We start from the raw sequence: 105,991 nt of genomic DNA on the forward strand, positions 1-105,991 counted from the left end.
TACGGATCGCGGAATCTATCGATTCCGGCGATCCGCCAATCCCCAGCGCCACAGTTGGTTCACCATTGAGAGACCACTCATGAGACTGCTACGAAATCGGTCTGACGGAAGGTCGCTATCCAACTACATATTATTCAGCGCATTCAGATCCCTGGTATGAATACATTATTCGAATATCCGGTGAGTTCCCGTTACCAGTGTCCTGGTCCTCAACTTCTCCCCTTACCATTATGGTATCTCCATCCCAATCAGAAGTAGAGACCTCCTGCCAGGCACCATCATTCACCCGCATCTTGACACTGTACTGGCCTGAATCGGACGGAAGCTCTTCATGTGGGATAGTGAACCCATCAACTCTTGTTTCGTCTGGTCCGTCAATGAGTTCTTGTTTTGGATCAAGCTCTTCGGAGCGTTCGATCAATACAGTGTCGTCCTCTATGAGCCGGAGTTCCCCTACTACGGACTCGGAAGAGCTATTTGACAACCCGACACTGCATAGAATAATCGCATTTTCGCCATTGCTTTGGCCGCTCAAACACCCGCTAAGGACGATACCACCCCCGATCGAAACAATAGTGCGCCGAGTCAATGAGTCCATAGAAAATGTCATATCACAATTGGTAAATAATTTGGGGAGAACGACCAGCTAATATTCCATTCGCACCTGCAGTGAGCGTGTGCCGAAGACTGCGCGGGTGGAGACAGTTCTCTGACGGCCTCTTTTGCGCTACCAAAAGAACTCGAAGCGGTGGAACGACGTTACTCGGCGGAGATGACGTCGTCGATCCGGGTGATCATCGTCGCGGCCTCGGTCGCGCTCTCGACGGCCTCCCGTTTGACGTCTGCGGGATCGACGATGCCGTACTCGACGGGGTCGGCGATCGAGACGTCCTCGCCGTCGGTGACGAGACCGGCCCGGCCGCTCGACTCGTGTTCGGCCCGGAGATCGACGAGGACGTCGATCGGGTCCTGGCCGGTGTTGGCCGCCAGCGTCCGGGGGACGATGTCGATCGCGTCCGCGAAGGCCGTGACCGCGAGCTGTTTGCGGCCCTCGATGCCGGCGGCCTCCGAGCGGATGCGGTCGGCGATCGCGATCTCGGTCGCGCCCGCGCCGGGGACGACCTCGCCGCTTTCGAGTGCGGTCGCGACGACGTCTAAGGCGTCGCCGATCGCGCGCTCGAGTTCGTCGACGACGTGTTCGGTGCCGCCACGGACGAAGACGGTGACGGTCTCGGCGGCGGCGCCGCCCTCGACGAACGCGAGGTCCTCGCCGGCGTAGGTGTCGGTGTGGACGTGGTCTGCGTGGCCGAAGGCGTCCGCGTCGAGATCGTCCAAGTCGCCGACGCGGGCGGCGCCGGTCGCGCTCGCGATCTTGCGGGCGTCGCTACTGGAGACGTTCTCGAAGGCGAGGACGCCCTCGTTCGCGAGCGCGCTCGCGACGCGGTCGTCGACGTCCTCGGTCGTGAAGACGACGTCGACGCCGCTGTCGGCGACGGTCTCGGCGTAGCCCGCGAGCTCGCTTTCCTCGGCGTCGAGGGCGGCGTTGAGCTGGTCGATCGACTCGATGGAGTACTCGGCGTCGACGTCGCCGGTGCGGACGCCGAGTTCGACGTCGACGATCGCGACGTCGGCGTCCTCGACGGAGACCGGCATCTCGCTGTGGGCGGGTTCCTCGTCGACGATGATCCCCTCGATGAGTTCGGTCGCCGAGGAGGAGGCGCCGACCTCGGTGTGGACGTTGACGTTCTCGCGGACGACGCCGTCGTCGCCGTCGACGTGGCGGATCGCGTCGACGACCGTCTCCGCGAGGACGTCGGCGGTCAGCCCACCGGTGCCCTTCCCGGTCATGCTCGATTCCGCGACCTGACCGAGGACCTCGTCGTCTACGTCCTCGCCCAGTACCTCGTCGTCGACCGCCTCGAGGGCGATCCGGGAGGCCTCGTGGTAGCCCTCGACGATCGTCGTCGGGTGGACGTCCTGCTCTAGGAGGTCTTCGGCCTCCTCGAGGAGGGTGCCCGTGACGACGGCCGCCGTCGTGGTTCCGTCGCCGACCTCGTCCTCCTGGGTCTCGGCGACCTCGACGATCATCTGGGCGGCGGGGTGTTCGATGTCCATCTCCTCGAGGATGGTCGCCCCGTCGTTGGTGATGACGACGTCGCCGCCCGAGGAGACGAGCATCTTGTCCATCCCCCGGGGGCCGAGGGTCGTCCGGACCGAGTCGGCGACGGCCTTCCCGGCCATGATGTTCGACGATTGGGCGTCCCGCCCCTGGGTTCGCTGACTGTCCTCGCTCATGATGAACATGGGTTGTCCGCCCATGCGTCGCTGTTGTGCCATGTGTCGATCCTCACTACCCTGTCGTTAGCACTTCTATATAAATGTTTCTCTCCCGGCTCGCTTCCCTCGTGCGATCCCTACCGGAGGTCGTACCGGCGGACCGCCCGGTCCTGTCGGGCCGAGAGCCCGTGGGGGTTTCGCCGCTGGCCCCCGTCCTCCCCGCGGGCGGATCGCCCGTCCCTGAGCCCGCGGGCCGTGCTGCGGACGACCGCCGCGCCGTTGCCGACCCAGCCCGTCGGGGTCGAGTCGCCGGTCGCGACCGCCCGGACCTCCTGGGAGGCGTCCCGGAGCGCGCTCCCGGCCGCCCGCGCGAGGACCATCGGGCCGAGCCCGTAGTTCTTCGCCAGCCGGTAGCCAAGCGACCGGTAACAGACCCCCCAGTTGCGCTCGAGGCGGCCGCCGTCGGTGCCGACCTCGTGGCGGGCGGCCATCCCCCCGCTCCAGGTGACGTCGTACCCCATCGCCGCGACCCTGTGGGCACAGTCCTTGGCTCCGCCCGTCTCGAGGTACTCGTCGAACCCGTCGAGGGCCTCGATGACCTCGCGGTCGAAGGCGACGTTGTCGCCGTCGAAGCCGGTGACCGCCCGGCCGCGGACGGGCCGTGGGTCCGACGGCGACCGGTCGTCGCCGGCCGGGCTCCCGACGCCGTCCCGGACGGGGCCGGTCACGACGTCGGCACCGCTCGCGCTCGCGGACTCGAGGGCCCCGTACCATCCCCCGTCGACGGCGTACTCGCCGCCGACGAACGCGACGACGTCGCCCGTCGCCGCCTCGATCCCCGCGTTCCGCGAGACGTTCCGGTTGCGCTCGGAGATCTCGACTAAGACGTCGACGTCGTCGCGCTCGCGGACCGCCCCCGTCGTCCCGTCGGCGGAGGGACCGTTGACGACGACGACCTCGGTGCTCGCGGGCACCGAGGTCCGGAGGGCGTCGAGACAGGGCAGCAGTCGCTCCCGGCCGTTGAGCGTCGAGACGACTACCGAGAGCTCCATACTCATGGATAGTTTCCGCGATCGGTAAAATAGGCTGGGGTTCGGGCGTCCATCAGCGGACGCGGGCCGTCCAGTAGGAGACGGAGGCGAAGTGGTCGGCGGTCGGAAGCGCCCCGACGGCCTCGTCGGCCGCACGGATCGGGGCCGCAAGGGCGTTCGGGATCGCCCGGTAGAGCCCGTAGGGCACGAGGAAGTCGTCGGCGACGTCCACGAGGGTGAGGTCCGCCTTCGCAAGCAGGACCGCGACCTCGCTCTTCGAGTACAGCCGCGACCCCATCGGCAGCGCCCAGTTGTAGATGCTCCGGGCCGAAAAGCGGTTGAACGTGTCGAAGACGATCCGGTCGCTGGCGACCCGGCGCATCTCCCGGAGGAAGCCCTCGGGGTCGTCGGCCAGGTGGAAAAACCGCATTGCGACCACCGTGTCGAAGTGGTCGTCGGGGAAGGGGAGCCGACCCGCGTCGCCCCGGAGGAACTCGAGGTGATCCGCGACCCCCGCCCGTCGGGCCTTCTCCCTGCCCTGTCGGAGCATCGCCGCCGAGATGTCCAGTCCCACCACGTCCGCGCCCCGCCGCGCCAGCATCGTCGTAAACCGGCCGGTCCCGCAGGCGATCTCGAGGATCTCCCGGCCCTCGACGGGCCCGACCGCCTCGAGGAGCGCCCGCTTCTCGCGTCGGTCGATCAGCCGACCGCCCCGGGAGAACCGTTTGTCGTCGTACTCCTCGGCGACGTCGTCGGCCTGATACCACTCCTGTCCTTTCACGCTGGGCGGATCTACACTTCCCGGAGGATAAAGAGGTACTGGAGTCGGCCGACGGATCGGCTTTTGGCCCCTGATACCGTAGGACACCTATGCCCACCTGCACCCACTGCGAGACGACCCTCGACGCCGAGGAGCTGGTGCGCCACGAGTCGGGCGACCTCCTGTTCGTTCACTGCCCGTCGTGTGGGGCGTCGATGGGAACGTACCGCGAGCCGGGGATCGGACGCTGACCGCCGGCCGACCGTCCGCACCTAATACATAATTCTACCATATATATACACCTATTATAAACAAGATTGTAGGTATCCACATATGGGGAAGCTTTACCAACGCCGATTCCGCACTCCGGCTATGAGCACGAGTACCACCGACGATCCTGCCGCGAGCGACGAACCCCTCTCGGAGGCCGAGTACCGCGACCGCCTCCGCGAGCTTCCCCCTTCGGCGAAACTCGTCGCCAAAGTCTTAGAGGGCGACGCCCCCCTCTCGCAGGGCCAGCTCGCCGAGGAGTCGCTGCTCCCCGACCGGACCGTCCGCTACGCGCTGAATCGGTTGGAGGACGTCGGCCTCGTCGGCTCCCGGTACAGTTTCCGGGACGCCCGCAAACAGGTCTACTTCCTCGAGCGGTAGACGCTTCCGTCGCCGGGCGGTAGCACCGGCGTGGACGTTCGACGAGTTCCCGTCCCGACCGACACCCGCGCGCCGACGGGGGCGACCAACGCCTACCGTGTCGGCGACTGCCTCGTCGATCCGGCGGGCCGGACCGACCGCCTCGACGCCGCCGGCGCTTCCCACCTCGCGGTCACTCACACCCACCCCGACCACGTCGGCGGGGTCGCCGACTACGCCGACGGCCGGACGGTCTGGGCGCTCTCGGGCCACGCCGACCGTTTCGCGGCCGCGACGGGAGTCGAACCCGACCGCACGTTCGCCGAGGGCGATTCGGTCGCCGGGCTCTCGGTCCTCGAGACGCCCGGTCACGCAGTCGACCACGTCACGTTTTGCGGCGAGGACGCCGGCGAGGCGTTCGCCCTCCCGGGGGACCTCGCGACGGCGACCGGCAGCATCGTCGTCGGTCCGGACGGCGGGGGGATGGCCGCCTACCTCGACTCGCTCCGGCGCCTGCGGGACCGGAATCTCGACGTTCTCTACCCCGGCCACGGCGACCCGATCGAGGAACCCGCCGAGCGCTTGGCGGAGTTGATCGACCACCGTCTCGCCCGAGAGCAGCGGGTCCGGGAGGCGATCGAGGCCGGAAACCGCGTTCCCGAGGCGATCCGCGAGGCCGCCTACGAACGGGATCTGTCGGGCGTCTCCGACCTCGCGACCCGGACCGTCATCGCCCATATCGAGAAGCTGGCCGCCGAGGGTGTCGTGGAGTGGGACAGCGAACGGGTGCGGTGACGACGGGCTTTTCTCTCTGCCGGCGAATGGAGGGACGATGGACTCGCTCGAGGCAGACCTCGAACGCGCACGCGACCTCGCCGTCGCCGACCTCGCCGACGCGGTCGAGTCGATCGGCTTCGAGTGTACCCGATGTGGGGCCTGCTGTACGAGCGAGGCCGAGGACCCGCACACGGCGACGGTCTTCCCCGACGAAGTGCGGGAGATACAGGACATGAACGACTACGATTGGAGGGACGTCGCCCGGCCGATGCCCTACGGGCTCCGCGAGGGCGAGGAAGGCCCGGAGGGCGAGACCTTCGAATGGGCGCTCGCCACCGACGGCTGTGGCGACTGTACGTTCTATGAGGAGGAGGGAGGCGTCGGCGCCTGTACCGTCCACCCCGACCGGCCGCTGATCTGCCGGACCTACCCCTTTAGCGTGGTTCTCAAGGACGAGGGGGCGGGAGACGACGCGGGCGAGGACACCGAACTCGCACAGCCGATGGGCGCGGCCGTCGATCGGGAGGGGTCGGTCCGGGCCCACGAGTGCGAGGGTCTCGGCCGGGACATCTCGCGGGCGGACGCCGAGGAGCTCGCGGGGGCGCTCAAGGAACGCGCGATCCGCGAGCTCGAGGAGGCGATCGCCGTCCGCGAGGCCTACGAGCCCGCAGACCCCGGTTCGGGCGAGGTCGTCGTCCACGACTCGGAGGGAACGAAGCGGGCGGACGGGCGACCTCGGGGCGGGTAGCGGGAGCTATTTAGGCTCCTGGGGCGACCGTCGGCCATGGCCATGGAGTTCGACTGGAACGGGGTTACCCACGTCACGAAGGTCGACCCCGCAAAACCCCTTCCCGGGGACCTCGGGGTTCTCGCGGGGACGGACCTGATCCTCGTCGGCGGCTCCGACGGCGTGACGAGCGAGAACACCCTCGACGCCATCGGGGAACTCGAGTCGGCCGCCCCCGATGTGCCCGTCTTCCAGGAGCCGTACAGCGGCGACCACGTCACCCGGGAGACCGTAGAGCGTGCCGACGCGGTCGCGATCCCGGCGGTCTACAACGGCGACCGGGCGAACTTCGTCGGGAAACACGTCGATCTCTTCACCGAGGTCGCCCGCAAGCCGGAGGAGGTCCTCGGCTCGTCGGTCCCGTTCGTCGGCGACGCCATCCGGGAGCAGGCGACCGAGGCGATCGTCGACCTCGTCGGGAGCCTCTTCGGCGAGGGGTACGTCGTCCAGAACCCCGACGCCACGGCGGCCGCCACCGCGGGCGTCGCCGGGACCTACACGCCCGATCAGGTCGCGGGTGCGGCCCTCGCGACCGAGGCGTTCTACGGCTTTCCCGTCTTCTACGTCGAGTATTCGGGCACCTACGGCGGCACCGAGGACGTCACGGCCGCCGCGCGCTATCTCGAGGAGACGACGCTGCTCTACGGCGGCGGGATCGACGGCGAGAAGCGGGCCAGGGAGGTCCTCGAGGCGGGCGCGGACGCGGTCGTCGTCGGCGACTGCTTCCACGACGACCCGGCGGCGTTCCGGGCGACGATCCCCGAATAGGCGACGCCCGCCAACGGTTCGCGTCCCGACGGTACCGCACGGCCACGTGGGGACGACAATCCCGGTTCTTATTTGTCCTCCCCTCACTACCGCTTCCGAAATGTCGTCCGAGTCGATCACGGTCCACCTGATCGGGGACTCCACGATGGCCGAGAAGGAGCCGAGCGAACGTCCCGAAACCGGCTGGGGAACGCCGTTTGCCGACTTCGCCGACGACTCGGTGACGGTGGAGAACCACGCCCGCAACGGGCGCAGCACCCGGACCTTTCTGGCGGAGGGTCGGTGGCAGCCCGTGATACGCGACCTCGACGAGGACGACTACGTGTTCGTCCAGTTCGGTCACAACGACGAGGTCCCCTCGAAGGACCAGTACACGCCAGAGGCGGAGTTCACCGCCAACCTCGAGACGTTCGTCGCCGAGACGCGCGACCGCGGGGCGAACCCGGTGTTGCTCACGCCGATCGCGCGCCGCCGGTTCGACGGGACCGGCGACCCGGAAGACACCCACCGGGAGTATTCGAATCTGGTGCGGGAGGTCGCCCGGGCGCGTGACGTCCCGCTCGTCGACGCGGACGAGCGGAGCCGGTCGCTGCTCCGTGAACTGGGACCGCAGGGATCGAACTCGCTCTACAACCACCTGTCGCCGGGAGAGCACCCGAACTACCCCGAGGGCGTCGCCGACGACACCCACTTCAGCGAGCACGGCGCTCGCCGAGTCGCCCAACTGGTCGTCGACGGCATCGATGACCTGGACCTCGAGCTGGCTTCCCACATCGCCCGGGGCGATCGGCGAGACAGCTCCTCGTGACGTGGGGTCACCCGTCGCTCGAGCACGCTCGGGTTTTCGACGGCCGGAGCCGGACCGGAGCCGACGAGGCGCCGCCGGCCCGGTTAGAACGTTTCCTCGATGATCTCGCCGACGGCGAAGTTCGATTTGACCTCGCTGACCTCGATCTTGACGCGCTCGCCGACCTCGGCGCCGGGGACGATGATGACGTAGCCCCGCTCGACGCGGGCGATGCCGTCACCCTGTTTGCCGATGTCCTCGATCTCGACGTAGCGGGTCTCGCCGACGTCGACCGGCGGCTGTGGCTCCGAGGGGGGCGTCGACTCCGCGGGACGGGCCTCGCGGGCGCTCGAGCCGGTTTCCTCCTCGCGGTCCCGGGAGACGATCGCGACGCGGTAGACCTCCTCGGGGTCAATGTCACCGGTCTCGATCTCCTGGCGCGGGATTTCGACGACGTAGCGGTCGCCCTCGGTCGAGATCTCCGTGCTGAACAGACACAGGAGTTTGTCAGAGATTTCCATAGAGATCCTCCGTCTGCAGTCTACGGTCCCTCCGTAATAGAACTACCGACGACGGCCCGCCCGTTCGGGGTTTCCGAGTGCCGTTCGGCGCCGATCCCGGTCAGTCCGCCCGGCCCGGCACTCGCACGGTCGCGAACCGCTCGAGATCGACGTCGGGGCCGGCGACGCCGGCGGCCTCGGCGACCGACTCGTAGGGGCGGCCGACGACGACGTCCCCGGCGCGGCTCCGTCCAAGCCCCGGGATCGCCGTCAGCTCGTCCATCGAGGCCGCGTTGAGGTCGAGGGGGTAGGGGACGCCGGTCACCGAGCGGTAGCCGTGGTCGACGACGGCGACGTCCGCCGTCGTTCCGAGCTCGCGCTCGCCGGGGATCCCGACCAGCAGCGGGTAGGTTCCCAGCTGCCGGCCGAACGTCGTCCCGTCCTGGTGGTACTCGAGGTGGACGTCCGGGAGGACGGTTCCCGGCGGGGCGACCCGCTTGAGCATTGGATTGTCGATCTCCTCGCGGACCCGCTGCTTGTAGCGCTTGAACAGCTTCTTGTGGTCGTGTGCGATCTCGGCGCCCGTCTCGGACATCTCGGTGCCCGAAAACGCCATCACCTGGCGGATGTTGACCCGCCGGAGCATGAGCCCCTCCTCGAAGACTCGCTCGAGAAAGGCCATGTTGCGCTCGTAGGTCTCCTCGCGTTCGCCCTGGAGGCCGTGGAGGAGGTTGATCCCCGGGAGCAGTTTGGGGAGCCGTCGCGTGGCGTCGGGGCTGAAATTAGGAGCTGTGTCCTTCTCCCCTCCCGGGCGCCACCCCGCCTCCTCGTTGACGATCCGGACGGCCTCGAGACACTCCTCGGCGGTCACGTTCAGGTTGTTCTCCTCCTGGACGACGGGGTCGGCCGACTCGAGGCCGAACGCGGCGGTGTCTCCGGGAGTGTTGTGCTCGGCGATGATCCGGATCCCCTCGCGGCTCTTCTCGGGCCACTCGACGACGGTGATCGGGTTCATGTTGTCGAGGTGGAGCGTGCCGAGGTCGGGGACGGCCTCGCGGATCCCGCCGTAGAGTTCCCGGAGGGCGTCGGGGTTTGGCGCCTCGCCGTCGCCGCCGTAGGCGAGGATGTCGGCCTGGCGGCCGAGCCGGAAGTGGGCGGCGCCGTGGTCGGAAAGCGCGGCGACCTCGCCGACGACGCTCTCGGGGGGGCGAAAGTCGGGATCGCCGTACAGCGGTTCGGTACAGAACGAACAGCGGTAGGCACAGCCCCGCGAGGTCTCGAGTTCGCAGATGAGGTAGTCGGGGTGGTTCGGGTGTTGCTCGACGACGAATGCGCCCTCCCGGGCCCACCGGGTGACCTCGCGGACGTCGCGCATCCGGTTGGAAAAGCCCTCGAGGCCGCTCTCGACCAAGTCGTGGGCGGCGGCCTCGACGTCGCCTTTCGCGACGAACTCGAAGTCGAGGTCCTGGCGTTCGGTCTCCGTCGCGCCCGCGTTCTCCTCGCCGACGCCGAACTTGACGGGGCCGCCCATCAGGCTCGTCCCCTCGGCGACCCAGGCGAGTTCCCGAACTTCGTCGGGTTCGGCGGGCGTTCCGCCGACGTAGCTCCCGGGGACGGTCATCCCGCCGAGGTAGATCATGAGGTCGGCGTCCTCGACGTCCCGCCAGCGCCCGGACTCCTCGCGGAGGGCGTCGATCGTGTGGTAGGTGATCCGCTCGCGGGGGACGCCGGCATCGACGAGCGCGCCCGCAGTGTACCGGGGGTACGTCGAGATATAGGGCGGGACCCCGAAGTGTGCGGGCTCGTCGACGTAGCCGTCGACGATGGTCACCGACAGCGTTTCGGGCTCCGTCATCGTCGGAAGTAACCCCTCGATGCCTAAAACGATGACTACCCGCTGGTTCCCCTACCCGTGCGTTGATGGGTCTGCCGGTGATACCCCCACGCATGCCACCGACGAAGGAGGTCAAGTGTACCGACGACGGCTGCTTTCTCGACATGTTCGAGAACCACTACACCTACGACGTCCCCGAGGACCACGGCGTCGCCGACCTCTCGTGTCCGGTCTGTGGGGGGACCGACTGTCTCGAGGAGATCGAACTCTGAGGAGGTCTCGGGGGGCCCGGAGACGGCTCTCGCCCATCCCGTTCGCCCTCGGACGACGCGCGTCCGACGTTTATTTCGACAGGCAAAAACGATATGACGGTCCCCCGCGTACCGTTTCCCGTGCATGTCTGACGCATGGAGCCGCCCCTCGGCGGACCGGATCGGTGGGGGACGCCGATGAACGTAAGCGAGGTCGGCCGGTCGGCCCGCGAGCGGATCTACCGACGGATCGGGGCCGCAAAGAGCTACGTCCAGGAGAACCGGCCGCTTCCCGTCGACGTCCTCGAGGGAAGCCACTCCTATCTCGTCGTCTTCGACAGCCCCGGCGTCGGCCTCGAGGACGTCCAGGTCAGATACGTCGACGGCGGCGTCCGGATCCGGATCGACCGCTTCCGGGAGTTCCACGACGGGTTCGAGATGCGCTTTCCCGGCCGCGGGATGGCCCTGAGCGGCGAGGCGACCCTGCCCGAGGACGCGGTCGTCGATCCCGACGGCGCGACCGCGCGGCTCACCGACGTCGGAACGCTGAACGTCGAGATCCCCAAGGACGGAGCCGACGCCGACCGGGAGGCCAACCCCGGGGAGATCATCCTCGACTGATCGCGTCAGTCGACCGTCCGGAGCCCGCCGGCGGGGTAGCCGACGACCGTCGTCGCGCCCGCCGACCGGAGCGCCCGCGCCCGTTGCTCGATCCCCGCCCCTGCTCCGACGAGCGCGTAGTCCCGGGCGGCCGAAAGGAGGACGCTTCGGGCCCGCCCCGAGGCCGCCGAGTCGGTCGGCGCGCCCGCGGGCAGGGCGTCGGCGACCGGCCGGCGTCGGGCGACGTACGCGCCCAAGGCGTCGAGGATCTCGTCGGCGTCGTCGGTCGCGAGCGTCGGCGCGTACACCGCGATCTCGCCGTCGAACCCCGCGGCCCGCAGCGCGCGGAGGTCCTCCTCGGTCGTCCGCGAGAGCAACTCGTACTGGGGCGCGCCCGTCGCGAGCGCCGTCCGCTCGATCCCCTCGGTGCCGACCCAGGCGTCGGGTGCCGTCTCGAGTGCGGCCCCGAGCCGCGGGGCGATCGCCCGCTCGCGCTCCTCGTCGGTGAGGTAGGCGGGGTGGCCGGCGACGAGCACCCGGCCGGCGGCGGGCGGGAGCTCGGCGAGCAGCGAGTCGTCGCCCAGCGGGTCGAAGCCGTCGGCCCGGACCGGCGTCGTCACGAGGACGCGGGTCTCGCGGGCGAGGTCGGCGAGGGCCTCCCGGTCGGGGAGGTGCTCGCAGCCCTCGTAGTCGATGGCGACCGTCCCGACGGGGATCCGGGCGGCCGCCGACACCGGCGACTCGCTGGGCTTGATCGCGACCGCGTCGAGCGCGTCCCACGCCCGGCTCGTCTGCCGTGATCTCATCGATGTGCCCCCCTATCGCGGAACTCGATCCATCGTCTCTGCGACCATGGACCCCCTCCGGCGGTAGCGTGGAAAAGGCTGCCGCTTGGCGCGAGTGTGGCCGCCGTCGCCGTCGCTTCCGGGGGAGCACGCGAGAGAAGCGTGGCCGACGGGGCGGCCCCCGCGGCGGTCGGTCGCCGATACCTCCTCCGCTCGCTCTCAGAGCAGGAACGAGACCACGGCGAGCACGAGGAAGACGATCACGAGCCACTTCGCGATCGTCATCGTGACGCCGGCGACGCCGGTCGCGCCGAGCGCGGATGCGATTATTGCCAGTACGAAGAACGCGATTGCCAACTCTAGCATGGACTCACTTTCAGCCTGTCCTCATAAATGGGTTGAGCTTGGATACGCCGTATGCGGCGTCTGGAGCCCGATTTCGTCGGACCTCCGTCAGACGGCGCCGTCGCTCGAGCGATCGACCCGGTCTGCGGGTTCGAACCCGCTCGTCAGTTCGAGGAGCTGGACGAGGATCCGGCCGGTCGCCCCCCAGACGGTGTAGCCGTCAACGCGGAAGTAGTGGATGGTGATCTCGCCGTAGTGGGGGTGATCGCGGCGCTCGCTCTCGTAGTTGGCGGGATCGAGCAGTCCGGCGACGGGCAACAGTGCGATCTCGGCGACCTCGCGGTGGTCGGGCTCGTAGGCCCGGTCGGGAACCGTGACGACGAAGGGGGAAACTGCGTACTCGGTGACCGTCCGGATGTCGTCGAGGCGGCCGATCACCTCCACTTCCTCCCGGAGCAGGCCGATCTCCTCGAACCCCTCCCGGAGGGCGGTGTCGAGGATCGTCCGGTCGCCGGGCTCGGCCCCGCCGCCCGGGAAACTCATCTGGCCGGGGTGTTCGCCGAGGTGGTCCGCACGTTTGGTGAAGAGGAGGTACTGCTCGCCCCCCCGCTCGACGACCGGCGCGAGCACGGCCGCATCGGAGGGCTGGTCCCGGATCTCGGCCGGCTCGTGGCCCGCGATCGCCGTCAGGTCCAGACGACGCTCGCACTCCTCGGTCATCAGCCGTCCTCCTCGAGCCCGGCGAGTGCGTCCTCGATGCGGTCGCGTTCGTCCTCGAAGTCCGCCGGCGCCCAGGCCTCGACGTCGTAGCTCGTATCGAGCAGTTCGCGGAGCCGGTCGCCGTCCCCGGCCCGGATCGCGGCCCGCACCGCCCGGTTGTACCGCCCGCGGACGGCGTCGGCCGCGGCCGCACGCTCTACGTCCCGGGGATCGACCGAGAGGATGTGCCGGAGGTCCTCGCCGCCCTCCGGGAGCGTCGGGAACGCCGTCGGGCCGGCGACGTAGAGGGACGTTCCGTCGTGGGTGACCACGACGACCCCGAACGACCGGCGGGCAGCGGCGAGCGCGGGGCCGAGTTCCGGCTCGGGGGCGCCGCTCCGGGCGGCCGCCTCCGAGAGGGCCCGCTCGAGCTCCCTTCGGGTGAGCCCGCCGAAGAGTTCGAGGACGCCGGCGAGTTCGTCGGCGCTCACGTCCATGGAGAGGTCATGGGCGCCCGCCTAGATGAGCCTTGCCCGATCACGTCCCGCCAGCTCCCCCCGTTCGGGCCGCCTTGAGGACCCGTTCGGGCGCGAAGGGGGCGTCGCTCCAGGCGGGCAGGCGCCGGTCGGCGCCCGGGGGACCGATCGCGCCCGCGTAGCGCTCGACCTGGTCGCGCTCGCTCGCCGGGTCGTACGCGAGGCCGTTGTGGGCCGCGTCCGCACGGTACTGGACGACCAGCCGCCGGCCCTCCGCCCGGAAGCGATCGGGGAGGCTCTCGTAGTCGGGATCGACGCCGAACTCCTCGGCCACCCGGAGCAGGGTCGCGACGACCTCCCGGCTCATCCCCTCCAACCCCTCGGTGCCGGCGACCGCGCGGTGGTCGTGGACGTGGCGGCCCAGATCGACCTGGACCGTCCCCTCGAACCCGGCGTAGGCGAAGGCGTCACCCAGGGTGCCGACCTCGAGGCCCCAGGCGGGCGGCGCGCGGATCTCGCGGGCGAACTCGGCGGTCGCGGCGAACTCGCCGGCCAGCGCGTACCGAAACGAATCGAGGTAGTCGAGGACCGGGGCGTCGCTTTCGGTGGAAAGCGCCCGGACCAGCGGCTCGTAACAGAGCCGGAACAGTCGGCCGTAGAGCCGGCCGTCCTCGACACGGGCGTAGTAGCCCTTCGCGAACTCGAAACCCGCCTCCGTCGCGAGCGGGGAGAGCAGGCGGGCGACGTGGCTCCCCTCGTAACTCGTCGCGTCGGCGTCGTGGACGACGACGTACTCGCCCGCGTCGGCCGCGGGCCCGAGCGCGAGCCAGACGTCCCGCCCCTTCCCGAAGCCGTCTCCCAGTCCCGCCCCCGCGAGCAGGTCCTCGACGGCAGGCGCGTTACACCACAGCACCGACAGCGGGAGGTCGTAGCCCGACAGCCACTTTCGGAAGCCCCCGATCCGCTCAGCGGGCGCGCGGACGGGGACGAAGACGCGGGCGGGCGAGAGACGCTCGAGTTCCGAGAGGGCAGCCTCGGCCGCCGGCGCGCCCCGATCGCGGTCAGTCATCGGGACGACGACCGCGGCCTCGGCGACGGGCGCCGTCGCCGGATCGAACCCCCCCAGCCGGTGGAGCGTCGCGACCCGCTCCTGGACGTACTCCATTTCCTCCCCCTTCGGGCCGAGGCCCAAAACGGGCGCGGTTCCGGCGATCCACAGAGACGCGATTCCTCGCGGGGCTGTGGCGGGCGATTCCGCCGTCGGGGGCTTCGTAATAGTTAAACGACGGACGCGGCTACCACCGTGTGGGCCAGGATGGCCGAACGGTAAGGCGCACGCCTGGAAAGCGTGTTCCCTTTCGGGATTCTGGGTTCAAATCCCAGTCCTGGCGTATTCTACCGCGAGCAACCCCGCGAGCGGAAGATACCCAACGAGGGGATTTGAATTACGGAAGACGCACGCTCACGAGCGAAGCGAGTGAGATCGTCTTCAGGTGGTTCAAATCCCTGTCCTGGCGTCGCGAGGGGCGAGCGAAGCGGGTGCCTCGAAGTGGCCGAACGGCGACGCCGTGAGGTGCCTTTTGACGCGAGCACTCCGCGAGCGATAGGTACCCGGATTCCCCCGTCTTCTGTCCGTCTCAGACGTCGACGTACTGCTCTTCCCACTCGCGGCGCGCCCGGATCGCCTCCCGTCCGGCCTCGGTGATCGCGTAGTAGTTCGTCCGGCGGTCGAGTTCGCCCTTCTCGACGAACTCCCTCTCGACGAGTTCGTCCAGATTCGGGTAGAGCCGTCCGTAGTTGATCTCGGCCTCGTAGTACTCCTCTAGCTCCGAGCCGACCGACTGGCCCGATGGCCTGTCGAAGCCGCTGATGACGTACAACAGGTCCCGCTGGAACCCCGTGAGGTCGTCCATCTCAACTCCCCTCGTCCGAATCGGGTCCGTCCTCGGCGTCCTGTTCGGACTGTAACACCTGCCGGATGTGGAAGTCCTTCTCGGTGGCCTCCTCTGCCTCCAGTGCCTTCTCGAGGTGCGTTCTCCAGTGTCGGGTGAGCCCCACCATTCTATACGACTACATACTGTCCGAGAAACTAAACTGTATTGATAGTTAATGGCGATTAGACGACGGAATTTCCTATAGGGACGGATGTCGCTGGACCCACTCGCGAGGTGGGCCGCCGGCCCGGATCGGGCATTTATTCGTCCCGACCCCTTAGCGCGGTCGTGACCCGTACCGACGACCGGATCGTGATGTACTCGGACTACGTCTGTCCCTTCTGTTACCTCGGTCGGCAGTCCCTCGACTCCTACCGCGAGCGTCGCGAGGACGACCTCGGGATCGACTGGCGCCCGTTCGACCTCCGGAGCGGGAAACGCGGTCCCGACGGCGAGATCGACCGCTCCGTCGAGGACGGCAAGGACGAGGGCTACTTCGAACAGGTCCGCGAGAACGTCGCGCGCCTGAAAGCGGAGTACGGCGCCGAGGGGATGCTCGCGCTCGAGGAGACCCCCGAGGTCGATTCCTTCGACGCACAGGTCGCCTCGCTTTTCGTCCGAGAGACCCGTCCCGACCGGTGGGAGGCGTTCGACGAGGCGATCCTCGAGGCGCTCTGGCTCGAGGGGCGCGACATCGGCGACCCCGAGGTGCTCGCCGGGATCGGCCGGGAGGTCGGCCTCGACGGCCGAGCGCTGCGAGACGCGATCGACGACGAGGACCACCGCGAACGCCTCCGGGAGCGGTTCGGGGCGGCCGAGCGCCGCGGGATCACCGGCGTCCCGACGTTCGTCTACGGCGACCACGCCGCCCGCGGCGCGGTCCCGCCCGAGCACTTGGCGCGCCTCGTCGAGGGCGAGTGACCGGGAGCCGGCCGGGGTCGCCGGCCGCTACCGCTCCGCGTCCGCCTCGGGGACGTCCTCGCCCGCTACGCCGTCGATCCGGCCCACGACCTCCCGGAGGGCGAACGCCTCGCCGATCGCGCTCTCCGCGAAGGGGCCGTCGGCGTTCGGGAACCCCCCGGTCGTCCCGAGTTCGTCCTCGACCGCGGCCATCAGCGCGCGCTCCGCCCCGGTCCACTGGCTCCGGCCGAACGCCTCCTCGGCCTTGGAAGGGGTCAGAACCCTGGTCGCGGTCAGCTCGCCCCCGCTCCTGGCGACGTGTTCCCCGACGACGAGCTCCAGGGGATCGGTCCGCCTGGCGTCGGCGGCGGCCTCGCGGGCCCGCTCTACGTAGCGCTCGGCCGCCGCGAGGTCGGCCCGGAGCGCCTCGAGCTTCTCGGGGGGAAGCTTGCTTCCGGTCGTTTCCTCGCCGTTGATCGTCGGCTTGGGGTCGTAGATCACCGCGCCGTGGTGGTCGGAGAGCACGTCCGTGAGCCCGCTTCGCTCGCCGCCCTCCCAGCTCGCGGTCCACTCGATCGCGGCCCGCCCGTGGGTGACGGTGACCGAGAACGCGAGGGCGAGTTCGGTGCCGTCGTCCGCACAGACGTGTTCGACGGTACCGAACTCGGGCGGCTCGGGTAGATCCGCGTTCTCCACCGCCGTAAGCGGCGCCACGTCGCGTCCACCCTCGTCCATAGTTCACGTGGAACATCGCCGTTGGTAATCGTTTCGGCCGGCGGCCACGAAGGGGAAGCGTCGTATATCAGGAGCGGCGAGGTTCGGGGGTGACACGGCGGAAGCTCTGGCTCGGCGCGGCGTTCTGTTTCGTCGCCGGCGACGGGATGGCGATGCAAACCCGGGGCGCGCTGCTCTCGAGCTTCGAGGAGACGTTCGGCGTCTCGGAGTCGCTTCTGGGGCTCGTGGCGCCCGCGGGAACGGTCGGTTTCGTCGTCGCGATCCTCGCGGTCGGGCTCGCGGCCGGTCGCCTCGACGTCAGGGCGACGATGCTCGTCGGCGCGGTCGCGATGACCTTCGCGATGGCCGTGACCGCCATCGCGCCCGTCTACGCCCTGCTCCTGGCGGCGCTGCTCGCCCAGGGCGCCGCAGGGGGGGTGTTCCGGGGGCTCGACAGGCCGCTCCTGAGCCACGTCTACCCCGACCGGCTGGGCCGGATCTTCGTGCTCTACTCGCTGGCGTGGTCGATCGGGGCAGTTTCGGGACCGGTGGTTGTCAGTACCGTGCTCTCGGTCGCCGACTGGCGGCTCACCTATCTCCTGCTGGCGGCCTGGTTCCTGCCCGTGGTCGCTCTTCTCTGGAAACTCGACTCCCCGTCGGGCTGGTCGGAGACCGAACTCGACCGGGCGGCGCTCTCCGAACTCCTCGGCCGGCCGGCGATCCGGGGCGCCCTGGCCGGGATGGCGCTGGTCGGCGGGATCGAGGGCGCGATCTTCACCTGGCTGCCCTACTACGCCGGGACCTTCCTCGAGCGCAACGTCGCGAACCTCGCGCTCTCTGCGTACCTGCTCGCGTACGTCCCCGGCCGGTACCTCTATGCTCGGCTCGTCGAGTCCGGGGGCTACCTGCGGCTCGCGCTCGCGACGACGCTGCTCGCGGTGCCCACGATCGCGCTCGCGCTGGTCGTGCTGTCGGGACCGGCGATGCTCCTCGCGGTGTTCGCGACGGGGCTCCTGATCTCGTCGATCTTCCCGCTGCTGTCGGCCTACGGCGTCGAGGCCGCCCCCGACTACAGCGGCCCCGTGAGCGCGCTCACCTCGGCGGCGACCTACGCCGGGATCGCCGTCGTTCCGACGACGATGGGCGTCGTCGCCGAGGTCGAAAGCATCGCGCTGGCGATGTGGATCCCGGTCTCGCTTTCGGTCGCCCTCGTCGTCGTCGTCGGCGCGACCGGCGGCCGGTCGCTGCTTCCGGGCGCTCGTGCTGGCGGATGAGCGGCCGAGAGGGAGGCCGAGGGTAGGGAGAGGGGACCAACCCCGGCGGCTCGGGTGACACGGAGCGGGACGGGGGAGCCACGCGAACGACAGGGGGTCGACGCGGGCCCCGGTCGATGGAACGAGAGAGCCCTATATCGTAACGCCCTCGCTACCGCGTGCCCGCGCCCGGTAGCCGTCGGCTACCCCGCGGTCCGCCGGGGGCCGGAGCCGTTTTGTCGCCGGCGAGCGAACGACGACCGGGAGGACCTAGAGGACCGGTTCGACGCCCGCTTCGAGGGCCCATACGAGCGCCGGTACAACATGGCGCCGGGCCAGCGGCTGCCGGTCGTCACCGACGCCGCGTCCGATAGGATCCGGTCTCTCGAGTGGGGCCTCGAGCCCGACTGGGACGGCGACCGGCTGATCAACGCCCGGGCGGAGACCGTCGCGAGCAAGCCCAGTTTCCGGGCGGCCTACGAGGGGGTCGGGCGCGATGGCGGTGTCGGCGAGAGCGAGGGCCGCGAGGCGGGGCGGTGTCTCGTCCTCGCCGACGGCTTCTACGAGTGGGCCGACGGCCAGCCCTACCGGGTCGCCTTCGAGGACGACCGCCCGTTCGCGATGGCGGGACTCTGGCGGTCGCCGGAGACCGAGACGACCCAGGCCGGCCTCGACGCCTTCGGCGGCGGGAGCGACGCCGAGGAGCCCGCCGAGGTCGGCTCCTTTACCGTCGTGACGACCGAACCCAACGCCCTCGTCGCCGACCTCCACCACCGGATGGCCGCGGTCCTCGAGCCGGACGGCGAACGACAGTGGCTCTCCGCCGAGGATCCACGGGGCGTGCTCGAGTCCTACCCCGCCGACGAGATGCGTGCCTACCCGGTTTCGACGGCGGTCAACGGCCCGGACACCGACGACCCGTCGCTGGTCGAACCGATCTAACTCCCTCACCGATCCGTTAGACGACGGCTCTCGCGGGGCATCTCCGCGTGTATTCTGGCCGGTTTTCACGCCACGGACGGCTCCGACCCCGATACGCTCGTCGTCGAGTTCGTGGGAGTCAGGTGAGTGGGCGAGAACGCGGACCGATGCCTCCGGCCAGAGGTCCCGTCGCCGTCGAATCACCATCGTTTGCGTACAGTCCGGGTTCTTTGCAGAAGTGTTACATTACGGGGCGATGTGGACCGTTCCATGCCGAGTTCCGCCGGCGTGGCGCTCGCCCAGGAGCCGGTGGTTCGGCCGGAACTCACGGCCGACGTCTTCGTCGTCCTCGGCGTCGTCGTGCTCGCGCTCGTGTTCTTTCTCACCGAGTGGCTGCCGATCGACGTGACTGCGATCTCGTTGATCGTCGTGCTCGTCGTCCTGGAGCCGTGGACGGGCATCGATCCGAGTACCGGCATCTCGGGGTTCGCCAACGACGCGACGATCACGGTGCTGGCGATGCTCATCCTCAGCGGCGGTATCGCCAAGACGGGACTCGTCCAGGAGCTCGGACGCCGGATGGCGTCGTTCGCGGGCGACAGCGTCCGGAAACAGCTGTTCGCCACCGTCCTCGCGACGAGCCCCGTCTCGGGGTTTCTCAACAACACGCCCGTCGTGGCGCTGCTCGTGCCCGTCGTGACCGACGTCGCGAACCGGGGGCACACCTCCCCGTCGAAGCTGCTCATCCCGCTGTCGTACGCCTCGCAGGTCGGCGGCATGCTCACGCTCATCGGCACCTCGACGAACCTCCTCGCGAGCGACATCAGCGGCCGTCTCGGGAGCGAGTACCCCGAACTCCACCGGTTCTCGATGTTCGAGTTCACGCAGTTGGGCGTGATCGTCGTCGTCGTCGGGGCGCTCTACCTGATCTTCGTCGGACACCACCTTCTCCCCGAGCGCGTCCCTCCGCGGGCGGACTACGTCGAGACGTACGACGTCGGCGACTACATCGCGGAGATAGCGATCGGTCCAGGGTCGCCCCTCGGGGGCGAGACGGTCGGCGACGCGACGACGATACTGGGCGAGGGAGTCGACGTCGTCCAGGTCGTCCGCGACGGGGATCGATCGGTTGCCCCCCAGCAGGTGGTTCGACTCGAGGACGGCGACGTGCTCGTGGTCCGAACGGGCCGAGACGCAGTCGAGATGCTCGAGAATAGTGGGGCAGTCGAACTCGTCGGCGACCCGCGATCGACCGAGGAACTCGCGCCGGTCGATTCCGAGAGCGTCCTCACCGAACTGGTCGTCTCGCTCGATTCGCGGTTGGTCGGCGAACGACTGGATCCCGAGCGCTTCCGTGTGGAGTTCGGCGCCGCAGTGCTCGGTCTCCGCCACCGTGGCACACTCATCGGCGGTCGGCTCGTCGGCCACCGTCTCGACGTCGGGGACACGCTCCTCGTCCAGGCGGCGCCCGACACGCTCGATCGCCTCTCCAGACGCGACGACGTGATCGTCGCTCGGGAACCGCCCCGACGGGAGTACCGCGCGAACAAGGCACCGATCGCCGTCGCGATCATGATCGGCGTCGTCGCCGTCGCTGCCCTCGAGCTCTACCCCATTTTGGTCTCGGCGCTCATGGGCGTGATCGCGATGGTCGTCACCGGCGTCCTCGACCCCAACGAGCTGTACGACGCCGTCGAGTGGGACGTCATCTTCCTGCTGGCGGGCGTTATTCCGCTCGGAATCGCGTTAGAACAGAGCGGTGCGGCCGCGTATCTCGCCTTTCTGGTCGTCTCGACGGCCGGCTTCCTTCCCACGATCGTCGTGCTGTGGCTGTTCTACATCGTCACCGGCCTCATCACCGAACTGATCAGTAATAACGCGAGCGTCGTCCTCATGATTCCGGTCGCAGCGGCCGCAGCAGCGGGCATCGATGCGAACCCGCTCGCGTTCGTCTTTGCAGTCACCTTTGCCGCCAGCACCGCGTTCCTGGGCCCGATCGGCTACCAGACCAACCTCTTCGTCTACGGCCCGGGCGGCTATCGCTTCACCGATTACTTCCGGATCGGCGCGCCCCTCCAGGTGCTTCTCTCGATCGTCACCGTCCTCGGAATCGCGCTGTTTTGGGGGTGTGATCGAAAGGGGACGGCCAGCCACTGCCCGACGGTGACTGGAGAGTCGATCACGGAACCCGTGTGGACCGGGAACGGTTTCGTCCGTCGTGGCCGAGTACCGAACGGAGCGAACGAAAAACCGATAACACCTCCGCTCCCGAGGTTCGGACATGGGAGAGGAGGTCAAGTCGGGTGATCAGGTCGAAATCGCATACGAATCGACGCGCTCCGGGAACGTGGTCTCGCGAACAGGGACCGTCGTCCAAACCCCGGACGGGAACGAGCGGAGCGTCCTGTTCGTCGAAACCGATGAGAACCAACTCACTGGCGTCACCGCCGAGTACGCGTTCAGCGTCTCGACCGGCGGGAACGATGCCGACGCGGAAGACGATTCCACCGTCCAACGAACCGTGTCTCTCGGCCCCCTCGCGTCCGTGACCAAACGATAACTCGGTCGTCTTCGCCGGCTAATTCGAGCCGGGGCGGCGGCACCATCGAGGCCGACGCCGGTGTCGGACCCGTCGAGACCGGGATCGGCGATCCCGGCCCGTGCCGACGGCGACGTCGTCGTGGTCCCCGGTCCCCCGAAGACGGTTGTCGTACCCGGCGAGAGCCGCTTCTACGACGCCCTTCTCCGTTCTACCCGTCTCGCTCCAGGACCTCGATCGCGACCAGTTCCTCGCCGGTGAGCGCGGCGACGTAGGCACCGCCGGCGATCGAGACGTGTGAGAAGGCGTCCTCGGGGAGGTCGTACATCGGGATCGCCCGGGAGGTGTCCCCGCCGCCGACGACCGAGAAGCAGTCGGTGTCGGCGATGGCCCGCAGAACGCCGACGGTGCCGTCGGAAAAGCGCTCGTCCTCGAAGACTCCGAGCGCGCCCTTGACGAAGACCGCATCCGACTCCGAGACGTGGTCGGCGTAGGTCGCGACGGTGTCGCTCCCGACGTCGAGAAAGGAGGTCTCCTTCTCGACGCCGTCGACGGCGACCTCCGCGCGCTCGCCCGCGTCGTCCTCGTAGGCGAGGTCGCTCGCGAGGACGAGGCGGTCGCCGTGGGTCTCGAGGGTCTCCTTGATCTCCTCGCGATTCTCGTCCCACTGGTCGTCGAACAGGTCGCTCTCGACGTCGTAGCCGACGTCGTGGCCCGCCGCCCGGAGGAAGAGTTCGCCGACGATCCCGCCCAGACAGAACCGGTCTACGCCCTCGAGGCGCTCGATCACGGGGATGAGGTCCTCGGCTTTCGTTCCCCCCAGGACCATCGTCACGCGGTCGAACTCCCGCTCGCGGATCGCGGAGTTGGCGGTGTACTCCGTTTCCATGACGGGTCCCGCGTAGGCGTCCATGACCAGGGGAAAGCCGACGATCGAGGCGTGGGCGCGGTGCGCCGCCGAGTAGGCGTCATTGACGTAGGCGTCGAACTCGGGGGCCAGGGTCCGGACGAACTCGCTTTCTGCGTGTTCTTCGGGAGTCTTCTCGGGCAACTCCTCGTCGCACATCCGGACGTTCTCGAGCAGGAGGACCTCGCCGCCCGCGAGGTCGTCGATCGCTTCGAGGGCCTCCTCGCCGAAGGTGTCGGCGACGAACTCGACCTCCCTATCGAGATGGTCGGCGAGGATCTCCGCGTGTTGCCCCAGCGAGACGAAGGTGTCCCGGCCGGGCCGGCCCTGGTGGGCCAGCAGGGCGAGGGCGTGGCCGTCGTCGAGCAGCCGTTCGACGGTCTCGGCGTGGCGCGAAAAGCGCCTGTTGTCCTTGACGACGCCCTCCTCGACGGGGGCGTTCAGGTCGAGACGGACGAGCAGGCGCTGCTCCGGCGGGAGGTCCTCGACGGTTCCGAACGAAGGCATGAGCCGAGAATCGCTCCGGGAGGGGTTAAATCCGGCCCTACGGCCGCGGCGAGGCGCCGCTTTCGGCCCGGCCCTCGATGAGGTAGGTCGCGAGATCGAGCATCCGGGCGGAGAAGCCGTACTCGTTGTCGTACCAGGTCAGCACCTTCGCGAGGCCGTCCTCGACGACCATCGTCGACTCGAGGTCGACGTACGTCGAGAACGGCAGCCCCAGGATGTCTCTGGACACGATCTCGTCGTCGGTGTACCCCAGCACGCCGGCGAGGTCGCCGTCGGCGGCCGCCCGAACGGCGTCGTTGATCTCCTCGCGGGAGGGGTTGCCCTCGAGATCGACGGTGAAGTCCGTGATCGACCCGCTCGGAACGGGCACGCGCATCGCCATCCCGTCTAATTTCCCTTCCAGCTGGGGGAGCACTTCGGTCGTCGACTGGGCCGCGCCCGTCGAGGTCGGGATGATGTTCTCGGCGGCGGCCCGACCGCGGCGGGTCTTGCCCGCCGGACCGTCGACGAGGCTCTGGGTGCCGGTGTAGGCGTGGACGGTCGTCAGGAGTCCCGATTCGATGCCGAACTCGTCGTCCAGGACCTTCGCGACGGGGGCGATGCTGTTGGTCGTACAGGAGGCGTTCGAGACGACGTCCTCGCCGTCGTACTCGTCGTGGTTGACGCCGTAGACGACCGTCAGAACCTCCTTGTCGCCCTTCGGGGGTGCGGAGATGATCGCCTTCTCGGCGCCGGCTTCCAGGTGCTGGGCGGCGTCGTCGTGGGTCCGAAAGAGGCCGGTGGCCTCGAAGGCGACGTCGACGTCGTGGTCGTCCCAGGGGAGGTTCGTCGGGTCGCGTTCGGAGGTGAGCGTGATCTCCTGGCCCTGGACGGTGAGGGTGCCGTCGTCGAGGGAGACGCCGTCCAGGCGACCTGCGACGGAGTCGTACTCGAGGAGGTAGGCCATCTTCTCGTCGTCCATGATGTCGTTGATCGCGACGATCTCGACGGTGTCGTGTGCGAGGGAGGCCCGGAGCACGTTCCGCCCGATCCGTCCGAACCCGTTCAGCCCGACGCGGACGGTCCCCTCGGCCGACTCGACGGAATGTTCACTCATGTATGAGTAATCGGGGCCCGCGCTAAAGAAGATACCCCTTCGGTCACGTTCCTCCCCCGTAGTGCCCTCGCTCTCCGAACATTGTCACGTATTACCGTGGGAGAAACCCGCGTCTTCCGGCGGTTTCCGGCGTTACAACTCTATTACGAGTAAACATCTATCAAATTTCTGCGAAATAGTTATGGGCGTCGGCGGTGGACCGGGAGGTAATGATCCGTGTCGGAATCAACGGGTATGGAACGATCGGCAAGCGCGTCGCGGACGCCGTCCGCGCCCAGCCCGGCATGCGCGTGGCGGGCGTCGCGAAGCGAAGCCCCGACTACGCCGCCGTCGGCGCCGACGAGACCGGGTACGATCTGTACGCCGAGGACGCGGCGCCGTTTTCGGCGGTCGATATCACCCCCGCCGGCGGCGTCGAGGACCTCGTCCGCGAGAGCGATGTCGTCGTCGACGCGACCCCCTCGGGGGTCGGCGCCGAGAACCGTCCGCTCTACGAGCGCCACGATACCCCCGCGATCTTCCAGGGCGGCGAGGACGCGACCGTCGCCGAGGCCAGCTTCAACGCCCGAGCGAACTTCGCGGAGGCGAGCGAGGCCGACTACGTCCGGGTCGTCTCCTGTAACACGACCGGCCTCTCCCGGCTGCTCGCGCCGATCGAGGAACTCGCGGGGATCGAGAAGGCTCGCGTGACGCTCGTCCGCCGCGGGGGCGACCCGACCCAGACCTCCCGTGGCCCGATCAACGACGTCGTCCCCGACCCCGTCTCCCTGCCCTCCCACCACGGTCCCGACGTCCGGACGATCTTCCCCGAACTCGCCATCGACACGATCGCCCTCCGGGTGCCGACGACGATGATGCACGTCCACGCGGTCAACGTCTCCCTCGCCGAGGACGCCGACGCGGGTGAGATCCGCGATCGGCTCGCCGGAGAGAGCCGCCTGCTTCTGGTTCCGGGCTACGCCGGGATCGAGGGGACGGGCGGCCTGCGGGACCTCGCGGGCGACGCCGGCCGTCCCCGGAACGACGTCTGGGAGAACGCGATCTGGGAGGAGTCGATCGCGGTCCGGGACGGCGACCTCTACTGTCTGCAGGCGATCCACCAGGAGTCGAACGTCGTCCCCGAGAACGTCGACGCGATCCGCGCGATCGCCGGCGAGGCCGACGCCGCCGAGAGCATGGCCACCACCAACGAGGCCCTCGGGATCGGCCTCGAGCGCTTCGAGGGCCGCGAGCGCGCCGCCGACCGCCAGATCGCCGACTGAGGGAACAGGTTTTTGCTCCGGCCGTCCCAACCCCGGGTATGGTCAGAGACGACCGCGACGAGCCCTTCGACGACTTCTTCCGGGAGATCGAGCGGATGATGAACGAGATGACCGGCGGCGCCAACGTCGGCGCCGGCGGCCCCGGAGGCGCCGACGCCGGCTTCGGATCGGACACCCACGTCGACATCCACGACGTCGGCGACGAGGTTCGGGTCGTCGCCGACCTCCCTGGCGTCGAGAAGGGCGACATCGACCTCGAGTGCGACGGGCGGACGCTGACGGTCTCGGCCCACAGCGAACACCGCGAGTACGACGAGCGCGTTTCGCTTCCCCGCCGGGTCGACGAACACACCGCCGAGGCGACCTACAACAACGGCGTCCTCGAGGTCGTCTTCGACCCCGCCGCCTCCTCCTCGGACATCAGCGTCGAGTAGCCCGGTCGGCGGTCGCCTCGATGGCCCCCGCCAACCGGTCGTAAAACTCCGGCTCGTACTTCGTCGCCCGATCGATCGTCGGCCGGGCGTTGGTCTCGTTGACGACCGCCCGCTCGTCGGTGACCAGCAGGTCCACCCCCAAAAAGGGGATCTCCAACTCGGCGGCGACCGCCTCGGCGAGGTCGCGGAGTTCGGCGGGAAGGTCGATCCCGGTCGCCTCCGCCCCCCGGTGGACGTTGTGTTTCCACTGCCCCGCGGCCCGGGCGGGCTCTGGCAGCCGTCGCTCGACGGCGCCGACGTACTCGCCCTCCAGGACCATCACCCGGTAATCGACGGCGTCGGGGAGGTACTCCTGGACGAGAAACGACTTGTCGCCGGTCGCGTGGTAGTCGTGGACCATCGAGAGGTAGTCACAGATCCCCAGAAAGGAGTCGGCGTCGCCGGCGCGGGCGACCCCGATCCCGCGGGTCGTCGAGTTCGGTTTGACGACCACGGGCGGCTCGAACCGCTCGAACGCCTCGAGTAGTTTCCCGGGATCGACCTGGCTCGAGACGTACACCGAGTCGGGGACCGGGAGGCCGGCACGCTCGAGGCGGGCGAGCACCTCGCCTTTGTTGCGCGAGGTCATGACGGCCTCGCGGCCGTTGAGCCAGGGGACCGAGAGCAGCGCGGTCGCGACCCCGCCCTCCATCACCCGGCCCGGAAAGACGAAGCCGGCGTCGAACTCCTCGGGCGACCAGGGCGGGTCCGCGAGGGAAGTGGTCCGCTCGCGGACGGGGACGTGACGGACCGCGATCCCCCGCTCGGCGAGGGGGTCGGCTATCCGTTCGAACGTCTCCTCACTGTTGGCGACCGCGAGCTCGAGCATGTCCGAGGATCGCAGCGACGGGCCAAAAGCCCCCCGACGACTCGATCCGGGTCAGTCCCCCTTTCCGGTCTCCGACGTCCGGTCGTCCCCGGAGCCCTGGTCGCCGATGATGACGGTGTTCTCGACCAGCATCCGATGGCCCCGCCGGATGCGTTCGGACAGCGCCTGGTGGGAGACGCCCATCTCCTCGGCGAGGTCGTCCATCGAGGCCTCTCGAGGGATCTCGTAGTAGCCCTTCTCGAAGGCCGAAAGCAGAGTGTCCTGTTGGCTGTCGGTCAGCCCGAACCGGCCCTGTCGGCCGTCGTTGACGTCGTAGATCGTGTGGATCTCCATCGCGAGCCCGCGCTCCTCGCAGTAGTCGTGGGTCCGCGAGAGCGCCTCCCGGCTCGGAAAGAGGATGCGGAGCGTCCAGTCGTCGCCGTTGCCCTGTGCCGACAGGATCGCGCCCTCCTCCTCGACCAGGATCCGCACGAGGGTGTCGATCCGCGCGACCCAGTCCATTCGGTACAGTCGTTCTTCCTCGAGGTCCGCGATCCGCTCGAAGTCCTCGACGGTATCGTCCTCGGCGAGGGCCGCCTCGACGTCGCCGACGCTCGGCCCGTCGATCCAGACGTAGGGCAGCACGCGACCGTCGCCGTGGGCGACGACGCGCTCGATCTCGTACTCGAGGTCGTCGAACCGAGCCGTCGTTTCCGAAAGCGCGAACTCCTCGGCGGGGAGTCCGACTTCGACCACCGTTCCTCCCATTAATGGGCGTGGTGTCCGGACGATGTACTAAGTGTTCCGACCGGTGGCGGGAGAAAGGCGACTGCCGGCGATAGCACTCGAGCGCCGATCGGCCGGGGTCGCCGGCCCGTTCAGGAGATCAGTTCCTGTTCGCCCTTCTCGACGACGACCCGACACGGCGGCGAGACCTTGTTGTACGCCCGCCGGAGGGCCTCCTTTGCGAACCCGGCGTCGTCGACGTCACACCAGATCGTGAAGATTCGCTCGCCCTCCTGGATCCGGGCGGCGGTGCCGACGATTTTGCCGAACGCCTGGCGCATCCCGTCGGAGACCCGGTCGGCGCCGGCACCGGTCGCCTGCTTGTTCTCCCTGATGACGTGGTGGGGGAACTTCCGGAGGATCATCTTGTAGTTGCCCTCGCCGGCGTTTTTCAACATGTGGCGGTTGGCCGACAGCCGGGAGGCCTCGAGGCTGCCGTGGCGGATCTGGACTTCCTCCTCGGTGACGAGGCTGATCTGGACGGGGTAGTCCTCGGGGTCGGCCCCGACGTCGCCCATCTTGTGTTGTGCGATCTTCGAGCCCGGAATCCCGGTGATGTACTCCCGGCGCGTGTACGCCGGCTTGTCGATCTCCCGGTACATGGAGGCGGGTTTCTCGGCCATGGTTGTTGGGAAAACGGACGCCTACCGCGCGGATAAAGGCTTCGAACCCCCACCGGCGCCGCCGGAGCGCCCGGAGCGGTTCGGGGCAGGTCGCTTCAGCTCGAGACGACGTACCGGTTGCCGGACTTCTCGACTAACTTCTCGCCCGAAAGCGAGTTCAGGACGCTCAGGATGCTCATCTTCTGCATCGCGAGGGTCTCGTTCAGGTCGTCGACTGTCGCGCCCCCGGCGGCGTCGACGTAGAGGTAGACCAGCTTCGCCTCCGGCGACGTCAGGGTCTCGGGAAGGGGAGCGATCGTCTCGGCCTCGAGTTGCTGTTGGATCATACCTCCGAAAACGGCGACATCCAATATAAATCTATGCCGCAGTCAGTTAATACGATCTAATCGATAAGGATGTGATTATATGTATATTGTGGCGTTGTAACGTGGCGGCCGCTCCGGTCGCAACGACCCGGCTATCGCTCGGTCCGGTCGTCGATCGAGCCGCCGTAGACGACGCCTCGCTCGGCGTCGATCGTCACCAACGCGTCCCCGGGTACGTCCGAGAGATCCGCCCCGCTTATCATCGGGACGTCCATCTCGCGGGCGACGAGGGCGGCGTAGCCGGTCATCCCGCGGGTCGCGTCGACGATGCCCGCGACCGTCGAGAGGTCGCCGTCGAACTCGTCGTCGAACCCTTCTTTCAGGAAGACGATCGAGCCGGATTCGACCCCCGAGAGGTCGCCGTCGGCGAGGTGGACGACCGGGCCGGAGACGCGGCCCTCGACGACGACCCGGCCGGTCGCGACCGCGTCGGCGGCGACGTGGACCTTGAGCATGTTCGTCGTGTTCGCACCCTCCAGGTCGGTCATCATCCCACAGAGGACGACGACGGTGTCGCCGCTGTCGGCCACGCCCGCGTCGAGAGCCGACTGGACCGCCTTCTCGACGACCGCGCCGGCGCCCTGGTCGGAGACCGGCGCGTACAGCGGTTGGACACCCCACGAGAGCGCGAGCCGGCGCCGTACCTCGTGGCTCGGCGTCGAGGCGACGACCGGAACCCCGGGACGATACTTCGCGGTCTTCAGGGCGGTGTACCCCGACTCGGTGGCGGCGACGACGGCATCGGCGTCGATGTCGCGGGCGAGAAAGCGCGCCGAGCGCGCCAGCGCGTCGGTCCGGGCCTCGCCCGAGGCCGGCACCCGCTGTTCTAACAGCTCTGCGTACTCGTTGGACCCTTCGACCTCGCGGACGATGCTGTCCATCGCCTCGACGACGGCGGCGGGGTGGTCGCCGACGGCCGTCTCCGCCGACAGCATCACGGCGTCGGTGCCGTCGAGGACGGCGTTGGCGACGTCGGAGGCCTCGGCTCTCGTGGGGCGGGGCGCGTGGACCATCGAGTCGAGCATCTCCGTCGCCGTGATCACCGGGACGCCGGCCTCGCGACACTGCCGGATGATCCGTTTCTGGATCATCGGGACGTCCTCCATCGGACACTCCACGCCGAGATCGCCCCGGGCGACCATGATCCCGTAGGAGGCGTCGATCAACCCCTCCAGATTGTCGACGGCGCCCGCCCGCTCGATCTTCGCGACGATCGGGATCTCGACGCCGAGTTCCTCCAGGACCTCCTCGACCGCATAGACGTCCCCGGCGTCCCGGACGAAACTCGCCGCGACGAAGTCGACGCCCTTCTCGGCGGCCAACTCGAGATCCCGTCTGTCCGTCTCGGTGACGACGTCCAGGTCGAGATCGACCCCGGGGATGTTGACTCCCTTTCGCCCACCCAGGCTCCCCCCGCTCTCGACGCGGGCGACGACCGACTCGTCCTCGACGGCCTCGACTCTGGTCTCGATCAGCCCGTCGTCGAGCAGGATCCGGTCGCCGACGCCGACGCCGTCGATCGACAGGGAGAGTCCGACCTCCTCCGGCGTCGCCTCCTCGCCCTCGACGAACCGTATCGTCGAGTCGGTCTCGAGGGCGACCGTCTCGCCCTCCCCGAGGGGTGCGGTCCGGACCTCCGGGCCCTGCATGTCGAGCATCACGGCGACGGGCGCGTCGATCGACTCGTCGACCTCCCGGACGGTCTCGATCAGTTCGGCGCGGTCCTCGGGGGTGCCGTGGCTCGCGTTCAGCCTCGCGACGGCCATCCCCGCCTCCGCGAGCTCTCGAACCCTCCGCCGGGAGTTCGAGGCCGGCCCGAGCGTACAGACGATCTTGGCGTTTCTCATGACGAGCGGTAGGCGGCTGGCCGGGAAAAAGGTGGCTGACGCCGCTTTTGGCTTTCGTTCGCACGCTCCGACGGTTTGCCAAACGTTTTGGGGCGGCGTTTTGTAGGTCGTCCATGGTACGATACGCCTCCCTCGTCGAAGCCGCCGATCGCGACGTCCAGAACGCCCAGGAGCTGGCGTCGATCTGGGGCGAGATCCGGACCGAGTTCGAGGACCACCACGCCGAGCTCGTGGAGTCGTACGCGATCATGGGCGAACACGACTTCCTCGTGATTTTCGACGCACCCGACCGCGACGCGGCGTTCAAAGCGGCGCTGACGATGCGCCGCCACGGCCTCTCGGCCCAGACGATGGAGGTCGTCGACACCGACGACTTCGCCGACCTCGTCGGCGACATCTGAGGACGATCTTTTCGATTCGACGGCTCTACCGAAGCTCCTCGAGGACGGGGATCTCACCGATCCGCTCCTCGTCCAGACGGTCCCAGTCGATCCCCGCCGGCTTCTCGCCCGTATCCGGCCGGATCGCTCGCTCGGGTGTGACGATCAGATCTATCGACACGTCGTGGGCCGCGGGCTCGATTCCCGCCACCAGCTGGCGCTCGTGGACCGTCGTTGCGACCAGCGTCTCGCCGTCGACGAGCCCTAGTTCCCGAGCGAGGGCGAACTCGAGGTCGCTGTAGCCCTCTCCTTTTCCGATTCGGGCGCCGGTGCGGGGCTCGCTCCCGTCGCCCCCAGTGCCATCCGCATCCTCGCTTCCGCCCGCCTCGTCCGCGTCCCCACCTTGGGCATCGACCGCGACGCTCCCCGAGACGATCAGGTCGATCGGCTCCATCGCGTCGGGGCCGACCTGGCGGCCGTACTCCCCGATTCCGGAGACGGTCGTCGCGGGATCGTACTCCTCCGGTTCCAGAGAGCGGGGATCGAGTTCGATGAAACACTCGGCCTCGCGCAGGCGGGGAACGGCCATGTAGAGCGTCTTGCCCGCTCGCAGCGCCCGCCGGCGGACGGGAAGCTGTGGCGCGTCGGGGTTGGCCTTGATCCGCTCTGCACCCTCCCATTCGGGGGTGTCGGCCAGCCGGTCGGCGGCGTCGGCGGCACCTTCGAAGTTGGGGATCCGGCCGTGGGGCGGGAACGGGAAGCGGGCGACGCCGCGCTCCTCTAGGTCGTCCCAGACCCGCTCTCTGACCCCCTCCTTGTCGGCCCCCATGGCTCACTCCTCGTCCTCTTCGTCCATTGCTTGCTCGACGATCGCCGGCGCTTCCGGGACGATGATCGACTCGGCGGCGAGTCTGGTCGCCGCGACGTCGTCGGGCAGACAGAAGATCGCCACCCCGTCGGAGACGCCACCCAGCGACCGGGCCCGGAGGACGCCGGTGCCGACCTCCTCGTAGCCCAGTCGGGTGAACAGCTGGGAGAACGCGGGCAACTCCTTTTCGATGAACTGGGAGACGGCCTCCAACGTGACGTCCTCGGGGCCGACGCCCGTACTGCCGGTCGTGACGACGACGTCGACGTCCTCGCGGCCGACGAGCCGGGAGACGACCGACTGGACGTTGTCGAAGCCGGGCGCGATCAGCTCCCGGGTCGCGAGTTCGTGGCCCGCCTCCTCGAACGCCGCGACGATCGCGTCGCCGGGCTCGTCGGCCGACAGCGATCTGGCCGACGACACCGTCACCACTGCCGCCCCGAGGGTCCCTTCGCCGGGCTCGTCCGTAGCCATACCCCCGCGTTCGGAACCGGCCGGGTTAAACGCCCGTGGATCGCGGCGGTCGTCCCATGTCATCTCGAATCATACCGCCGGTGGCTTCTTCGGTCCGGAGCCGGAGACGCGGACATGAGCGGAAACGACGATCCTCCGCCCACCCTCGAGCCCCGGCGGTACTACGACGAGTACGGCCGCGAGGAGTGGGACCGTCTCGAGGCGACCCTCGGCGGGCGCCTCGAACTCGAGGGGACGACGACTACCCTGAGACGCTATCTCCCCGATTCGGGCCGAATCCTCGACGCCGGCGGCGGCGCCGGACGGTACGCCGTCTGGCTCGGCGAACGGGGGTACGACGTGACCCTGGTGGACCTGAGCGAACGCCAGTGTGCCATTGCTCGCGAGAAGGTCCGGGAGCGCGGTCTCGACGGGCGGGTTCGCGTCCGGCGGGGCGACCTCCGGGCGCTGCCCGTGAAAACGGATGCCTTCGACGCCGTCGTCTGTACTGGCGGCCCGCTCTCGCACGTCGTCGATGACGACGAACGGGCGACCGCGCTGGCCGAACTCCGCCGGGCGGGCCGACCCGACGCGCCCGTCTTCGTCTCCGTGATGGGCCGACTCGCCGTCCTCCAAAACCTCGTCCGGAACCCGAAGTACCACGAGGGGATGGCCGAGATCGTCCGTACCGGCTCCTACACCCGCGAGTTCGCCCTCGGGCAGACCGACGACCCCGGTTTCACGGAGTGTCACTTCTTCCGGGCCGCGGAGCTAGAGGCCGCCCTCGAGAGCGCGGGCTTCGACGTCGAGAAGCTGGTCGGGCTCGAGGGGGTCGCCGCCAACGTCGGCGAGCGTCTCGACGACGCCGAGATGGCCGAGGGCGACGAGGAGGGGGTCCGCGAGGCGGTTCGAGAACTCAGGACCGACCCGGCGGTCGTGGACTGGTCGAACCACATTCTCGCGGTCGCCCGGGTCTGACCGACGATTCCCGCGGTGGCGCCGAAAGCTCTATCTCGGGGCGGGCCGTCGCCTCCACCAGTTCGATGCGCGCCGCCCCGTAGCCGGGCCCCACGCGGGCCCACGGTCGGTCTCCCCAGTCGCAAGCCGTGGCTTCGACGACCGACTCCTCGCCACCTTTAGCAGCGTGCCGTTTGGCCACCCGCGTTCTCCGCCGGTTCTGGAGAGAGTTCGACGACCAGCCATCCCGATGAGAGATCCCCACCCATATGTCACGCCCGAACGGCAGTCCGGCCACCGGATCGCCGATCACGACCCGCGCGACGCACAGCCCTCGACCGCGCCGTAGCCCGCCCCCTTTCGACTTCCTCGAGGCGAGCGATCGGACGACCCCGAGAGAACCGCCACGCGACGACCCGACCATAGCGCTCGAGGAGGGACCGTGACCGACGCGTCGGCGGAGGGCCGATTCACCGAAGAACCGATCGCGTGGCCCCTGCTCGCGCTCGCCGGTCCGCTGACGGCGACACAGTTGCTCCAGGTCGCCTACAACCTCACGGACACGTTCTGGGTCGGCCAGGTCGGCGCCGACGCGGTGACCGCTCTCTCCTTTTCGTGGCCGCTCATCTTCCTGCTCGTCAGCCTCGGCGCGGGGATGACCAACGCCGGAACGATCCTCGTCGCCCAGCACGCCGGCGCGGGCAACGACCACGACCTTGGGCGCGTCGCCGGCGGGACCATCGGGTTCGTCGGACTCCTCTCGGTCGCCGTCTCGATCCTCGGAGCGGTCCTCGCGCCGATGGCACTGAGCGCGATCGGCACGACTCCCGGGACGGAGGTCCACGAACTCGCCGTCACCTACACCCGGATCATCGTCCTCGGGATGCCCTTCACCTTTGGCTTTCACGTCTTCATGGCGCTCCTTCGGGGCTGGGGCGACACGAAGACCCCGATGTACCTGATGGTTCTCGGCGTCGGAGTCAACCTCCTCCTCGACCCGTTCTTGATCCTCGGATTCACGGACAACCCCATCTTCGGCTGGACCGGTCTCCGGGGTCTCGAGGAGTCGCTGTTCGCCGCCACGGACTTCGCGGGGTTCGGCGTCGCGGGCGCCGCGGGCGCGACGGTGCTCTCGCGGGCCGTCGCCGCCGCCGTCGGTCTCTGGCTGCTGTTCGGCGACCGCGTCGGACTGAGCCTCGAGCCGGGCGACCTCGTGGCCGACCGCGAGCTGGTAACCCGACTCGTCCGGATCGGCGGGCCGGGGGCGATCGACCAGAGCACGCAGTCGGTCGCGGCCATCGTCATGACGGCGCTCGTCGCCACGGTCGGCGCGGAGGCCGTCGCCGCCTACGGCATCGGGACCCGCTTCGTCTCACTCGTCTGGCTCCCGATGGCGGCGATGGGGATGGCCGTCGAGACGGTCGTCGGACACAACCTCGGGGGTGGGCGGCCCGATCGCGCCCGCCGGACGGTGTACGTCGCTATCGCGATCCTCGGCTCCGTCTTCCTCGTCGCGGGCGCGCTCACGGTGTGGTTCGCGCGGCCGATCGTCTACCTGTTCGTCACCGGACCGGGTGCCGAACCGATCGTCTCCCACGGCGCGACCTTCCTCCGGATCGTCGCCCCGACCTGGGCCGTCATGGCCGTCTACCACATGATGAACGGCGCGTTCTACGGTGCGGGATCGACCCGGCTGGCGATGACGGTCGGCGTCACGACGCTGTGGGGCGCCCGCGCCGCTATCGCGCTCCTGTTGGTGGTCGTCCTCGCTCTCGGCGCCCCCGGCGCGTGGTACGCCATCGCGCTCTCGAACGTCACCGCGGCCGTCGCGGGGACGTACGTCTTCGTCCGGGGCTACTGGCTCGGCGACGTGCTGGGGCCGGATTCGGGCCGGAATTCGGCCCACGACGCGGAGACGTGATCGGCTCCCGACCACGGCGCCGCGGCGCCAATCGTTTTCACCCCTCGGAGACACGACACGACCATGCAGGCAGTCCAATTCGCGGGCCACGGCGACACCGACGTCATCGAGTACGGCGACTACCCCGACCCCGAAGTCGGCTCCGACGAGGTGCTCGTAGAGATCAGGGCGGGTGCGTTGAACCATCTCGATCTCTGGGTCCGCCGCGGGATGCCGGGGATCGACCTCGAGATGCCCCACGTTCCCGGGAGCGACGCCGCGGGGGTCGTCCGGGAGGTCGGCGCGGAGGTCTCGCGGTTCTCGGCGGGCGACCGTGCCGCGCTCTCGGCGGGCGTCTCCTGTGGGGATTGCGAGTTCTGTCGGAACGGCCAGTACACCCTCTGTACCGGCTTTCACATCATCGGCGAGCACGTCCGCGGGGTCCACAGCGAGTACGCCGCCGTCCCCGAGGCAAACCTGATCCCCGTCCCCGAGGGCGTCGACTGGGCGATCGCGGGATCGGCGCCGCTGGTCTTCCAGACGGCCTGGCGGATGCTGATAGACCGTGCGGAAATCGAACCGGGCGAATCGATCCTCGTGCTCGGTGCCAGCGGTGGCGTCGGCCACGCCGCGGTCCAGATCGCCGCATACGCGGGCGCGGAGGTGTACGCCACCGGCAGCACCGAGGCGAAACTCGAGGCCGCCCGCGAACTCGGTGCCGACCACGTCTGTAACTACGAGGAGGAGAGCTTCGCCGACTGGGTCCGCGAGGAGACCGGGAAACGGGGCGTCGACGTCGTCGTCGATCACGTCGGCGGCAACACCTGGCGCGAGTCGATCCGCGCGCTCGCGAAGGGCGGGCGGCTGGTCACCTGCGGCGCGACGACGGGACCCAACCCCGAGACGGACGTCCGGCGGATCTTCTGGAACGGACTCTCCGTACTGGGGTCGACGATGGCCACGCCCGGCCAGGTCGACGACGTGATGGAACTCGTCTGGGACGGACAGTTAGAGCCCGCGATCCGCGAGACCCTTCCGATGAGCGAGGCCGCCCGGGGCCACGAGCTGCTCGAAGGGCGGGAGGGGTTCGGAAAGGTCGTCCTCGTCCCCGATTCCGTCGAGGAACCGTGAGGGCTTTGAGGGGAGCCAGCGAAGCCCGGACGTGAGCCGGAGCGACGACGGCTACGTCCACGACCCCGCGAACGCAGACGGCGAGCGCCGCGAGGACGGCCCCGAACGCGAGGGCGAGTCCCTCGAGGGAGTCCATCCGACGGCCGCCGAGCGGGAGTTCGGCCGGCGGGGCTGGGTGCTCGTGGGAGTCATCGTCGTCGCCTTCATCGTCTCGCCGCTCGCAATCGTGCTGTGGCCGCCGGAGACGAACTACGTCGTCGCGTTCCTCATCCTGCCGCTGGCGCCGGCGCTCGCGCTCGCGGTGGCTGCGGTGTGGGCGACGACGCGGCCCTAACCGAGGGCCTCGAGGCGGGCGGCGACCGCCGATGCGAGTTCGACGTCCCGCGAGGGCGTCCCGTCGGCTCCTGCATACGTTCGGAGAGCGTCCTGGAGGGTACGGAGCTGGCGGCCGGTGAGCGTTTTCTCGCCGTCCTCGATCCGGGAGACGAGGTCGAGCAGCCGCTCGGGGGGCCGTTCGCCGTCGTCGATCCGGTCGTCGATGCGGTCGGTGAGGACGTGGTGGACGACCCAGCGCTCCTCGCGGTCGAGGGCGATCGTGTACGTCTCGCGTTCCTGCGGTGGGCTGGTCATATCGATCGGGCGGCCGGTCGGCGCCGGCCGTCGATCCGAGCTACGGAACCCCCGACCATAAGGGTTGTCACTGTGTGTCACACGCCGAGAACGCCTACAGGTCCCGGCGCATGGCGATCTCGAACCACGGACAGAGGCGGAGCTGACGGTAGTCCTCGGGGGAGTTCCGGAGGCGGTCATAGGGCACCCACAGCAGGCCGGCGACCTCCTCGCGATCGGGCTCGAGGTCGACCTCCGAGAGGGTGAGCTGGAGCACCGCACAGACCTCGTGTTCGACGCCGGCGTTCTCGAAGTATCGTTTGTACTCGAAACGATCGGTGACCCGGAGGTCGTGGTACTGGTCGTCGGTGATCCCGAGTTCCTCCGCCAGCCGTTCGCGGGTAGCCTCCTCCTGGCTCTGGCCCTCGGCGGGGTGGGAGGCGACGGTGCCGTCCCAGTAGCTCCCCCAGAGGCGTTTGCCGGGGGCCCGGCGGGCCAGCAGAACGTTGTCGTCGCGATCGAAGACCAGGGCCGTAAACGCCCGGTGGCGGATCCCGTCGCCGGTGTGGGCCTCGAGGCGGTTGACCGTCTCGATGGCGGTGTCGTCGGCCTCCACGGCGACGACGTCCTGGGCGGCGTTCTCGTGGACGGCGTCGTCGGCGGTCTGGCGCGTGCTCATGACGCTACGATCGGGAAGGGGCCACAAACCAGTATCGACTCGCGGCCTACCGCGCGTCGCCGGCGCCGATCCCGAGCCCTCCGTCGTCGGCGTCGGGGTCCGGCCGGTAGCCGTCGCCGACGGCCACCGAGAGCGCCCCGGCGTGGGTCCGGAGTTCGAGGGCCTCGGCCGCCAGCATCTCGCCGTCGAGGCTGTACTCGACTGTCTCGCCTTCCCGGTGTTCGATCGACAGCGAGGGCGCCCGCCGGCGGACGATCGCGTCGTTGCCGTCCTCGCCGAACAGCCCCCCGAAGGCGGCCTCGCCGGCGAGGTCGGCCGCCGACGCTCGCTCGATGATCGCGACCTCGAACTCGCCGTCCTCGACGTTCGCCTGGGCGCGCCGGGCGGTCGTAAACCGCCGGCAGTTGCCCACGAGGACGAACATCGCCTCGCCCTCCCAGCGGACCGGCTGGCCCTCGCCCCCGCCGAGTTCGACCCGGAGCGGGAGGGCGTCGAACTCGCTCACCTGCTCGATTCCCTTCAGGAGATAGGCGAGGATGCCGAAGCGGTCTTTCTCCTCGGAGCTCGTCGCCCCGCTGGCCTCGGCGGTGATCCCACAGACACAGGAGTTGACGAACGCGCGCTCGTTCGTCACCCCCAGGTCGAGGTCGCGGCGCTCGCCGTCGTCGATGACCTCGAAGGCGTCCTCGACGCCCTCGATCCCGACGTTCGAGGCGAAGTTGTTGCCCGTCCCGCCGGGGACGACCCCGAGGGTCGTGTCCTCTAGGGCGTCGGCCTCGGCCATCCCGTTGACGACCTCGTTGATCGTGCCGTCGCCGCCGGCCGCCGCGACGAGATCGACGTCGGGGGCGGCCTCGCGGGCGAGTTCCCGCGCGTGGCCCTCCCCCTCGGTCCGACGGACGGCCAAGCCGTACTCGCCGGCGAGTTCGACCACGCGATCGACGTGGTTGCCGCTCCCGCTCGTCGGGTTGCAGATCAGCATGCGCCCGTTCTCGTCCCTGGCCATGGCGGCGATACGTTTAGGAAGAGCAAAAGTACCGGGTGTGCTTACACAAGGTGTGTTCGCCGTCGACCTCCACGCCCACACGCGCGCATTTCACGGCCATCGTACGCTCGGCGACCTGTTCGACCCGCTCGGGGTCCGGCTTCTCGCCTGGGAGACCGCGCGACGCGGCCTCGACGGGGTCGCGACGACCAACCACGACTACTACACCCCGTTCTCCCCGTCGGGAGCGACCGTCATCCCCGGCGTCGAGGTCTCGACCACCCGCGGCCACGTCCTCGTCGTCGGACCCGACCCGCCACGCGAGACCGCCCCGGGCGAGCTCACTCCCGCCGAAACCGTCGGGCTCGCCCACGACCGGGGCTGTGCGGCGATCGTCGCCCACCCCTTCCGGAACAGCACCGTCACCGAGCTCGACGACCTCGCGGTCGACGCCGTCGAGATCAACGGCAAACACCCCCAGACCCGGCCGCTGGTCGCCGAGATCGCCGAGAAACGGGGCCTGCCCCTCGTCGGCGGCAGCGACGCCCACTACCCCATCGAGGCCGGCCGGGCGTACACCCTGATCGACGCGCCCGAACTCACCCCCGAGTCCGTCGTCGCCGCGATCCGGGACGGCCGCGTCGAGGCACGGGTTCGAAACGGGATCACCGACCGGCTCCTCCGGCGGCTCTACCGGGAGATCCACCGCCGGAAACACCCCGACAGCGTCCTCGGCTCCTCGAGTCCCGGCATCGGCGAGCCCCCCGAGGAGTAGTCAGCCCAGCTGTTCGTCGAGGATCAGCCGCGTCTTCGTGCTGACGACCTCCTCCTGTTCTCTGGCCTGGCTGATGAGGTCGTTGACGCTTTTCGTGTCGGCGGCGTCGACGACGAGCACTATGTCCTCCTCGCCCGAAACCATCCAGACGAAGTCGACTTCGGCCCACTCGGCCATCCGCTCGGAGACGCGGGCGGTATCGACGTCGACCGCGACACCGATCTCGAGCATCGCCTTGACGTTGCCCGTCCGGGTCGTCACCGTGAAGCGTTCGATGGTCCCCTCCTCGACCATCCGCTCGACGCGGTTGCGGACCGTCCCCTCGCTGGTCCCCACCTCCTCGGCGATCTCGGTGTAGGGTTTTCGGGCGTCCCGCCGGAGGCTGTGGAGGATGCGCCGGTCCAGCTCGTCCATTGAGGTCCGACCCTACACGCGAGGCACACTTGACGATTACGAATTTCGTAACGAACCTTCGAAGACAACGCTTATAGGAATCGACCGGTACGTATCTCGTAATGACAGCGGCCTACGTCGCCCTGGAAGGCGGCCACGTCATCGAGGGACGCGGGCGTGCGCCGGGGACAGCCAACGGCGAGATCGTCTTTACGACCGCCTACACCGGCTACGAGGAGAGCCTCACCGACCCCTCCTACGAGGAGCAGGTGCTTACCTTCTCGTATCCGCTGATCGGCAACTACGGCGTCCGCGAGGAGCGATTCGAGTCCGACCGGATCCACCCCCGCGCGGTCGTCGCCCGCGAACTGACCGAGAGCGTCACCGACTGGCTCGAAAGCGAGGGCGTCCCCGCGATGGACCACCTCGACACCCGAGAGATCGTTACGGACATCCGGGAAGGCGGCGCGATGAAGTGTGGGATCGCCGTCGGCGAGTCGGTTACCGAGGAGGACGCTCTGGCGGAACTCGATGATTGCGTGGCGATGAGCGATCACGCCGAGATCGGCGCCCAGGTCAGCGTCGGCGAGGCCGAGGAGTACGGCCCCGACGACCCCGAGGCCCCCTCGGTCGCGCTGATCGACTGCGGGGTCAAGGGCTCGATAATCTCCTCGCTGGTCGAACGCGGCGCCAGCGTCTCCGTGCTCCCCTACGATGCAACCACGGAGGACGTCCTCGAAACCGATCCGGACCTCCTGTTCATCTCGAACGGTCCCGGCGACCCCGCGAACTACGAGGCCGCCGTGGCGCTCGTCTCCGAGCTCACGGGCGAGGTCCCGATCGCCGGCATCTGCCTCGGCCAGCAGATCGTCGCCCGCGCGTTGGGGGGAACCACCGAGAAGATGGCGTTCGGCCACCGCGGGGTCAACCAGCCGGTCCTCGACCTCGATTCCAAGCGCGTCGTGATGACGACCCAGAACCACGGCTACACCGTCGGCGATCCCGGCGACCGCCTCGCGGTCGCCCAGGTCAACGTCAACGACGACACCCCCGAGGGACTGGTCGGCACGGACGCCGACGTCATCACCCGCCAGTACCACCCGGAGGCCAACCCCGGGCCCCACGACTCGCTTACCTTCTTCGACGACGTCCTCGCGATGACCGACGCACAGTCACAGCCGACCGTTCCCGCCGACGACTGAGCGGCCACCTCTCGGCTCCCGATCCGACTCGGAACGTTGAACGGTCGGGCGAACGGACTTCCGGAGGATGGAGCGTCCGCTTGGCCTCGCGAGTTTCGACCGCCAGCGCCGGTCGGTCCACGCGCTGACAGTCGCCGTCGCGGTCGTCGTCTTCTGGCTCGGCTACTTCGGGAGCGTCGCCGCCGTCTACGGCGACGTCTCCGTTCTCGCGCCCGAAGCGAGCATCCCCGAGCAGCGCGTCGGCGGGATCGTCGGCTCGGTGCTCGTCTGGACGTACTTCGCGCTCGCGTTCGTCCGCGGCTACGGCGGCCCCGTTCTGGACGCCGTCGTCTACCCGTTCGCGATCGTCGCGCTCGCGCCGTTTGCCGGCCGCTGGCTCCTGTTCGGCCCCGATATATCGGGATTGTTCTCCCGGTTCGTCGGCTGGGTCGTCGTCGAGCCGCTTCTCACGACCCTGCTCGCGGTCGTCCCCGGAATCGGGACGTTCATCGCCGTGCTCTCGATCTGGGGGGCCGCGATCGGCGACGCCGACCGCCGTGACTGGGAGCGCCGGCACCTCCCCGCGGAGTTCTACGACGAGTTCGTCGCCCGGGACCGCGACGGCGAGGAGTAGTTGGACCCGAGCGAACTCTCACTCGAGGCGGTAGCCGACGGTCACCGACACGGAGACCGAGACGGGTTCCGTCTCGAGGGCGGTCGGCGCCCGGGCGGCGTCGGTCGCGGCCTCCGGAATGGGATCCTCGACCGGCCGGCCGCCACCGGCAGTCGAGACCCATGCGGTTTCGACGATGTCGGCGCCGCGGTCGGCCGCGATCGCTTCGGCCTCCCGGTCGGCCGAGGCCAGCGCGTCAGCGAGGGCCTCCTCGCGGAGTTCCTCCCGAGTGTCAGGGGCGAGCGCGAACCCGACCCGGCCGACGTCGTCGGCACCGGCCTCGACGGCCCGGTCGATCACCTCTCCGACCCGATCCACGTCCTCGATCTCGACGGCGTAGGAGTGGTACCCCTCGAATCCGGTTCCTTGCCGGCGCTCGCCGATCCGGTAGCCCGCGGTTCGGACGTTCCTCTCGGGCACGAGGTCCGAGAGGGCCGCCCGGAGCTGCTCGCCGTCGGTCGCCAGCTCCGTTCGAACCGCCTCGGCGGTCTCGCCCGCGGCCTCGACGCCCAAGCGCGCGCGAGCCCGATCGGGATCGGCCGACGCCTCGCCGCCGGCGCTCACCTCGACGAGCCGCCCGTTTCCGGTAGGGTCGGGGTCGCCGGCTCCCTCCCCGCTGCCCGGTCGGAACGCGGTGCCCGTACAGCCCGCCGTCGCGGTCGCGACGAGGGTCGCCGTTCCCGCGAGGAATCGCCGTCGGTTCGCCGGGTTGGCTCCCTGCATGGCTCACCCATCCGGGCGCGAGAACATAGCACCGGCCCAAGGTGAAACGCGGGTTTGAGCCAGTCGGAACGGGCCGACAGTTAAGGGCTCTCCACCCTTCGACTCCGCCAATGCCGGGCGATCGCCCCGCAGTTCTCGTGCCGGTCGCCAACCCCGAGACCGCAGAGCGGCTGCTCGACACCGCGATCGATCTCGCCCGGGACCGGGATCTCTCGATCCTCGTTCTGACCGTCGTCGAGGTCCCGATGCAGTTGCCCCTCGAGCGGGCCCGCGAGGCGATGGACGTCGAGAGCGAGGAGGCGGTCGTCACCTCCGCCCGAGGGCTCGCCGCGGAGGCGGGCGTCCCCGCGACCGGCCGGCTCCGCTTCGGCCGGGACGTCGCCGGAGGCGTCGTCTCGGTCGCCGAGCGCGAGGAGGTGGAGGCGATCCTGGTCGGGTGGCGGGGCCGCCCCCGGCGCCGCGAGATCGTCCTAGGGAGCTACATCGACGAGATCCTTTCGGAAGCGCTCTGTGACGTCCTCGTCAAGCGGATCGACCGCGCCAGCGACGCGGTCGAGTCGATTCTCGTCCCCGTCGCCGGCGGTCCCCACACCGAGTATGCCGCCGAGGTTGCGGGCTCGATCGCGCGCGAACACGGCGCCCGGGTCGAACTCGTCACCGTTGTCGGCGACGAGGACGAAGAACGGATGGCCGAAGCCCGGGAACTGTTGACCCAGACCTCGGCCGCGCTGGGTGCTGTCGAGTCCGTCGAGGAGACCGTCCTCGTCGGCGACGTCGTCCCCGAGATCGTCGAGCGAGGCCGCGAGCGCGGCCACGACGTCACCGTACTGGGCGCCACTCGAGGCGGCTTCCTCCGGCGGGTGCTCGTCGGCGACGTCCCCGAGGCGATCGCCCGCGAGAGCGAGGGCGCGGTAATCATGGCCCGGCGGGGCAGGCGCGTGGTAGCGCTGTGGAAACGGCTCCGCAACCGGTTGCCAGTATAGGGACCCGAGTCGGTGTCGGCGGCTAGTCGTGTCTAAACGCCCGCTGGCCCGCAAACGCGATCGCGGCATCCACCTTTTTCCGCTCGGGATCGCTCTCGACGGTCGCTCACCGCTCGCGCAAAAATCTGGACCAAAAACCGCCCACCCTTGGCGGTACTAATCGTGTCTAAACGCCCGCTGGCCCGTAAACGCCATCGCCATCCCGTGGTCGTCGGCGGCCTTGATCACGTCGTCGTCGTTGACCGAGCCGCCGGGCTGGACGACCGCCGCGATGCCCGCCTCGGCGGCCGCCTCGATGCCGTCGGGGAACGGGAAGAAGGCGTCCGAGGCCATCACCGCGCCATCGGCGTCTTTCCCCTCGGCGTGCTCGTCGGCTTTCATCGCCGCAAGCCGGACGGCATCGACCCGGGAGACCTGGCCCATCCCGACGCCGACGGTCTCGGTGCCGTCGGCGAACAGAATGCCGTTGGACTTGACGTGTTTGAGGGTCTGCCAGGCGAAGACCATCGTCTCCAACTCTTCGTCGCTGGGCTCGCGTTCGGTGACGACCTCCAGATCCTCGACTGCGACCGACTGCAGGTCCCGTTCCTGGACGAGTCGCCCGCCGACGAGCGGTTTCTCGGTAAACCGTTCGGTCCGGTCGTTCAGCTCGCCCACGTCGAGCACCCGCAGGTTCTCCTTCTCGAAGAGGGTCTCGAGGGCGTCGTCGGTGTAGCCCGGCGCGACGACGACCTCCTTGAACGAGTCGATCACTCGTTCTGCGGTCGCGGCGTCGCACTCGCGGTTGAGCGCGACGATGCCGCCGAAGGCGCTCATCGGGTCCGTCGCGAGGGCCTTCTCGTAGGCCTCCGCGAGCGTATCGGCGGTCGCACAGCCCGCGGGGTTGGTGTGCTTTATGACGGCGGCGGCGGGCTCCTCGAACTCCGTGATCAGGTTCAGGGCGCCGTCGGCGTCGTTGTAGTTGTTGTAGCTGAGTGCCTTCGCGCCCTCGTTCAACTGCTCGGCGCCGACGACGCTCGCCTCCTCCGTGGTGTAGTCCTCGTACACCGCCGCGTCCTGATGGGGGTTCTCGCCGTAGCGGAGGGTGTCGGCGCGGTCGTCGGAGACGAGTCGGCGTGCCGGAAGCCCGTCGTGATCGGCTCCCTCCGTGCTCGCCACGTCCACCTCGACCGTCACCTCGCCCGTCTCGAGATCCACTTCGACTGCGTCCCCGGCGAACCACTTCACGGCTCGGGGATAGGCCCGGAACTCTCCCTCGTAGAGGACTCGTTCTTTCAGACTCTCTTCGTCGTCGCCGTCGTACACCGGGACCGGTTCCTGGGTGACGATCGGGCCGGCGTCGACCTCGCTCTCGATCACCTCGCCCGCGTCGTCGGTCGCGTCGGTGACGACGTGGACCGTACACCCCGTGACCGAGACGCCCGCCGAAAGCGCGTCGCCCCAGGCGTCGGTGCCGGGGAAGGCGGGCAGCAGCGAGGGATGGACGTTCAGCGTCGTCGGCGCCTCCGAAAGGAAGGTATCGGAGAGGATGCGCATGTAGCCGTCGAGACAGACCAGGTCGAACTCGTGGTCGGCGAGGGCGTCGAGGACGCGCTCCTCGTGTTCGCGGCGCTGTTCTCCCTCCCGCAGGGGAACGGTTTCGGTCGGGATCCCCCGTTCGGCCGCGTCCTCGAGAACGGGCGCGTCCTCGTCGGTCGCGAGGACGACTGCGAGTTCCGCCCCGTCCGGCGCGCGGTCGGCGATGTTCAGCAGGTTACGCCCACGGTTGCCGGCCATCCCGGCGAGTCGCGTCATGTGCCGGTCTCCTCGCGGCAGGCGGAAAGCGGTTGCGGTCGCCGGCGACCGGATATCCACGAATGTGTATTTTATTCGCGCCGAGAGCGGGAACGAGTGGGGAAGTATGCACGCCCGTGGCGGCGGCTTCCGACACGCTTTTTCCGGACCGTGGTGGACTCCCCCACATGGCCGACGCCCTCTACGCCGTCTCGCCGATCGACGGCCGCTACGGCAACCGGACCGCGGCGCTTTCACCGTACGCCAGCGAGGCGGCGCTGATGCGTGCGCGCCTGCGCGTCGAGGTCGAGTACCTGATCGCGCTGGCCGAACTCGACGCCACGGCGCTGGAACTCGATCTGGACGAACGAAACCACCTCCGAAAGCAGTACAACAGCTTCGCCGAGGAGGACGCCGAGCTGATCAAGAAGATCGAGGTCGAGGGCCACGGCCCCTACGAGGCGACCAACCACGACGTCAAGGCCGTGGAGTACTTCCTTCGCTACCACCTCCCCGAGGGAAGCGACGCCTCGCCGTGGATCCACTTCGGGCTCACGAGCGAGGACGTCAACAACCTCGCCCACCGGCTGCTGCTCGCCGACGCGGTCGAGGACGTGCTCCTTCCCGAACTGTTCGACCGCCGGACCACCCTCGCGGGAATGGCCCGCGAGCACCGCGACCTCCCGATGCTCGCCCGGACCCACGGCCAGCCCGCGACGCCGACCACCTTCGGCAAGGAGATGGCGGTCTACGCCGCCCGGCTGGGCCGGGCGACCGGCCGCCTCGAGGCGGCGGGAGGAGACCTCCGGGGAAAGCTCGGCGGCGCAAGCGGCACCTACGGTGCCCACGTCGCCGCCTACCCCGAGGTCGACTGGCCCGCGTTCGCCCGGGAGTTCGTGACCGACCTGGGACTCGAGTTCGAACCGCTCACGACCCAGGTCAACCCCTGTGACGACCTCGCGGTCCTGTTCGACGCGCTCCGCGGGGTCAACGACGTCCTCATCGACCTCGATCGGGACGTCTGGCTCTACGTCTCGGATCGCTACCTCGGACAGGCCACCACGGAGGGCGAGACGGGCTCCTCGACGATGCCCCACAAGGTGAACCCGATCGACTTCGAGAACAGCGAGGGGAACCTCTCGAAGGCCAATTCGGATCTGACTTTCCTCGCCGACTACGTCACGACCTCCCGGCTCCAGCGCGACCTCTCGGACTCGACGGTCAAGCGCAACATCGGAACCGCGCTGGCCCACTGCCTGATCGGCTACGAGAAGACGGGGGCGGGACTCGAGAAGGTGGTGCCCAACGAGGCCGTCATGCGCGAGGAGCTCCGGGGCCATCCCGAAGTGATCGGCGAGGCGATCCAGACGATCCTCCGGCGGGAGGGGTACGACGACGCCTACGAGCGCGTCAAGGCACTCACCCGCGGGGAGACGGTGACCATCGAGGACCTCCGGGCGATCGCCGACGATCCCGACCTCGATTCCGACGTGGGGAGGGAGATCCGTGCGCTCTCGCCGGAGACCTACGTCGGGGTCGCGAGCGATCTGATCGGGGATATGGGGTGACTACGCCCGGCGGTCGCCCGCTCTCGTCCGCGAGAGCAGTTCCTCGACGAGCGGGTCGCCGTCGTAGCGGGCGGTTTCGGATCGCGGGTCGTACTCGATGAGGCGTGCGTCCCGGAGCCGCGGAAGGTCCCCGTGGCGCAGCGCGATGGTCGCGTCCGGGTCGTCCACGCCGCGAGCGACGAGACGGTCCGCGAGTTCCCCGACCGACGCCACCCCCACGTCGGCCAGATGCCGGAGCACGATCCGCCGCCTGTGGGCAGAGAGCACGTCGAACAGGCGGTCGTAGTCGTCCGGTCCTCGCCCGCTTGTTTCACCCCCTGTCGAAGCGAACGTATTGTCAGACATATCCGCACAACCGTACACCGGAGAGGTATAAAATTCTGTGGGTTGGTATCACTCGGCATTCGGGGAGCGAGGATCGCAACGGCGAAAGGTCCTCGCTCCCAAGACGGGCTATGAGCGAGCGAGACGGGGAGATCCGGCGACCGAGCGACGTCGGTTCGGCGGACGGCCCGCCGGTCGAGGAGAAGCCCTACAAGATCATTTTTGAGGCCAACAAGTGCTTCGGCGCGGGCAAGTGCGCCGAGGCGAGCGACAACTGGGAGCTGAGCCTCGACACCGGGCTCGCCTCCCCCCGATCCTACTTCGTGGGCGAGGACGAACTCGCGGAGAACGTCCGCGCGGCGGAGATCTGTCCCGCCAAAAAGGGCGAGGGCTGTATCCACGTCGTCGATCGCCGGACCGACGAGGAGATTGCGCCCGACCCCCACGGCGACGGCCGACTAAGCGTCGATTGGTAGTCCCTTCGGTCCGCTCTCACGCCGTTCGCTCGCGGCAGGTTCCTTGCCCGACACCGAAACGCCCATCCCGGTTCCGCCTCAACCCCCGATTGCAGTTCTCGCGAGGGTAGCCAAGCCAGGCCAACGGCGGTGGGCTTAAGACCCGCTCCCGTAGGGGTCCTTGGGTTCGAATCCCAACCCTCGCATGTCGCGACGACCGCCCGCGAGCCGCGGCTGTGTGACGCGGGGTTTCGGGGGATGGCCCCGGGGACAAACGCTTTCCCCCGGGCCTCGAAAGTGCCGGCGATGGTCGGCGAGACGCGCGACCTCGACGGCGAGGAGGGACCGCTTTCGGGACTGACGGTGCTCGATGCCTCTCAGGTGCTCGTCGGACCGTTCTGTACGATGCAACTCGGGGACCTGGGTGCCGAGGTGATCAAGGTCGAACGGCCCGGCGTCGGCGACCGGACCCGCCGGTGGGTACCCCCGACCTACGGCGACAGCGAGGAGAGCGCCTACTACCTGAGCGTCAACCGGAACAAACGCTCGGTCGAACTCGATCTCTCGACGGACGCCGGTCAGACGGTCTTTCGCGATCTGGCGAGCGAAGCCGACGTCGTCGTCGAGAACTTCCGGGTCGGGAAAACCGCCGACTGGGGTCTCGAGTACGGCGATCTCGCGGGCGAGAACCCGGGACTGATCTACTGTGGGCTGTCGGGGTACGGCGAGTGGGGACCGGACCGCGACGCCCCTGCCTACGATATCGTGATGCAGGCGCGAGGCGGGATGATGAGCATCACCGGCGAGGAGGGCGGCCCGCCGGTCCGCGTCGGGGTCGCCATCGCCGACATCGGCGCGGGAATGTACGCGACCCAGGCGATCCTCGCCGCCCTCCTCGAGCGCGAGCTGGGCGACGGGACGGGCCAGAAAGTCGAGGTGAGCCTGCTGGACTGTCAGGCGGCCTGGATGAGCTACCAGGCCGAGAACTACTTCGCGACCGGCGAGTCGCCCGGCCGGATGGGAAGCAAACATCCCAACATCGCCCCTTATCAGGCGTTCGCCACGGCCGACGGCCACGTCGTCGTCGCCTGTACCGACGACGCCAGCTGGCAGGCGCTCTGTCGGGCCCTCGAGGTCCCGGCGCTCGCGGCCGACGACCGCTTTTCGACAAACGAAAAGCGGGTTCGAAACCGGGAGGCCCTCGATCGGCGACTCGAGGCGGCCTTCGGGGAGTACACCACCGAGGAGGCCGTCGCGCGGCTGACGGCGGCGGACGTGCCCGCGAGCGAGGTCAAGCGGATGGAGGGGGTCTTTGACGACCCCCAGATCGAGGCCCGCGGGATGCGCCAGGAGGTCGCCCATCCGACGGCCGGGACCGTCGAGATGCCCGGCTCGCCGATGTTCCTCTCGCGGACGCCGGCGACGATCCGGCGGCCGCCGCCGCGACTCGGCGAGCACACTGCGGCGGTGCTGGGGGAGTACGGCTACGGCGAGGGAGACCTCGAGCGGTTGCGCGCCGAGGGAGCGATCCCCGACGGCTCTTGAGCCGCGGGGAACCGGCGGTAACGTAAGAACTATACTCGCGGCGGGGAACCCTGTCGGTTATGGGCTTTATGGACTCGATCCTGGGGGGAAACCACCAGTCCCGGCGCAACGCCGACGACTACGTCGAACTCGATCTCGCGCCCGCGGACGTAGAGGAGGCCGCGACGCAGGTACACATCGCCGAGATCGACGGCCAGGCGTCGGCGATCGACATCAAGGACGCGGTGTACGACGGCGACATCGTCATCGCCGACATCTCCCACCTGCGGGCGAGCAACGGACGGATCGAACACGTCATCGACGAACTCCGCCAGGTCACCGAGGAGGTCGGCGGCGACATCGTCCAGAAGGGCGACGACCAGATCATCGTCACCCCCGCGGGCGTCCACATCGGGCGACGGAAGCTCGGCGGCCAGTAGCCGACCCCTCGTTTTCCCTCAGTTCTCGAGCCGTCGAGCCGCCGGCCTGCTACACAGTCCTCGGTCCGACAGATACTTGGCCGACTGACCGGTAAGTCAGCCATGACTGACCGATCGGTCGGCTCCCTGACCGCCGGCGGCCGCCGCCGGGCCGGGAGCCGGGAAACGGACGTCGCGGCCGGGAAATCGGGATCGACGGAGGGGGCCGCGTGAGTCTCCGCGAGCGCCTCGATTCCCTGTTCGTCAGCAGCGAGGACCTCGACCTGACCAGCGGCGAGATCGGCAAACCCCTGCTCTACCTCTCCCTGCCGATCGTCGTCACCAACCTCTTTCAGACCGCCTACAACCTGGTCGATACGTTCTGGCTCGGCCAGTACAGCACGGACGCACTGGCGGCGATCAGCTTCGCGTTCCCGATGGTCTTCCTGTTGATCTCGTTTGCGATCGGGCTTTCGGTCGCCGGTAGCGTCCTCGTCGCCCAGAACGTCGGCGCCGACAAGTTCCGGGAGGCCGAGTACGCCGCCTCCCAGACCGTCGCCTTCTCGGTGCTCATCTCGATCCCCCTCGGCGCGCTCGGCCTGTTCGTCGTCGACGACCTCGTCGCGCTGCTGGGAGCGGACCCCGCCTACGCCCCGCTCGCGGCGAGTTACATGGAGGTCTTTTCCGTGGGGCTGGTGTTCGTCTTCGGGTTCGCGATGTTCATCGCGCTGATGCGGGGCTACGGCGACACGATCACCCCGATGCTCGTCATGTTCGGCTCGGTCGTGCTCAACATCGCGCTCGACCCCTTCCTGATCTTCGGGTTCACCGACAACCCGATCTTCGCGTGGCTCGCTCTGGAGGGCCTCGAAAGCTCCCTCTACGGGGCGACGGGCTTCGCCGGCAGCGGCATCGAGGGCGCCGCGATCGCGACCATCGTCTCGCGGGCGCTCGCCTTCGCCGTCGGCCTCTGGATCATGTTCCGGGGGAATCGGGGCGTCCGCATCCGTCCGAGCCAGATGGTCCCCGACCTCGGCTACGCAAAGAAGCTGTTGGGGATCGGCCTTCCGGCCTCCGTCGAGGGCACCGGCCGTGCGATCTCGATCAACCTCCTGCTCGTGATCGTCGCGACGTTCCCGACGACGGTCGTCGCGGCCTACGGGATCGGCACGCGGATCTTCTCGGTGATGTTCCTGCCCGCGATCGCGTTCTCCCAGGGCGTTGAGACGATGACCGGCCAGAACATCGGCGCGGGCAAGCCCGACCGCGCGGCCCGGACGAACCACTACGGCGCGAAGTTCCTCTTTGCCGTCCTCACCGCCGCCGGCGCCGTCACCTTCCTCGCCGCCCGCCCGATCTCGGCGATCTTCACGACCGATCCCGCGGTGGCCGCCGAAAGCGCTACCTTCCTCCGGGTGGTCGCCTTCAGCTTCGGGTTCATGGGGATCCTCCGGGCGTACACCGGTGGTTTCCGGGGCGCCGGCGAGACGACCGTCGCCGCAGTCATCGCCATCGGCACCCTCGCGATCTTCCGGCTTCCCGTCGCCTTCGGCGGCTCGGTTGCCCTCGGCTCGATCGGGCTCTGGGCCTCCTTTGCGATCTCGAACGTCGCCGGCGCCGCGATCGCCTTCCTCTGGTTTCGGCGGGACACCTGGCGCGGCGAGTCGCTGGCCGACGCCGGCCGCTCCCCACCCGCACCCGGCGACGACTAACTCCTCCTGTCGGCTCCCGGATCGCGCTCGCTGCCCTCCTCTTCGTCGGCCGGCAGGTCGGCGTTCTCTAGCAGTCGCGGGAGGACCGCGATCCGGAAGTAGACGGTCCAGAAGAGCCCGAAGACGACCGCGATCCCGAGCAACACCACCCGATCCTCGATGCCGAACTGGACGGTCATGTAGCCGGCACTCAGGAGGACCGCTACGTTGTACATCAGCATGACCCCATCCGAGAGCGTCGGTCGCATGCTCCCGTATTCGAAGAGGGGGACCTAAAAGGCCGGTCTCGTAGCCGGTGCCGGCTAGCTCTGCCGCGGAATAGGGGGTTATATAGGCCGGAGGATTGAGAACAACCGACCCTAGACGCGCGGTCAGCGGAGGCCCATATCCCTAATGAGTACGGACGCAGACCCCGATTCGACGCTACTGAACGAGCACCGAGAAGACGTCTCCCGGCCGATCGTTCGGCTGTTCACCGAGTACGGACGCGACGACCTCCACTGGTTCGTCGTCGGCGTCCTCGCGAGCACGATGGCCCGGTTTCTCGGGCTTGTCCCGCCGATCATTCTCGGGGCCGCCATCGACGCCATCTTCAATGACTCCGCGGCCTACACGCTCCCGGTCATCCCCAACGCCTGGATCCCGGCGACCGAGACCGGCCAGTTCTGGCTCTCGGCGGCGCTGATGGGCGGGACGATGGCGCTCGCCGCGGTCATGCATTTCTTCCGCCAGTCCACGCTGAACCTGTTCTCTCACCGGGTCAAACACGAGGTCCGGACCTCCTCCTACCAGGCGATGCAGCGCCTGGACATGGACTTCTTCAACGAGATGCAGACGGGCCAGCTCATGAGCATCCTGAACAACGACACGAATCGCCTGGAGCTCTTCCTCGACAACATGACCGACAGCGTCATTCAGCTCGTCGTGCTTGTCATCGGGATCGGTGGCGTTCTGCTCTGGATCAACTGGCAACTCGCGCTCGTCACGCTGTTCGTCATCCCGCTGGCCGCACTCTTCACCTACTGGTTCATGTCGATCGTCGAGGAGATGTACGCCGACATCCGTGAGACCGTCGGCGATCTGAACACCCGCCTCGAGAACAATTTGGGGGGGATCGAGGTCATCAAGAGCGCGACCACCGAGGAGTTCGAGGACGAACGCGTCAGGGACGCCTCCTACGAGTACTTCCGCCGTGACTGGCTGGCGCTGCGGATGAACTTCATCTACCGCCCGGGCCTCCAGATCTTGACCTCGATCGCCTTCGTCGCGACGTTCATCGTCGGGGGCCTCTGGGTCATCTCGGGGCCGCCGGGACCGTTCACCGGCAACCTCTCGATCGGGAACCTCGTCACCTTCCTTTTGCTGACCCAACAGCTCGTCGACCCCCTCGCACAGATGAGCGAGGCCGTCGATCGCTACGAGGACGCCAAGGCCTCCTCGAGCCGGATCTTTGCCCTGATGTCGATCCCGGTCTCGATTCGCTCCGCGGAGGGCGCGACCGACCTCGGCGACGTTCGGGGGCGAGTCGAGTACGACGACGTCGACTTCTCCTACGGCGACGAGGAGCCGGTGCTCCACGACATCGATTTCGAGGTCGAGCCCGGCCAGACGATCGGCCTCGTCGGTCCCACGGGCGCGGGAAAGACGACGATCCTCAAACTCCTGCTTCGGCTCTACGACGTCGACAGCGGGGCGGTTCGGGTCGACGGCCACGACGTCCGGGAGGTCACCGTAGAGAGCCTGCGGGAGTCGATCGGCTACGTCAGCCAGGACCCGTTCCTGTTCGACGGAACGGTCAGAGAGAACATCGTCTACGGCGCCTTTGACGCGACCGACGAGGAGGTCGAACGGGCCACGAAGCGCGCGGAGGCCCACGAGTTCATCGAGCGGATGCCCGAGGGGTACGACACCCGCGTCGGCGAGCGCGGCGTGATGCTCTCGGGGGGCCAGCGCCAGCGGATCTGTATCGCCCGAACCATCCTGAACGATCCCTCGATCCTGATCTTCGACGAGGCGACCAGCGCGGTCGACACCGAGACGGAGATGTTGATCCAGCGGAGCCTGGACGACCTCACCGAGGACCGGACGACGTTCATCATCGCCCACCGCCTCTCGACGGTCCGGAAGGCCGACGAGGTGCTGGTCGTCGAGGACGGCCGGATCGTCGAACGCGGGGATCACGAGGCATTGCTCGAGGAGGACGGCCTCTATGCCAACCTCTGGAGCGTCCAGGCCGGCGAGATGGACGCCCTCGATCCGGAGTTCATCGAGCAGGCCAGCGAGCGGGCGGCGATGGGTGTTCGAGGCGAGGACTGAGACGGTTGCTGTCCGTGCGTGGCTGGGTTTCAGACCGGATGGAGCGGTCTCGGATAAACGTGGGTAGCGTCGAGGCCGTCAGTCCGAGCGTGCGCGATCCGCGTCCTCGGCACCGACGGTGATCTCCTCGTCGGATCGATCGGGACGTCGCTCGATCGCGTGGCCGGAGTCGACGTGATGTTCGATCGCTGCCGATCCGGCGTTTTCGACCGATTCGCCGTCGATTGACCACTCACAGTCGACACATGTGTAGGCCATTTCGCACTACCCGTCGGGGTTTCTCGGCTCTCCGATATAATTCATTCACTTGCAGGCGAGATCCGACGCGCTCTACGGGCGGAGCGGACCGTTTGCAAACAGTTATTGGGTGGCTACGGCATGGACGGGCATGGCGAGCGAGTTACGACGTCGGGACGTCCTCCGGGTTTCGGGGGCCCTCGCGCTCGTGGGGGCGGCAGGCTGTCTCGACGACGTCATGGGGGGGACCTCGGAGGAGAACGGCTCCGACGGGGACGATCCGACGCCCGTGGACGAAAACGACACCGAGACCGCCGAGGGGACGGACGATCCCGACGACGGCGAGGGAACCAATAGAACCGACGGGGCCGGGGGGTCGAACGACTCCGAGGGGAGCGACGACGGTGGCGCCAACGAGACCGGCGATACGGACGAAATCACCGACTCGAACGCGACCGACGAGTCCGTGGATCCAAACGGGACCGGAGGTGATGGCGGCGAGAACGACTCCGGGCAGCGAGACGACGAGGACGCCGAAACCGGCGGATCGAACGAGACTGAGAGCAGTGACGGCGAGGAGGAGGTAGCCGATGCGGAGGGGACCGAAACGGAAGCCGACGACTCGGCCGAGGAGAATGCCAACGATTCGGCCGAGGACGGCGATGGGGGCGAAGAGAGGGGCGAAGGGAACGGGGAGGGAGACGATGGCGGGGACGGCGGCACCGGCGGGGAGAGCCAGTCCACCGAGCCCCCCGAGGGGTTCGTCACCTACACCAACGACGAACTGGGGTATTCGATCGCCCACCCCGAGGGCTGGGAGGTCGAGGAGAGCGGCGAGGAGGTGTACGTCGGCGACCCCGAGAGCCGCCGGGAGCTGGGCGTCCTGACCCTCGACGCGGCGGCGTTCGACTCCAGCGAGGCGCTTTCCGCGGAGTTCCTCTCCAACCTCGAGGCCGACTACGAGGGCGTCGAGGTCCGCGAGGAGGGCGACCGGAGCCTCGCGTCGGGCCAGGACGCCCGCCTGGTCGACGTCGCCTACGGCGATCCCGAGGGCGAGCGCGGCCGCCGGCGCTCGCGGCTGCTGTTCGCGACCGATCCCGAGACGGACGCGGGCTACGTGGCCGAGGTCGCCGCGCCCGCGGAGGCGTTCGACGACGCTCTCGCCGAGCGCGCGGAGACGATGCTCGCGTCGTTCCGGATCGAGAGCGGGGAGAGCACGGAGCGGATCGGCGGCCCGCGGCTCACGCGCCCCCTGGCTCGAGCCGGGACCGGGATCGGCTCGTAACCCACGCGGGAACGGCGCGGTCGGACGAGTGCCTATCGCCGGAATCGCTCGGACCGACCGGCGAAACGGCGTCCGTTCGTCGGCGGCCGACGGTCGTTCGGTGTCGTCTGTCCGGGAGTAATCCGCTTCGTTCCCGCGGAACCGATCACGTTGCCGCTGTTTCGGACCGAAACCAACGGCTTCCACCGGCGAAACGGACCACCCGAGCGTGGACCGAAACGCCGTACGGAGGCGGATCGGGGCGTCCATCGCGCGATCGAGCCGATCGCTACGGCCGGTAGTAACCGATTGATCGGCTCGGGTCCCGAACGGACGAGCTGCTTCGGTCCGCCGCGCGTCCGAAACCGGCTGAAACGATCGTCAATCAGGGACTGGACGGCGCAACGGTGGCTGCCCTTTATTCTGAAATCCGGTCAAGGAGTCGGACGCCCCACCACGGGGCGAGAGAGACAATGAGCGACGAGATATCGACCGACGACTCGAGACGATCGTTTATGAAAAAGGGCGCGCTCGCCGCCGGCGCGCTGGCCATCGGCGCAGGCGCGTCCGCGAACAGTGTCGCCGCCCAGGAAGACGGGAACGCCCTCGTCTTCTCGTACGACTACCACCCGGGACAGAGCTTCGACGTGGTCGCCCAGCTCGAACAGAGCACGACCGTCAACGTCCTCCAGGTCGACGACGAAACGGTCTCGGAGATCTCCCAGCCCGACGACTACACGGGCCACGTCATCCGCTACGACCTCGACGGGTCCGCGGGGATCACCGCGTTCCTGTTCTCCCAGGACGTCAGCCTCAGTGCCGGCGACAGCGGGACACTGGGTGAGGACGCCTCGATGTTCAGCCCCGAACTCAACCTCCTCTCGACCGACCTCGGCGGCGGAGGCGGCGGCAACGGAGGGAACGGAAACGGCAACGGCAATGGAGGCGGAAATGGCGGTGGCAATGGAGGCGGAAACGGCGGTGGCAATGGAGGCGGAAACGGCGGTGGCAATGGAGGCGGAAACGGCGGCGGCAATGGAGGCGGAAACGGCGGCGGCAACGGGGGCGGTAACTGATGGCGCTCCAGGAGGACGGCAACGTCCTCGTCTTCGCCTACGACTACCATCCCGGTCAGAGCTTCGAGGTCGTCGCGGAACTCGAACAGGCCACGACGGTCAGCTCTCTTCAGGACGACGACGAGACGGTCTCGGAGATCTCCCAGCCCGACGACTACTCGGGCTACGTCATCCGCTACGACATCGGCGACGGTGCGGGGATCACCGCGTTCCTGTTCTCCCAGGACGAGAACCTGAGCGCCGACGATACCGGGAGCCTCGGCGAGGACGCCTCGATGTTCAGCCCCACGCTCAACCTCCTCTCGACCCAGCTCGACTGAGGGGTCTCGGTTTCCGTTTTCGTCTCGAACGCCAATGTCGGAACACATCGCCCCTTCGCGCGTGGTTCTTGCCGGCACCGACGTTCCGGAACACGCCAGTGATGGCTGTCGGAACGAGTCGGCCAGTGTCGGCCCGGCCACCGCCACGGACGGCGAGGCTACCGATACCGAGGCGGACTCGGAGCCGTTCGTCCTGGTCGCGATGGACGATTACCGACCCGGACTACGGTTCGAACTGATGGAGCGATTGCCGGCGCCGATCTCGGTGGCGATGCTTACGTCCCCCGTCGGCGAGCAGCCGTCGGTTCTCTCCCGGCCCGACGAGTACGTCGGCTACGTCGGCCGGTCGGTGTTCGACAGCGGACAGGTCAGGGGGTTCACGACCGTGTTCAGCCGGCGCTCTCTGGAGACGGAGGGCAGGTACGCCTTCGGACGCGATGCGGGGGTCTTCAGCGTCGAGCTCCACCTCCTCCGGGCGACGGTTCGTCGGAGCGAGTCCGACGCCGGCGAGTCTCTACCCGTGTGACGTCGCTGATCCCAGGGCCGGCTTCCGCTCCGTGGGCCTTCAGGCGAGCCCGATGCGTTCGGAGTACGCGCCGTGTACGTCCTCGAAGACGCCCATGACTTCGCCCATCGTCGCGTACGCCTTCACCGCCGCGACGATGTACGGCATCGCGTTCTCGCCGCGGTCGATCGCCGCCCGGAGTTCCGCTAACCGCTCGTCGACCGCCCCGTCGTCTCGCTCGTCCTTGACGTTCGCGAGCCGGTTCAGCTGGCGCTCCTGGGTCTCCTCGTCGATCGAGAGGGTGTCGGGGCTCGTGTCCTCGCTGATCGCGTACTCGTTGACGCCAACGACGACCTCCTCGCCGCTCTCGACGCGTTCCTGGTACTCGTAGGAGGCCTCCTGGATCTCCCGGAGGAAGTAGCCCTCCTCGATGCCCGCGAGGATGCCCTCCCGGACCGACCCCTCGCCCATCTCGCGGATCTCCTCGATGTACTCCATCGCTTCTTCCTCGACCTCGTTGGTGAGGGCCTCGACGGCAAAGGAGCCGCCGAGGGGATCGACGATGTCTGCTGCGCCCGACTCCTCGGCGATGATCTGCTGGGTCCGCAGCGCGACCCGGACCGCTTGCTCGGAGGGGAGAGCGAGCGCCTCGTCGAAGCTGTTGGTGTGCAGACTCTGGGTTCCCCCGAGGACGCCCGCCAGCGCCTGGATCGTCACCCGGACGACGTTGTTGAGCGGCTGCTGGGCGGTCAGCGACTGGCCGGCGGTCTGGGTGTGGAACTTCAGGCGTTTCGATTCGGGGGCCTCGGCGCCGTACCAGTCGTCCATCACCCGAGCGTAGATCCGCCGGGCGGCGCGGTACTTCGCGATCTCCTCGAAAAAGGAGTTGTGGCAGTTGAAGAAAAAGGAGAGGCGGGGGGCGAAGTCGTCGACCGCGAGGCCCCGCTGGGTGGCGTCCTCGACGTAGGCGAAGCCGTCGGCGAGCGTGAACGCGAGTTCCTGGACCGCCGTCGAGCCCGCTTCTCGAATGTGGTAGCCCGACACGGAGATGGGGTGGAACTTCGGGGTCTCGCTCGCGCTGAACTCGACGACGTCGGTGACGAGAGAAAGCGAGGGCTCGGGCGGGATTACCCACTCCTTCTGGGCGATGAATTCCTTGAACATGTCGTTCTGGAGGGTCCCCCGAAGCTTTTCGCGGGGAACGTCTCGTTGATCGGCGAGCGCGACGTACATCGCGTAGATCACCGGCGCGGAGGGGTTGATCGTAAACGACGTCGAGACCTCCGCGAGATCGATGCCCGAAAAGAGGATCTCCATGTCCCGGAGGGTATCGACCGCGACGCCCTCCCGGCCGACCTCGCCGTCGCTCATCCGGTCGTCCGAGTCGAGTCCCATCAGGCTCGGCATGTCGAACGCCGTCGAGAGCCCGGTCTGGCCCTCGTCGATCAGGTAGTGAAACCGTTCGTTGGTCTCTTCGGCGGTGCCAAACCCCGCGAACTGGCGCATCGTCCACGTCCGTCCGCGGTACATCGTGGGGTACGGTCCCCGGGTGTAGGGCTCCTCACCGGGAAAGGCCAGGTCCTCGAGGTAATCCATCCCTGCGACGTCCTCGGGGGTGTAGAGCCGGTCGACCTCGTGGTTCGAGACCGTCGCGAACCGGTCGGCCCGTTCGCCTCCCTCGGGGACCTCGCTCTCCCAGTCGGCACGGGCCTCGCGGATGTCGTCGAGATCGTCCTGATCGTACATGAAGTATGTCGTAATATTTGCCGGAGCGTCTGTTAAGGATTCCGGGTGCCGGAAGCTATCAACTCGTTTCCGTTACTGATAGCCACTGACGAAACGTATTTATGAACGGAGCGATTTCTTTCAGGAAATCGTATGGTTACTCACGAACACTCGGCCGAGGACGACTCCGTCGCCGTCGACGTCGTGCTCCTGGTCGCCGAGCGGACGGGCGTCGAACCCGCCGACCTCCCCCCGATCGAGGAGGCGATCGATCCGGACGCGCTCGATGCGCTGTTTGCCTCCGCACGAACGGGCGGTACCCAGCGGGGCTACGTCGAGTTCACCTACTACGGACACCACGTGACGGTTCCCCTCGACGGCGATCGGACGATCACCGTCGTCTCCGAGCCCGCCGCCGCGGCGAGCGACTCCGGACGATCGGCGCCCTGATCACTCCCGCCGGGAGCCAAACCGGTCACGGATCCCCGAGAGCCACCCGCGAACGCCGCCGACCGAGTCCTCGTCGGCACCGTCGGCGCCGTCGCCGACGAGCAGGTCCTCGGCGAGCACCGAGACGAGGGCGGCGCCGTCGTCGGTCAGTTCGATATCGCCTCTGTCGGAGTCGTAGTCGACGAATCCGCCGTCGTGGAGCGTCCCCAGGTGGATCTGGATCAGCGACGTGTACGTCCGTTTGCGCTGTTTGTACGTCACCTCCGCACGCGGGACCTGGTTCTCCCAGGCCGCGAGCTCCTCGGAGATCTCCCGGACCGTGGCGTGGCCCCCGTTCGTGTGCAGGTACGTGAGTACGTACCGGCGCCGCCGGTTGCTCAGCGTGTGAAAGACGTCGTCCTTGACGTCCTGTTCGTCGAGATGCGCCTCGTCAGCCGTGTCGGTGCCGTCGAGCACCTGGTTCGTTCGCATTCTTCCCCCACCGGTTCAGTGACGGACAGACGGACTAATAAGGAAGTATGACTGTTCAGACGATCGTTCGGGCCGTACGACGATCATACCTATCCCGAGCAACCTCCGGTTACCCGTATGACAGCCGCGCCGGTATCGCTCCTCGAGCGCGTCGAGAATCCCGAACACACGGGCGAGAACCGGTGTCTCCCCTGTACTGTCGTCAACGTCGTCCTCGCCGGTGCTCTCTCGGTCGCCGTCGGAGTCGTCTCCCCGCTCGCCGGCGTCCTCGCGTTCGCGGTCGGGATCGCTACGATCCGATTCCGGGGCTACCTCGTGCCGGGGACGCCACGGCTCACGAAACGATATTTCCCGTCGTGGCTCCTCGATCGGTTCGGGAAGTTTCCGGCAGCCGACGCGGAGGAGATCGACGTCGAACGCTACCTCCTCTCTACGGGGGTCGTGGTCGACGACCGCGGGGCCGACGACCTCAAGATCGACCCCGGTTTCGAGGACCGCTGGCGCCGTCGGATCCGGGAGGTTCGGGGGGAAAGTGCCGACCGGAAGGCGCTCGCGGAACTCGTCGGCGTGCGCCCGGATACCCTCGATCTCGAGTGGTACGGCGACGCGTTCGTCGCCCGGATCGACGGCGAGTGGATCGGCCAGTGGGAGTCCCGATCGGCGTTCGTCGCCGACGTGGCGGCCTCGCGGGCCCTCGAGGAGCGCGCCGGCCGGGAGTGGAGCGGCCTCCCGCTCGCTGCCAGAAGCGAGGTCCTCGGGGCCTTGCGGCTCTTCCTCGAGCGTTGTCCGACCTGCGAGGGCGAGGTCGCCTTCGAGCAGGAGGTCGTCGACTCCTGCTGTCGAAGCTACGACGTCGTCGCGGCGAGATGTACGGCCTGTGACGACCGACTTCTCGAGGTCGGGATCTAACCGTTCTCTTCGGGTTTCGCCGCGTCAAGTCCGTCCTCACCGGTCCCGGAGCCCGCGCCACAGCAGCGTCCGGTTCGTCCAGAGCTGATACCCGGAGAGGGCCGCGAACAGCCCCAGCGCGAGGCTCGTCCAGAGGAGGGCGTCGACGGCGGCGATCCCCGGCGCCTCGAGCAGCGAACCGAGGACGACGACGAGGCTACCGACCCCGAGCCCGCGGTAAATTTCGGACCACGTCAGCCCGACGCACGTGAGGACCTCCATGTAGAGATCCACCTCGCGGGCGTGTTTACAGAGGCGGACGAGGCGTTGCTCGCGGTCGTACTCGACGACGCCGACCTCCTCCAACCGTGGCAGATGGGTCTGGTGGAGCGAGTTGTAGACGCTCTCGCGGAGCCGGGTCGGCGGCGGCGACTCGCCGCTTTCCTGGACCGCGAGGCGTTCGGAGAGCTCCCGCAGCGAGGTCGTGCCCCCCGATTCCCCGAGCTGGCGGAGAGCCTCGATCCGGCGGCTGTTGCCCAGCAGCCGGTGGATTTCGTCTTCGGTAAGCGAGGTCGTCCTGAGTTGCATGGTCCCCGTGGCCGGATTGTACGATTACTGTGGTATGTATGGGGAGCCGGCGTCGGTGGTATCGCCGCCCTGTCGTCTCGGAGTTGTGTTTGTCGGTATCATGAACGATGTAAACGGTCGTATTGGGCGGCGTGAACGCTTCACGCTCTGCCATACCGTCGATCTAACGACCCGTTCGACCGTACGATTCGGCCGTTCGAAACGGCTATTCGGGGGTTAGAACCCTCAATTCCCTCATTCGTGGGCATACCGGCGGATCGTAACTATCCCCCATACCCTCGTGGAGTCTGATAACCGGTCGCGGCCCGCGCGGCGGCTCGCGGGGGTCACGATCGGGAGGATGACAACCAATGAGCGAAAAAGACTTCGAGATCTCGCGTCGCAAGGCGCTTGCCGGCGTCGGCGTCGTCGGCGTCGCCTCCGCGGGCGCGGGACTCGGCACGACGGCGTATTTCAGCGACGAGGAAACGTTCGACGGAAACACGATCACTGCGGGCGAGTTCGGGATGGAGGTCAAGCAGACCGTCAAGAACGTCAATCAGGGCGGGCTGGGTCCTAGCCAGACGGACTTCGAAGAGGGCAACAATGACGATGGGGTGTGGGTTACGGACCCAATCACTATCGCCGACGCCAAGCCCGGCGACATCTACAAGTTCTGTTGGGAAGTTACGATCAACCACAATCCTGGTTACGTTGCCGTGTACGCTGACGGTCTTTCGGGCTCGGACAACGACCTCGCCAATAATCTCGACGCGACGGTCACGGTAGACGGCGATGATGTCGGGAATGTTGGAACTTTCAGTGATGTTCTCAGTCATCTCGACGGTGGGCAGTCCTATTGGGACCAGATCGACAAAGGCCAGACAGTAACGTTCTGCCTCAAACTGGAGATCAGCACGAAGGTAGGCAACGAGATCCAGGGTCAGGAAACCGGGTGGGACCTGATTTTCTACGCCGAGCAGGCCCGTCACAACGACGGTGGCCCGAGCGGTTCGCCATTCGACGACTAGCGACCTGATTCCACACCCCACCACTCCCACTCACGTTGGTACGCCGTCGCCGTACGCGCGGTGACCTAGGCGGTTCGATTCCGCCGGTGGGTTTCCCCCACGGGGGGAGGACAACCAATGAGCGAAAAAGACTTCGAGATTTCGCGGCGCAAGGCGCTTGCCGGCCTCGGTGTAGTCGGCGTCGCCTCCGCGGGCGCGGGACTCGGTACGACAGCGTACTTCAACGACGAGGAAGAGTTCGACGACAACACGATTACCGCAGGCAACTTCGGCCTGACGGTCGATCCCTATGGCCTCGCGGTCGATCAAGGTGAGCACCTTGAGGTTGATTGGAATACTGACAGCGGCCAAATGGAGGACGGTGTCTTCGCTGGCGGTGAGATTTTCATTGACGACATCAAGCCCGGTGACTATTTCAAGTTCTGCTGGGAGGTCACCGTTCACCATAACCCTGGCTACGTACTGGTGAGGGCAGATAACGTCAAAGACCTTGACGGGTCGGAAACCGATGCCAACCTGAGTGATGATGATCTCCACGATACTGAGGATCTTGCGACTCTCGGCGAGACTGCTCGGGCAGAGGTCAAGATTTATAAGCCGGGCGGGCACAGCGAGGGTACCCTCTCGATTGTCCCCTATGATTCCCTCGACATCCTCCTCGACAGCCTAAAGGAGGGCTTGGTTATCTCCACCAGCCAAGAGGACCCGCTCTCGATCGGTCCAGATTCTGCGTCATACGAGTCCGTGATCGTCTGTGTTTATATTTGGGTTGGAGCGAAAGCGGGCGATCCGGGGGATATCGGCAACGAGATCCAGGGTGCCAAATTAAGCGCGAATCTCGAGTTCTACGCCGAACAGGCCCGGCACAACGGCGACAGCTTTCCGAGCGGGTCACCAGGCAGCGAGTAACGAACCCGTAACGACGGCGATCGGGGATAGCACTCCTCGACTCTGCCCTGATCCCCCCGAGAATCCGTTCCAACGCTTTCGGTAACTCTCGAGGCCTCCTCGTATCGATCGTTCCACCGCTTGCGACGTGAAGCGCCGGTGTCGGCAAACCAGTTGTCCATACGGCGATCCCATGTGTCCTCCTCGGAGAAACACGGTCAGGAAAGCGGTATGACCGTCCTGTCGCCTCCAGCGATCGGGTACAGGACTCATACATACACCACTGGTGATAGGAGTGGGCCTAACGGTGGCGGCCTTCGAGCCGCCCACACCACTACCATGCACACGCACACGGATCGACCGTCGGCTGCCGTACCGACCCGCCCGCTCGAGGTGATCCCATGATCGACGGGGACGGACCCTCCAGGCGCGAGATCCTCGCGGGCGCGAGCGGGCTCGGCGTCTTCGGCGCCGTCGGCGGCGCGGGCACCTATGCGGTGCTGAATGATTCCGAGGAGTTTCCCGGAAGCAGCATCGCCGCGGGCGAACTCGGGCTCGCCATCGACTGCCAGGGCGGGGGCTGTGAAACCGACGGCAACGCGGTTTCCGTCTCGTTCGGCGGAATCGAACCTGGCGATACGGGGACACGAACAATCGAACTCACCGTGGAGGGGAACGCGGCGCGGCTCTGGCTCCGAACGGCCTGCCCGCCGGCCAGCGATCCGCTCGGGGACGCTCTCGCAGTCACCCTCTCGGACGACGAGGGCTGTGGGGGAACCGGAGAGCTGTTCTCGGGCTCGCTGACCGACCTCCGGCGGGAGTTCGCCGACGGGATTTCGCTCTCCGAGGGCTGCCTCGACCCTGGCGACACTCGCTGTCTCACCCTCGAGTGGAACTTTTCCGAGGAGGATGTGGAGGGGCTCGTCGGGCTCTCCGCGGAGCTCGAACTGGAGTTCGTCGCCGAGCAGTGTCGCCACACCGACGGAACCGAAAACCCGTTCGGCGAGAGCGGGGACTGTTCCGAACCCCCGTGTCCGGACTGTGTCGAACTCGGGAGGGCCGACGTCGAACCGGACTCGGTCTCGCCGGGCGATCGGTTCTCGCTCGGCAGCGGCTACGAGATCAAGTTCCTGAGTGTGACGAACAAGGGGGATGGTGAGACCGTCTGTGGAGCCATCCGGCTTCTCAGAGAGGGTAGCGAGGCCGCGGCACCAGCGATCTGCAAGGTCGTCGTCCGCGGCGGACCACCGGATCATGCCGGTGGATCGGGTAGGAAGTCCCAGAGGGGGAGCGGTCCCGCAAGCGGGGCGAAGGAGTTCGAGATCGATCCACCCGCGACCCGGACCCGCGGCGAGGTCTGTACGGGCCAACGGGAGGGCGGGAACAGCGGCAAGGTCTTTCGACCGGCGATCAGCAACGTCATGGTCCATATCTGTCAGGGGGAAAGCCAATGAGCACCGAACCCGCCGACGGCGAGGTCGCCGAGGGCCCGGAGGTCGAGAGTTCGGGGTCGGAAACCGAGGGGTCGGGGATGCCCCTCTGGCGCCGGGCGATCCATATCGCGGTCCTCCTCGTCTTCCTCGCGGTCGTCGCGGTGTTCGTCGTCTACGCCGTCCCGCAAGTGATCGGCGCCGACCACAGCTACGTCGTGCTGACGGCGAGCATGTCCCCGGAGATCGAGCCCGGGGACGCGGTCGTCGTCGGCGAGGTCGAACCCGCCGAGATCGCGGAGGGCGACGTCATCACCTTCTACCGGAGCGCCGACGAGCCGCCGGTCACCCATCGCGTCGTCGGAATCACCGAAACCTCGGATGGCTACCTCTATGAGACGAAGGGCGACGCCAACGAGGAACCGGACGCGAACCCAGTGCCCCACGAGAACGTGGTCGGTAGCGTCGTCGTGACGATACCGTATCTCGGCCACGTCATCCAGTTTGCGAACACGACCGAGGGCTTTCTCGCGCTCGTCGTCCTCCCCTTCGGGCTCCTCTTGCTTTCGGAGGCCTACTCGGTCGTCGGCTCCTCGCGCGAACGCGGGGATCCGGAGACCGAAACTCGAGAGGCCGACGGTTCGGGGAGTGGGGACGCTTCGACCGAGGGAACCGACGCTCTCGTCCTCACGCCGGCCGCGCTCAGGACGGCGATCGGAGTGCTCGCGGTCGTGGCCCCGGCGAGTGCGTACCTGGCCGTCCGGTACCCGACCGCGATCTCGGTCACGGTCGCCATCGGCGCGTCGATCTCGCTTCTGGTCGCCGTCGGAATCCGGCTTTTGGGCAACGGAAGTGGCGGGGAGAGCGACGACACGGCCGACCCGGATGAGCCCGACGACCCCGCTCTCGAACGGAACGAGATCGGAGAGCCGGTCGGGGACGGCGCCGGTAACACCATCGGCGAAACCGATGCCGGAGCCGGCTCCGGGGAGGAGCCGCGATGAGCCGAACGCGATCCGCCCTCGCCGTCCTGGCGGCGATCGTCGTCGCCTGCAGCCTGTTCGCGGGGAGCGGGCTCGCCCTGTTCTCCGCGAGCGGAGCGGCCAACGCCTCATTTTCGACCGCCGCCGAGTTCGACGGCACCTACTCGACGATCGAGGGGGAGTCGTCGGTAACCGTACTGGACGCGACGGAGCCGGATAACGGCACGGAGCAGGCATCCGACGACGACCCGGCGGAGAACGACTCCGACGTCGAGTCGCAGGCTCACAACGCCACCGAGGAGACGGCAGGGAACGAGACGGACGAGGGCGCCGATCGGGGAGGTGAGTCGTCGGACGAGGGGACCGAGACCGACGACGAGGAGAACGGAACCTCGGACCTCGAGACGGGCGACGAGAACGAATCCGTCGGGGAGAGTGAGGGGAACACGACCGACGTCGAGGGAAGCAGTGAGAACACGAGCGAGGGCGGCGGGGACGACCACGAGCCCGATCCCGAAGAGGACGATGGGGCGGACGGGGGCGACAACGCGACGGGGACCGACCCTAGAAACGAGAGCACGGGAATCGCCGACGACGACGGGAACACGACCGAGACGAACGACTCCGTCGAGATGGATGGCGTGATCGGCACGGAAGAGGGGAGCGACTCGTCGGACGAGAACGCTACTACTGACGGGAACGGCTCCGCGGAACGGCCCGATGAGGGCGGGAGCGATCCGTGATGATCCGCGCCTGCCTCGTCGGGACCTCCGTCGCTTCCGGATCGGAGGAAACAATACGTGTCGAAACGGCGGGCTATCGGCAGCCTCTTACGTGGTCTTCGGAGCGATACTGGTCGTCTCGAGCCTCCCGACACGGCCCCTCGGCGTCGGACTCGGGCTCCCCTTCCTCACCGTCGGAATCCTCGCGTTCCGGTCGGCGGGCGGGCGTCAGTAGTGGCCCATCACGCCGAGTTTCCGGGCCCGGCGGACGAGCACGGAGAAGGCGACGGCGCCGACGAGGAGGTACGCGAGGCCGTTGCCGACCAGGAGCCCGAGTTCGAGGACGGGGAACTCCCAGAGGCGGACGCCGTCGGTCATCGCCCGCGAGAGGAGCGCGCTGCCGTGGCTCAGCGGGAGCGCGACGATCGCGGGGCTGTCGACGGCGGCGGGGGCGGCGATCAGCGCGATAAAGGAAAACTGCATCAGCTGGGAGACGTTCTCGATGCGCTTGTAGAGAAGCGAGAGCCCGGCGAAGACGAAGCCCAGGCCGACCGCCGAGAGGATCGTCAGTACGAGCAGCGGGACGACGGTGAGGGGATCGACCGACAGGGTCCGGTCGGTCGTGACGAGCATGACTGCCAGTAGGGTGAAGGCGACGGCGGCGCTGAGTGCGACGTTGAACGCCGACTTGATCGCCATCACCCGCCCGATGCCAAAGGGCGACATGAACAGCTGTTCTAACGTGCCCCACTGGGCCTCCCGCATGACGTTGCCCGCGACGTCGAAGTACGCCGCCGTCGCGGCCGTAAGCAAGAAGAAGCCGACGACCACCCCGTCGAGGGTATCGCCGATCCCCGCGCCGCCGACGGCCCGCCCGCCGAAGAAGATCATCGCGAAGAAGAGGTAGCTCGCGACGAGCATCATCGCCGTGTTGATCCAGTAGCGTCTGAGCAGGATTAGCTGCTTCTCGACGACCGCACGGGCGAGCAGCCCGTACTGGGCCGCGTTCATCGCTTCCCCTCCCGGCTCTCGGCGCCCGCGCGGTCGTCCGAGACGACGTGGAGGAACGCCTCCTCGAGATCGGTCTCCAGGGAGTCGACCGAGACGAACCGACAGTCGGCCGCCCGGAGGGAGTCGACGAGATCGTAGAAGGCCTCGCCGGTGACCCGCGTCGCCTCGAAGGAGAGCCGATCGCCCGACCGGGTCCACTTGCCGGCGCCGAAGCGATCCTCGAGCGTCTTCCGGGTCTCCTCGAGGAGGTCACCCTCGACGGTGACCCGGTAGGCCTGGGTCCGGAAGGCGTCGACCAGGTTCTCGACGGTGTCGTCGGCGACGATCCGGCCCTCGTTCATGACGATCACCCGGTCGCAGACGTCCTCGATGACGTCCATGTCGTGGCTCGAGACGACGATCGTTCGCTTCTCGCCGGCCATCCGGCGGAGCTCCCCCCGAAGCTCCCGGGAGCTCTCGACGTCGAGGCCGAGCGTCGGCTCGTCGAGGAAGGCGATAGGGGTCTCGCGGGCGAGCGTACAGGCCAGCGAGGCCTTCTGTTTCATCCCCCGTGAGAGCTCGTTGACGGTCGTATCCGCCTTCTCGGCGAGGCCGACGCCGTCGATCAGTTCGTCGATCCGGTCGGGATCGGCGGGTCGGCCGGCGAGCCTGGCGAAGTACCGGAGGTTCTCCCTCACCGTCAGGCGCCAGTAGACGTTCCGGGCGCCCTCGAGCATCGCGCCCACCGACCGGTAGGCGTCCCGCGGGGAGGCGAGGGGGTCGGTGCCGTCGATCCTGACCCGTCCCGAATCGGGGAGTACCAGCCCCAGGAGCGTCTTGATCGTCGTCGTCTTCCCCGCGCCGTTCGGCCCGAGCAGGCCGACGACGGTGCCCCGATCGATCGACACCGAGAGGTCGTCGACCGCCCGGACCGCCTCCTCCCCGGTGCCGTAGGTCTTGGTCAGCCCCTCGACTACGAGGACCGGGTCGGCGGCGTCGTTCGACCCCTCCTCGCGCCCGACGGCGGCCGACCGACCGGAGCCCGCCGATAGCGTGTCGCTCATCGCTCCCGTCTAGACTGTCGACACACTAACCGTTTCCGGACGCTCGGTCGATCCGGTCGGATGCGATGGCCGGGACTACACCGCGTCCTCCTGGAGCCGTTCGATGGTTTCGACCAGGGGATGGCGCGCGTAGTCGACGACCTCGATGTCCGCCAACCCCTCCAGACCCTCCTTTGCGGCCGTCCGGGCCATCCCGAGGTCGATCGGCTCGTCGATGACGATCACGTACGCCTCCATCTCCTCGATCGCGAGGCGGTCGGCCGCCAGCACCCGGTGGTGGCCGTCGGCGAGCAACAGGGAGCCGGCGTTGTCGATCACCACCAGCGGCTCGGCGAGGCCGCGGTCGAGTTCGTATCGGCGGCCCTCGAGCTCGTCGGCGTACACCCGTCCCTGGGTTGGGACGAGTTCTCCCAGCGGAACCGTCCGGCGTTCCTGTCGGAGGGAGATTCCGTGGATGTTCTCCAGGGTTCGGACGAGCTTTCCGACCTTCTCGGGGGTCGCGCGTTCGATCTGGCTGCGGATGACGTCGGCGTTCGCGATGATCCCCACGAGGTTGCCAGCGTCATCGACGACGGGTAGCTTCTGGATGCCCGACCGGAGGATCACGCGGGCGGCGTCGTTGACCTTCATCTCGGGGTGGGCGACGATCAGGTCCGTCGTCATCACGGTGAAGATCGGGGCGTCGTCGTCGGCCAGCAACAGGTCCCGCGCGCTGACGAACCCCTCGACCCGCCGGCGGTCACAGACGGGAAAGCCGTTGTGTTCTTCACACTCCGCGATCCGGGTGGCGACGTCGCCGACGGTCGCGTCGGGCGAGACGGTGACGACATCCCGGGTCATGTAATCGCCGACCTGCGCGTTCGTTCCGACGCCGTTCATACTCCTCCCTTGCTCCCGCCGTGGAAAAGTCTCGCGCTCACTCCCGTCCCCCCTCGCGTTCGTCGTCCCCTGGCCGGCCGTCTCCCGGCACGAACAGCCACTCGCTGGTCCGACTGTAGGCGCCCACCGGCGTCCCCGGCCGCGTCCGGATCGCCTCGAAGAAGCGGTCGGTGATCACCTCCTCGACGACGCTCAGGATCGAGTCGACCTGATCGCGGTCCTCGACGCCGCCGAGGCTCCCGATCTCGAGTTGGGCGCCGGCCATGTCCGCGTGGCCGCCCGCGCTCCCGATCTGGCCGAAGGCCTCCCGTAGCGTCTCCCCGAGATCGATCTCGCCGGCCCGCGAGCGCGCCGAGAGGAAGGCCATGTCGTCGATGAACCCGAAGACGAGCGTCGTCGTCACCCCCTCCATCGTGAGCAGGCGGTCGGCGGCCTGGGGGAGCGCGTCGCGGTCGCCGATCCGACCCGCACTCGAGACGACCACCGACTCGCGCTGGGTCCGGTTCCCGATCGCCCGCCCGACCGTGTCGACGGTGTCGGCGTCGACCGTCGGCGACTCGACCTTCCGGAGGACGTCCTCGTCGGCGGCCGCGAGCAGCGTCGCCGCGGCCTCGAAGTCGATCGCGCTCGCCTCCCGCGTGAAGTCGTTGGTGTCGATCCGGATCCCGTACAGCAGGGCGGTCGCCGTCCGTCGGGAGAGCGCGAGGCCGAACTGGTCTAGGTACTCGGTCAACACGGTGCTGGTCGCGCCCGCGTGCTCCCGGAGGTCGACGAAGTCGCCGGGGACCGGCCCCCGCGCGGGGTGGTGGTCGATCACCACGTCGACCCGGCGGTCGGGCGAGAGCTGGTCGTTGACGCCGGGCCGGGAGTGGTCGACGAGCGCGACCGAGCCGTACTCCGCGAGGTCCTCGCCGGGCTCGAGCCGCCGGAGGTCGAGCTCGAGGAGGTTCACCATCGCGCGGTTCTCCTGGTGGGAGATCTCCCCGAAATAACAGGCGTCGGCGCCCAGTCCGACCACGCTTGCGAGATCACAGAGCGCGACCGCGCTCGCGATCGCGTCGGGGTCGGGGTTGTCGTGGGTCACGACCGCGAGCGGCCCTTCGATGGCCCCGAGGTGGTTTCGCAGTGCGAGGGCCGTCGTCGCGGGGCCGCTCGTGGTCTCGCGGACGATCCGGTCGGCCATCGCGCGGGTCCGGTCTATCACCCGGTCGGCCCGCTCCTCGATGACGGTTCGGTCTTCCCCCTCGAAGTTCCCCCCCGCGTAGGCCACGATCTGGACGCCGGGAAACCGCGCCCTGGCGGCCTCGACGGTGCGCCGGTTGCGGTCGGTCCGGTCGCCGGCGACGAGGACGACCGCGGGCTCGGCTAAGGCGGCGAGCACGCCGGGATCGGCCGGGTCCTCGAGACGGGCCGGGACGCCGTCGTCGCGCAACGTCTCGACGACGTCGTCGTCCTCCGAGAGGACGAGCAGCTCCCCGCCACCGTGGTCGGGGACGCTCTCGACGATCCGCTGGCCGATGGTCCCACAGCCGAGTACGAGCCGGGAACCCATTGGGGCGGCTTACCCGCCACCGCGTTAAAACGTATCGCTCTCAGGGGCCGAGCGCGCTCGCCGCGGCGTAGGCGGCGTCGGCGACCGGGCCGAAGCCGGGCAGGACGAGGACGGTCATCACGCCCGCGAGCACGACCGCGACGTACAGCCCCGTCGGCTGGGTGAGCTGGCCCCGTCCGGCGACGGGGTCCTCGAACCAGACCGCTTTCACGAGCCGCGCGTAGTAGTACAGCGAGAGCGCGCTGTTGATCACGAGCGCGGCCGCGACCGCGAGCAGCCACGGGTTCCCCGAGGCGGTCTCGAGGATGCCCGTAAAGAGGAAGTACTTGCTGAAGAACCCGCCGAAGGGCGGAACCCCGGCGAGGCTGAACATGAAGACGGCCAGGGCCCCGCAGGCGACCGGCGCCTGCGAGGAGAGCCCGTTGTAGTCCTCGAAGGTCCGCCCGACGCCCCAGTACTCGGCCATCGCGACGAAGAGGAACGCGCCGGTGTTCATGAAGCCGTAGACGAACAGGTGCATCATCGCGGCCGCGAGGACGATCTGGCCGCCGTCGACCGCGAGGCCGGCAAGCCCGATCAGCGCGTAGCCCGCGTGGCCGACCGAGGAGTACGCCAGCATCCGTTTGACGTTCTCCTGGGTCGCCGCGGCGAAGTTGCCGACCGTCATCGTGACGATCGCGAGGACGACGAACGCCATCGTCCAGTCGAAGCCGATCTCGGTCATCGCCTCGAGGGGGAACGCGGTCGTGAAGATCCGGAACGCGATCACGAAGCCGGCGGCCTTCGAGGCCGAGGAAAGGAAGGCGGCGATTGGTGCGGGCGCGCCCTCGTAGGCCTCGGGCGCCCAGAAGTGGAAGGGGACGCTCGCGGTCTTGTAGGCGACCCCGCCGATCACCATCAGGACGCCGACGCCGAGCAGGCCGTCGAAGCCCTCGGCGCCGACGTTCTCGGCGACGGCCTCGAGCTGGAGGTGGCCGGTGGCGCCGTAGACCAGCGAGATGCCGTAGACGAAGATCGCCGACGACAGCGCCCCGATCAGGAAGTACTTCAGGCCGGCCTCGACGCTGCCCCGGTTGTCCTTCAGGATCGAGACCAGGGCGTAGGACGGTAGGCTCGCCAGCTCGAGGGCGATGAACACCGTCACGAGGCTGTTCGCCGTCGCCATCGTGGACATCCCGGTCGCCGCCAGCAGGACGAGCGAGTAGTACTCCGACTGGTAGACGTGCCCGCGGAGGTAGTCGTAGCTCGCGATCGAGATCAGGGCGGTGACGACCGCGACGATGACCATGAAGAAGAGCGCCATCTGATCGACGATCAGCTGGTCGCCGAAGAGGGCCAGCTCGCCGCGGCGGGCGGGGTCGCCGACGCCCGTGGTGATGAACCAGACGGCGACGGCGAGCGAGGCCAGCGAGCCGACCGTGGCGGTGCCCGCGAGCAGCGGCCGGTTGGTCGTGTCCGGGTCGATGCTGTCGATAACGAACAGCGCGAGCGCCGACAGCGCGAGCAGGAGCGTCGGTGCCAGCGCCATCCAACTCTCGAGTTGGACCAGTGCCATCTATGCACCACCTCCAAGCAGCGGATCGACGGCGTCGGTTATCATCTCGAAGATCAACTCCGGGGCGACACCGAGCGCGATGATCAGTCCCAGTAGGACGAACATCGGCGCGACGTCGTGAAGCGGCGCGGGGCCGACCTCGTAGTCGGTCTCGAGCCGGTAGGGCCCAAAGAGGGTCCGTTGCATCGCAAAGAGGAGATAGCCCGCGACGATCACGATGCCGAACATCGCGATCGCGGTAAAGAGGGGCGCGTAGTCGAGGAACTCCGAGCCGAAGGCGCCGTAGAATATGGCGAACTCGCCGTAGAAGCCCGACATGAGCGGCAGCCCCATGTAGCCGAACGCCCCCGCGATCAGGATGCCGACCGCGATCGGCATCCGGTCGGCAAGCCCGGACATGTCCGTGACCATCCGGGTGTGGGTCGCGTTGTAGACGACGCCGACGGACATGAACATCAGCCCCGAGATCAGCCCGTGGGAGACCATCTGGAAGGTCGCCCCGCCGATCCCGAACTGGGTGTAGGCGATCAGCCCGAGGATGACGTAGCCCATCGAGGAGACCGAGGAGTAGGCGACGATCCGTTTGAGGTCGGTCTGGGCGAGCGCGAGCAAGGCGCCGTAGATGACGCTGATGACCGCGATCGCCGCGATCGGGATCGCGAACGTCGAGATCACGTCCTCCGGGAACATCGTGAAGTTGAATCGCAGCAGGGCGTAGGTCCCCATCTTCAGGAGGACGCCCGCCAGCAGGACCGACGCCGGGGTGGGGGCCTCGACGTGGGCGTCGGGGAGCCAGGTGTGGAACGGAACCACCGGGACCTTCACCGCGAAGCCGAGGAACATCGCGACGAAGACGACCGACGAGAGCGTCGCGCCCTCGAGACCGGCGAACGCCTCCGGCCCGCCCGCCAACATCGCGTCGGTGATCTCGGGTAAGGCGAAGCTCGTGACGCCGTCGCCCAGCGAGAAGACGAGCGCGATGAACGCGCCGAACATCACGAGCGAGGCGACGTTCGTGTAGACGAAGAACTTGATCGCGGCGTACTTCCGGCGGGGGCCGCCCCAGATCCCGATCAGCAGGTACATCGGAATGAGCACGGCCTCCCAGAAGACGAACCAGACGAAGAAATCGAGCGCGGCGAAGACGCCGATCAGGTTCGCCTCGATGAACAGGATCAGCCCGTAGAACTGCGACTGGCGCTCGGCAATCGGCGTCCAGGAGCTCAGAATCGCGAGCGAACAGAGCACTGTGGTCAACGCCACGAGCGGCATGCTGATTCCGTCGAGTCCGACGAACCACGAGATCGAGTAGTCGCCGAGCGCGATCCACTCCATCCGGGACTCGAAGGCCAGATCGCCGTCGAGTAAGGCGTTGCCGCTGCCGTCGAAGGCGGTGAACATCCACAGGCTGAGTGCCGCGGGGACCAGACTGATCGCGAAGGCGAGCTTGCCCGCGATCCGGTCGGGCGCGACGAACGTCACGAGCGCGCCGAGCAGTGCGACTCCGATGAGCGACTCTAGTATCATACGAACCAGCCTCCGTTGATGCCGAAGATCACAAGCAGTGCGAGGAATCCGAGGACGAGCAGCGCCGCGTAGTTGGTGACGACGCCCGTCTGGAGGCGTTTCATCCGACCCGAGCCGAAGAGGCTCACGCTCGAGACGCCGTTTACCACGCCGTCGATGACGCTCTGGTCGAATCGATCGGCGGTCCGGGAGAACGGAAGCGTGAGGTCACGCGCGAGCCAGACCTGGTACTCGTCCTGGTAGTAGTTGTTCCCGAGGACCTCCCGGGCGCGCCCGAGCCGGCGGGTGTGTTCTTTGGGCTCGGGGACGTTGTACAGCGTCCAGGCGAGCCCGGCGCCGGCGAACGCGAGGCCGAGCGAGAGCGCCGCGCCGAGCAGCATCGTCAGCGTCTCCGAGCCGATGTAGCTCGTCTCGTGGCCCATTAACTCGTGGTACTCGTGGTAGGTCAACCCCTCGACGGCGCCGTACTCGCCGTCGAGCCAGTGTTCGAGGAACACGATCTCCGCGCCGGTGAGTTTCGCGATCGGTGCGAGGTTTACGATCCCCGCGACGACCGCGAGGACGCCGAGCACGATCAGGGGCAGTTTCACGGCGGCCCCGATCGGATGGGGGTCGCGTGCGGCTTCCGAGCGGGGCTCGCCGTGGAACGTGAGAAAGACCATCCTGAAGGTGTAAAAGCCGGTGAAGAAGACGGCGATCAGCCCCATCGCGTACGCGATCAGGAAGATCGGCTCCTCGAGCCCGAGGATGAGCGCGTCGTAGAGCACCTCGTCCTTGCTCCAGAAGCCCGAGAACGGGACGATGCCGGCGAGGGCGAGCGCGCCCGCGAGGAACGTGTAGTAGGCGACGGGCGCCTGGTCTTTCAGCCCGCCCATCTTCCACATGTCCTGTTCGTGGTGCATGAGGATGATGACCGCACCGGCACCGAGGAAGAGAAGCGCCTTGAAGAAGGCGTGGTTCATCAGGTGGAAGACGCCGGCGACGTAGCCGCCGACGCCCAGCCCGAGCATCATATACCCGTACTGGGAGATCGTCGAGTACGCCAGCACCTGCTTGATGTCGTCTTTGACGACGCCCATCGACGCCGCGAACAGTGCGGTGAAGCCGCCGACGAACGCGATGATCGCGAGCGCCGTCGGCGAGAGGGCGTAGAAGCCGTACATCCGCGCGACGAGGTAGACGCCGGCGGCGACCATCGTCGCCGCGTGGATCAGCGCCGACACCGTCGTCGGGCCCTCCATCGCGTCGGGGAGCCAGGTGTGTAGGGGAAACTGGGCGGACTTCCCGATCACGCCGCCCAGCACGAGCAGGCCGAGGATCGTGACCCACGTCTCGGCGCCGAAGCCGAAGAGGGTCTCGCCGCCGGAGATCGCCTCCTCGGCGGCGACCACGAAGGAGCTCTCGCCGGCAAACGAGAGGGTGCCAAAGGTCGCGGCGATCCCGACGACCCCGATCAGGAAGAAGTAGTCACCGAAGCGGGTGACCAGGAACGCCTTCTTTGCCGCCGACGATGCGGAAGGCGTCCGGAACCAGAAGCCGATCAGCAGGTACGAACAGAGGCCGACGAGCTCGAAGAACATGAAGGCCATAAGCAGGTTGTCGGCGTAGACGAACGCGAGCATGCTGAAGGTAAACAGCCCGAGTTCGGCGTAGTAGCGGGGCAGTCCGGTCTCGCCCTCCTCGTTCATATAGCCGAGGCTAAAGACGTGAACGAGCAGGGCGACCAGCGAGACGATCACGAGCATCAGCGCCGACAGCGGGTCGATCAGGATCCCGAAGTGGAAGGCGATCTCCTCGCCTGCGGCCCACTCGTAGAGTTCCTGATTGTAGACCTCGCCGCCCGCGACGGTCGCGAGCGCCCACAGAGAGAGCACCAGCGAGCCCGCGGTCGCGATGATCCCCGCGAACGCGCCTTTCTTCGGCATCGAGTCGCCGACGAGCAGTACGACCACGAACGCCGCAAGCGGGAGGGCGGCGATCGCCGGAGCGAGTTCGAACGCAGTTGCCATTCGTTTACCACCTCATCGCCGCGGGAACGGTGACGTCGATCCCCTCGAAGTTGCGATACAGTACGAGGATGATGCCGAGTCCGATGGCGACCTCCGCGGCCGCGAGCGCCATCGTGAACAGCGCGAACACCTGGCCGGTCAGGTTGCCGTGATAGAACGAGAACGCGATCAGGTTGATGTTCGCGGCGTTCAGCATGATCTCGACGGACATCAGGAACATGAGTGCGTTCTTCCGGGTCAGAACGCCGAACAGCCCGATACAGAACAGCGCGGCCGAGAGGAGCACGTAGTACTCGACGGCGACGGTCACTCTCCCTCACCTCGTTCGTCCTCGTGGAGTTCGCTGCCCCCGTCGGTCGCCGGCTGTGCCCCCGAGTCGCTTCCGCCCGAACTCGCGTACGGCGAGACGACCTCGCCGGCCTCCTCGCGCTTTGCGAGCACGAGCGAGGCGTCGAGTGCAGCGTCGAGAACGACCGCCATCAGGAAAAAGGAGACCAGGAAGTGTTCGGTGTCGCCGATCGCGCCCTCGCCGCTCTGGAGGGCGGTGAAATCGAGGAGGGCGTAGCCGACCTCGGCGGTAACCGAGATCCCGTCGGGGTAGCCGGCCATCCCCTCGAAGGGGGTGTTGAGAACGACCAGGGCGATGAGCCCGAAGAGGGCGACCGCGAGGACGCCCGGCAGCAGGTGACCGCCGACGCGCAGGCGCGGGCCGGTGGTCATTCACCGACCACCCGGGTCGGCGGCTCCTCGCGTTGGGTCAGCATGACGGCGAACGTGATGAGGATGAGCACGCCGCCGACGTAGACGAGGATCTGCATCATCGCGACGAACTCGGCGGCGAGCATCACGTAGTAGATCGCCACGCTCACCAGCGTGACCCCCAGCAGGAGTGCCGAGTGCCAGGGATCCTGCATCAACACGACCCCGATCGCGCTCGCCAGGGTGACGAACGCGAACAGCGCGAACGCGATCAGCTCGTATACCATTGGTGTTGTCTGGTCGGGTAGGGCCCTTGTAGATTTCGAGACGCGACGAGCTCACTGGTAGTCAACCGCACCTTCCCCCTCGCCGATCCAGCTCCCGCGATCGGGTTCGCGGGATTCCAGGGGATCGATGTCCTTGTACCACGGCACGGCCTTGAGCTGTTCTTTGTTGTAGACGAGGTCGTCTTTGGTGTCGCCGGTGAACTCGAAGTTCTGGGTGAGGATGATCGCGTCGACGGGACAGACCTCCTCGCAGAGCCGACAGTAGATACACTGGCCGATGTGGAGGTTGTACTGCTCGCCGTTTCGCTGGTCGTCGGTTACGATCTGGATCGTATCGTTCGGACAGACGTTCTCGCACTGGCGACACCAGATACACCGCTCCTGGCTGAACTTGTGGACGCCCCGAAAGCGAGGGGAGACGTCGGGGGTCGTCTCGGGGTACTCCACGGTGAAGGTGTTGCCGTCCAGTGCGTGTTTCATCGTCGTCGCCATGGATTTGAGCAGTCCGATCATGCTATCGCTCCCACGAGGATGGCCGTGAGCACCAGGTTGGCAAAGGACAGTACGAGCATGCCCTTCCAGCCGATCTCGATCAATTGGTCGATACGAACGCGGGGCAGCGCCGACCGGAACCACTGGGTCAACAGGAACACCGCCCAGATCTTGACGATGTACCAGACGATCCCCAGCGCCGCGGGACCGGGTCCGGCGGGTCCGCCGAGAAACAGCGTCGCGATGATCGCCCCGCCGAGGAAGATGTGGAGGAACTCCCCGAGGTAGATCAGGACGAAGTAGACCGACGAGTACTCGGTCTGGTAGCCCGCGACGATCTCGGTCGGCGCCTCGGGCGTGTCGAAGGGGTTTCGGCCCACTTCGGCCAGGTTCGCCGCGATGAACAGCCCGAACGCGAAGGGGTTGACGAACGCGTACCAGGAGGGAAGCGCGACCCCGCCGAGTTCGATCAGTGGTTCGGCCTGGACGGCGACGATCTCTGACAGTTGGAGGGTGCCCGCGAAGATCACCACGGACATTCCGGTTACGACGAGCGGGATCTCGTAGGCGACGTTCTGTGCGACCGCACGCAATCCGCCCATCAGCGAGTACTTGTTCGCCGAAGCGTAGCCGGCCATCACGAGCCCGATGCTGGCGATGCCCGAGACCGCAAAGAGGTAGACGACGCCGACCTCGGGGTCGGCGAGCTGGATCCCGCTTCCCATCGGGATCACGGCGAAACCGAGCATCGCCGAGCCGGCGACGACGATCGGCGCCAGGTCGTAGGCCGGCCGGTCGGCGTTCTCGGGAACGATGAGCTCCTTCGAGATCAGCCGGACCGCGTCGGCGACGATGATAAACAGGCCGAAGGGGCCGATCCGGTTGACCGCGATCCGATCGGTGAAGGCGGCGGTGATCTTCCGTTTGGCCCACGGACCGGCGACGGCGGTCATCGTCAACATGAGGGTGCCGACGAGGGCGGCGCCGAGAAGCGCGGCGATCGACTCGCCTGCGATGCCGAACTCGCCGAGGCCCGTGAGGTCGGCGATCCGCTCGGGGAGGAGGTAGGTCTCGCCGTCGGACTGCAGCGGGACGGGCCCCGTCATCGATCCACCTCGCCGAGGATGACGTCGAGGCTACCCAGGGAGGCGACCAGGTCGGGGACGTACTCGCCCTGGGACATCTCCGCGAGCGTCGAGAGGTTGTGGAAACAGGGGCTGCGGATCTTGAACCGGCCGGGGGTGTCGGTGCCGTCGGCGCGGATGTAGATCCCGAGTTCGCCCTTCGCGTTCTCGACTGCCTTGTAGGTCTCGGTGCCGGGATCGGGTTTGAGCGTCCGGGGGACGTTGCTCTGGATCTCGCGGTCGTCCTCGGGCCACTCCTCGAGCAGGTCGATACACTGCTCGACGATCTTCGCGGACTGTTCGACCTCCTGCATCCGGACGAGCACCCGCGAGTAGTTGTCCTTCCCGTCCTCGGTGACGACGTCCCACTCGAGTTCGGGGTAGTAGCCGTAGGGGTCGTCCCGCCGGAGGTCGTAGTCGATTCCCGAGCCGCGGGCGACCGGGCCCGTACAGCCGTACTGTTTGGCGATCTCCGGCTCCAAGATCCCGGTGTCGACACACCGGATCTGGAAGACCTCGTTGCCGGTCAGGAGGTCGTCGTACTCCTCTACTTTCGTCGGGAGGCCGTCGAGGAAGTCCCGCGTCTTCTCGAAGAACTCCTCGCGGGGTTCGGGGACGTCCCAGGCGACCCCGCCGAGCCGGAAGTAGTTGTACATCATCCGCTGGCCCGTGAGATCCTCGAGGATATCCTGGGCGAGTTCGCGATCGCGGAAGGCGTACTGGAAAATCGCGGTGAAGTCGCCGAAGACGTCCAGCGCGAACGTGCCGAGCGCGAGGAAGTGCCCCGCCATCCGGGAAAGCTCACAGCCCATCGTCCGGAGCACCTGTGCGTAGTCGGGGACCTCCAGGTCGGCGAGGTCCTCGGCGGCGCGGGCGTAGGCCCACTCGTTTGGCATGTTCGCCGTGTAGTCCCACCGGTCGGGGTAGGGCATGATCTGGTGACGGTAGGTGCCCTGCTCGCACATCTGTTCCTCACAGCGGTGGAGGTAGCCGATGTCGGGTTCGACGTCGGCGACCGTCTCGCCGTCGAGGACGGTCTTGACGTGGAGGACGCCGTGGGTCGCCGGGTGGTGGGGGCCGATGTTGAGGAACATCGTGTCCGTCTCGGCGTCCCGGTGGTCCTCCTGGAGGGGGTTTGCGTGTTCGGCCAGCGTCACTAGCTGGGGTTTGTCCTGGTCGTAGCTCAGGTCGAGGGGATGGCCCTGCCAGGTCTCCGGCAGGAGGATCCGGCGCGGGTCGGGGTGGCCTTCGTAGTCGATGCCGACGAGGTCGAACGCCTCCCGTTCGCCCCAGTCGGCCGAGCGGTAGACCGGTTCGGCGGTCTGGCTGACCGGCTCGTCGGTCGAGGTCGGCACGACGACACTTACCTCCTGGGTCGGGTCGTCGTACTTCTTCAGGTGGTAGATCGTCTCGTAGCGGTCCTCGTACTGCTGGGCGGTGACACACGAGAGGTGGTCGAAGCCCGCTTCGTCGCGCAGATCGAAGAGGACGTCCTGGACAGCGTCGGGCCGGACCACGAACGCCGGGGCGTTCTTGTGGTCGTCCGTCGAGAGGGCGCGGTCGCCGACCAGTCGCTCGAGTTCTGCCTCCTCGGTGACCGGGACGGTCCGCTCGAGCTCCGTGCTCATGGCGAATCAGCCCAGTTGTACCGCATGACGAGGTCCTCCTCGTCGATCTCGGCGGCGAGCTTGTCGATCAGCTCGTCGCGAGGGAGGTCGCCGAACTCCTCTAGCTCGTAGGGTTTGACGACGACGGGCGAGGTCTCGCCGTTTGCGACCCGCTCCTGGAGCTTCGCGACGCCGTAGATAAGCGCCTCGGGGCGGGGCGGACAGCCGGGGACGTGGATGTCGACTGGGATGATCTCTTCTGCGCCTTTGACGACGTTGTACCCCTCCTGGAAGGGGCCCCCGGAGATCGTACACGAGCCCATGCCGACGACGAACTTGGGCTCGGGCATCTGGTCGTAGACGCGCTTCATGCGGGGGCCGAACTTCGAGACGATGGTGCCGGGGACGATGATGACGTCGGCCTGGCGGGGGGAGGCCCGCGGGACGCCCGCGCCGAAGCGATCCAGATCGTGTTTGATCGCGTAGGTGTGCATCATCTCGATGCTACAGCAGGCGATCCCGAACTGCAGCATGAACATCGAGGAGCCCCGGACCCAGTTCATGAACTTGTCGAACTTGGTGAGGATAAACGGCGTCGAGCCGAACGCCTCCCGGAGCCTCGAGTTGAAGCGGTCGTCGACCCCCTCGCCCATGCGCGAGTCGCGGGTGTCCGTGGAGGGGGCGGTGCTGTCGTGGATCGCTTGGCGTGGTTGGTTACTCATGGTCGATCGGTCTGCGGTCGTAGTCGGTCCGTCTGCGGGCCGCGCGGGTCCACTCCACTGCGCCGTTTCGCCACGCCCACGCGAGTCCGACGAGCAGGATGGCGACGAACAACAACATCGGCCCGAGCGCGCTCACGAGCGAGATGTCCGGCGAGTCGAGGGCGGCCCGATAGACGACGGCCCACGGGAACAGCAGTACGGTCTCGATGTCGAAGACGAGAAAGAGAAGCGCGACCATGTAGTACTGGATGTTAAAGCGGATGCGGGTCCCGCCGGTGGGGACCTCGCCGCTCTCGTAGGTGGCCCGCTTGCTCGTCTCGGGGACACTCGGCCGGAGGAGGTACGACACCGCCATCATGCTAAGCGGGATCAGCAGTCCAACGAGCGCCAGTGCCCCGATGGCTATCCATTCGTTCATCGCGGTAACGTTCGGGCGTTGGAAACGCACCCATATAAGGGTGATTCTTCGCTCGCCGGCCGTTTTCGACCGACTGCGAGAGAATCGTCGGGAGCGACGGTCGGCGCCGGCTACTCCCGCTCGTAGTCGGCGACGCCGCCGTCGTGGAGCCGGCGGGAGGCCTCGCCGACCTCCCCTCTGAGACGGTCGTGGTAGGCGACCAGCCGGCGGCGGAGGTCGTCGTGTTCGCGCGCGAGGATCTGGGCAGCCGAGAGCGCGGCGTTGAACGACTTGCCCGCGTCGACCGCCGTCAGCGGCGCGCCCTGGGGCATCCCGATGACGCTGTCGACGGACTTCTCCTGGACGGGGACGCCGATCACCGGCAGGGGGTAGGCGATCGAGGCGGTCATGTTCGGGAGGTCGGCGGACTTCCCGCCCGCGCCCGCGATGATCACGTCAATCCCCCGCGCTTCGGCGGTCTCGGCGTAGGCGGCCATCAGGTCCGGGGTCCGGTGGGCGGAGGTGACGTACGTTTCGAACGTAAAGCGGTTTTCGGGTGGGTCCTCGAAGTCGGTCTGTTCGGCGAAGCCCAGCTCCGAGACGAGTGCGTCGTAGGCGCCCGGCCGGTCGCCGCCGGTCAGCATCGTCTCGAGGTCGGAGTCGCTGCCCATCACGATCCCGACGTCGGGGGTCTCCGCGGCGGGGCGGTCCCCGCCCGCCTCGTCGTGAAGCCGGTCGATCAACTCCTGAACTGCGGTCATGGACGCGGGTTGTGCGCCAGTTACAAAGAAGGGGGCGGGTTCGACTCGAGCCGACTCGTCAGTCCGCCTCACTCGGCCCGCCGCTTCGAGGAGGCCTTCAGGAGGACGAACAGGCCGAAGACGGTCCCGAACAGCCAGACCGGATCGGAAAAGAGGTCGGCGAGGAACGGCCCGGGGGACCGTCCGAGCGCAAGCGCGATCGCCGCGCCGCCCGCGACGAGGACGGCGAGGTAGCCGGCAGCGAGGACGACGACATCGCGGTCGATCGAACTGTCGTCCTCGCGGTCGGCGCGTTCCCTCATTGCCTCACTCGAAGGTCACCGCGTCCCGGAGTTCGCGGGCGGTCTCGAGTGCGTCCTCGACCTCCTCATCGGTGACGGCGACGTGGCCCATCTTCCGCAGCGGCCGGGCCTCGCGCTTGCCGTACCAGTGGAGGTCGGCCGTGGGGGTCTCGAGGATCCGGCCGATCCCCGAGAGCGCGGCCGGCCGCGGCTCGGAGACGTCGCCCAGCAGGTTGGTGGTGACCGTCGGCGAGCGGAGTTCGGTCGAGCCCAGCGGCCAGCCGAGAACGGCGCGAACGTGTTGCTCGAACTGCGAGCTTCGAGCGCCCTCGATCGTCCAGTGGCCCGAGTTGTGCGGGCGGGGTGCGATCTCGTTGAGCAGTATTTCGCCGTTGCTCGTTTCAAACAACTCGATCCCGTACACGCCCCGCCCCTCCATTACGGAGAGAACGTCCCCCGAGACCTCGCGGGCGCGTTCACGAATACGATCGTCAGTCCGCGCGGGAACGATCGTCTCCCGGAGGATCTCCTCGCGGTGGACGTTCTCGCCGATCGGGAACGCGGCGGTCTCGCCGTCGCCCTTGACCGCGATCACCGACAGCTCGCGCTCGAACTCGACGAACGACTCGACCATCGCCGGGCCGGCGACCGACTCGAGGGCCTCGGCTGCCTCGTTGGGCCCCTCGACGGGGACGTTCCCGCGGCCGTCGTAGCCCCCAGTTCGTGCCTTGAGCATCACCGGCGCGCCGTAGGCCTCGATCGCGTCGCGGATATCGTCGGCGTCCTCGACCGCCCGGAACGGCGGCACCGGGATCCCGCCCTCCTCGAGTTCCCGCTTCTGGACGAGTTTGTCGTGGATCGTCTCGAGCGTGGCGGGCTTCGGATGGACCGGCGTCCCCGTCTCCTCGCTGACCTCCGATAGCACCCGTTGGTCGGCGAGTTCGATCTCGAAGGTGAGCACGTCGGATAGTTCGGCGAGGTCGGCGATCGCCGCCCGGTCGTCGAACTCGGCGACGATCTGGTCGCGGGCGACCGCCCCAGCGGGCGCGTCCGGCGTCGGGTCGAGGACGACCAGTTCGACCCCGAGCGGGGCGGCGGCCTCGGCGAGCATCCGGCCCAGTTGGCCCCCGCCGACGACGCCGACAGTCGGTCCCGGCGTCCGTAACGTCGTCATGCGCGGCGCTTTCCCTTGCCGGAGGTTAAGGGTTCCCGTTCCCGCCGGTTTCGCTCGCTGCCGGGGTCCACTCGCCGGCGGGGTCGGCGTGGGCACGGACGGCGTCCTCTCGGAGGTAGAAGACGGTCTCGTCGCCGGGACTGCGCATCTCGACGGTCGTCCGGACGTAGCCCGCCATCGCCGGCAGCTCGCCGGCGCGGTCGGCGCGGATGACGACGGCGGCCGGCTCCTCGGCGAGCAGGGCGTCGAGTTCCTCCCGATCGTGGGCGCTCGCCGGCTCGGCGCCCGAACGCTCAACGTACCACGGCAGCGGGAGCCGCGAGTACCAGTTCCCGTTGTCCTCGACCTTGACGGGGCCGTCCTCGCCCTCCGTCCAGCGGTCGCCGACGGGCGGGCGGTGGGCCGCGCTCTCGTTGTCGATGGCGTACTCGCCGTAGTAGACGATCGGGCCGCCGGTCTCTTCGAGGACCGCCTCGAGATCCACCAGGGGCGCCCGCAACTCCTGGTTCGGCTGGGCGTACTGGACGACGTGATCGCCGTCGGTCCGGGTGTTCGTCGGGTCGAAGGCCGTGGCGCCGACGACGGCGACCGTCGAGGAGAGGAGGAGGACGACGACGGCGACCGCGAGGGCGGCGTCAATACCGGCCCGCCTTCCGCCGGTTCCGGCCCGGAGATCGCGGGCCGCGTCGAGGCCCGTCTCCAGAATCCAGCCGAGCGCGACGCCCGCGGGGATCGCGAGGGGGACGAGGACGTGGACGAGCGCCCAGGTCGCCCAGATGTCCATCGCGAGCGCGTAGCCGGGCAGGCTGACGAGTCCCCAGTAGGCAAACCCCATCACGATCGGCCGCGGGCGGTCGGCGAAATAGCGCTCGCCCAGCGTCCCGGCGACCGCGAGGACGCTGATCGCTGGCGCGTACTCGACGAGCGCCCCGAGAAAGCGGGGCAGATAGTCCGTGAGTCGCTCGACGATCGACTCCTCCCCGGACTTGCCGCCCCAGTCGGCGATCCCGCTCCAGAAGTCCGACAGGGCCCGCTCCGTGACCGCCGGGAGGAGACCGGGGCGAGAAGCGAGGCGTTCGAACCCGATGCCGGTTCCGGCCGTGCGGGGTGCGTAGAAGACGACGAGGACGGCGACGAACAGCGCCGTCGCCAGCAGGAGGTGGCCGGCGTAGCACCCGGCCCGTCGGCGGGCCTCGGCCGACCGGATGCGATCGCGTGCACGGGCGAACCGATCCCGGAGGAGGGCCCGCGTCGGCCGGGCGGCGTCCGGTCGGAAGAGCGCGGTGTCGAGTAAGAGCGCGCCGGCGCCGAGCCAGCAGACGACGTAGACGACGGCGTTCTCCTTGGTCGTGAACCCCAGCCCCGAACAGAGGGCCGCGGCGTAGAGGTAGCGCGTCCGTCCCGTGACCGACAGCCGCACCGCCATCCCGAGCGCGAACAGCATGAACGTCGCCACCAGCACGTCGTTTCGCATGAACCGCGAGTAGTAGACGAGGATCGGGGACGCGGCCAGCAGCGCGCCGACCGAGACGACCTCGAGGGGACGGAGATGGTCACGAAAGAGCCAGGCCGCGAGGGGAAGGAGGCCGCCGACGCCTGCGACCACCAGCCGCATCGCGAAGTCGGTCGGGCCGAGGAGGGCGAACACGAGGTCGTTGACGTGAATCAGGAACGGGCCGTGGACGATCGGGCGGTACTCCCAGAGCCCCGTCGCGCCGTACCGAAGGATATCGTAGCCGACACGACCCTCGTCCCAGTGAGCGACGCGCTCGCCGAGGAAGGCGAGGCGGACGGCCACCGCGAGGGCGGCGATCGCGAGCAGGGCGGGGAGGGTGTGGTCGTTGCGCGAGCCACGCGCCATCGTCCGTGCGTTCGCCGAGAGGGTCAAACGTGTTGTGTTCCCGATCGACCGCCGGAGCCGAGAGCGGTAGCTCTTTCATGCCCCCACGCGACGCTGGCGACATGCCCACGCTCGGCCTGGTGGTCGCCCGGTTCAACCGGTCGGTCACCGAGGAGATGGAAGAGCGGGCCCGCGAGGCCGCCGCCGATGCGGGCGCGGCGGTCGAGGAGACCGTCGCGGTCCCCGGCGTCTACGACGCGCCGCTCGCGGCCGACCGGCTGGCCCGCCGGGAGTCGATCGACGCGGTCGCCGTCGTCGGCGCCGTCGTCACCGGCGACACCGACCACGACCGGGTGATCGCCGACAGCACGGCGACCAGACTCTCCGACGTCTCCATCGAGCGTGACACGCCCGTCACCCTCGGCGTCACCGGTCCCGGCATGTCCGGCGCCGAGGCCCGCGAACGAATCGAGAAAGGCGGCGAGGCCGTCGAGAGCGCCCTCGCCCTCGTCGCCGAGTTGCCCGACCCCTGATATGACCATGGAATTCACCGACCGCCTGACCCGAGTCGAACCGTCCGCAACGCTCGCCGTCTCCGCGCTCGCGACCGAACTCGAGGCCGACGGCGCCGACGTCGTCGATCTCTCGGTCGGCGAGCCCGACTTCCCGACGCCCGAGACCGTCGTCGAGGCGGGGAAAGCGGCGATGGACGCCGGCCACACCGGCTACACCACCTCCGCGGGCATCCTCGAACTCCGCGAGGCGATTTCGGAAAAACTCGCCGACGACGGCCTCGATCACGGCCCCGAGGAGATCATCGTCACGCCCGGCGCCAAACAGGCGCTCTACGAGATCGTCCAGGCACTGATCGCCGACGGCGACGAAGTGACGCTGCTGGATCCCGCCTGGGTCTCCTATGAGGCGATGGTCGAGATGGCCGGCGGCTCGCTCTCGCGGGTCGACCTCTCCGAACACGATTTCCGGCTCGAACCCGCCCTGGAGGACCTCGCGGACGCGGTCTCCGACGATACCGAACTCCTGATCGTCAACTCGCCGTCGAACCCCACCGGCGCGGTGTACTCCGACGCGGCCCTGGAGGGCGTCCGGGACCTCGCAGTCGAACACGACGTCACGGTCATCAGCGACGAGATCTACAAGGAGATCACCTACGGCGTCGAGCCGACGAGCCTCGGCACGCTAGAGGGGATGGCCGACCGGACCATCACCGTCAACGGCTTCTCGAAGGCGTACTCGATGACCGGCTGGCGCCTTGGCTACTTCGCCGGTCCCGAAGCGCTGATCGACCAGGCGGGCAAACTCCACAGCCACTCGGTCTCCTCGGCGGTGAACTTCGTCCAGCACGCCGGGATCGAGGCCCTGGAGAACACCGACGACGCCGTCGCGGAGATGGTCGAGGCCTTCGAGGACCGTCGGGACCTCGTCGTCTCCCTGTTAGAGGAGGAGGGAGTGGACGTCGCCGTCCCCGACGGGGCGTTCTACATGATGCTCCCGGTCGAGGAGGACGACCAGGCGTGGTGCGAGAACGCCTTAGAGGACACCCACGTCGCGACCGTTCCCGGCAGCGCCTTCGGCACGCCCGGCTACGCCCGGATCTCCTACGCCGCGAGCGAGGACCGTCTCAGAGAGGGGATCGAACGCCTCGCCGACGGCGGCTACCTGTAGGCTATTTCCCGCCGGCTCCCCACTCTCGAGACATGGCACCCGAGGAGTCCGAGGAATCCGTTCGCGTCTGGCTCGTCGAGCGGACCTACTCCGACGACGAACAGAACATGATTATCCTCACCTACGCGACGACCGACGGCGAGCGCTACTTCCGGAAGGAGCGGGCGCTCACCTCGTTTACCGACGTCCGGGACACGACCGCCGCCGTTCTCGCCGACCCCGGCGATCTCGGGAGCGTGGACGACCCCGACCTCGAAGCGCGGTACGCCGCCGAGGCCGAACGGATGGCCGAGGCCCACGATCCCGATGACGTCATCTAACCGAACCGCGTTCAGTTCCCCTGGATCGCGTCGATGACCATCGCCCCGACCACGACGGGATCGGTCGGAACCGAACCGGGGTCGTCGATCTCGATCTCGTACCGGTCGAGGATCGAGAACTCGCCCGTGATGGTGCCGACGGGATCGCCGTCCGGATCGGTTATCTCGTACTCGTGGGCGATCCACTGGCCGAACGGGAGCACCGTCCGGCCCACGGTGACGAGGGCTCCACGCGAGTCGATCTCCGCGAGCAGGGAGCCGTCGTCGGGGTCGCGGATCCGCCAGGTGTCCTGCAGGAGCGAGAGGTCGTTGTCCAGGACGACGACGTCCTCCCCGGTCCGGCCGTCCGTCAGGAGGTAGTCGCCCGCGACGTCCCACGTCCCGCTGGCTTTCACGGTGGCGATCTCGTTCCCGCCGGTATCGACGAGCGGGAACTCCGATTCGTCCTGGTACATGTTGTATACGCCACTGAACAGGGTGTCGCCGGCGGCGTCACTGGCTTCGTACTCGGGCCGAAAGTTCTCGTCCTGTCCCGTCTGTTCGACCGTGTACCGGCTCCCTGAGAGATCGAGCGCACTGATCTCGTACTTCCGTTCAGGTGTCATTTCCGGGTCGTTGGCGCGTGGGGCCCTTAATTTCATGCGAGTCGCGAGCCCGCCTCGCGGAGAGTACCGGGTGCCGGGAACCCGGTCGTCGCCGGGTTGGTCCGCTCTACTAAAGCTTCGTCGCCGCCTCGAGTGCGGCCCCGATCGCCCGGCCGACGCCGTCGCTGGCTTCCTCGGGAAGTTCCGCCTCGTCGTCGCCGGTCCCCTTCTGGGTGCCCGCGACGAGGTTGCCGTCGGCCGCACAGATCGCCCCCGCCGCGAGCCCCCGGCGCCGGGCGAGCGTAAACAGCGCAGCGGCCTCCATCTCGACGGCGAGCAATCCCGCCTCCTCCCACGCGTCGAGCCCCGGCTCCCGCTCGAAGTAGAAGGCGTCGTCGGAGACGATCGGGCCGACGTGGGCGGGCCCGTCGCCGCCTTCGGCGGCCGAGACGAGCGCCGAGAGCACTCCGTGGTCGGGCACCGCGGGGAACTCGACGGGTTCGTATCTCCGGGTTGTGCCCTCCTGTTTTGCGGCGCCGGTCGCGACGACGAGGTCGCCGATCCCGACCTCTTCTTGGAGCGCCCCCGTCGTCCCGACGCGGATCGCGGTCTCGACGCCGGCGCGGGCGAGTTCCTCGATCGCGATCGTCGCCGAGGGACAGCCGATGCCTGTCGAACAGATCGAAAGCTCGCGGCCCTCGTAGTTCGCGTTGACCACCTTGTACTCGCGGTTTCGGGCGACGGTCTCGGCGTCCGTACAGCGGCCGGCGATGCGGTCGACGCGACCGGGGTCTCCCGGGAGGAGTACGAGGTCGTTGACGTCGCCGTCGTCGACCTGCAGGTGTGGCTGGGATGGCATCGTCCTCCTCTGGGACCTGTGGGTGAAAAACCCGCACGATCTCGGGCGATCCCGGGCGGTCCCGTTCGGTCTCGGCGTGGCTCGGAGTCCGTCTCAGTCGGCCGGGTAGACGTGGACGCTGTCGGGTCGGACGACCACCGTCGCCGATCCGACGGTGAACCGGACCTCGCCGTCGCCCCGCCGGCGCCCGTCGTAGCGGTCGGCAAAGAGGGCGTCGAGGGCTTCGGGATCGACGTACTCGTAGAGCCGAACGCTGGCGTCGTGGACGTCCTCGCCGCGGTAGTCGGCGATGGCCGTCGCGGCGGCGACGCTCGGCGGTTCGCTTTCGTCCCGGTCGTATCTGACGGGATGGCCTCCGTCCCCGAACTCGGAGCCACCTGTAGCTTGTCTACTCATGCTCTCTTTGCGCCCCGTGGCGCATGCCCGACACGCCAACGGCCCATAGTATATAGGTACCGTCAGACAACACCGACTGAGAACGGCGCCGCCGCTGGCGAGCGGGGCTTCCGGCTACCACGAACGATACTAAATCGCTGCCGGTCAGTTTCGCGCGTCGAGAAACCGCTCGAGTCGGGCGCGGTCGGGCCCCGTCTGGGCGCCCTCGCTGGTCGTCGCCATCGCACCACAGGCGTTGCCGTACGCGAGGGCTCGTTTCTCGCAGGCTCCCTCAAGGGTCGCCGCGAGAAAGCCGGCGGCGAAGGCGTCGCCCGCGCCGGTCGTATCGACCGTGTCGACGGCGAACCCGGGATGGTGTCGGCGTCCCTCCGCGGTTCGCAACTCGGCGCCGTCGGCGCCGTCGGTGACGACGAGCGCGTAGTCGCCGTCCTCGGGCAGCGACTCGGCCTCGCGGGCGGTCGCGAAGACGGTGTCGACGTGGGCGAAGACGCCGTCGTAGGTCCGCTCGCCGACCCGCCGGCCGGGATCGAAGCTCACCCCCACCCCGGCCTCGCTCGCGACCCGTGCGATGCGGGCGGCTGTCGCGGGCCGCTGGCTCGTGAGGTGGACGTGGCCGGCCCGCCGGACGCGTTCGGGATCGACGTCGCCGGGCTCGATCGCCTCGTTGACGCCGTCGGTGCCCAGCAGGGCGACCTCGCCGCGGTCGTCGACGAGGACGTGCTTGACGGCGGTCGGACCCTCGGGGGCCTCCCGTAGCCCCGCGGTCGAAACCCCCTCTCGTTCTAGGGTGGCCGCCGCGCGGGCCCCCGCCTCGTCGGTGCCGACGCTCCCCACGATCCCCGCGGGAACCGAGAGCCGCGAGAGCGAGACGGCGACGTTCGCGGCGCTGCCCCCACACGAGCGGTCGAACGACCGGATCGCGGACTCGGCGTCGGGCTCGGGGAGCCGGTCGACGCGGACGATCACGTCACAGTTGACGTGGCCGGCGGCCAGTACGGGACCCACTGTTCTCGGGCGGGATGCGGGCCGGGCGCAAAACGCTGACGGTTCCCCACCTCAGGCGACCAGAAAGAGGACGAGGTTGTGGAAGCCGGGGCCGAGGCCGACCGCGGCCACGAACGCCAGCACGAGCCGCGCCTGATCGGGCTCCTCGCGGACGTACTCCGTAAAGAGGTAGACGATTGAAGCCGACAGCGCGACCTTCACGAGAGCGAACGGCCAGCCGGCCCCGAGGTACGCCGCGGTCGGCAGCGCCTCGCCGACCCCGAGGATGATCCGGGAGGCGGGCACCGTCTCGGCGACCCCCAGATGGTCGTAGCCGACGGCGGTCGTTACCCCATCCAGGGTGTGTCCGAAGACGACGAGCGCGCCCGTCGCTCGGGTGACGGCGATGGTCTCTCCGGAGAGGGCCCCGACGGCGGCCCACGCGAGGGCGGTGACGATCACCGTGGCCACCAGCGCGACCGCCGGCCAGAACGGCTCGATCGAGCCCGCGCCGGCGCCGAAGGAGACGGCGACGGCGACGGCCGCGGCGAGGGTGAGCAGTCCGATCAGGCCGACCGGCCGGGCGGGCGAACTCGAGGAGACGACGGCGGCGAGCCAGACCAGGGCCGCGATCGCGGCGACCGTCAGGTAGACCGTCGGCGCGCCGACGAAGGGGGTGATCCAGTCGGGGAGCCCGCCGATCCCCTCGAGGACGTACAGCGTCGAGCCGACCATCATCCAGGGCGCCAAAGCGAGGACGAGCCCGTCGGTCACCCGGGCCCGGAGGCGCCACAGCGCCGCGCCGGCGCCCGCGAGGACGGCGACGAGGGGCGCTAGGACGTACCACGCCGGGAGGACGAACTCGTCGGGAACGACCATATCCGAAAGCGAGAGGGCAGCGACTAACACCTTCCGATCCCGCTCAGAACTCCCCCTCCCGGATCGCCCGCTCGGCGGCCGCGAGCGCCTCGTCGGGGTCGAACGCCGCTGCGATCCGCTCCAGCTCCCCGTCGTCGGCCCCCGCGAGCTCGCGGGCGTGGGCGGTCATCGCCGGCAGCGCACGGACGACGTTGTCGACGATCGGGACGTCCGCGACCCGTGCCGTCCGCGAGCCGGGGTTGAGATCGATCGCGACCACGACTTTCCCCATCGCCGCCAGCGCCTCGGCCCGGTCGCCGTCCTCCAGGGGAACGAGGACGGCATCGGCCGCGCCGATCCCGTCGGCGTCGACCGTCGCGCGCTCGTGGTCAAGTCCCGGGATCCGGCCGTCCGCGGTCAGTCCCTTCACGTCCGCCGCGCCGTGCTCGCGGAGGTGCTCCTCGATCGCTTCCATCCGCTCGTCGGTCCGGTTGAAGAGGTTGACCTCGAGGGCGGCGCTGACCGCGTCGGCGAGTTCGACCGTTTCTCCGGGTGCGAGCGCGGCGACGTTGCCGTTGACCGAGACGACGGGGTGGTCGGCGGCCAGCAGGCGGGCGACCCCCGCGCGGGCCGCCCGGTCGGCCGTCGGGATCGTCTCCTCGCCCAGCAGGTAGTCGAAGGCCTCGCCTCTCCCCTGGGCGATCAGCCCCTGGCGGCTCGTGATCCCCCGATCGACCCCCGCCTCGATCCGGTGGCGGGTCACGAGCGACTCGTAGCGGGGGTGGTCCTCGGGAAGCGCCGACTCGTCCATCGGTCCCCGCTCGGCGGGGGGCGGAAAAAAGGCCGACGGTTCCGCGGCCCGGGATCGGCTCCCGGAGCCGGGCCCCGCTCACCCCTCCAGCGTCGCCCCCGCCGGATCGATCGCACAGACCGCGGGGTCGTAGCCCGCGTCGGTGAGACCGGTGCCGACGGCGAAGGCGGTGTCGCCGAGCATCGCCATCGACGCCTGGCCGCCCTCAGCGGCGACGGCCTCGATCGCCTCGCGCGCCTCGGGGGTGAGCAGGTCGGCCTCGCGGGCGAACCGCCGGGAGGCGTGGATCACGGAGGACAGCGTCGGCTCCGAGACCACCCGCGAGAGGGCCCGCTTGCCGGCCTCGGTCAGCCGGTCTGTCTCGCCGGCGAGCACGTCCGCTGTCGAGCGCTCGCCGAAGGTCACGTACTCCACACGCGCGCGCGCCGGGACGGCGTCGATCGAGTTGACCGCGGGCGCGCCGGGCTCGAGCCGGATCGGGACCCCGCCGCGGGCCTGGGCGACGACGTCTCCGAGCCCCGTGCCCGCCCGAACGTCGGCAGCGTGGGCGATCGTCACCAGCTCGTTCTCCGAGAGCCGGCGGTCGAACGCGGCGTTCGCCGCGAGCGCGGTGCCGAGCGCCATCGCCCCCGAGACGCCGAAGCCGGCGCCCAGCGGGAGGTCGGCGTCGATCTCGAGGCGGACGCCCGCATCGAGCTCGAGGGTCTCGAGGACCGTCTCCACGGCGTCGATCGACCCGGGCGACATGCGTTGGCGGTCGCCGCCGGCGTCCTCGAGGACGACCGCCGTCTTCCCGTCGGCGGGCTCGACCGTCACTCCCACGCCGTCGGTGAGCGCGAGCCCGGCACCCCGCGAGCCCGCTTCGGTCGGGTCCTCCGCGGGGTGGGCGCTAAAGAACCCCGTCACGTGGCCCGGGACGAACGCCGTCGCCTGCATGGGTCGGCGTTCCCGCCGACCCCGTATAAACGGTGGAGGTTCGGCGCTCGCGGCCGGCTCGGGTCAGCTAAAGCCCCGGCCGACGCCGTCCTCCTCGACCAACTCGTCGAGCTCGGCCGAGAGCAGCCTGTCGGCCTCCTCGAACCGTTCGGATAGCTCGCCGAGTTCGTCGGGCCGGTCGTACTGGTCGTAGGCCATCGGGCCGAACGCGGGGCTCTCCATCGCCTCCATCACGTCGTCGAACATGTCTCCCGGCGTCGTCGGCGCGTCGGCGTGGGCCCGGACGACCTCCTCGACCCGGCTGGCCTGCTCGCTGGCGTGGTCCTCGTCCTCGGGGGCCGACCGGACCGCAAAGCGTCCCGTCCCCTCCTCGGGGAGGAAGCTCCCGATCTCGTCGTCGAGCGAGCGTGCGACCCGGCTCCCGACGCCTCTGACCTCGTAGGGGTTCTTCGCGTAGGTCTTCAGGAAGAAGACGCCCGCGGCCGGGTGCGCGAGGTAGAGGTCCTCGCCGACCCCGCCCGAACGGTCGCCGGCGACGGCCCGCCAGTCGTCGGCAGCAACGTCGCGCTCGGTCACGTCGGCGACGACGTCCTGCCAGTCACGGATCCGCATACCCGGAGTTGCGAGCCGACCGGAAAGAACGTATCGGTCATCGGGTCGGAGGAAACGATGTCACGATCGACCGTACCGACGGGCCACGATCGCCGGTCCACTGACTTCCCTCCGACCCTATTGGTCCACGGGCCGCGCCCGAACCGAAACGGCTACGGGTGAGCCCTCGACAGGGAGGGCGATGTCAACGACGGAGCGCCACCCGACCCTCGCGCCCTTTCTCGCCGCGCCCGCTCGCGGTCTTTTGCTCTCGGTCGCCCCGCTCGCGCTCGCGGCCGCCCAGCTCGCCAACAGCTACGCCAATGACCTCCCGGCCGCGGTCGCCGTCGGCTTCGCCGCCGCGATGGTCGCGTTCGCGGTCGTCGCGACGCGCCACCACGCCGCCGAGTGGCGACTGAACCGGCTCGAGGGGACGTTCGGGGAGTAAACTCGCGATTACCGTACGCCTGCCTCCCCGGCGAGGTCGGCACGCGCCTCGCGGGATTCATAGAGGACGTACCCCGAGAGGACGGCGACGAGCAGCCCCGCCACGGCCGTCGACCAGGCGGCGCCGCCGGCGAGCCCGAGGGCGGCGACGGCGACGATCAGCCAGATCCCCAGCAGGGCGACGAGACCGGCGACGCCGAGGGTCGGCGGATGGCCGGTCAGTCCCCGGTAGTACTCGTAGCCGGCCCCGAGGAAGATCACGGCGCCGACGAGGACGTTGTTCCAGAGCGCGGCCGCTCCCATCCCGTAGCCGAACGCCGAGACGGCGACCCAGGCGCCCAGAAGGGCGGCGACCCCGCTCGCGATCCGCCCCGTTCGACGCCGGTCGGTCGCGGGTCGCTCTCGGCTCCCTCCTCGGTCCCCCCGCCTTCCGCGCTCCCGATCGGGCGCGATCGGCTCCCCGTCGGGCTGTGGGCCCGGCGTCGGCCCGGACCGGTCGTCCCGTTCGGCTCCGACGTCGCTGTCGGCGCGGTCGTCCTCGCGTTCGTCGTACCCGAACTCGCCGTCAGCGGGCTCGTCCACGCGCTCGTCGGTACCGGTCCGCTCGCCGGTGTCGTCGTTTGCCATGTCCGGGGCTCCGGCGTGACCACTGAAAAACGCCGCCGACCGTTTCACGCCTCCATCGACCCCTTCCGGAGTAATCACGCGTTGGAACCGACCGGCCGGAGCCCGCAGTCCCCCGCCTCGTCGAGCGCTTCCTCGGCGGCCTCGACGTACTCCTCCTCCCGTCCTCCGTCGCCCGATCGTGCCGCGTCGGCCGCCCAGTAGTAGCGATCGGCCGCCCTCGCCATCGCCGCGGCCGTACAGTCGATCGCCGCGATCGCGCCGGCGAACGCCGACGACTCCGGAGGCTCGAACCCGGCCCGAACGTCCTCGAACGCCTCCCGGCTCGTCTCGAACGACGAGCGAGCCGTCACATACGCCCCGCGCTCGAACACCTCGTGGCTCTCCCCGAAGCGCTCCTCGGCCGAAAGCAGTCCCTCGACGGTCCCGGCGATCTCCCCGGCGGCCCGGTCGTCGGCCACGAGGGAGGACCGCCGCTCGTCGACCCACGACCAGTCGACCGCCTCGACGGAGTCGAGGTCGCCTTCGGCCGCCTCAGCCGCCTCCTCGATCGCCCCGATCCGTCCGGCTCCCGACTCCAGTTCGCGGGCGACGTCCTCGGCGACGTAGGTCGCCCGGTCGTCCTCGCCCTCCCCGAGCGCCTCGAGCAGGCGGTCGACCGATCGGGCGATCCCGTGGAGCCACGGCTGGCCTTCGAGCAGGGTTCGGACGAACGCGACGGCGGATTCGATCGCCGACAGCGTGGCTTCCTGGTCGTCGGTCGCCTCGAACTCCCGGGCGTCGGCGACGGCGAGGCGCGCCGCCGAGAGCCGGTCGGCGATCGGTCGGGTCGAGAGCTCGTCGGTGGCGTCGAGGACGTCCCCGCTCTGGTCGTCGAGGTCGGCGACCGCCGCCGAGAGCTCCGACTGCGCCCGGTCGATTGCCTCGGCCGCGCGTTCGGCCTCGGTCGGCTCGATCCTGAGGATCACCCGGGCGTCGCCCGAAAGCTCGACGTCCTCGACTGTCTGGCGGTCGCCGGCGATCGCCCCGGCCTGGTAGCTCCCCTCGGGCAGGGTCGCCTCGGCGGCGCCGCTCCCGTCGGTCGTCGCCCGGTCGGCGCCCTCGAAGGCGTCGATCGGCTCGCCGTTCTCGGCGACGGCGACGGTCGCGCCCTCGATCGGTTCGCCCTCGGCGTCGATCACGAGGACTACCAGCTCGTACTCCGGCGGCTCGTCGGACTCGTTCCCGGTCGCTTCTGGACTCTCGTTACCGGTTTCGTTCGCCGTCTCGTTTTCGTCCCCGCCGATCGTCGTCGCGTTCCCGTCTTCGGCCGTGTCATCCGCCGAGTTCCCGCCGTCGGGCGTGTCGTCCGTCTGAGTGGCGTCCTCGTCGGCGTCGTCACTCCCGTCGCCCGAACAGCCCGCGAGCGCGGCCGCCGCGCCGGCGGCGAGCACCGCCCGACGCTTCATGGCCCTATTCCGGCACGAGCGGTGATAAATGTAAAGCCGGCTCTTCTCCAGACTGGCGCCGGTCAGTAGACGGCGACGTCATCGAACGCCCCGCCGTAGGCGATGTGGTCGGGGTGGGTCGGCTCCATTCCCTTCAGGAACAGCCGCTCGATCTTCTCCCAGCTGTTCTCCCAGCCGAGGTGGCCGAGCTCCCGGGCCGTCGTCGCCCACCGGCCGACGCCCGTCTCGTGGACGACCCGGCGGGGCGCGTCGTCGTGAAACGCCTCGACCAGCCCCTCGGCGCCGTCGATCGCGCGGTCGAAGGCGGTGTAGGCGATCCCGACCGTCGAGGGCAGGTGGGCGTACGAGGAGCCGAAGGGGGGGTAGTCGAAGGCGTCGGCGATCGCCCGAGCCCGGCGGTTGTGCCGGGGGAGGTGCTTCGGGTTGTAGACCTCGATCGCGTCGACGGTCTCGCGATGGCGCGCCAGCTCCTCCCGGCCCAGACTCACCGTGGCGAACTCCGGGTGAGGCGCGAGAACGGCGGCGCCCTGGCGCTCGAGTTCGGCCATCGCGGCGTCGAGCGTAATGAAGTCGGGGACGGGTTCGCGGAGTCCGATCGCCAGCACGTGCTTCCGGTCGGCGACCGACCCCGTAAACACCTCGCGGGCGGGGATCACGAGCAGGTCGTCGCTCGAGTACGCCGCCGCGGCGGCCCGGATCTCCGGAAGGCGGGTGAAGTGGGGGGCGTAGACGATCGCGTCGAGGCCGGCGCCGATCGCCCGCTCGACGACCCGGTCGGTGAGGACCTTCACGTGGGGATCGACCCGGAACTCGTCGCGTTCGGACACGGAGTGGCGTTTCGCCACCGCCGAGTTATGGGTTCCTATTCTCCCGCCGGCTCCGCTCTCTCACACCCGTTCCGGGATGGCCAGACCCCGGGTCGGCTACTCGCCGCGGTACTCGATGGTGAGGCCGTCGTCGTTCGGCCGCGGCTCGACCTGCTTTACTGACGTGTTGGCGTAGAGGGCGACGGGGAGCCACGGGGAGAGTTCGTCGACCGTGACCCCGTTGTGGTTCCGGCGTACCTCCTCCACGAACGTGTGGACCTCCTCGGAGATCGAGGCCGCCTCGACCGACAGGTTGTTCCGGACGACCCCCGAGCGGCCGCGTTCGTCGACGACGTACAGTCGCATTTCGGTTCGATCCGTTCACGGAACCTACGGGCGCACGCAAAAGGAGTTCCCCGGAACCTGCCGGCAGGGTTCGTCCGGCTCCCCGATCGCGGTCCGGAACCGCGTCCCCGTCACTCCTCGGTTTCGTCGCCCCCGGCCGGTTCGTACACGTGGATCCAGCCGTCGCTCTCGACCTCGACGACGAGGCCGTCGTACCGAAAGGAGACCGTTCCGCTCCCCCGGCTGGACCGTCGGGGGGTCTCCGCCCCGAAGAAGGTGTTTTCGAGGGCGGCGGCGTCGACGACATCGTACAACGGGGGCGATCCCACCTCCGTCGCCTCGACCCCCTTGGCATCGGCGATCGCGGCGACGAGCGCGGTCGTGAACTCGATGCTCTCCTCGGGATCGTAGTGGCGCTGGAGGACCTGGCGCACGCCCGGATCGTGACCGGTGGTGTCGCCGTTCGGACTACCCGTCATCCATCTCGCTGCGGGCGTGACTCTCCTGTGCGCTGTCGAGGCTCGCACCGATCCCCTCGAGGACGGTCAGCACCTGCTCGGCGTGGTCGGCGGCCGCGATCGTCTCCTCGACCTCGTCGAAGCTGATGACTCCTTGATCGACGAGTTTCGGGACGTGGCGTGGTACAACGAGACGTAGACCTGATCGCGTCGGGCGTCGGTCACGGCGTCCGTCGAGACGCCGTCCTCCCAGGCGGCGATCTTGGTCGCGAGCCCGGGCAGCGACCACTCGGCGTCCTCCAGGAGGGTATAACAGAGGTACCGTCGGCGCGGGTGGCCCAGCGCCTCGTAGACGTGGTCGATTTCGAGGTGATCCGGCGAGAGCGTCCGATCGCCCTCCGTGTCGAGCGCCAGCGACGATCGGGTCTCGTCGGATTGGGACTCGTCCGTCATGGCGTCACATACTCGAGAGCGGCACATAACGGCTTCCCTTCCCGATGTTTCGCGATACGGTCGATCGAGGTGATACGATGTCGCTCCCCGATTCGCGCCGAGCGATCCGACTCGCTACCGCTCGTCGGAGCCACTCGCGGACACACCATGCTCGTTCGTACCGTCCGACGAACTACCGTTCGTCGCTGTCCAAGACGCGGATCTGGTCGCCCCGGACCGTCACCGGAATCGGAACGGTCGCCTCGTAGAGCTCGACCGTCACCTGGTCTTTCCCCTCGTCGATGCGCTGGACCTGGGCCTTCTCGCCTTTGAACGGGCCGGCGATGAGTTCGACGATGTCGCCCTCGGCGATCCCCTCGACGTCCGGCTTGGGCGAGAGGAAGTGTTCGACCTCCGAGAGATCCGACTCGCCGGGAACGATCGTCCGGGCGTGGGGGATGTCCTCCAAGACGCGCTCGAGGACGGCGTTGCCCTCGGCCTCGACCATCACGTAGGAGGTAAGCGAGTCCGGCGCCAGCGCGGCGTGGACGTCCTCTTCCTCGCGGTTGATGATCATGTCGGCGACGGTCTGTTCCTGGCTCGCGGTCGTCTTGACGGCGAAGATGGGCATTAGAACCCACCCGTCAGCAGCCCCATCGTGACGCCGATGAGAAAGCCCATGAGCCCGACCAGCAGAATCCCCGCGCCGGCGATCTGTGAGACCTGGAGGAACTCCTCTCTCGACGGCGTCGAGGCCATCTTCAACACTCGAACGTACGAGTTCACGTCGTACGGAACGTCCATGGCCTCTGCTTCGGTGTCCGACGCCTTTTATCTGTCTCTCTCGCCGTTGCAGACGACGGCCGACCGATCATGGCCCTCGAGGCCCTCGCCTCGCCCATGGCAGAGGACGACACCGACCGCCGAGACGAGCACGAGACCGAACGCGAGGCCGAGATCGAAGACGAGTTAGAGCGGATCGACCGCGATCCCGACGAGGCCGACACGGACGGCGACCTCGGGACCCAGAACGCCCCCCGGGACGAGGCCGAGGAACGCGACGAGCGCGAGGAGCAGTAAGGACCGACACCGGACCCGCGGCGTCCGTTCACCCGCGAGCGAGGAGCACGGCGAGGCCCGCGACCACGAGCACCAGCCCGGGGAGAGCGGCGGCGACGGCGGCCGTCGGAACGGCGAGCCCGCCCGCGGCGCCGACGGCCGCCCCGAGGGCCGCGAGGACGGCGCCGACGACGACCACTCCGGTCGCCGTCGCCGCGGAGACCCCGTCGGTTCCGTCGGTCGGTGACGGCCGTTCTGCGGGATCGACGAGGCGCCACCGGGGCGACCCGGCCGCGAGCAGGCGATCGATCGGGTCGCGTACCGCGGGTGGAAGCGCCGCCAGCGAGTCCTCCGGGAGCCACGCCCGCCACCGGCTCCAGCCCTCGTCGCCGGCGTCGGTCCGGGCCAGATAGACCGTCTCCCCGCGGAGGTGGCCGACCGAGGCGGCGTCGTAGCCGACGTCATCGACGATCCGGGCGAGCAGGAACTCTTCGGACCACGGGATCGGTTTCTCGAGATCGAACCCGACGCGGGGGCCGTGGGGGAGGGCGACCTCGAGGCGGACGGTTCGCGAATCGAGGGACTCGATCGCGGCGACCCGACCCTCGACGTACCCCTCGGGGGTCGTCGAGAGGTCGATCCGCCCCAGTTCGTCCTCGAGGCGGCGTTCGGGCGGCTCCCGGTCGGAGCCGCGGGCGTCGCGGTCGGATCGCTCGGCGCGTTCGATCTCGATCTCGAGTTCGTCCGATCGGTCGGCGGTCATCCGGGGGCTGTGGCGCCGGTCATCTCAGTCGAGGCCGACCAGTCCGCGACAGTCCCCACAGAGCGCCTCGCCTTTGACGTCGACCTCCCGGACGGTCGGCGAGAAGTTCATCACGCAGCGGTCGTCCTCGCAGTGTTCGAGGCCGTAGGTGTGGCCGACCTCGTGGACGATCTCCTTGCGGACGCGATCGGAGAAGACGTCGGCCTCGCTCTTTCGGCTGAGTCCGCCGTCGCTCGAGGTCTGGAGCCGGTAGGTCGAGACGACGCTGCCGCTGCCGTCGAGGTAGGCGAGCCCGAAGACGTAGTTCCGGCGGCGATAGAAGAGGTCCAGTGGCGTGATCGCGATGTTCTTCTCGCCGCGGCCGACCCGTTCTGCGAGCTGGATGAAGTTCTCCGCGCAGTACTGGTTCCGGCCGGTGTCGTAGGCGCCGTCGGGAACCGACTGCGAGTCGTTGACCGTCACCTCACAGCCGTAGATCGACCGCAGTGCCGAGGAGGCCGCCCGCGTCACGGGCGCGGAGACGTTGCCGACCGGCACGATATCGACGGGCATGAAAACCCGTAAGACCGCCCGCGGCATAAACATCCCGCCGTGTCACGCGGAGAGAACGAGGCGATCGTAGACCGCCTGGCCCGCGAGCGCGTCGTCGAGGTCGGGATCGGCCGCCGGACCGACGTCGCGAACGCGCTTGCAGAGCGGGGAACGGCCGTCGTCGCGACCGACGTCCATCCCAGGGAAGTCCCCGAGGTGGTCGAGTTCGTGATCGACGACGTCGTCTCCCCCACGCGCTCGGTGTACGAGGGTGCGGACCTGCTCTACGCGCTCAACCTGCCCCCCGAACTCCACCGGCCCGCCCGCGACGTCGCCCGGGCGGTCGGCGCGGAGTTTCGCTTTACGACCCTGGGAGGCGACGGGCCGGCGATCCCCGCCGACCAGAGGAACGTCGGCGGCGAAACGCTGTACGCGCCCGCCGAGCGCGGCGGGCCCTGACCCGGGCGACTCCGGCTTTCCGGCCGGCGGGGCTCCCAATCGGCTTTTAGGGCCGTAGCCTGTATCGAGGGTATGACACCGACAGCGAGCGAGACGCCGGACCGGCTTCCGGCGGCCTGCCCCGCCTGTTCGCCCGACGCCGAGACCGTCCACGAGGTCCTCTCCTCGGGCGGCGGCGATCTCACGGTCCGCTGTAGCGACTGCAGCCACGTCCACAAAATCCAGCCCGAACGCACCCGCGAGCGGAGCCTCGACGTGATCGTCTCCCAGGACGGCGAGTCCTTCAGCGCGAACGTGACGACGCCCGCCGAGGAGACCATCGAGGTCGGCGACGAGTTCCTCGTCGAGACCGAGGAGGTGCTCTCGACCGTGCGGGTGACGAGCCTCGAGGGCGAAGGCGAGAAACGCTTCGACTCTGCAGTCGCGGAGGACGTCGAGACGGTCTGGAGCCGCGAGATAGACAACGTCTCCGTCGACGTCACGGTCCACCCCCAGGACGGGAGCCGCGACGACAGCCGGAGCGTGACGGTCCACGTGCCGGGCGACTACGACTTTACTGTCGGGGAGAGCGAGGGGTTCGGCGACGACGAGTTCACCGTCGACGCGATCGTCGTCCGCGAGGATGCGACCGGCTACTGGACGACGCGGTTCGAACAGGACGGCGACGCGGTCGCCGCCAAGGACGCAAAGCGGGTGTACGCCTACGACGACACGAGCAGCGCCTGGTCGGCCTGGTAACCGGTCCGACCATGCCCGACTACGAGCACGAACGGGACCGGCTGGTCGACGGGCTCGCCGGCCGGATCGATGACGATCGAGTAGTGGAGGCCCTTCGAAGGGTTCCCCGCCACGAGTTCGTCCCGCCCGCCCGGCGCGACCGGGCGTACGTCGATCGCCCGCTCCCGATCGGGGACGACCAGACGATCAGCGCGCCCCACATGGTCGCGATCATGGCCGACCTCCTCGAACTCTCCCCGGGCGAGTCCGTCCTTGAGATCGGCACCGGCTGTGGCTACCACGCCGCGATCACGGCCGAGATCGTCGGCGCCGAACACGTCGCGAGCGTCGAGTACAGCGAGGCCCTCGCGAGCGAGGCCCGCGAGACCCTCGCCGACGCCGGCTACGGCGCGATCGACGTTCGGGTCGGCGACGGCCGGGAGGGGTGGCCCGAGCGGGCTCCCTTCGACGCGGTCTACCTCACGTGTGGTGCCCCCGAGGTGCCCGGCGCGTTGGTCTCCCAGCTCCGGCCCGGCGGCCGGCTGCTCGCGCCGGTCGGGAGCGGTGCCCAGACGCTCGTCGAACTCCGGAAAGGGGAGGATGGTGCGGTCGAGCGGACCGAACACGGCGGCGTGCGCTTCGTCAGGATGCGGGGATAGGGGACCCCGAACGCGGCATTGATTAGCGTCGGCGCGATAGCTCGCTCATGGACCCCGCGGTACTGCGCGAGGACATGGTCGACGGCCTCGAGCACGAGGCCAAGGCCGTCCTCGAGGGGGAACGCGTCGCCGTCGCGATGCGGGAGGTCCCCCGCGAGGCGTTCGTCCCCGACGAGCGAACCGCCTACGCCGACCGCGAGCACGACCGACTCGGGACCCGCGTGCTCTCGCCCAGCGACGCCGCCCGCCTCCTTCGGGAACTCGATCCCCGACCCGGAGATTCGGTGCTCGTCGTCGGCGCCGGCGTCGGCTACACGGTCGCGCTCGCCGCCGAACTCGCGGGCGCGCGCAACGTCCACGCCGTCGAGATCGCTCGACCGGTGGTGTACGAGGCCCGCGAGAACCTCGGGCGGGCGGGCTACGGCGAGGTCCTCGTCGACTGTCGGGACGGCGCCCGGGGACTCCCCGAGTACGCCCCGTTCGACCGGATCCTGGTCGAGGCCGCGACGGTCGATCCTCCGGGGGCGCTCGTAGAGCAACTCGCCGACGACGGCCGACTCGTCTACCCGAAGGGACCCGGTCGTGGCTCCCAGCGCATCGAGCGGGTCGACGGTCCAGACTTCGACCCCGAGGGGTCCGAGGAAGGGGAAGCGCGGATCTCGCTGTCGCCGCTGCTGGTTTCAGGCGAACAGTCGGGGGCGATCGAACGAGACCGGACGGCCCGCGAGGACGACGAACACGCCCGCCGGCGCGCCGAGTCGCGGACCGGCTGGGAACACGACTGGCTCGAGTGGGAGTAGAGCGTCAGGGGGGTGGGGAAAGAGGTGGCGTCGGTCCGCGCGGACCGGGGTCGCCGACCGACGGTCGGGTCGGCGGAGAGTTAACCCTGCCTCCAAACTGTTTAGGACCGTCCCAACCCCTAAGCGACCTGCCTCCCTCGCCCCGGGCGTGTTCGACGCCCACGTCCACTCGAACTACTCCGACGGTCGCTTTCTCCCTCACATGGTCGAGGCCGCGGCGGAAGCCGGCCTCGAGGGCGTCGGGATCGCCGACCACTGTGCCGTCTCCACTCGAGAGGGCCCCGCGAGGCTCGCGCGCGCTGGGGGTTCACCCTCGATCGAACCTACGAGCGCCGCCGGCGGGCGATCGAGTCGATCCGTGCGGAGGCCGACCTCCGGGTGTTCGACGCCGTCGAGATGGATTACGACCCCCGCGACGAGGAGCGGATCGCGGCTTTTCTCGACGAAGCCGGCTTCGAGTACGCCATCGGCAGCGTCCACGCCGTCGGCGGCGAGAACGTCCAGCGGCCCGCCCGGTTTCGGGGTCGACCCGCCTCCGAACTCGATGCCGTGGTCGACGACTACTTCGAGAAACTCCTCGCCCTCGTCGACTCCGACCTGTTCGCGGTCGCCGCCCACCCCGATCTCGTCGAGCGCACCGAGCCCCTCCGTGGCCGGGCGACGGCCGACCAGTACGAGCGCGTCGCCCGCGCCTTCGCCGATTCGCGGACGATCCCGGAACTCAACGCCGGCCGGGCGCTCTCATCGGGGGGCGACTGGGTTACGGGATCGTGCCGTCGAACTCGTACTCGTCGGCCCAGTTGATCGAGGGGTGGTCGATAGCGGCGTCGTGTCGGAGTTCCATCTTCCCTTCGGTCGCAGCCCCGACGTCGACCCAGTAGAATCGGTCGCCGTCCGGATGCCGAACGAGGAAAGCGTCGATCTCGTCGCGATAGGTCCTCTCGCGGTACTCTCCGTCGTCGGTCGTTTGTGAGTGGGTGTTAAAGCGGATGGTCCGCTCTTTGTTCCACCACGCCGTCTTGCACTGTAGGCGGTGGAGGTCCGTGCCGTCGTCGACGATTAGGTCATAACCGTCGTTGTCGTCGAACGGAATCGACACGCTGTATCCGGCCGAGATCAGCCTCGAGATGACCGCTGCTTCGGTCGCGTCGCCGACGTCCTTCGAGTTCATGACGTGCCTGTCGCCTCATCGTATATCAACGATCGGCTCCGGTCGCCGTCGAGGGGTGGTTACGGGAGACAACGCGGGTATGGGGTCCGAACCACTCGAACCTCGCTTCGCTCGGTTTCGTCGTCCAGGCCCCTCCGTGGGGAGTTTTTCCACTTACGGAGCGGCAACACACGCTACGCGCTCTCGTCAATTTGTCGCGAAAAACACGCCCGGAGCGGGATTTGAACCCGCGTCACAACCGTGACAGGGTTGTATGATGGGCCACTACACCATCCGGGCTCGCAGTTTCAGGTATCGGTGTCCGAGTATTAAGGCTTTCCAATCGACGCCGGTGTGGTACGGCGGGGCGCCCATCCGGATCCGCGCGTGGACTCGCTTCGTCCGTCAGTGCCCAAAGGGATATATGCCCGAACGGCGTAGGTGGGACGTGCCCGATCCCCGACCGGGATCGCCGGTCGGATAGCACCGCAGCCGAGTCAGTTAGTAACCGTTAAATGCCTGCCGACGGTATGCTGCTGTAGTATCCCGTGACAGCACCTTCTCCCCCGGTAGCCGAGACCAGCATCCACCGCGGTGACACCCATACATGGTAGACGTAAGCCAACACGAACTCGTCCCCGAGCACACCGTCCTCGACGAGGAGATCCTAGAGGACGTCCTCGAGGAGTACGACATCGATCGCACCGACCTGCCGAAGATAAAACGCACGGACCCGGCGCTTCCCGACGAGGCCGAGATGGGAGACGTCGTCAAGATCGTGCGGGACTCCCGGACGGCCGATCAGGCGGTCGTCTACCGACTGGTGGTGGACTGAGATGGCGGCCGACGGCGACTACGACGTCGATCAGGGCGCCCGGCGCGACATCTCTCGAGAGTACTTCTCGCGGGAACGACTCGCCGAACACCACTACCGCTCGTTCAACGCCTTCCTGAACCGGGGCATGCAGCGGGTCGTCGACGAGAAGGAGACGATCGACACCGACATCGGCGACAAGGAGGGCGAGGAGCCCGTCTACGTCGAACTCGGCGACGTCCGGATCGTCACGCCCCGCGTGCGGGAGGCCGACGGCAGCGAGGAACTGCTCTACCCCCAGGAGGCCCGCCTCCGGAACATCACCTACTCGGCGCCCGTCTTCATGGAGATGTCGATCGTCAAGGGCGGCGAGGAGGAAGAAGAGCGGGTCGTCGACTCGACGGAGACGAAGATCGGCCGGATGCCGATAATGGTCGGCTCCGAGAAGTGCAACATCGCGGGCTTTTCGGACGAGGAGCTGATCGACATCGGCGAGGACCCCGCCGACCCCGGCGGCTACTTCATCGTCAACGGCTCCGAGCGCGTGCTGATGACCAGCGAGGACTTGGCGCCGAACAAGATCCTCGCGGAGTACGACAGCAAGTACGGCGACGAGATCCAGGTCGCAAAGACCTTCTCCCAGCGCCGGGGGTATCGTGCGCTCGTGCTCTGTGAGCGCACCCGCGACGGCCTGCTCGAGGTCTCGTTCCCCTCGGTGTCGGGCTCGGTCGACTTCGTGACCCTCGTGCGGGCGCTCGGACTCGAGAGCGACGAGGAGATCGTCCATAAGGTCTCGAACGACCCCGAGATCGTCAAGTACATGCTCGAGAACTTAGAGATGGCCGAGGTCCAGACCGAGGAGGAGGCCATCGAGACCCTCGGCAAGCGGGTCGCCTCGGGCCAGGGGAAGAACTACCAGCTCAAGCGCGCGAACTACGTCATCGACCGGTATCTCCTTCCCCACCTCCACGAGGAGGGCGTCGACGAGGAGGACGTCCGGATCAACAAGGCTCACTACCTCTGTCGGATGGCCGAGGCCTGTTTCGAGCTCGCGCTCGGGCGGCGGGAGTCCGACGACAAGGACCACTACGCCAACAAGCGTCTGAAGGTGAGCGGCGACCTGATGAAAGACCTGTTCCGGACGGCGCTCAACAAACTCTCGCGGGACGTGAAGTACCAGTTAGAGCGGGCGAACATGCGAAACCGGAACCTCTCGGTGTCGACGGTGGTCCGCTCGGACGTGCTGACCGAACGTCTGGAGCATCCGATCGCGACGGGCAACTGGGTCGGCGGGCGCTCGGGGGTCTCGCAGCTGGTCGACCGGACCGACTTCATGGGAGTCCTCAGCCACCTGCGGCGGCTGCGGTCGCCCCTCTCGCGCAGCCAGCCCCACTTCGAGGCGCGTGACCTCCACGCGACCCAGTGGGGCCGGATCTGCCCCTCCGAGACACCGGAAGGGCCCAACTGTGGGCTGGTGAAGAACTTCGCGCAGGCGATGGAGCTCTCACAGAACGTCGAGGACGAACAGGAACTCAAACGAGAACTGGCGTCGATGGGGGTCGAGGGGATCCCCGGACTCGAGAACACCGCCCGGACGCCGGCGGACGACTGACATGGCAAGCCAACAACAACGAGAGGCGAAGGTGTACGTCAACGGGTCGCTGGTGGGGACCCATCCGGACCCGGAGGAACTGGCGGACCAGATCCGCGAGTCGCGTCGGGTCGGCGAGATAAGCGACATGGTGAACGTCTCGGTCAAAGAACGGACCCGGGAGGTCATCGTCAATGCCGACGCCGGTCGGGCGCGCCGCCCGCTGCTGGTCGTCGAGAACGGCGAACCCCGGATCACCAGCGCCGAGATCGAGGCGGTCCGCAACGGCGACATGGAGTTCGAGGAACTCGTCGAACAGGGATATA

The 105,991-nt window shown here is 68.4% G+C and carries 127 protein-coding genes, 3 tRNA genes and 1 pseudogene (1 of these 131 cut by a window edge); 57 read left to right on the forward strand and 74 right to left on the reverse strand.

Annotated elements, in window-relative coordinates:
* Positions 1-130: 130 nt before the first annotated feature.
* The 4 genes from LCF40_RS00005 to LCF40_RS00020 form a co-directional block, all read right to left on the reverse strand.
* Complete coding sequence (locus tag LCF40_RS00005; protein ID WP_224826913.1) at positions 131-535, reverse strand: hypothetical protein; 405 nt, start codon at positions 533-535, stop codon at positions 131-133.
* Positions 536-759: 224 nt separating this feature from the next.
* Entirely contained in the window at positions 760-2,304 is a 1,545-nt protein-coding gene (gene thsA, locus LCF40_RS00010; RefSeq protein WP_114577067.1) for a thermosome subunit alpha, read from the reverse strand.
* A gap of 110 nt (positions 2,305-2,414) precedes the next feature.
* On the reverse strand, positions 2,415-3,329 hold the full coding sequence (locus LCF40_RS00015) for a glycosyltransferase family 2 protein (protein WP_224826914.1): 915 nt from the start codon (positions 3,327-3,329) through the stop codon (positions 2,415-2,417).
* A 52-nt stretch (positions 3,330-3,381) separates the two neighbouring features.
* Positions 3,382-4,089: a class I SAM-dependent methyltransferase gene (locus LCF40_RS00020; protein WP_114576998.1), complete on the reverse strand. Its 708-nt coding sequence runs from the start codon at positions 4,087-4,089 to the stop codon at positions 3,382-3,384.
* A gap of 89 nt (positions 4,090-4,178) precedes the next feature.
* Between LCF40_RS00020 and LCF40_RS00025 the strand changes: the two genes are divergently transcribed.
* The 6 genes from LCF40_RS00025 (at position 4,179) to LCF40_RS00050 (ending at position 7,838) form a co-directional block, all read left to right on the forward strand.
* Positions 4,179-4,319, forward strand: coding sequence for a hypothetical protein (locus tag LCF40_RS00025; protein ID WP_198667878.1), 141 nt, complete (start codon positions 4,179-4,181; stop codon positions 4,317-4,319).
* A 121-nt stretch (positions 4,320-4,440) separates the two neighbouring features.
* Complete coding sequence (locus LCF40_RS00030) at positions 4,441-4,719, forward strand: MarR family transcriptional regulator (RefSeq protein ID WP_114576999.1); 279 nt, start codon at positions 4,441-4,443, stop codon at positions 4,717-4,719.
* 30 nt (positions 4,720-4,749) lie between these two features.
* Entirely contained in the window at positions 4,750-5,493 is a 744-nt protein-coding gene (locus LCF40_RS00035; RefSeq protein WP_114577000.1) for an MBL fold metallo-hydrolase, read from the forward strand.
* Between the two features lie 37 nt (positions 5,494-5,530).
* A complete protein-coding gene (locus LCF40_RS00040; RefSeq protein WP_224826915.1) occupies positions 5,531-6,223 on the forward strand; it encodes a YkgJ family cysteine cluster protein in 693 nt (230 codons plus the stop codon).
* Between the two features lie 42 nt (positions 6,224-6,265).
* A complete protein-coding gene (locus tag LCF40_RS00045) occupies positions 6,266-7,030 on the forward strand; it encodes a geranylgeranylglyceryl/heptaprenylglyceryl phosphate synthase (RefSeq protein ID WP_114577068.1) in 765 nt (254 codons plus the stop codon).
* A gap of 100 nt (positions 7,031-7,130) precedes the next feature.
* Positions 7,131-7,838 (forward strand): rhamnogalacturonan acetylesterase, encoded by a 708-nt coding sequence (locus LCF40_RS00050; RefSeq protein ID WP_224826916.1) that lies wholly within the window; start codon positions 7,131-7,133, stop codon positions 7,836-7,838.
* An 83-nt stretch (positions 7,839-7,921) separates the two neighbouring features.
* Here the strand turns inward: LCF40_RS00050 and LCF40_RS00055 are convergent, their stop codons facing one another.
* Both LCF40_RS00055 and LCF40_RS00060 read right to left on the reverse strand, forming a co-directional pair.
* On the reverse strand, positions 7,922-8,338 hold the full coding sequence (locus tag LCF40_RS00055) for a TRAM domain-containing protein (protein ID WP_114577003.1): 417 nt from the start codon (positions 8,336-8,338) through the stop codon (positions 7,922-7,924).
* A gap of 100 nt (positions 8,339-8,438) precedes the next feature.
* A complete protein-coding gene (locus tag LCF40_RS00060; RefSeq protein WP_114577004.1) occupies positions 8,439-10,172 on the reverse strand; it encodes a radical SAM protein in 1,734 nt (577 codons plus the stop codon).
* 92 nt (positions 10,173-10,264) lie between these two features.
* Between LCF40_RS00060 and LCF40_RS00065 the strand changes: the two genes are divergently transcribed.
* The gene (locus LCF40_RS00065) at positions 10,265-10,423 is read left to right on the forward strand and encodes a DUF7559 family protein (protein WP_198667879.1); all 159 of its coding nucleotides are present in this window, start codon (positions 10,265-10,267) and stop codon (positions 10,421-10,423) included.
* A 135-nt stretch (positions 10,424-10,558) separates the two neighbouring features.
* Positions 10,559-11,023, forward strand: a complete 465-nt coding sequence (locus tag LCF40_RS00070; RefSeq protein WP_380683032.1) for an Hsp20/alpha crystallin family protein — start codon at positions 10,559-10,561, stop codon at positions 11,021-11,023.
* A 5-nt stretch (positions 11,024-11,028) separates the two neighbouring features.
* Here LCF40_RS00070 and LCF40_RS00075 read toward each other — a convergent pair whose 3' ends face one another.
* The 5 genes from LCF40_RS00075 to LCF40_RS00095 all read right to left on the reverse strand — a co-directional run bounded on the left by LCF40_RS00075 (position 11,029) and on the right by LCF40_RS00095 (position 14,472).
* Positions 11,029-11,808: a DUF7388 family protein gene (locus LCF40_RS00075; RefSeq protein ID WP_224826917.1), complete on the reverse strand. Its 780-nt coding sequence runs from the start codon at positions 11,806-11,808 to the stop codon at positions 11,029-11,031.
* Between the two features lie 198 nt (positions 11,809-12,006).
* Complete coding sequence (locus tag LCF40_RS00080) at positions 12,007-12,153, reverse strand: DUF1328 domain-containing protein (RefSeq protein ID WP_114577006.1); 147 nt, start codon at positions 12,151-12,153, stop codon at positions 12,007-12,009.
* Between the two features lie 87 nt (positions 12,154-12,240).
* Positions 12,241-12,852: an NUDIX hydrolase gene (locus LCF40_RS00085; protein WP_224826918.1), complete on the reverse strand. Its 612-nt coding sequence runs from the start codon at positions 12,850-12,852 to the stop codon at positions 12,241-12,243.
* On the reverse strand, positions 12,852-13,328 hold the full coding sequence (locus LCF40_RS00090; protein WP_224826919.1) for a DUF7109 family protein: 477 nt from the start codon (positions 13,326-13,328) through the stop codon (positions 12,852-12,854). The genes LCF40_RS00085 and LCF40_RS00090 overlap by 1 nt, the downstream gene beginning before the upstream one ends.
* A gap of 40 nt (positions 13,329-13,368) precedes the next feature.
* Positions 13,369-14,472: a glycosyltransferase family protein gene (locus tag LCF40_RS00095; protein WP_224826920.1), complete on the reverse strand. Its 1,104-nt coding sequence runs from the start codon at positions 14,470-14,472 to the stop codon at positions 13,369-13,371.
* Positions 14,473-14,616: 144 nt separating this feature from the next.
* Here LCF40_RS00095 and LCF40_RS00100 point away from each other — a divergent pair.
* Positions 14,617-14,698, forward strand: a tRNA-Ser gene (locus tag LCF40_RS00100).
* Positions 14,699-14,944: 246 nt separating this feature from the next.
* Here LCF40_RS00100 and LCF40_RS00105 read toward each other — a convergent pair.
* Both LCF40_RS00105 and LCF40_RS00110 read right to left on the reverse strand, forming a co-directional pair.
* Positions 14,945-15,220, reverse strand: coding sequence for a PadR family transcriptional regulator (locus tag LCF40_RS00105; RefSeq protein WP_114577010.1), 276 nt, complete (start codon positions 15,218-15,220; stop codon positions 14,945-14,947).
* Between the two features lies 1 nt (position 15,221).
* Positions 15,222-15,368, reverse strand: a complete 147-nt coding sequence (locus tag LCF40_RS00110; RefSeq protein WP_198667880.1) for a hypothetical protein — start codon at positions 15,366-15,368, stop codon at positions 15,222-15,224.
* Between the two features lie 188 nt (positions 15,369-15,556).
* Here LCF40_RS00110 and LCF40_RS00115 point away from each other — a divergent pair, with 188 nt between their 5' ends.
* Positions 15,557-16,162, forward strand: a complete 606-nt coding sequence (locus LCF40_RS00115; protein WP_263623588.1) for a DsbA family oxidoreductase — start codon at positions 15,557-15,559, stop codon at positions 16,160-16,162.
* A 27-nt stretch (positions 16,163-16,189) separates the two neighbouring features.
* Here the strand turns inward: LCF40_RS00115 and LCF40_RS00120 are convergent, their stop codons facing one another.
* Positions 16,190-16,876, reverse strand: a complete 687-nt coding sequence (locus tag LCF40_RS00120) for a hypothetical protein (protein WP_224826922.1) — start codon at positions 16,874-16,876, stop codon at positions 16,190-16,192.
* 89 nt (positions 16,877-16,965) lie between these two features.
* Between LCF40_RS00120 and LCF40_RS00125 the strand changes: the two genes are divergently transcribed.
* The 4 genes from LCF40_RS00125 (at position 16,966) to LCF40_RS00140 (ending at position 21,589) form a co-directional block, all read left to right on the forward strand.
* A complete protein-coding gene (locus tag LCF40_RS00125; protein WP_224826923.1) occupies positions 16,966-18,129 on the forward strand; it encodes an MFS transporter in 1,164 nt (387 codons plus the stop codon).
* Positions 18,130-18,183: 54 nt separating this feature from the next.
* A complete protein-coding gene (locus LCF40_RS00130; protein ID WP_224826924.1) occupies positions 18,184-19,050 on the forward strand; it encodes an SOS response-associated peptidase in 867 nt (288 codons plus the stop codon).
* A 249-nt stretch (positions 19,051-19,299) separates the two neighbouring features.
* On the forward strand, positions 19,300-21,336 hold the full coding sequence (locus tag LCF40_RS00135; RefSeq protein WP_224826925.1) for an SLC13 family permease: 2,037 nt from the start codon (positions 19,300-19,302) through the stop codon (positions 21,334-21,336).
* Entirely contained in the window at positions 21,311-21,589 is a 279-nt protein-coding gene (locus LCF40_RS00140; RefSeq protein WP_224826926.1) for a hypothetical protein, read from the forward strand. The genes LCF40_RS00135 and LCF40_RS00140 overlap by 26 nt, the downstream gene beginning before the upstream one ends.
* Positions 21,590-21,779: 190 nt before the next feature.
* Here the strand turns inward: LCF40_RS00140 and LCF40_RS00145 are convergent, their stop codons facing one another.
* Together LCF40_RS00145 and gap are read right to left on the reverse strand one after the other, a co-directional pair.
* Positions 21,780-22,982 (reverse strand): phosphoglycerate kinase, encoded by a 1,203-nt coding sequence (locus LCF40_RS00145; protein WP_224826927.1) that lies wholly within the window; start codon positions 22,980-22,982, stop codon positions 21,780-21,782.
* A gap of 37 nt (positions 22,983-23,019) precedes the next feature.
* The gene (gap, locus tag LCF40_RS00150) at positions 23,020-24,078 is read right to left on the reverse strand and encodes a type I glyceraldehyde-3-phosphate dehydrogenase (protein WP_114577016.1); all 1,059 of its coding nucleotides are present in this window, start codon (positions 24,076-24,078) and stop codon (positions 23,020-23,022) included.
* A gap of 209 nt (positions 24,079-24,287) precedes the next feature.
* Here gap and LCF40_RS00155 point away from each other — a divergent pair, with 209 nt between their 5' ends.
* Together LCF40_RS00155 and LCF40_RS00160 are read left to right on the forward strand one after the other, a co-directional pair.
* Positions 24,288-25,340 (forward strand): type II glyceraldehyde-3-phosphate dehydrogenase, encoded by a 1,053-nt coding sequence (locus LCF40_RS00155; RefSeq protein ID WP_224826928.1) that lies wholly within the window; start codon positions 24,288-24,290, stop codon positions 25,338-25,340.
* 38 nt (positions 25,341-25,378) lie between these two features.
* On the forward strand, positions 25,379-25,774 hold the full coding sequence (locus tag LCF40_RS00160) for an Hsp20/alpha crystallin family protein (protein ID WP_114577018.1): 396 nt from the start codon (positions 25,379-25,381) through the stop codon (positions 25,772-25,774).
* Here LCF40_RS00160 and LCF40_RS00165 read toward each other — a convergent pair.
* The 5 genes from LCF40_RS00165 to pyk form a co-directional block, all read right to left on the reverse strand.
* Complete coding sequence (locus tag LCF40_RS00165; RefSeq protein WP_224826929.1) at positions 25,761-26,642, reverse strand: ATP-grasp domain-containing protein; 882 nt, start codon at positions 26,640-26,642, stop codon at positions 25,761-25,763. The genes LCF40_RS00160 and LCF40_RS00165 overlap by 14 nt on opposite strands.
* Positions 26,643-26,693: 51 nt before the next feature.
* Positions 26,694-27,377, reverse strand: coding sequence for a helix-turn-helix domain-containing protein (locus tag LCF40_RS00170; RefSeq protein ID WP_224826930.1), 684 nt, complete (start codon positions 27,375-27,377; stop codon positions 26,694-26,696).
* A gap of 122 nt (positions 27,378-27,499) precedes the next feature.
* Entirely contained in the window at positions 27,500-28,030 is a 531-nt protein-coding gene (locus LCF40_RS00175; RefSeq protein WP_114577021.1) for a 50S ribosomal protein L16, read from the reverse strand.
* A gap of 95 nt (positions 28,031-28,125) precedes the next feature.
* Entirely contained in the window at positions 28,126-28,356 is a 231-nt protein-coding gene (locus tag LCF40_RS00180; protein WP_224826931.1) for a MarR family transcriptional regulator, read from the reverse strand.
* Between the two features lie 131 nt (positions 28,357-28,487).
* Complete coding sequence (pyk, locus tag LCF40_RS00185; RefSeq protein ID WP_224826932.1) at positions 28,488-30,242, reverse strand: pyruvate kinase; 1,755 nt, start codon at positions 30,240-30,242, stop codon at positions 28,488-28,490.
* A 113-nt stretch (positions 30,243-30,355) separates the two neighbouring features.
* Here pyk and LCF40_RS00190 point away from each other — a divergent pair, with 113 nt between their 5' ends.
* Positions 30,356-30,643, forward strand: a complete 288-nt coding sequence (locus LCF40_RS00190) for a GYD domain-containing protein (RefSeq protein ID WP_114577024.1) — start codon at positions 30,356-30,358, stop codon at positions 30,641-30,643.
* Between the two features lie 25 nt (positions 30,644-30,668).
* Here LCF40_RS00190 and LCF40_RS00195 read toward each other — a convergent pair whose 3' ends face one another.
* Both LCF40_RS00195 and LCF40_RS00200 read right to left on the reverse strand, forming a co-directional pair.
* The gene (locus LCF40_RS00195; protein WP_224826933.1) at positions 30,669-31,451 is read right to left on the reverse strand and encodes a 5-formyltetrahydrofolate cyclo-ligase; all 783 of its coding nucleotides are present in this window, start codon (positions 31,449-31,451) and stop codon (positions 30,669-30,671) included.
* Between the two features lie 3 nt (positions 31,452-31,454).
* A complete protein-coding gene (locus LCF40_RS00200; protein ID WP_198667882.1) occupies positions 31,455-31,964 on the reverse strand; it encodes a MogA/MoaB family molybdenum cofactor biosynthesis protein in 510 nt (169 codons plus the stop codon).
* Positions 31,965-32,078: 114 nt separating this feature from the next.
* Between LCF40_RS00200 and LCF40_RS00205 the strand changes: the two genes are divergently transcribed.
* The 4 genes from LCF40_RS00205 (at position 32,079) to LCF40_RS00220 (ending at position 36,265) form a co-directional block, all read left to right on the forward strand.
* Positions 32,079-32,921: a class I SAM-dependent methyltransferase gene (locus LCF40_RS00205; RefSeq protein WP_224826934.1), complete on the forward strand. Its 843-nt coding sequence runs from the start codon at positions 32,079-32,081 to the stop codon at positions 32,919-32,921.
* Between the two features lie 421 nt (positions 32,922-33,342).
* Positions 33,343-34,821, forward strand: a complete 1,479-nt coding sequence (locus LCF40_RS00210; RefSeq protein ID WP_224826935.1) for an MATE family efflux transporter — start codon at positions 33,343-33,345, stop codon at positions 34,819-34,821.
* A 63-nt stretch (positions 34,822-34,884) separates the two neighbouring features.
* Positions 34,885-35,931 carry a zinc-binding dehydrogenase gene (locus LCF40_RS00215; RefSeq protein WP_224826936.1) on the forward strand — a complete coding sequence of 349 codons (1,047 nt, stop codon included), beginning with the start codon at positions 34,885-34,887 and terminating at the stop codon, positions 35,929-35,931.
* A gap of 31 nt (positions 35,932-35,962) precedes the next feature.
* A complete protein-coding gene (locus LCF40_RS00220) occupies positions 35,963-36,265 on the forward strand; it encodes a DUF7977 family protein (RefSeq protein ID WP_114577030.1) in 303 nt (100 codons plus the stop codon).
* Here the strand turns inward: LCF40_RS00220 and LCF40_RS00225 are convergent.
* The 3 genes from LCF40_RS00225 to LCF40_RS00235 form a co-directional block, all read right to left on the reverse strand.
* Positions 36,262-36,561, reverse strand: a complete 300-nt coding sequence (locus LCF40_RS00225) for a DUF7853 family protein (RefSeq protein ID WP_114577031.1) — start codon at positions 36,559-36,561, stop codon at positions 36,262-36,264. The two genes, LCF40_RS00220 and LCF40_RS00225, sit on opposite strands and share 4 nt — an antisense overlap.
* Before the next feature lie 94 nt (positions 36,562-36,655).
* On the reverse strand, positions 36,656-37,219 hold the full coding sequence (locus LCF40_RS00230; RefSeq protein WP_224826937.1) for an isopentenyl-diphosphate Delta-isomerase: 564 nt from the start codon (positions 37,217-37,219) through the stop codon (positions 36,656-36,658).
* Between the two features lie 46 nt (positions 37,220-37,265).
* The gene (locus LCF40_RS00235) at positions 37,266-38,225 is read right to left on the reverse strand and encodes a diacylglycerol/lipid kinase family protein (RefSeq protein ID WP_224826938.1); all 960 of its coding nucleotides are present in this window, start codon (positions 38,223-38,225) and stop codon (positions 37,266-37,268) included.
* A gap of 52 nt (positions 38,226-38,277) precedes the next feature.
* Between LCF40_RS00235 and LCF40_RS00240 the strand changes: the two genes are divergently transcribed.
* Positions 38,278-38,979 (forward strand): PHP-associated domain-containing protein, encoded by a 702-nt coding sequence (locus tag LCF40_RS00240; protein WP_224826939.1) that lies wholly within the window; start codon positions 38,278-38,280, stop codon positions 38,977-38,979.
* Here LCF40_RS00240 and LCF40_RS00245 read toward each other — a convergent pair whose 3' ends face one another.
* A complete protein-coding gene (locus LCF40_RS00245; RefSeq protein WP_224826940.1) occupies positions 38,980-39,393 on the reverse strand; it encodes an Lrp/AsnC family transcriptional regulator in 414 nt (137 codons plus the stop codon).
* A gap of 101 nt (positions 39,394-39,494) precedes the next feature.
* Between LCF40_RS00245 and carA the strand changes: the two genes are divergently transcribed.
* Both carA and LCF40_RS00255 read left to right on the forward strand, forming a co-directional pair.
* Positions 39,495-40,574 carry a glutamine-hydrolyzing carbamoyl-phosphate synthase small subunit gene (gene carA / locus LCF40_RS00250; protein ID WP_224826941.1) on the forward strand — a complete coding sequence of 360 codons (1,080 nt, stop codon included), beginning with the start codon at positions 39,495-39,497 and terminating at the stop codon, positions 40,572-40,574.
* A gap of 67 nt (positions 40,575-40,641) precedes the next feature.
* Entirely contained in the window at positions 40,642-41,187 is a 546-nt protein-coding gene (locus LCF40_RS00255) for a DUF1129 domain-containing protein (RefSeq protein ID WP_224826942.1), read from the forward strand.
* Between the two features lie 18 nt (positions 41,188-41,205).
* Here the strand turns inward: LCF40_RS00255 and LCF40_RS00260 are convergent, their stop codons facing one another.
* On the reverse strand, positions 41,206-41,949 hold the full coding sequence (locus tag LCF40_RS00260; RefSeq protein WP_224826943.1) for an SIMPL domain-containing protein: 744 nt from the start codon (positions 41,947-41,949) through the stop codon (positions 41,206-41,208).
* 110 nt (positions 41,950-42,059) lie between these two features.
* On the opposite strand from LCF40_RS00260, the gene LCF40_RS00265 reads away from it, so the two are divergent.
* Positions 42,060-42,932 (forward strand): universal stress protein, encoded by an 873-nt coding sequence (locus LCF40_RS00265; RefSeq protein ID WP_224826944.1) that lies wholly within the window; start codon positions 42,060-42,062, stop codon positions 42,930-42,932.
* A gap of 156 nt (positions 42,933-43,088) precedes the next feature.
* On the opposite strand, the gene purH is transcribed toward LCF40_RS00265, so the two are convergent.
* Positions 43,089-44,726: a bifunctional phosphoribosylaminoimidazolecarboxamide formyltransferase/IMP cyclohydrolase gene (purH, locus tag LCF40_RS00270; protein ID WP_224826945.1), complete on the reverse strand. Its 1,638-nt coding sequence runs from the start codon at positions 44,724-44,726 to the stop codon at positions 43,089-43,091.
* A 167-nt stretch (positions 44,727-44,893) separates the two neighbouring features.
* On the opposite strand from purH, the gene purB reads away from it, so the two are divergent.
* The gene (gene purB / locus LCF40_RS00275) at positions 44,894-46,273 is read left to right on the forward strand and encodes an adenylosuccinate lyase (protein ID WP_224826946.1); all 1,380 of its coding nucleotides are present in this window, start codon (positions 44,894-44,896) and stop codon (positions 46,271-46,273) included.
* On the opposite strand, the gene LCF40_RS00280 is transcribed toward purB, so the two are convergent.
* Positions 46,274-46,618, reverse strand: a complete 345-nt coding sequence (locus LCF40_RS00280; RefSeq protein ID WP_224826947.1) for a DUF7344 domain-containing protein — start codon at positions 46,616-46,618, stop codon at positions 46,274-46,276. It lies immediately after the preceding gene.
* Between the two features lie 110 nt (positions 46,619-46,728).
* Here LCF40_RS00280 and LCF40_RS00285 point away from each other — a divergent pair, with 110 nt between their 5' ends.
* From LCF40_RS00285 to LCF40_RS00305, 5 genes are all read left to right on the forward strand, one after another.
* Entirely contained in the window at positions 46,729-47,073 is a 345-nt protein-coding gene (locus tag LCF40_RS00285) for a ferredoxin (protein ID WP_224826948.1), read from the forward strand.
* Between the two features lie 100 nt (positions 47,074-47,173).
* A tRNA-Leu gene (locus tag LCF40_RS00290) sits at positions 47,174-47,258 on the forward strand.
* 100 nt (positions 47,259-47,358) lie between these two features.
* On the forward strand, positions 47,359-48,597 hold the full coding sequence (locus LCF40_RS00295) for a CaiB/BaiF CoA transferase family protein (RefSeq protein WP_224826949.1): 1,239 nt from the start codon (positions 47,359-47,361) through the stop codon (positions 48,595-48,597).
* A 59-nt stretch (positions 48,598-48,656) separates the two neighbouring features.
* Complete coding sequence (locus LCF40_RS00300) at positions 48,657-49,016, forward strand: cell division protein SepF (RefSeq protein WP_114577045.1); 360 nt, start codon at positions 48,657-48,659, stop codon at positions 49,014-49,016.
* A gap of 209 nt (positions 49,017-49,225) precedes the next feature.
* On the forward strand, positions 49,226-50,707 hold the full coding sequence (locus LCF40_RS00305) for an MATE family efflux transporter (protein ID WP_114577046.1): 1,482 nt from the start codon (positions 49,226-49,228) through the stop codon (positions 50,705-50,707).
* Here the strand turns inward: LCF40_RS00305 and LCF40_RS00310 are convergent.
* Positions 50,704-50,955: a DUF8074 family membrane protein gene (locus LCF40_RS00310; protein WP_224826950.1), complete on the reverse strand. Its 252-nt coding sequence runs from the start codon at positions 50,953-50,955 to the stop codon at positions 50,704-50,706. The genes LCF40_RS00305 and LCF40_RS00310 overlap by 4 nt on opposite strands.
* A gap of 145 nt (positions 50,956-51,100) precedes the next feature.
* Between LCF40_RS00310 and LCF40_RS00315 the strand changes: the two genes are divergently transcribed.
* Positions 51,101-53,023: an ABC transporter ATP-binding protein gene (locus LCF40_RS00315; RefSeq protein WP_224826951.1), complete on the forward strand. Its 1,923-nt coding sequence runs from the start codon at positions 51,101-51,103 to the stop codon at positions 53,021-53,023.
* Positions 53,024-53,101: 78 nt separating this feature from the next.
* Here LCF40_RS00315 and LCF40_RS00320 read toward each other — a convergent pair whose 3' ends face one another.
* Positions 53,102-53,281, reverse strand: coding sequence for a hypothetical protein (locus tag LCF40_RS00320; protein ID WP_224826952.1), 180 nt, complete (start codon positions 53,279-53,281; stop codon positions 53,102-53,104).
* Between the two features lie 130 nt (positions 53,282-53,411).
* Between LCF40_RS00320 and LCF40_RS00325 the strand changes: the two genes are divergently transcribed.
* The 4 genes from LCF40_RS00325 (at position 53,412) to LCF40_RS00340 (ending at position 56,446) form a co-directional block, all read left to right on the forward strand.
* The gene (locus LCF40_RS00325) at positions 53,412-54,545 is read left to right on the forward strand and encodes a putative sodium/potassium/calcium exchanger (protein WP_224826953.1); all 1,134 of its coding nucleotides are present in this window, start codon (positions 53,412-53,414) and stop codon (positions 54,543-54,545) included.
* 452 nt (positions 54,546-54,997) lie between these two features.
* A complete protein-coding gene (locus tag LCF40_RS00330) occupies positions 54,998-55,600 on the forward strand; it encodes a twin-arginine translocation signal domain-containing protein (protein WP_224826954.1) in 603 nt (200 codons plus the stop codon).
* Positions 55,600-55,920 carry a hypothetical protein gene (locus LCF40_RS00335; RefSeq protein WP_224826955.1) on the forward strand — a complete coding sequence of 107 codons (321 nt, stop codon included), beginning with the start codon at positions 55,600-55,602 and terminating at the stop codon, positions 55,918-55,920. Before LCF40_RS00330 ends, LCF40_RS00335 begins: the two co-directional genes overlap by 1 nt.
* A 61-nt stretch (positions 55,921-55,981) precedes the next feature.
* Entirely contained in the window at positions 55,982-56,446 is a 465-nt protein-coding gene (locus LCF40_RS00340; protein WP_224826956.1) for a hypothetical protein, read from the forward strand.
* Between the two features lie 39 nt (positions 56,447-56,485).
* Here the strand turns inward: LCF40_RS00340 and LCF40_RS00345 are convergent, their stop codons facing one another.
* A complete protein-coding gene (locus tag LCF40_RS00345) occupies positions 56,486-58,171 on the reverse strand; it encodes an acyl-CoA mutase large subunit family protein (protein ID WP_224826957.1) in 1,686 nt (561 codons plus the stop codon).
* 132 nt (positions 58,172-58,303) lie between these two features.
* On the opposite strand from LCF40_RS00345, the gene ddfA reads away from it, so the two are divergent.
* Entirely contained in the window at positions 58,304-58,600 is a 297-nt protein-coding gene (ddfA, locus tag LCF40_RS00350) for a DdfA family disk-determining factor (RefSeq protein ID WP_224826958.1), read from the forward strand.
* On the opposite strand, the gene LCF40_RS00355 is transcribed toward ddfA, so the two are convergent.
* Complete coding sequence (locus LCF40_RS00355) at positions 58,601-59,071, reverse strand: DUF7344 domain-containing protein (protein ID WP_224826959.1); 471 nt, start codon at positions 59,069-59,071, stop codon at positions 58,601-58,603.
* A gap of 117 nt (positions 59,072-59,188) precedes the next feature.
* Between LCF40_RS00355 and LCF40_RS00360 the strand changes: the two genes are divergently transcribed.
* Entirely contained in the window at positions 59,189-59,980 is a 792-nt protein-coding gene (locus LCF40_RS00360) for a DUF8054 domain-containing protein (protein ID WP_224826960.1), read from the forward strand.
* A gap of 36 nt (positions 59,981-60,016) precedes the next feature.
* On the opposite strand, the gene LCF40_RS00365 is transcribed toward LCF40_RS00360, so the two are convergent.
* Positions 60,017-60,547 (reverse strand): DUF7344 domain-containing protein, encoded by a 531-nt coding sequence (locus tag LCF40_RS00365; protein WP_224826961.1) that lies wholly within the window; start codon positions 60,545-60,547, stop codon positions 60,017-60,019.
* A gap of 350 nt (positions 60,548-60,897) precedes the next feature.
* Between LCF40_RS00365 and LCF40_RS00370 the strand changes: the two genes are divergently transcribed.
* The 6 genes from LCF40_RS00370 to LCF40_RS23100 all read left to right on the forward strand — a co-directional run bounded on the left by LCF40_RS00370 (position 60,898) and on the right by LCF40_RS23100 (position 65,815).
* Positions 60,898-61,557, forward strand: coding sequence for a SipW-dependent-type signal peptide-containing protein (locus LCF40_RS00370; protein ID WP_224826962.1), 660 nt, complete (start codon positions 60,898-60,900; stop codon positions 61,555-61,557).
* 117 nt (positions 61,558-61,674) lie between these two features.
* Positions 61,675-62,466 (forward strand): SipW-dependent-type signal peptide-containing protein, encoded by a 792-nt coding sequence (locus tag LCF40_RS00375; protein WP_224826963.1) that lies wholly within the window; start codon positions 61,675-61,677, stop codon positions 62,464-62,466.
* A 380-nt stretch (positions 62,467-62,846) separates the two neighbouring features.
* A complete protein-coding gene (locus LCF40_RS00380; RefSeq protein ID WP_224826964.1) occupies positions 62,847-63,899 on the forward strand; it encodes a SipW-dependent-type signal peptide-containing protein in 1,053 nt (350 codons plus the stop codon).
* Positions 63,896-64,879: a signal peptidase I gene (locus LCF40_RS00385; protein WP_224826965.1), complete on the forward strand. Its 984-nt coding sequence runs from the start codon at positions 63,896-63,898 to the stop codon at positions 64,877-64,879. The genes LCF40_RS00380 and LCF40_RS00385 overlap by 4 nt, the downstream gene beginning before the upstream one ends.
* Positions 64,876-65,601: a hypothetical protein gene (locus tag LCF40_RS00390; protein ID WP_224826966.1), complete on the forward strand. Its 726-nt coding sequence runs from the start codon at positions 64,876-64,878 to the stop codon at positions 65,599-65,601. The genes LCF40_RS00385 and LCF40_RS00390 overlap by 4 nt, the downstream gene beginning before the upstream one ends.
* A gap of 91 nt (positions 65,602-65,692) precedes the next feature.
* Positions 65,693-65,815 (forward strand): hypothetical protein, encoded by a 123-nt coding sequence (locus LCF40_RS23100; protein WP_263623535.1) that lies wholly within the window; start codon positions 65,693-65,695, stop codon positions 65,813-65,815.
* Here the strand turns inward: LCF40_RS23100 and LCF40_RS00395 are convergent.
* From LCF40_RS00395 to LCF40_RS00485, 19 genes are all read right to left on the reverse strand, one after another.
* A complete protein-coding gene (locus LCF40_RS00395; protein ID WP_224826967.1) occupies positions 65,809-66,591 on the reverse strand; it encodes an ABC transporter in 783 nt (260 codons plus the stop codon). The genes LCF40_RS23100 and LCF40_RS00395 overlap by 7 nt on opposite strands.
* Positions 66,588-67,634 (reverse strand): ABC transporter ATP-binding protein, encoded by a 1,047-nt coding sequence (locus LCF40_RS00400; RefSeq protein WP_224826968.1) that lies wholly within the window; start codon positions 67,632-67,634, stop codon positions 66,588-66,590. The genes LCF40_RS00395 and LCF40_RS00400 overlap by 4 nt, the downstream gene beginning before the upstream one ends.
* Before the next feature lie 75 nt (positions 67,635-67,709).
* Positions 67,710-68,513 carry a CBS domain-containing protein gene (locus LCF40_RS00405; RefSeq protein ID WP_224826969.1) on the reverse strand — a complete coding sequence of 268 codons (804 nt, stop codon included), beginning with the start codon at positions 68,511-68,513 and terminating at the stop codon, positions 67,710-67,712.
* A gap of 37 nt (positions 68,514-68,550) precedes the next feature.
* Positions 68,551-70,065, reverse strand: a complete 1,515-nt coding sequence (locus tag LCF40_RS00410; RefSeq protein ID WP_224826970.1) for a DHH family phosphoesterase — start codon at positions 70,063-70,065, stop codon at positions 68,551-68,553.
* A 40-nt stretch (positions 70,066-70,105) separates the two neighbouring features.
* A complete protein-coding gene (locus tag LCF40_RS00415) occupies positions 70,106-71,620 on the reverse strand; it encodes an NADH-quinone oxidoreductase subunit N (protein ID WP_224826971.1) in 1,515 nt (504 codons plus the stop codon).
* Positions 71,621-73,147, reverse strand: a complete 1,527-nt coding sequence (locus tag LCF40_RS00420) for a complex I subunit 4 family protein (protein WP_114578169.1) — start codon at positions 73,145-73,147, stop codon at positions 71,621-71,623.
* Complete coding sequence (gene nuoL / locus LCF40_RS00425) at positions 73,144-75,156, reverse strand: NADH-quinone oxidoreductase subunit L (protein ID WP_224826972.1); 2,013 nt, start codon at positions 75,154-75,156, stop codon at positions 73,144-73,146. The genes LCF40_RS00420 and nuoL overlap by 4 nt, the downstream gene beginning before the upstream one ends.
* A gap of 4 nt (positions 75,157-75,160) precedes the next feature.
* Positions 75,161-75,466, reverse strand: coding sequence for an NADH-quinone oxidoreductase subunit NuoK (gene nuoK / locus LCF40_RS00430; protein WP_114578167.1), 306 nt, complete (start codon positions 75,464-75,466; stop codon positions 75,161-75,163).
* Positions 75,463-75,876 (reverse strand): hypothetical protein, encoded by a 414-nt coding sequence (locus LCF40_RS00435; RefSeq protein ID WP_224826973.1) that lies wholly within the window; start codon positions 75,874-75,876, stop codon positions 75,463-75,465. The genes nuoK and LCF40_RS00435 overlap by 4 nt, the downstream gene beginning before the upstream one ends.
* Entirely contained in the window at positions 75,873-76,142 is a 270-nt protein-coding gene (locus LCF40_RS00440) for an NADH-quinone oxidoreductase subunit J (protein WP_114578165.1), read from the reverse strand. The genes LCF40_RS00435 and LCF40_RS00440 overlap by 4 nt, the downstream gene beginning before the upstream one ends.
* Positions 76,143-76,193: 51 nt before the next feature.
* The gene (locus LCF40_RS00445) at positions 76,194-76,655 is read right to left on the reverse strand and encodes a NuoI/complex I 23 kDa subunit family protein (RefSeq protein ID WP_114578164.1); all 462 of its coding nucleotides are present in this window, start codon (positions 76,653-76,655) and stop codon (positions 76,194-76,196) included.
* Positions 76,652-77,740 (reverse strand): complex I subunit 1/NuoH family protein, encoded by a 1,089-nt coding sequence (locus tag LCF40_RS00450; RefSeq protein ID WP_224826974.1) that lies wholly within the window; start codon positions 77,738-77,740, stop codon positions 76,652-76,654. Before LCF40_RS00450 ends, LCF40_RS00445 begins: the two co-directional genes overlap by 4 nt.
* Complete coding sequence (locus tag LCF40_RS00455) at positions 77,737-79,386, reverse strand: NADH-quinone oxidoreductase subunit D (RefSeq protein ID WP_114578162.1); 1,650 nt, start codon at positions 79,384-79,386, stop codon at positions 77,737-77,739. The genes LCF40_RS00450 and LCF40_RS00455 overlap by 4 nt, the downstream gene beginning before the upstream one ends.
* On the reverse strand, positions 79,383-80,087 hold the full coding sequence (locus tag LCF40_RS00460; protein WP_114578161.1) for an NADH-quinone oxidoreductase subunit B: 705 nt from the start codon (positions 80,085-80,087) through the stop codon (positions 79,383-79,385). Before LCF40_RS00460 ends, LCF40_RS00455 begins: the two co-directional genes overlap by 4 nt.
* The gene (locus tag LCF40_RS00465; protein WP_114578160.1) at positions 80,080-80,505 is read right to left on the reverse strand and encodes an NADH-quinone oxidoreductase subunit A; all 426 of its coding nucleotides are present in this window, start codon (positions 80,503-80,505) and stop codon (positions 80,080-80,082) included. The genes LCF40_RS00460 and LCF40_RS00465 overlap by 8 nt, the downstream gene beginning before the upstream one ends.
* Before the next feature lie 110 nt (positions 80,506-80,615).
* Positions 80,616-81,245: an AIR carboxylase family protein gene (locus LCF40_RS00470; protein WP_224826975.1), complete on the reverse strand. Its 630-nt coding sequence runs from the start codon at positions 81,243-81,245 to the stop codon at positions 80,616-80,618.
* A 68-nt stretch (positions 81,246-81,313) separates the two neighbouring features.
* Positions 81,314-81,547, reverse strand: a complete 234-nt coding sequence (locus tag LCF40_RS00475; RefSeq protein WP_114578158.1) for a hypothetical protein — start codon at positions 81,545-81,547, stop codon at positions 81,314-81,316.
* Between the two features lie 4 nt (positions 81,548-81,551).
* Positions 81,552-82,796 carry a 5-(carboxyamino)imidazole ribonucleotide synthase gene (locus LCF40_RS00480; RefSeq protein WP_343230288.1) on the reverse strand — a complete coding sequence of 415 codons (1,245 nt, stop codon included), beginning with the start codon at positions 82,794-82,796 and terminating at the stop codon, positions 81,552-81,554.
* On the reverse strand, positions 82,726-84,561 hold the full coding sequence (locus LCF40_RS00485) for a flippase activity-associated protein Agl23 (protein WP_224826977.1): 1,836 nt from the start codon (positions 84,559-84,561) through the stop codon (positions 82,726-82,728). The genes LCF40_RS00480 and LCF40_RS00485 overlap by 71 nt, the downstream gene beginning before the upstream one ends.
* Before the next feature lie 101 nt (positions 84,562-84,662).
* On the opposite strand from LCF40_RS00485, the gene ribH reads away from it, so the two are divergent.
* From ribH to LCF40_RS00500, 3 genes are read left to right on the forward strand one after another with little or no spacing between them, the layout of a single operon-like run.
* Positions 84,663-85,073 (forward strand): 6,7-dimethyl-8-ribityllumazine synthase, encoded by a 411-nt coding sequence (gene ribH / locus LCF40_RS00490; RefSeq protein ID WP_114578155.1) that lies wholly within the window; start codon positions 84,663-84,665, stop codon positions 85,071-85,073.
* A 1-nt stretch (position 85,074) separates the two neighbouring features.
* Positions 85,075-86,223 carry a pyridoxal phosphate-dependent aminotransferase gene (locus tag LCF40_RS00495; protein ID WP_114578154.1) on the forward strand — a complete coding sequence of 383 codons (1,149 nt, stop codon included), beginning with the start codon at positions 85,075-85,077 and terminating at the stop codon, positions 86,221-86,223.
* Positions 86,224-86,255: 32 nt separating this feature from the next.
* Positions 86,256-86,543 (forward strand): DUF7967 family protein, encoded by a 288-nt coding sequence (locus LCF40_RS00500; protein WP_224826978.1) that lies wholly within the window; start codon positions 86,256-86,258, stop codon positions 86,541-86,543.
* 11 nt (positions 86,544-86,554) lie between these two features.
* Here LCF40_RS00500 and LCF40_RS00505 read toward each other — a convergent pair whose 3' ends face one another.
* From LCF40_RS00505 to LCF40_RS00540, 8 genes are all read right to left on the reverse strand, one after another.
* Positions 86,555-87,148, reverse strand: coding sequence for an LURP-one-related family protein (locus tag LCF40_RS00505; protein WP_224826979.1), 594 nt, complete (start codon positions 87,146-87,148; stop codon positions 86,555-86,557).
* A 109-nt stretch (positions 87,149-87,257) separates the two neighbouring features.
* Positions 87,258-87,986 carry a nucleoside phosphorylase gene (locus LCF40_RS00510; RefSeq protein WP_224826980.1) on the reverse strand — a complete coding sequence of 243 codons (729 nt, stop codon included), beginning with the start codon at positions 87,984-87,986 and terminating at the stop codon, positions 87,258-87,260.
* A gap of 93 nt (positions 87,987-88,079) precedes the next feature.
* Positions 88,080-88,382: a HalOD1 output domain-containing protein gene (locus LCF40_RS00515; protein WP_114578150.1), complete on the reverse strand. Its 303-nt coding sequence runs from the start codon at positions 88,380-88,382 to the stop codon at positions 88,080-88,082.
* A 144-nt stretch (positions 88,383-88,526) separates the two neighbouring features.
* Positions 88,527-89,387 (reverse strand): ATP-dependent ribose-1-phosphate kinase, encoded by an 861-nt coding sequence (locus LCF40_RS00520; RefSeq protein ID WP_224826981.1) that lies wholly within the window; start codon positions 89,385-89,387, stop codon positions 88,527-88,529.
* 51 nt (positions 89,388-89,438) lie between these two features.
* Positions 89,439-90,245, reverse strand: a complete 807-nt coding sequence (locus tag LCF40_RS00525; protein WP_114578148.1) for a DUF63 family protein — start codon at positions 90,243-90,245, stop codon at positions 89,439-89,441.
* Positions 90,246-90,288: 43 nt separating this feature from the next.
* The gene (locus LCF40_RS00530) at positions 90,289-91,035 is read right to left on the reverse strand and encodes a 4-phosphopantoate--beta-alanine ligase (protein ID WP_224826982.1); all 747 of its coding nucleotides are present in this window, start codon (positions 91,033-91,035) and stop codon (positions 90,289-90,291) included.
* Positions 91,036-91,113: 78 nt separating this feature from the next.
* Positions 91,114-91,971 carry a pantoate kinase gene (locus LCF40_RS00535; RefSeq protein ID WP_114578146.1) on the reverse strand — a complete coding sequence of 286 codons (858 nt, stop codon included), beginning with the start codon at positions 91,969-91,971 and terminating at the stop codon, positions 91,114-91,116.
* Positions 91,972-92,034: 63 nt separating this feature from the next.
* The gene (locus LCF40_RS00540) at positions 92,035-92,583 is read right to left on the reverse strand and encodes a hypothetical protein (protein ID WP_224826983.1); all 549 of its coding nucleotides are present in this window, start codon (positions 92,581-92,583) and stop codon (positions 92,035-92,037) included.
* Positions 92,584-92,764: 181 nt separating this feature from the next.
* Between LCF40_RS00540 and LCF40_RS00545 the strand changes: the two genes are divergently transcribed.
* The gene (locus tag LCF40_RS00545) at positions 92,765-93,010 is read left to right on the forward strand and encodes a hypothetical protein (RefSeq protein WP_224826984.1); all 246 of its coding nucleotides are present in this window, start codon (positions 92,765-92,767) and stop codon (positions 93,008-93,010) included.
* 8 nt (positions 93,011-93,018) lie between these two features.
* Here LCF40_RS00545 and LCF40_RS00550 read toward each other — a convergent pair whose 3' ends face one another.
* From LCF40_RS00550 to LCF40_RS00585, 8 genes are all read right to left on the reverse strand, one after another.
* Positions 93,019-93,636 (reverse strand): SPW repeat protein, encoded by a 618-nt coding sequence (locus LCF40_RS00550; protein WP_224826985.1) that lies wholly within the window; start codon positions 93,634-93,636, stop codon positions 93,019-93,021.
* Between the two features lie 74 nt (positions 93,637-93,710).
* A complete protein-coding gene (locus tag LCF40_RS00555) occupies positions 93,711-95,081 on the reverse strand; it encodes a carboxypeptidase-like regulatory domain-containing protein (RefSeq protein ID WP_224826986.1) in 1,371 nt (456 codons plus the stop codon).
* A 62-nt stretch (positions 95,082-95,143) separates the two neighbouring features.
* The gene (locus LCF40_RS00560) at positions 95,144-95,908 is read right to left on the reverse strand and encodes a PHP-associated domain-containing protein (protein WP_114578141.1); all 765 of its coding nucleotides are present in this window, start codon (positions 95,906-95,908) and stop codon (positions 95,144-95,146) included.
* Between the two features lie 96 nt (positions 95,909-96,004).
* Positions 96,005-96,253: a hypothetical protein gene (locus LCF40_RS00565; protein ID WP_114578140.1), complete on the reverse strand. Its 249-nt coding sequence runs from the start codon at positions 96,251-96,253 to the stop codon at positions 96,005-96,007.
* Between the two features lie 110 nt (positions 96,254-96,363).
* Entirely contained in the window at positions 96,364-96,711 is a 348-nt protein-coding gene (locus tag LCF40_RS00570) for a HalOD1 output domain-containing protein (RefSeq protein WP_224826987.1), read from the reverse strand.
* Between the two features lie 66 nt (positions 96,712-96,777).
* Entirely contained in the window at positions 96,778-97,143 is a 366-nt protein-coding gene (locus LCF40_RS00575) for a DUF7344 domain-containing protein (protein WP_224826988.1), read from the reverse strand.
* A 172-nt stretch (positions 97,144-97,315) separates the two neighbouring features.
* Positions 97,316-97,753: a transcription elongation factor Spt5 gene (locus LCF40_RS00580; RefSeq protein ID WP_114578138.1), complete on the reverse strand. Its 438-nt coding sequence runs from the start codon at positions 97,751-97,753 to the stop codon at positions 97,316-97,318.
* On the reverse strand, positions 97,753-97,926 hold the full coding sequence (locus LCF40_RS00585) for a protein translocase SEC61 complex subunit gamma (RefSeq protein ID WP_114578137.1): 174 nt from the start codon (positions 97,924-97,926) through the stop codon (positions 97,753-97,755). Before LCF40_RS00585 ends, LCF40_RS00580 begins: the two co-directional genes overlap by 1 nt.
* Positions 97,927-98,022: 96 nt before the next feature.
* Between LCF40_RS00585 and LCF40_RS00590 the strand changes: the two genes are divergently transcribed.
* On the forward strand, positions 98,023-98,202 hold the full coding sequence (locus LCF40_RS00590) for a hypothetical protein (protein ID WP_224826989.1): 180 nt from the start codon (positions 98,023-98,025) through the stop codon (positions 98,200-98,202).
* Between the two features lie 28 nt (positions 98,203-98,230).
* On the opposite strand, the gene LCF40_RS00595 is transcribed toward LCF40_RS00590, so the two are convergent.
* Together LCF40_RS00595 and LCF40_RS00600 are read right to left on the reverse strand one after the other, a co-directional pair.
* Positions 98,231-98,944 (reverse strand): hypothetical protein, encoded by a 714-nt coding sequence (locus tag LCF40_RS00595; protein WP_224826990.1) that lies wholly within the window; start codon positions 98,942-98,944, stop codon positions 98,231-98,233.
* 24 nt (positions 98,945-98,968) lie between these two features.
* Positions 98,969-99,496 carry an archaemetzincin family Zn-dependent metalloprotease gene (locus LCF40_RS00600; protein WP_114578135.1) on the reverse strand — a complete coding sequence of 176 codons (528 nt, stop codon included), beginning with the start codon at positions 99,494-99,496 and terminating at the stop codon, positions 98,969-98,971.
* A gap of 39 nt (positions 99,497-99,535) precedes the next feature.
* Between LCF40_RS00600 and LCF40_RS00605 the strand changes: the two genes are divergently transcribed.
* The 5 genes and pseudogenes from LCF40_RS00605 to LCF40_RS00625 form a co-directional block, all read left to right on the forward strand.
* On the forward strand, positions 99,536-99,934 hold the full coding sequence (locus LCF40_RS00605; protein WP_224826991.1) for a UPF0146 family protein: 399 nt from the start codon (positions 99,536-99,538) through the stop codon (positions 99,932-99,934).
* A gap of 72 nt (positions 99,935-100,006) precedes the next feature.
* The gene (locus tag LCF40_RS00610) at positions 100,007-100,672 is read left to right on the forward strand and encodes an HVO_0476 family zinc finger protein (RefSeq protein WP_114578134.1); all 666 of its coding nucleotides are present in this window, start codon (positions 100,007-100,009) and stop codon (positions 100,670-100,672) included.
* 11 nt (positions 100,673-100,683) lie between these two features.
* Entirely contained in the window at positions 100,684-101,310 is a 627-nt protein-coding gene (locus LCF40_RS00615) for a protein-L-isoaspartate(D-aspartate) O-methyltransferase (protein WP_224826992.1), read from the forward strand.
* Between the two features lie 47 nt (positions 101,311-101,357).
* Positions 101,358-102,110, forward strand: coding sequence for a protein-L-isoaspartate O-methyltransferase family protein (locus LCF40_RS00620; protein ID WP_114578132.1), 753 nt, complete (start codon positions 101,358-101,360; stop codon positions 102,108-102,110).
* Between the two features lie 148 nt (positions 102,111-102,258).
* Positions 102,259-102,854, forward strand: a pseudogene (locus LCF40_RS00625) (PHP domain-containing protein); the annotation flags it as partial.
* Between the two features lie 16 nt (positions 102,855-102,870).
* Here the strand turns inward: LCF40_RS00625 and LCF40_RS00630 are convergent.
* Positions 102,871-103,281, reverse strand: coding sequence for a group I intron-associated PD-(D/E)XK endonuclease (locus LCF40_RS00630; RefSeq protein ID WP_224826993.1), 411 nt, complete (start codon positions 103,279-103,281; stop codon positions 102,871-102,873).
* Between the two features lie 206 nt (positions 103,282-103,487).
* Positions 103,488-103,560, reverse strand: a tRNA-Asp gene (locus tag LCF40_RS00635).
* Positions 103,561-103,867: 307 nt separating this feature from the next.
* Here LCF40_RS00635 and LCF40_RS00640 point away from each other — a divergent pair.
* The 3 genes in view from LCF40_RS00640 to rpoB are tightly spaced (at most 1 nt apart) and all read left to right on the forward strand, a layout consistent with a single transcriptional unit that may run on beyond the window.
* On the forward strand, positions 103,868-104,095 hold the full coding sequence (locus tag LCF40_RS00640; protein ID WP_114578130.1) for a DNA-directed RNA polymerase subunit H: 228 nt from the start codon (positions 103,868-103,870) through the stop codon (positions 104,093-104,095).
* 1 nt (position 104,096) lies between these two features.
* Positions 104,097-105,686, forward strand: a complete 1,590-nt coding sequence (locus tag LCF40_RS00645; RefSeq protein WP_224826994.1) for a DNA-directed RNA polymerase subunit B'' — start codon at positions 104,097-104,099, stop codon at positions 105,684-105,686.
* A 1-nt stretch (position 105,687) separates the two neighbouring features.
* Positions 105,688-105,991, forward strand: partial view of a DNA-directed RNA polymerase subunit B gene (gene rpoB / locus LCF40_RS00650; protein WP_114578128.1) — the 5' portion only. The gene runs 1,529 nt beyond the window's last position; 304 of the gene's 1,833 nt are visible here — the first part of the coding sequence; its start codon is at positions 105,688-105,690; its stop codon lies off the right edge, out of view.

It is taken from the genome of Saliphagus infecundisoli (assembly GCF_020177375.1).
GTDB classification, from domain to species: Archaea; Halobacteriota; Halobacteria; order Halobacteriales; family Natrialbaceae; genus Saliphagus; species Saliphagus infecundisoli.

What these genes read in the sequence shown, in the direction of transcription:
- thsA (WP_114577067.1), bottom strand. Translation starts at nt 2,304, where the DNA reads ATGTTCATCATGAGCGAGGACAGTCAGCGAACCCAGGGGCGGGACGCC.
- LCF40_RS00015 (WP_224826914.1), bottom strand. Translation starts at nt 3,329, where the DNA reads ATGGAGCTCTCGGTAGTCGTCTCGACGCTCAACGGCCGGGAGCGACTG.
- LCF40_RS00025 (WP_198667878.1), top strand. Translation starts at nt 4,179, where the DNA reads ATGCCCACCTGCACCCACTGCGAGACGACCCTCGACGCCGAGGAGCTG.
- LCF40_RS00030 (WP_114576999.1), top strand. Translation starts at nt 4,441, where the DNA reads ATGAGCACGAGTACCACCGACGATCCTGCCGCGAGCGACGAACCCCTC.
- LCF40_RS00040 (WP_224826915.1), top strand. Translation starts at nt 5,531, where the DNA reads ATGGACTCGCTCGAGGCAGACCTCGAACGCGCACGCGACCTCGCCGTC.
- LCF40_RS00045 (WP_114577068.1), top strand. Translation starts at nt 6,266, where the DNA reads ATGGAGTTCGACTGGAACGGGGTTACCCACGTCACGAAGGTCGACCCC.
- LCF40_RS00050 (WP_224826916.1), top strand. Translation starts at nt 7,131, where the DNA reads ATGTCGTCCGAGTCGATCACGGTCCACCTGATCGGGGACTCCACGATG.
- LCF40_RS00055 (WP_114577003.1), bottom strand. Translation starts at nt 8,338, where the DNA reads ATGGAAATCTCTGACAAACTCCTGTGTCTGTTCAGCACGGAGATCTCG.
- LCF40_RS00060 (WP_114577004.1), bottom strand. Translation starts at nt 10,172, where the DNA reads ATGACGGAGCCCGAAACGCTGTCGGTGACCATCGTCGACGGCTACGTC.
- LCF40_RS00065 (WP_198667879.1), top strand. Translation starts at nt 10,265, where the DNA reads ATGCCACCGACGAAGGAGGTCAAGTGTACCGACGACGGCTGCTTTCTC.
- LCF40_RS00070 (WP_380683032.1), top strand. Translation starts at nt 10,559, where the DNA reads ATGGAGCCGCCCCTCGGCGGACCGGATCGGTGGGGGACGCCGATGAAC.
- LCF40_RS00075 (WP_224826917.1), bottom strand. Translation starts at nt 11,808, where the DNA reads ATGAGATCACGGCAGACGAGCCGGGCGTGGGACGCGCTCGACGCGGTC.
- LCF40_RS00080 (WP_114577006.1), bottom strand. Translation starts at nt 12,153, where the DNA reads ATGCTAGAGTTGGCAATCGCGTTCTTCGTACTGGCAATAATCGCATCC.
- LCF40_RS00085 (WP_224826918.1), bottom strand. Translation starts at nt 12,852, where the DNA reads ATGACCGAGGAGTGCGAGCGTCGTCTGGACCTGACGGCGATCGCGGGC.
- LCF40_RS00090 (WP_224826919.1), bottom strand. Translation starts at nt 13,328, where the DNA reads ATGGACGTGAGCGCCGACGAACTCGCCGGCGTCCTCGAACTCTTCGGC.
- LCF40_RS00095 (WP_224826920.1), bottom strand. Translation starts at nt 14,472, where the DNA reads ATGGAGTACGTCCAGGAGCGGGTCGCGACGCTCCACCGGCTGGGGGGG.
- LCF40_RS00105 (WP_114577010.1), bottom strand. Translation starts at nt 15,220, where the DNA reads ATGGACGACCTCACGGGGTTCCAGCGGGACCTGTTGTACGTCATCAGC.
- LCF40_RS00110 (WP_198667880.1), bottom strand. Translation starts at nt 15,368, where the DNA reads ATGGTGGGGCTCACCCGACACTGGAGAACGCACCTCGAGAAGGCACTG.
- LCF40_RS00115 (WP_263623588.1), top strand. Translation starts at nt 15,557, where the DNA reads ATGTACTCGGACTACGTCTGTCCCTTCTGTTACCTCGGTCGGCAGTCC.
- LCF40_RS00120 (WP_224826922.1), bottom strand. Translation starts at nt 16,876, where the DNA reads ATGGACGAGGGTGGACGCGACGTGGCGCCGCTTACGGCGGTGGAGAAC.
- LCF40_RS00135 (WP_224826925.1), top strand. Translation starts at nt 19,300, where the DNA reads ATGCCGAGTTCCGCCGGCGTGGCGCTCGCCCAGGAGCCGGTGGTTCGG.
- LCF40_RS00140 (WP_224826926.1), top strand. Translation starts at nt 21,311, where the DNA reads ATGGGAGAGGAGGTCAAGTCGGGTGATCAGGTCGAAATCGCATACGAA.
- LCF40_RS00145 (WP_224826927.1), bottom strand. Translation starts at nt 22,982, where the DNA reads ATGCCTTCGTTCGGAACCGTCGAGGACCTCCCGCCGGAGCAGCGCCTG.
- gap (WP_114577016.1), bottom strand. Translation starts at nt 24,078, where the DNA reads ATGAGTGAACATTCCGTCGAGTCGGCCGAGGGGACCGTCCGCGTCGGG.
- LCF40_RS00155 (WP_224826928.1), top strand. Translation starts at nt 24,288, where the DNA reads ATGATCCGTGTCGGAATCAACGGGTATGGAACGATCGGCAAGCGCGTC.
- LCF40_RS00160 (WP_114577018.1), top strand. Translation starts at nt 25,379, where the DNA reads ATGGTCAGAGACGACCGCGACGAGCCCTTCGACGACTTCTTCCGGGAG.
- LCF40_RS00165 (WP_224826929.1), bottom strand. Translation starts at nt 26,642, where the DNA reads ATGCTCGAGCTCGCGGTCGCCAACAGTGAGGAGACGTTCGAACGGATA.
- LCF40_RS00175 (WP_114577021.1), bottom strand. Translation starts at nt 28,030, where the DNA reads ATGGCCGAGAAACCCGCCTCCATGTACCGGGAGATCGACAAGCCGGCG.
- LCF40_RS00180 (WP_224826931.1), bottom strand. Translation starts at nt 28,356, where the DNA reads ATGATCCAACAGCAACTCGAGGCCGAGACGATCGCTCCCCTTCCCGAG.
- pyk (WP_224826932.1), bottom strand. Translation starts at nt 30,242, where the DNA reads ATGAGAAACGCCAAGATCGTCTGTACGCTCGGGCCGGCCTCGAACTCC.
- LCF40_RS00190 (WP_114577024.1), top strand. Translation starts at nt 30,356, where the DNA reads ATGGTACGATACGCCTCCCTCGTCGAAGCCGCCGATCGCGACGTCCAG.
- LCF40_RS00195 (WP_224826933.1), bottom strand. Translation starts at nt 31,451, where the DNA reads ATGGGGGCCGACAAGGAGGGGGTCAGAGAGCGGGTCTGGGACGACCTA.
- LCF40_RS00200 (WP_198667882.1), bottom strand. Translation starts at nt 31,964, where the DNA reads ATGGCTACGGACGAGCCCGGCGAAGGGACCCTCGGGGCGGCAGTGGTG.
- LCF40_RS00205 (WP_224826934.1), top strand. Translation starts at nt 32,079, where the DNA reads ATGAGCGGAAACGACGATCCTCCGCCCACCCTCGAGCCCCGGCGGTAC.
- LCF40_RS00215 (WP_224826936.1), top strand. Translation starts at nt 34,885, where the DNA reads ATGCAGGCAGTCCAATTCGCGGGCCACGGCGACACCGACGTCATCGAG.
- LCF40_RS00225 (WP_114577031.1), bottom strand. Translation starts at nt 36,561, where the DNA reads ATGACCAGCCCACCGCAGGAACGCGAGACGTACACGATCGCCCTCGAC.
- LCF40_RS00230 (WP_224826937.1), bottom strand. Translation starts at nt 37,219, where the DNA reads ATGAGCACGCGCCAGACCGCCGACGACGCCGTCCACGAGAACGCCGCC.
- LCF40_RS00235 (WP_224826938.1), bottom strand. Translation starts at nt 38,225, where the DNA reads ATGGCCAGGGACGAGAACGGGCGCATGCTGATCTGCAACCCGACGAGC.
- LCF40_RS00245 (WP_224826940.1), bottom strand. Translation starts at nt 39,393, where the DNA reads ATGGACGAGCTGGACCGGCGCATCCTCCACAGCCTCCGGCGGGACGCC.
- carA (WP_224826941.1), top strand. Translation starts at nt 39,495, where the DNA reads ATGACAGCGGCCTACGTCGCCCTGGAAGGCGGCCACGTCATCGAGGGA.
- LCF40_RS00255 (WP_224826942.1), top strand. Translation starts at nt 40,642, where the DNA reads ATGGAGCGTCCGCTTGGCCTCGCGAGTTTCGACCGCCAGCGCCGGTCG.
- LCF40_RS00260 (WP_224826943.1), bottom strand. Translation starts at nt 41,949, where the DNA reads ATGCAGGGAGCCAACCCGGCGAACCGACGGCGATTCCTCGCGGGAACG.
- LCF40_RS00265 (WP_224826944.1), top strand. Translation starts at nt 42,060, where the DNA reads ATGCCGGGCGATCGCCCCGCAGTTCTCGTGCCGGTCGCCAACCCCGAG.
- purH (WP_224826945.1), bottom strand. Translation starts at nt 44,726, where the DNA reads ATGACGCGACTCGCCGGGATGGCCGGCAACCGTGGGCGTAACCTGCTG.
- purB (WP_224826946.1), top strand. Translation starts at nt 44,894, where the DNA reads ATGGCCGACGCCCTCTACGCCGTCTCGCCGATCGACGGCCGCTACGGC.
- LCF40_RS00280 (WP_224826947.1), bottom strand. Translation starts at nt 46,618, where the DNA reads ATGTCTGACAATACGTTCGCTTCGACAGGGGGTGAAACAAGCGGGCGA.
- LCF40_RS00285 (WP_224826948.1), top strand. Translation starts at nt 46,729, where the DNA reads ATGAGCGAGCGAGACGGGGAGATCCGGCGACCGAGCGACGTCGGTTCG.
- LCF40_RS00295 (WP_224826949.1), top strand. Translation starts at nt 47,359, where the DNA reads ATGGTCGGCGAGACGCGCGACCTCGACGGCGAGGAGGGACCGCTTTCG.
- LCF40_RS00300 (WP_114577045.1), top strand. Translation starts at nt 48,657, where the DNA reads ATGGGCTTTATGGACTCGATCCTGGGGGGAAACCACCAGTCCCGGCGC.
- LCF40_RS00310 (WP_224826950.1), bottom strand. Translation starts at nt 50,955, where the DNA reads ATGCGACCGACGCTCTCGGATGGGGTCATGCTGATGTACAACGTAGCG.
- LCF40_RS00315 (WP_224826951.1), top strand. Translation starts at nt 51,101, where the DNA reads ATGAGTACGGACGCAGACCCCGATTCGACGCTACTGAACGAGCACCGA.
- LCF40_RS00320 (WP_224826952.1), bottom strand. Translation starts at nt 53,281, where the DNA reads ATGGCCTACACATGTGTCGACTGTGAGTGGTCAATCGACGGCGAATCG.
- LCF40_RS00325 (WP_224826953.1), top strand. Translation starts at nt 53,412, where the DNA reads ATGGCGAGCGAGTTACGACGTCGGGACGTCCTCCGGGTTTCGGGGGCC.
- LCF40_RS00330 (WP_224826954.1), top strand. Translation starts at nt 54,998, where the DNA reads ATGAGCGACGAGATATCGACCGACGACTCGAGACGATCGTTTATGAAA.
- LCF40_RS00335 (WP_224826955.1), top strand. Translation starts at nt 55,600, where the DNA reads ATGGCGCTCCAGGAGGACGGCAACGTCCTCGTCTTCGCCTACGACTAC.
- LCF40_RS00345 (WP_224826957.1), bottom strand. Translation starts at nt 58,171, where the DNA reads ATGTACGATCAGGACGATCTCGACGACATCCGCGAGGCCCGTGCCGAC.
- ddfA (WP_224826958.1), top strand. Translation starts at nt 58,304, where the DNA reads ATGGTTACTCACGAACACTCGGCCGAGGACGACTCCGTCGCCGTCGAC.
- LCF40_RS00355 (WP_224826959.1), bottom strand. Translation starts at nt 59,071, where the DNA reads ATGCGAACGAACCAGGTGCTCGACGGCACCGACACGGCTGACGAGGCG.
- LCF40_RS00360 (WP_224826960.1), top strand. Translation starts at nt 59,189, where the DNA reads ATGACAGCCGCGCCGGTATCGCTCCTCGAGCGCGTCGAGAATCCCGAA.
- LCF40_RS00365 (WP_224826961.1), bottom strand. Translation starts at nt 60,547, where the DNA reads ATGCAACTCAGGACGACCTCGCTTACCGAAGACGAAATCCACCGGCTG.
- LCF40_RS00370 (WP_224826962.1), top strand. Translation starts at nt 60,898, where the DNA reads ATGAGCGAAAAAGACTTCGAGATCTCGCGTCGCAAGGCGCTTGCCGGC.
- LCF40_RS00375 (WP_224826963.1), top strand. Translation starts at nt 61,675, where the DNA reads ATGAGCGAAAAAGACTTCGAGATTTCGCGGCGCAAGGCGCTTGCCGGC.
- LCF40_RS00380 (WP_224826964.1), top strand. Translation starts at nt 62,847, where the DNA reads ATGATCGACGGGGACGGACCCTCCAGGCGCGAGATCCTCGCGGGCGCG.
- LCF40_RS00385 (WP_224826965.1), top strand. Translation starts at nt 63,896, where the DNA reads ATGAGCACCGAACCCGCCGACGGCGAGGTCGCCGAGGGCCCGGAGGTC.
- LCF40_RS00390 (WP_224826966.1), top strand. Translation starts at nt 64,876, where the DNA reads ATGAGCCGAACGCGATCCGCCCTCGCCGTCCTGGCGGCGATCGTCGTC.
- LCF40_RS00395 (WP_224826967.1), bottom strand. Translation starts at nt 66,591, where the DNA reads ATGAACGCGGCCCAGTACGGGCTGCTCGCCCGTGCGGTCGTCGAGAAG.
- LCF40_RS00400 (WP_224826968.1), bottom strand. Translation starts at nt 67,634, where the DNA reads ATGAGCGACACGCTATCGGCGGGCTCCGGTCGGTCGGCCGCCGTCGGG.
- LCF40_RS00405 (WP_224826969.1), bottom strand. Translation starts at nt 68,513, where the DNA reads ATGAACGGCGTCGGAACGAACGCGCAGGTCGGCGATTACATGACCCGG.
- LCF40_RS00410 (WP_224826970.1), bottom strand. Translation starts at nt 70,065, where the DNA reads ATGGGTTCCCGGCTCGTACTCGGCTGTGGGACCATCGGCCAGCGGATC.
- LCF40_RS00415 (WP_224826971.1), bottom strand. Translation starts at nt 71,620, where the DNA reads ATGGCACTGGTCCAACTCGAGAGTTGGATGGCGCTGGCACCGACGCTC.
- LCF40_RS00420 (WP_114578169.1), bottom strand. Translation starts at nt 73,147, where the DNA reads ATGATACTAGAGTCGCTCATCGGAGTCGCACTGCTCGGCGCGCTCGTG.
- nuoL (WP_224826972.1), bottom strand. Translation starts at nt 75,156, where the DNA reads ATGGCAACTGCGTTCGAACTCGCTCCGGCGATCGCCGCCCTCCCGCTT.
- LCF40_RS00435 (WP_224826973.1), bottom strand. Translation starts at nt 75,876, where the DNA reads ATGACCACCGGCCCGCGCCTGCGCGTCGGCGGTCACCTGCTGCCGGGC.
- LCF40_RS00440 (WP_114578165.1), bottom strand. Translation starts at nt 76,142, where the DNA reads ATGGTATACGAGCTGATCGCGTTCGCGCTGTTCGCGTTCGTCACCCTG.
- LCF40_RS00445 (WP_114578164.1), bottom strand. Translation starts at nt 76,655, where the DNA reads ATGATCGGACTGCTCAAATCCATGGCGACGACGATGAAACACGCACTG.
- LCF40_RS00450 (WP_224826974.1), bottom strand. Translation starts at nt 77,740, where the DNA reads ATGACGGGGCCCGTCCCGCTGCAGTCCGACGGCGAGACCTACCTCCTC.
- LCF40_RS00455 (WP_114578162.1), bottom strand. Translation starts at nt 79,386, where the DNA reads ATGAGCACGGAGCTCGAGCGGACCGTCCCGGTCACCGAGGAGGCAGAA.
- LCF40_RS00460 (WP_114578161.1), bottom strand. Translation starts at nt 80,087, where the DNA reads ATGAGTAACCAACCACGCCAAGCGATCCACGACAGCACCGCCCCCTCC.
- LCF40_RS00465 (WP_114578160.1), bottom strand. Translation starts at nt 80,505, where the DNA reads ATGAACGAATGGATAGCCATCGGGGCACTGGCGCTCGTTGGACTGCTG.
- LCF40_RS00470 (WP_224826975.1), bottom strand. Translation starts at nt 81,245, where the DNA reads ATGACCGCAGTTCAGGAGTTGATCGACCGGCTTCACGACGAGGCGGGC.
- LCF40_RS00475 (WP_114578158.1), bottom strand. Translation starts at nt 81,547, where the DNA reads ATGAGGGAACGCGCCGACCGCGAGGACGACAGTTCGATCGACCGCGAT.
- LCF40_RS00485 (WP_224826977.1), bottom strand. Translation starts at nt 84,561, where the DNA reads ATGGCGCGTGGCTCGCGCAACGACCACACCCTCCCCGCCCTGCTCGCG.
- ribH (WP_114578155.1), top strand. Translation starts at nt 84,663, where the DNA reads ATGCCCACGCTCGGCCTGGTGGTCGCCCGGTTCAACCGGTCGGTCACC.
- LCF40_RS00495 (WP_114578154.1), top strand. Translation starts at nt 85,075, where the DNA reads ATGACCATGGAATTCACCGACCGCCTGACCCGAGTCGAACCGTCCGCA.
- LCF40_RS00500 (WP_224826978.1), top strand. Translation starts at nt 86,256, where the DNA reads ATGGCACCCGAGGAGTCCGAGGAATCCGTTCGCGTCTGGCTCGTCGAG.
- LCF40_RS00505 (WP_224826979.1), bottom strand. Translation starts at nt 87,148, where the DNA reads ATGACACCTGAACGGAAGTACGAGATCAGTGCGCTCGATCTCTCAGGG.
- LCF40_RS00510 (WP_224826980.1), bottom strand. Translation starts at nt 87,986, where the DNA reads ATGCCATCCCAGCCACACCTGCAGGTCGACGACGGCGACGTCAACGAC.
- LCF40_RS00515 (WP_114578150.1), bottom strand. Translation starts at nt 88,382, where the DNA reads ATGAGTAGACAAGCTACAGGTGGCTCCGAGTTCGGGGACGGAGGCCAT.
- LCF40_RS00525 (WP_114578148.1), bottom strand. Translation starts at nt 90,245, where the DNA reads ATGGTCGTTCCCGACGAGTTCGTCCTCCCGGCGTGGTACGTCCTAGCG.
- LCF40_RS00530 (WP_224826982.1), bottom strand. Translation starts at nt 91,035, where the DNA reads ATGGACGAGTCGGCGCTTCCCGAGGACCACCCCCGCTACGAGTCGCTC.
- LCF40_RS00535 (WP_114578146.1), bottom strand. Translation starts at nt 91,971, where the DNA reads ATGCAGGCGACGGCGTTCGTCCCGGGCCACGTGACGGGGTTCTTTAGC.
- LCF40_RS00540 (WP_224826983.1), bottom strand. Translation starts at nt 92,583, where the DNA reads ATGCGGATCCGTGACTGGCAGGACGTCGTCGCCGACGTGACCGAGCGC.
- LCF40_RS00545 (WP_224826984.1), top strand. Translation starts at nt 92,765, where the DNA reads ATGTCAACGACGGAGCGCCACCCGACCCTCGCGCCCTTTCTCGCCGCG.
- LCF40_RS00550 (WP_224826985.1), bottom strand. Translation starts at nt 93,636, where the DNA reads ATGGCAAACGACGACACCGGCGAGCGGACCGGTACCGACGAGCGCGTG.
- LCF40_RS00555 (WP_224826986.1), bottom strand. Translation starts at nt 95,081, where the DNA reads ATGAAGCGTCGGGCGGTGCTCGCCGCCGGCGCGGCGGCCGCGCTCGCG.
- LCF40_RS00565 (WP_114578140.1), bottom strand. Translation starts at nt 96,253, where the DNA reads ATGCGACTGTACGTCGTCGACGAACGCGGCCGCTCGGGGGTCGTCCGG.
- LCF40_RS00570 (WP_224826987.1), bottom strand. Translation starts at nt 96,711, where the DNA reads ATGACGGGTAGTCCGAACGGCGACACCACCGGTCACGATCCGGGCGTG.
- LCF40_RS00575 (WP_224826988.1), bottom strand. Translation starts at nt 97,143, where the DNA reads ATGACGGACGAGTCCCAATCCGACGAGACCCGATCGTCGCTGGCGCTC.
- LCF40_RS00580 (WP_114578138.1), bottom strand. Translation starts at nt 97,753, where the DNA reads ATGCCCATCTTCGCCGTCAAGACGACCGCGAGCCAGGAACAGACCGTC.
- LCF40_RS00585 (WP_114578137.1), bottom strand. Translation starts at nt 97,926, where the DNA reads ATGGACGTTCCGTACGACGTGAACTCGTACGTTCGAGTGTTGAAGATG.
- LCF40_RS00590 (WP_224826989.1), top strand. Translation starts at nt 98,023, where the DNA reads ATGGCAGAGGACGACACCGACCGCCGAGACGAGCACGAGACCGAACGC.
- LCF40_RS00595 (WP_224826990.1), bottom strand. Translation starts at nt 98,944, where the DNA reads ATGACCGCCGACCGATCGGACGAACTCGAGATCGAGATCGAACGCGCC.
- LCF40_RS00600 (WP_114578135.1), bottom strand. Translation starts at nt 99,496, where the DNA reads ATGCCCGTCGATATCGTGCCGGTCGGCAACGTCTCCGCGCCCGTGACG.
- LCF40_RS00610 (WP_114578134.1), top strand. Translation starts at nt 100,007, where the DNA reads ATGACACCGACAGCGAGCGAGACGCCGGACCGGCTTCCGGCGGCCTGC.
- LCF40_RS00615 (WP_224826992.1), top strand. Translation starts at nt 100,684, where the DNA reads ATGCCCGACTACGAGCACGAACGGGACCGGCTGGTCGACGGGCTCGCC.
- LCF40_RS00620 (WP_114578132.1), top strand. Translation starts at nt 101,358, where the DNA reads ATGGACCCCGCGGTACTGCGCGAGGACATGGTCGACGGCCTCGAGCAC.
- LCF40_RS00630 (WP_224826993.1), bottom strand. Translation starts at nt 103,281, where the DNA reads ATGAACTCGAAGGACGTCGGCGACGCGACCGAAGCAGCGGTCATCTCG.
- LCF40_RS00640 (WP_114578130.1), top strand. Translation starts at nt 103,868, where the DNA reads ATGGTAGACGTAAGCCAACACGAACTCGTCCCCGAGCACACCGTCCTC.
- LCF40_RS00645 (WP_224826994.1), top strand. Translation starts at nt 104,097, where the DNA reads ATGGCGGCCGACGGCGACTACGACGTCGATCAGGGCGCCCGGCGCGAC.